Consider the following 115,343-nt stretch of genomic DNA (forward strand, 5'->3'; position numbering starts at 1 on the left):
TCCCGTTCGTTGTCCATCGTTCTGAATGGAAAACAGCATCAAAGATCCGGTAGAAATTCTCCAAAAATATTGGGGATACGACAGGTTTAGGGCTCAGCAACTCGATATCATCACTTCTGTACTCCATGGGAAAGACACGATTGCCTTACTCCCAACGGGAGGTGGGAAATCTCTGTGCTTTCAAATTCCGGCTCTGTGCTTGCCGGGAGTTTGTATCGTTGTTTCTCCACTGATCGCACTCATGCTCGACCAGGTCAGACGACTGAAAGAACTGGGCATTGAAGCAGAGGCTTTGCATTCGGGCTTGCAGTCCCGGGAAATCAGCAACATCATTTCAAATGCCTTGTACGGCAAACTGAAATTACTTTATCTCGCCCCCGAAAGACTTAACAGCAGAGCCATGAAGGAAGCTTTTGCATCGATGAACATCAGCTTCTTTGCCATCGACGAAGCGCACTGCATTGCCCAATGGGGACATGATTTCAGGCCTTCCTATTTAAGTATCGCAGATTGCAGAGAACATTTAGAAGTCCCATTTCTTGCGCTCACTGCTACAGCAACCCCCTATACCAGAACAGAGATCCAGACGCAGCTAAAGATGAAGGATCCTAATTGGTTTGAAATGAGCTTCCGTAGAAAAAATCTATCCATCATCGTCAGGGAAGAAGAGCAAAAACGGGACTTCATGAGACACCTGCTGCAAAAAACAAATGGAACGGCTCTGGTCTATGTGCGCAACAGAAAAGCTACCGTTGAAATGAGCGAGTACTTGCAGCGAAATCAAATATCAGCAAATTTTTATCATGCCGGACTCGACCCTTTGATCCGTTCTGAAAAACAGGAACGTTGGATCAACAACATAGATCGCGTGATGGTTTCAACCAATGCATTTGGAATGGGCATCGATAAACCAGATGTCCGATTGGTTCACCATATCGATCTTCCTCCGGGTATCGAAGAATATTTTCAGGAAATTGGGAGAGCGGGCAGAGATCAAAAACATGCCTATGCTGTGCTTTCCTATTTCAAAGGTGATCTGCAAAAATTACAAAAGGACTGGGAATTACAATTTCCATCGCTGGAGGAACTCAAAGAAATTTATAAATCGCTGGCTGTATATCTGGATGTTGCGAAAGGAACAATCATGGAAGAAGGCGTAGAATTTGACTTAGCAGCTTTCTCGAAAAAATCGGGGTGGAAAACTGACAAATTGTTGCATGGTCTCCGGATACTTGAGCAGACCGGTAAAATATTTTTATCAGATGCATTGTTCAGACCATCAAAAGTTCAGGTAGTCGGTTCTGAATCTGATTTTAGACAGGTCATGCAAAATGAAAAGGCTGGTTTGGTTTTAAAGGCCCTGCTGAGATCTTATGAAGGCATTCATTCCGTATCGGTTTCTGTAGCTGAGAAGCAATTGGCTAAGCTTTGTAGTTTACCGTTGGAAGAAGTGGTTTATTTGTTAAAGAAATTTCATGCAGAAGGAATTATCCAATATCAGCAAGCGCGCTCCAAACCTCAAATTCAGTTTGCAGGAGAAAGGATCGATAGCAAATATTTTCAGATTGACAAGAAATGGTATGAGAAAAGAAAGGAGATTTTAAAACAACGATTTGAATCCATGATCCAATTCGTATTGCATAAAGGTTGCAGACAAGTTTACATATCCAGGTATTTTGGACAGAATGACGACGAACCCTGCGGAAACTGCGATTATTGCATGGAAGTCCGCGTAAAGGCTCCCGATGCAAAAGCGCTTGAAAAATGGAAACAAACGATCGTTAGCCATCTTAATAATCAAAAGCAGGCGGGCCTACGCGAAATTTATTACCTGTTCCCACTAAACCGGCGAAAACAGATAGAATTGCTGCTCGAACAGATGATTGCGAGCGGCGAACTCACGCGCAATTGGGACCAAATCACGCTGAAAAACTGAATCAAAGGATGAAAATAATGATTGCAGCAACCAGCGATATTCATTTTGATCAACGCGTACAAAAGATAGCAGGATCACTGAGTTCGGCTTCGTATGAAGTTCTTGTATTGGGAAGAAACAAACGCGCTCAAATTGAAGCCCGTTATCCGTTCCAACTGGTCCTCTTAAATTGTTTTTTCAAAAAGTCATTTTTCTTTTATGCAGAATTCAATCTGCGGTTGTTTTGCAAACTACTCCTAACCAAATCCGAAATCATTTGTGCTTGCGACCTGGATACCTTATTGGCGTGTACTTTAGCAGCAAAACTGAAACAATCGAAACTTGTGTTTGATGCCCATGAATATTTTGAAAAAAGCGTCGAGATCCGGAATAAAAAATTTATTACATCGATCTGGGAAGCCATTGGAAAACTTTGCATACCAAAAGCTGATCTATGCTATACGGTATCTGAAACCCTGGCCAGGCTATTGAGTGAAAAATACCATAAAATATTTCAACTGATCAGAAATGTTCCAACCTCAAATCCGGCAATTGAGGCGGTTTCTCTACCCGATAAAAAAATCCTGTGGTACCAGGGAGCTGTTAACGAAGGGCGCGGATTGGAGTTACTAATCGAATGCATGTTGAGTCTGCCGGAAGAGTATACCTTAGAAATCAGCGGAGACGGAGATCTTTTGGATAATTTAAAACAACAATGTATCAACTTAAATCTGCAGCATAGAATTACTTTTCATGGCCGCTTGAGTTATATGGAAATGTTTACATGTGCATCTCAAGCCTGGATTGGATTTGACCTCTTGGATTCACAAAGTGAAAATTATTATTACTCACTCAGCAATAAAACCTTTGATTATATCAAAGCTGGACTTCCTGTTATTCAGATGAATTTTCCGGAATATGCAAACATCCACAGCAAACATCGCGTTGGCGTTCTGCTCAATGCCCTAACAAAAGAAGCATTGCTCATGGCCATCAAACAAATGGAATCGAAAGATTTACAAGAATCATGCAGGCAAGCTTGCATCCAGGCATCAAGAGAATATGCATGGGAAAAAGAAGAAGTAAACCTGCTAGAAAGGTATCGTGCAATAATTGAATAGCAAAATAAAACTTTATACATATTTGTTAAGTTATGAACTGCCTTATTCTTCATAATAATTCCAATCTCTGCATTAGAATTGAAAATATACTATATATTGTTGATTATCAATATATAATTTCCAATATACTGCAATAGAAAGGTGATTTACAAAAACCCTAAACAAAGCTTTTTGCTTAATGCTTTAAGCTAAGAAACTGGATTCCATTGCATGAATTGGGATAATGCACTTTAGTCAATTTATTTTATTCTGTATGAGCTCGACCTGTTTGGATATTGCCGAAAGGCAGGATTTTTAACACCCAAACACAATAAAAACAGCATACTTAAAATATAATTGTCAGAGTCATGAATTATGAAAGACAATGAATCAATTACAGGCGTACCTCCGCCACTTGTATTTAAAGTAAATCACATACCGAACCACTGTTTCCATCAATCCATAAATAATATAATTTACAAAGAGTAAGGCTTACATCAAAAGTTTGAACTGTATTTTCTGGAATATTTTGAATTTCACAATAAACTTCTTCAATGCATTTGCAGTCACCCCAGATTCCAAATTGCAATCCATTTTTTATTCCAGAACAACCAAACTTAGTTTAAATTTAAGGTGTGTTTTAAGGAAGCAAAATTTCTTAACTTATATGAACACTTTATTAAAACATAGCGGCGCTTGTTTTAAAAATTCAATACAAAAACGAATTCCATAAGGGTTATTCAAAGCTTTTTCAAAATGTCAAAATAGTTACTTTCTCATTCCTTTTTCCGATGTTTGATCTCAATATGTCCTGGCATTTACCCTATCTAACTTCCATTCTGTCATTCACCCTGGCATCTCTTCATCTGTCGGGGCAGGAAGTGGCCACTTTTCCCAAACTTTATCCTTCAAATATCAGCCAATTCACTCAGGAAGACGGTATGCCCATTACCTGTGCCTGGAATGGAATAAATGACCGGAAGGGTCGGTTATGGATCAACCCTTGTTTTGGACAAGCGGAACACCAAACCGTTAACTTTTATCAGTTTAACTGTCGCAGAGCTGACGAAATTCATTGGACCAACCAACCCATGGGCGCTACGGGACAGGCCTGTCTGGCAGGAATGCAGGAGTCCGGTGAGTTGTATGGATTTTTTCGAAAATCAAACCATTTTTTTCGTTTCAACCCCGACTCTCGCAAAACCCATTTTTTTAAGCTGGACCGCGAACAAGCGGAAATTGTTTTCATGGGCTATACCCCGAAGCACGGATTGATTGTATTGGCTGGTTATGCCAACCGCCAGCTTATTTACCAACTGAAAGAGGATAAACTGAATTTGCTTCTGGATTATGAATCCTCCATCGACCACGACCTGGAAGCGGAAAAAGACCGGTTTTTCCCCAATTTTCAACTGCTGGCTGGAGACGAACTGTGGTTCTGCGAAGCGCGGGACTTGGTCTTTAGTGGTAACCTGCGAGAGCGGTTGAAAATACTTCGATTCAATCTTCAGAACCAAAGTTTGCGCCCCTACACCTTTGACGAGCTGTTTGCCGGATCGCTTCCACCCCCTTTGCTATTCCGGTACCGGGTTAATTTGGTGGAAGGACCGCAGGGGAGTATTTTATTGGCTGACCGGGACCATGTATATCAAATTGACACCTTGACTGGAAGAGCATTGTTGCGTTGGGTTTTTCCTCATCGCATGGACCACATCAGCTACATTTTCAATTACCAAATTACAAGGGATTTGGTAGGCAATCTCCTGTTTATGTTCCCGGACAAGAGGAACAATTATATCGGTGTTCTGATGGATACCAGTAGTAGGTTATTCGATTATAGCGCGGTGCTGGAAGCGACTGTGAAAGCTTCCCGGTTTGAAAATATACTGCATTACAATGTGTTTAGCAGAGATTTCAGGCGAAACATTTTAGCGTTCCAACAAGGTGGTATAATTGCAGCCGATCTAAAGTACTACGGAGCCATCACCTCTGTGCTAAAGGGTTCTGCAACGCGGGGGATAGTTGAATGGAAACCAGGTGAATACTTAGTAAAACCGGAAGACGGCGACCACTTTGTTTTTGCTGGGCTGCAAAACTTTTTTAGCCAAATCCCTGAACAGTCGGGAAATCAGTCGAACAGGGCACTCCTGCAGCCCGTTGCCATGTCTAAGCTGGTGGCAAAAGGCGGCTATTGGTGGTACAGCAATGGTGAAAATCTGGTCCGGCTGGATTCTAATCTTAAACCGCATGCATTTCTGGTCGGTTCTTATTTTGCCAAATTCACCTTTCTCGATAGCCGGACTATTGCCCTTTATACGGAAAAACATGGCTTGTGTTTTCTTGACCTGACTACCCAAAAACTAAGTCTCTGGCAAGGAACCAAGCTGCCTAATCTTTCACCGAACGATGTCAACGCACTTTACCTGGCGCGCGATAGCAGCTTGTGGATCGTCACTTTGAACGGCCTTTGGCAACTAGAATTAAATACAGGAACCGGCCGGAGATACGGCTACGCTCAGGGCTTTCGCGATGAACGTGCCATGTGCCTGCACGAAGATGAAGCAGGTCGCTTATGGGTCGGCATGTATGCAGGTGGCCTTCATATTTTTGACCCCCAATCGGGCAAGATACAGGTGATAGACCGGGAGGGAGGCTTGTCGAACAATACGGTCGTTGGTATTCTTAGCGACAACCAAGGCGTTCAATGGGTCGCAACATACAACGGGCTCAATCTGATTTCCACCGAAGGCGAAGTTCTGGCTCAATTGTATGAAGAAGATGGCCTTTCGACTAATGAATTTAATCGCTTTTCCTTTTGCAAGGATTCTAAAGGCCAGCTGTTGTTTGGTTCGGTCAAAGGTGTCAATATCATTCAGCCGGAAGTACTCAAAAAACAGCTCCAACTTTCTGATAAACTGCACATTTACCTGACCGGCATCACGCGTTACGACTCCCACAAAGGGGGTGACAGTACCTTGCATTTCGGATTCGATCAAATGGGTGTCCTTTTTTTGCCGGCTGCACGCCGCTATTTGAACCTGAGTTTTTCATTGTCCAGCCACATTCGAACGGAGGATCATAGCTTTGCTTACAAGATCGTAAAAGAGAATGACCCTGACGCCTCGGAATGGATATACATCGCCAACAAATCCCAACTCGACCTTCCCAACCTCCCATCAGGGCGTTATCAGATCCGCATCCGGGGATACGATCATCGAGGTATTTGTACTCCGGAGCCGCTACAGATCGAAGTAGACATAGCCGAATTTTTCTATAATACATGGTGGTTCTATGTACTATGCGCTTTACCTTTTTTACTGGGCGCATATTTTTGGATTAGACGCTTGCAATTGGAACGTGAGCATTTGGAAGTTGAAGTGAATGCCCGTACTGAACAAATTCGTCACGACAAAGAACTGATTGAGCAACAAGCCGCCAAACTGAAGACACTCGACGAAATCAAATCCCGATTTTTTACCAATATCTCCCACGAATTCCGTACACCGTTAACGGTTATATCCGGCATGGCCACACAAATCAGGCAACAACCCGGGCAATGGTTGGAAAATGGCATGGAGCTGATCCAGCGCAACAGCCAACAATTGCTATCCCTAATTAATCAGATCCTCGACCTGCGTAAACTTGAATCCGGCGCGCTTACCATCAACCTGATTCGCAGTAACATAATTCCCTACCTCCGTTATATCGCCGAATCATTTGTCCAACTGGCTCACCACAAAGGTCTACGTATGCATATTCTTGCAAAAGATGACACGATTGACATGGATTATGATCCTGAGAAAATGATGCATATCCTTTCAAACCTATTGTCCAATGCCATCAAATACACACCTCCTCCGGGCGACATTTACCTGCAAATCGACCTACAACACAGCGAAACCGGCCGGGAACAGCTGCTCGTTCAGGTAAAAGACAGTGGCGAGGGGATATCCACAGAGGCTTTACCCCATATTTTCGAATTGTTTTATCAGGTGGAAGATTTGGCAACCCAAAAACCTCAAGGTTCTGGTGTAGGTCTTGCGCTGACCAAGGAACTGGTGCAACTCTTGAATGGCAGGATCGAGGTGTCCAGCAAGCCCGGAGAAGGAACCACTTTTTCATTGACTTTCCCGATAACCCGGGAAGCCAGAATACAGGAAGGGCACTATATTCCATCAGTAGAAATCGTTGCCAATTCAAGCGTTTCACCGGAAATTGAAATAATGCCGGCGGCGGATGTCACTCCATCTACTTCATTCGGTACACGAAAGATTGGCTATGATAAGCCATCTCTCCTCATCGTAGAAGACAATGCAGACGTCCGACTATATATCTCGAGCTTCCTGGATCCACACTACCATCTGCTGCTGGCTAAAGACGGCCAGGAAGGTATCGAATTGGCCATCGAGGAGGTGCCCGACCTGATTGTGAGCGACGTGATGATGCCGGTAAAAGACGGCTTCGCTCTGTGCGAAACCCTCAAGAACGACGAGCGCACCAGCCATATTCCCATCGTTTTGCTGACCGCAAAGGCCGATTTCGAGTCAAGGCTTAGCGGCCTGCGCCGGGGCGCCGATGCCTATTTGTCCAAGCCCTTTGAACAGGAGGAACTGCTGGTGCGCCTGGAACAATTGCTGGCGCTGCGCGCCAAATTACAGGCGCGTTACCGCAATCCTTCTTTTGCGGAATCACCCGCTGACTCCGAAGCTGTTCAGGCAGAGGATACTTTTATTCTTAAACTCCGTCAATTGGTACTGGATCATCTTGCAGAGGAGGACTACGGCATTGTCCACCTGTGCCGTGCCATAGCCCTGGGTCGGACGCAGTTGCACAACAAGATCAAAGCATTGACCGGCCAGTCTACCAGCGAATTCATACGCACGGTACGCCTGAATAAAGCCCGCGAGCTCCTGCAAACAACCGATCTGAACGTTTCGGAGGTCAGCTATGAAGTGGGTATTTCTAACCCGGCTTATTTCTCCCGGATATATAGTGAAGAGTTTGGGGAGGCGCCTCGGGAGACGCGGAGGTAAAGAATCTTAAGAAACAAACCTTTTCATGATTCAAAACCCAGCCGGAGTTCAAATACCAAACTGAACAATCAAACAACTAACTATCAGCTAGTTAGACACCAAAGTTGCCTACCCATTGAACAATAGGTAAAGTATATTTTTCAGCACTGAACAATAGGTAAAACATCCCGAACCCTAGGTAAAGTGCTTTGGTGGTTTGCCTTGCACCTTTGTCCCGTAACAACTGCAAAGCACCACGATGATATTGAGCACAGCACATCAAGTAGGACAAAAAGAAAGAGATACCACGCACATGCAGGGCAACGCTGCCCGTCGCAGCCTGAATGCCCTGTTTTCAGAAATGTACAAACCTGCAACGCAGAAGTGGCTTACCAGGCATCTTCCCAATACGGAGGATAGTCATGGCCTTCATCTAACCGGCGAAAACAGCGAAGACAGTTTTCCGCTCACTGAATTCCAGGAGCACGAATGCATCCCTCTAGCCTGGTCCGATATGTTCAATTTGGAAGCCGGACAGGCTTATGATTTTGCTTACGCTCGCATCTGGGGAGGTAACCTTCCGGGTTTGACTGCACGCATGCAAGCCCTTCGGCAAAACCTGAAAGCCGGTGGCCACCTCCTTTTGGAATTCGTATCGCTCTCCGGTTTCAGCGCCTATCCATACAACCACGCCCTCGCACGGTCTATGGAACTGATCGATATGCTCGAAACGCCCCGCCCCAGCGCTGCCCTGCTGCCGGAGCGCATACAGCTAGAATTGCAACAGGCAGGGTTTGATACCCTTGAAATTATTTCCACCCTGCCGGCTTTCATTCCCCACACCAACAACCGTGTTATAACGCTCGCATTGGAAGCTTTCAGGGAAACCATTCTACACTGCCGCGAATCAACGGCGGAAGAGATAAATGCCCTGCTGATCGAACTCAGGGAATTTGAAAAACAGGGCGACACCCTGATCAGCCGGCCAGGAATGCTGCAAGTATTCGCCAGACAAAATGACCCTAAACCTTAAATATAAAAAACACTAATTGCTAAACAAAAATAAATGAAAATACAATGAAAAACATGCGCATTATCACTCTTTTGGGAACTCTGTTTGCAGCAAACCTGCTGCTGGCTCAATCTGCCGACGACTTCGTCACCACCTGGAAGACGGACAACCCCGGCTCTTCCAACAGCAGTTCCATCACCATTCCGACCACCGGGGGCGTGTACATGTACGACGTGGACTGGGACAACGACGGCACCTTCGACGAGTTCGGCCTTACCAGTGATGTGACGCATGACTTCATGGTGGCCGGCACCTACACCATCCGCATTCAGGGCGCCTTCCCCCGCATCTATTTCAACAACGGTGGCGACCGGCAGAAGCTTCTCTCGGTGGACCAGTGGGGAGCCATTGCCTGGACCTCGATGGAGAATGCCTTTTATGGCTGCAACAACCTGGCCGTGAACGCCACCGATGCGCCCGACCTGTCGGGGGTGGACCTAATGGTTTCCATGTTCCGGGGATGCAGCAGCTTCAATCAAAGTATCAACCACTGGGATGTCAGCAATATTTGGAATTTCAGGAGCATTTTCCAGGACGCTTCCGCTTTCAACCAGCCATTGAATAATTGGGATCTCAGTAACGCCAGTTGGCTTCCACGTGTATTCATGGGGGCTAGCAGCTTTAATCAGGACATTGGGAATTGGAATACCAGCGGTATTACCAATTTCGAATCCATGTTCGCGGGGGCCAGTTCCTTCAACCAGGACATTGGGGGGTGGAATGTTAGTAATGCTACAGCCGTGTTCGGTATGTTTGATGGTGCCAGCAGTTTCAATCAGGATATTGGCAATTGGAATCCAGGAAATTCGAGCAGTTTTCAATACATGTTCAGAAATGCTGTCAATTTCAACCAAAATATCGGAAACTGGGATGTATCTGCTGGCGAAACAATGTATGGTATGTTTGAAGGGGCAACTAGCTTCAATCAGGACATAGGTGGTTGGAATACTTCATCAGCATACCAAATGTATAACATGTTCAAAGATGCCAGCAGTTTCGACCAGGATATCGGAGGATGGTATGTAGGTGGTGTAACAAATTTTTCGGGAATGTTCAGTGGCGCCGGCCTCTCCACTGCCAACTACGACGCCCTGCTCATCGGCTGGAGCCAGCAAAACCTGCAGTCCGGTAGGGTTTTTTCTGCAGGCAGCAGCCAGTACTGCGCCGGCGCCTTTGCACGGCAGAGCATCATCACCAATAAGGGCTGGACCATCCGCGATGGGGGCCCCTGCACCCAGCCCCCGGTAGCCCTCTGCCAAAACGTATCGGTAGATGCCGATATCAATTGCCAGGCTACCGTAACGGCTGAGGAAGTCGACAACGGCTCCTACGACCCGGAGGGTGCCCCGCTGAACTACAGCCTTTCACCCCAGGGCCCATTTATCACGGGAAATACGCTCGTTACTTTGACGGTGACCGACAATTTCGGCTTTACCGGCACTTGCACGGCGACGATCACCGTTACTGAAGACATCCTACCCGAAATCATCTGCCCGGCCGACATCCAGGTAGTGAAAGTGAACGGGGAATGTTCCGCTATTGTTACGTACAATGCCCCTGTCGGTACTGATAACTGTCCGGGTGCAGGCACGGTGCTCGTGTCCGGCCCGGGCAGTGGCGGCGAATTTCCGGTCGGCGCCACGACGGAGACTTACATGGTTACCGACGCATCGGGCAATAGCGCTACTTGCTCCTTCACCGTGACCGTCAGCGAAACGGTCGCTCCACAGATCAGTTGCCCGGCGAATAGCACCATAAACAACGACACCGACCAATGCTCGGCGGTGGTGAACTTCAGCACCCCGGCCGGCACCGATAACTGTGCCGGCGCCACGACTCTGCAGACAGCCGGTATCTCAAGCGGCGGTACCTTCCCGGTCGGTACGACGGTCAACACCTTTGTGGTTACCGATGTGAGCGGCAATACGGCCTCTTGTTCGTTTACCGTTACCGTCAACGATACGCAAAATCCGACTATTACCTGCCCGGGTAACTGGCATTTCACTACGGACTTTGCACCGTGGTGTGGAACGGGATGGGAATATGGCCCGCCGCCAGTTTCAGACAACTGTCCCAATACGACTTTGGATTTTGTAAGCGGTCGTGGCCCTTACGGCATCTTCCCATTGGGTATCACCACGGAAGTCTGGAAAGCAACCGACGCCTCTGGAAATACCACTATTTGTAGCTGGACTGTAACTGTGACGGATAACAAGCCTCCTTTTATGCAATGCAAGAACGCAACCGTAGAGCTGAATATTAACGGCAATGCAAGCATTTCCAGCAATCAGGTGAACGACGGTTCCTGGGACAACTGCGGTATTCAAAGTCTGGCGGTTAGTCCCAATACTTTTACAACCGCCGATCTGGGTTCCAGCACGGTCACGCTGACTGGTACGGACAATTACGGTAATACCAAAACTTGCACGGCAACTGTAAAGGTATTGCCGAATCCAACAAAAACCTTCAACACCGAGTGGCAGACAACCAACGCCAATGAATCCATCACGATCAATACAACAGGTGGCGGCTACGACTACTTTGTGGATTGGGGCGACGGCACCGTCAATACACACAACACAGGGGATGTCAGCCATACTTATGCTTCGGCAGGTACGTACAAAATACGGATTTTTGGCGATTTCCCACGTGCTTCCTTCGGTAACCAGGGATACACCAGATTGAAAAAAGTACTTCAATGGGGAGAAATCGCCTGGGCTTCAATGCAAGGCACTTTTGCCAACTGTGAATACCTGACCGTTCCCGCTACAGATGCTCCCGATCTTTCGGGCGTGAACTCTACGGCCAATATGTTTTATGGGTGTTACAGGTTGACAGGAAGCGGCCAGGGCAGTTTTAACAATTGGGACGTGAGCAATGTGACTAACATGAACGGCATGTTTTATGAATGCTTCGATTTCAACGAGGCGATCGGCAATTGGAATGTGAGCAATGTGACCAACATGAACAATATGTTTACACGTGCGAAAGCTTTCAACCAGAATATTGCAAACTGGAATGTGAGCAATGTAACCGGGATGTTTGAAATGTTCATGCAGGCAATCAGTTTCAATCAAAATATCAGCAATTGGAACGTCAGTAACGTAAGCAACATGGGCGGTATGTTCTTTTCAGCACTCAACTTCAACCAGAATATCGGCAACTGGAACGTCGGAAATGTAACGAATATGGCTGAAATGTTTTTCGATGCTACAGCCTTCAATCAGGCTATTGGCAACTGGAATGTCAGTAAGGTGACAAATATGACCAGAATGTTTTTCCAAGCTATTGCTTTTAACCAAAATATTGGCAACTGGAATGTCAGCAACGTATCGACTATGATGGATATGTTTTTGTATGCCGGCCTCTCCACTGCCAATTACGATGCCTTGCTTAATGGCTGGAGTAGTTTACCCTCGCTGAAACCCGGCGTTCCCTTCCATGCCGGCTCCAGCAAATATTGTCAGGGTGGCGCTGGCCGCTGCGACCTGATCAACAACCACGGCTGGAGTATCAACGACCTGGGTAAGGCACAAGGATGCAATAGCTTCCTGTTGAACTGCCCGGCGAATATCGTAACCGTAAATGACCCCAACAGCTGCTACGCTGTGGTTAATTATACCGTCACCTACGGCGAAAACTGCGCTGGTGAAACCTTGAGCCAAATTGGAGGCATTCCAAGCGGTGGAGATTTCGGGGTAGGTGTTACGACAAATGTTTTCCTGGTGACTGACACGAACGGCAATACCAGTGTCTGCGGATTTACCGTTGCCGTCAACGAGGCAAACCCTCCAATTATCGTTTGTCCGGCCGACATCAGTGTCGGCACCGACAACAACCAATGCTCGGCAGCAGTGGATTTTAGCGCACCAGTCGGCACCGATATTTGCTCGGCCGTTACCACAGTGCAAACGACCGGACTGACCAGTGGCGATGTATTTCCTGCGGGTGCAACGATTAATACCTTCGTTGCTACGGATGCGGCCGGTAATACGACCTCCTGCTCCTTTACTGTTACAGTAAGCGATACGGAAGCACCAGAGATTTCTTGTCCGGCCGACATTACCCTGACCAGTGCGCCCGGAACCTGCGGCAAGTTTTACAATTACGCCATCGGTACATCTGATAATTGCGGATCTGCCAATTGGACAAAAACCGCCGGCCTGTACCCGGGGATATTCCCGGTAGGATTGACGGTCAATACCTTTGTTGCAACCGACGGTAGTGGCAACACCGCTACCTGCTCGTTCAGCGTGACTGTCAATGATATTGAAAATCCGACAATCATCTGCCCGGCCGACATCAGTATAGGCAACGACGCTGGTGTCTGCAGCGCGGTAGTGGATTACGCAACGCCGGCAAGTACCGATAATTGCTCAGTTTCCGGAACCTCTCAGGCCGGCGGCTTAACCAGCGGCGCTACCTTTCCGGTAGGCACGACGGTCAACACCTTTGTGGTTACCGATGTGAGCGGCAATACGTCAAGTTGCAGCTTCTCGGTAACGGTAGTGGATATTGAACCTCCAACCGCTGTTTGTCAGAATGTTACGGTACACCTTGACATTACAGGCAATGGCTCCACCACAGCTGCGGCTGTGAATAACGGCTCCAACGATATCTGCGGCATTGCCAGCCTGAACCTGAATCAAACCAGCTTCAACTGTTTCCAAACGGGTAACAATACAGTCATACTGACAGTGGAAGACATGAACGCCAACACCAGTACTTGTAGCGCCACTGTAACAGTTGTAAATTCCAATGTTTGCAACCTGCTTTCGAAAGAAATTGTCAACACCAGCGAAGCCGGTTCGCCGGAGACCGGGGATGGCAGCATGGGCAATGAACGTGCAGTACTTATTGGTGAGACCGTTACCTTCCGCCTTTTGCTGAAAGTGCCGGAAGGGTCAGGCGACAATGTGGTTATTAAGGATTTGTTGCCAGATGGATTGCAATATGTTAATGGTAGTGCTCAGTTCATAGAGAGCTCTGATAACGGCCTTAGCTACAGCACAACGATCAGCGGAGGTGGGTCTTCCGGAGACGATGTGTATTTTCATCTAGGTTCCGTGGTGAATAACGACAATGACCTCAACGACGAAACCCTTGAAATCACTTTTAATGCCCTTGTGCTGAACGTAGCCGGTAATCAGGCCGGTATACTGCTTCAAAATGAAGCCGAATTATCAGAAGGAGGATCAGTTTTGACAACTTCCGAAAAACGGACGGTTGAAGTTGCCGAGCCGCAGCTTGGCGTTGAGATCTTTCAACGGGACGACTTCAATGGCAATTCGATAAGCCAGGGCGATGCGGGCGACCGTTATGTTTATACAGTACGGATCAGTAACACGGGCAATGCCCCCGCCTATAATGTTCAGATGGAAGATATTATTCCATCGCAGTTTGTGGCGCAATATGGAGTATTCATTACCACAGGTTCCAATTTTTCTGGTACAAACTACAACGTGGGTACAGGTCTATGGAATGCCTCCTGGACTGTGATACAGCCTGGAGTAAATGTGAGTATTACCATTCGATTAGAGTTGAAAAACACGGTTCGACCACTTGATTCGTGGACAAATACCGCCACCGTAACCTACAACTCCCTTCCTGTTGCCGGCCCACAAAACCGCAACGGTGCAGACGGGTTCGGCGGCGCACTGAATGATTACGAAGCATCGGCCAATTCTCCCTCATTTAAAGTACCTGAACCCGAGGTAGCCAAACAAGTGGAACATCCCAGTCAAAGCCCCGCTTCCGGAATATTCGGTGCATCCTATACAGATACCTCTTCTGACCCTAATACCAATACAGGCCAATACACCGCTGATGTAGATGCCGCCATTGGCGAACTCTTCAGCTATATCATTACCGTTACCTTCCCCGAAGGCACAACGGCCGACTTCACCATGATTGACTTAACCTCGCCCAATGGACACACCAGCGGACGTCAGTATCGGGTGATGGATATGCTCAGTGCAGAAGTCATTCATGTTGGTGCAAACCTTAGTGGAAATGGGATTGAGCCCGTTAACACATTTTTTACTATAGAAGATTCAAGCCCTTCAGACGGTGACGGGACAAGAACTCAGTTATGGTTAGGAGGTGGCAGAGATGTGTTGAATACGCCGGATAATGTTGTGAATGACAACGACAGATATATCATCCGCATCAATGCCCGGATGGATGATGAAGACGATAGCGGTGGCCCAGCAGATAATGTGCCAGCACCCGTATCAAACAGGGCAGGAGATGAAACCGGCAACCGACTGCAGTATCAATGGCGAGACGCTTCCAACTCACAATATACGCGCAATATCGTTGCAGATGTAGAAATTGTAGAGCCGGACATACTCCTTACAAAATCGATAGTGGCTACAAATGGCAATGGTATTATCAGTGGCGGCAACCTCGAAGATGCACTTCCCGGGGACCAGCTTACCTTTAGTTTTTCACTGACCAACAATGGTTCTGCTGCTGCTTACAACGTTATACTCACTGACAACCTGCCATCTGTATTTGACCTTACAAGTGTAAGCATTAACAGCGGTACAGACAATTCCGATCTGGCAAATGATCAGGTTAATGTATCTGTTGCCTCCATACCAGTAGGGGGTTCCTTTACCGTTACGGCGATGGCTACCATTCGGGTCAGCGCAAGCCCAGGACTTACTTATATCAATACTGCGAATGCCAGCTATAAGTCCCAGCCGGGTTCGGGTTTGGATATTCGGAGTTACAGTCGCAGTGATCAGGCCAGCGTAAATATTGCTGACTGCCTCCTGACAATTTCAGAGGTAACTGTCACAGATGAAGTTTGTCCCGGGGCTGAAGATGGCACAATTAGTATAACCGCCAGCAGTTCTACCAACAATACCCTGACTTATTCCCTGACGGGTCCAGAGTCAGCCACCAACGGTACGGGGCTCTTTACCGGACTGATGGCCGGCACTTACGCACTTACGGTGTCTGATAATGGCTTTCCGGGTTGTACGGCTACCCAAACGAATATCCAGATTGATGCAGGGGTTGACAATACACCCCCTTCCATTTCTTGTTCTTCCAACATCACAGTCAACAATGATGAAGGACAGTGCAACGCAGTTGTAAACTTCACCGCCCCTACCGGTACAGACAACTGTCCCGGCGCCATGACCGAACAGGTAGCGGGCCAGGCAAGTGGAAGTGCTTTTCCGGTAGGGTCAACGGTCAATACCTATGTCGTCACCGATGCAAGCGGAAACACAGCCTCATGCTCCTTGTCCGTTACTGTGAGCGATACGGAAGCGCCGGTGATTTCTTGTCCGGCCGACATTACCCTGACCAACGCGCCCGGAACCTGCGGCAAGTTTTCCAATTACGCCATCAGTACGGCTGACAATTGCGGATCTGCCAATTGGACCAAAACCGCCGGCCTGTACCCTGGGATATTCCCGGTAGGAATCACGGTCAATACCTTTGTCGCTACCGACGGTAGTGGCAACACTGCTACCTGCTCTTTCAGCGTGACCGTCAACGATATTGAAAACCCGACGATCATTTGCCCGGCCAATATCAGTGTTAACACCAACGCCGGTATCTGTGGGTCTGTAGTGAATTACGATATCAGTACCTCGGACAACTGCACTGCCAACTGGGAACAAACGGGTGGACTGGCCAGCGGTTCGACTTTCCCGGTAGGGCAAACGGCAAACAACTTCCTGGCTACCGATGCAACAGGTAACATCGCGACGTGTACATTTACGGTAAACGTCATCGATAATCAAAAACCGACATTGACCTGCCCGGAAAATATTGAAGTCACCACTCAAGCTAACGAGTGTTCGGCTAAAGTATGTTATCCGGATCCAATCGTTACAGATAATTGTCCCCCGGCGACTCCATCCGGATATACATACAAAACCAGTTATGGCAACAGCCATTACTATCAGGCTAATGCCTTGTCCAATTTTACAACGGCATATAACAATGCCATTGCTGCGGGAGGGCATTTGGCAAGCATCACCTCTGAGGAAGAAAAAAATGTGATTGCAGAAAGCGGTGCAGGATATGCATGGATTGGAGGAAATGATGAGGAAACAGAAGGCGTCTGGAAATGGAATAATTGCGAAACTTTCAGTTATTCAAATTGGTGTAGTGGAGAACCCAATGGAGGCAGCGAAAATAATTATCTGGAATTGGAAGTTGGTGGTTGTTTTAATGATTTAAATCATAATTTAAATAGGTATGCCATACTTGAAATAGAAGGAGTCAAATTACAAAGGACTTCTGGTTTAGCGCAAAATGATTTATTTCCATTAGGTGTAACGAATATAAAATACAAGGCAACGGATAATTCAGGAAATACCAGTACATGCAGTTTTAAAGTCACTGTATTAGCTGAAAGTTGCGGACAACCTATACAGGTATACCATAAAGATACTACTACAAATTCAGCAAAGATCAAATGGAACTCCGGTACGCCATGCAATACGAACTATCAACTTCGGATCCGATATGAGATCAGTGCAGGTGTCTGGTCTGGATGGTCTGCATGGGGCAACAAATCTGGTCCTGGAAATGAGCATGCCTTTACTTCTCTGAGTGCGGGCACGTTCTATCAATATCAGATCAGATCAAAATGCGGTACTACGAATTCTAATATCATCAACGGGTGGTTCCATACGCTGCCGCAGAATTCTATAAAGCAAAACAAAGGAACAAACCGGCCATATTCAAAGATTGATGTTTTGATGAATGACCAGAACCCAGAAATTGAACAAACATTTGTTAGCGTCAAGGCTGTACCCAATCCGGCTACCGAATATGTCAGTCTTTTCCTGGAAGGCTTTGAGCAAACGCAGAAAGAAATACATATGTTCGATCTTTTTGGCAAACTCATATTTAATGCACAACTTCCGGCATCTGAAAACAATCCTACAATTGATCTCACCCGATTTAATATCAAACCGGGAGTGCACATGATACGTGTAAGCAATGGTACAACTCAAAAAACTATTCAATTAATGATTGGATCGTAAATTAGGTAAATGTAATATCCAATTAATTGTCAAGGATAAACTGAAGTAGTCACGATTTAATCAAACTGTAAGATGTAAGAATAATTCGTGACTACCTCACCCCTTGACCTATTATCCATTACCTATTATCTATTCCCTATCATCTATCATCTATCATCTATCATCTATCATCTATTCCCTATCATCTATTACCCATTATCCTTGACCCATTTTTATCATTCGGCTTTTAAATTCGTATAATCCTTTTCTTGAATATGACTAACTTTGGGGCTTAAACCTCCTGCACCCTTGGACAGTACCCGTAAGAGTTTTCTGCTGCATGTCATCAATTATGCCTGGGTCTTGTTTCTTATAGGTCTGTCGATGCTGATCTGGTTTCATGGTTTTGGATTGGAGAAAAAATGGCTCACACAGGCCGTTATCGCTTTGGAATTAGAGCAAAATAGCTCTCCTGACCAACAAAAAAATATACAAGACTGGCTAAAAAACCAAAAAGAAGTTCAGCCCGGTTCGGTTCAGCAAATTGACGAAAAAGAGCTCCGGGAGTTTCTTCCCAACGATTTGAGAAGCGACAGTGCGAGAAAAGCAGCGCTTGGACTATTACCTGTTATCCTGATCTTTAAACTCGAACCCGCTATTTATAAAAACGATGCGTTTGAAAAGTTTCAGCAAAATCTGAAAGCGTTGAGCGGCGTACAATCCCTGAATTACCAAAACGAACTCACCACAGATATCAGTAAAAGCATCAGCCGCCTGCAGAAAGCATCATTGCTGCTCACCTTGTTGTTTATAGCCATTGGCTTTCTGATCAGCGATTACCTGGCCCAGGTGTTCGTCGATTCTCGAAGCAGTATGATCCACCAATGGAACCAACTTGGCGCAGCTGAATCCAGGATATTGAAAAATTACCTGAATCGTTCGTTATCTCTCGGATTGGCCAGTGCTTTGTTTAGTATTTGCCTTCTGGGTCTCGTATTATTCTTCATCTACCAGCTCCTGCCCTGGATTTATGAATGGCTGGAAACAATAAAATTCTTCTGGGTTCTGTTTATTTTATTGATTTTAGGACCATCTTTGCAATATATTTTGGTAAAAAGTAAGATTCAGACCTTAATCAGAACATAAAATGGGAGAAGCAAAATCTAAAAAAACAGGTGCTAAAGCTCCTGCACCGATCAGTTCAAAAAATCCGGAAACCACCAGCATTAAAACCAAAGTTCAACATGCTATGACTTATGGCAAGGCGCAGTTTAAATGGATGTTTATCGGTGTAGGCCTTATTGTTCTTGGTTTATTGCTCATGCTGGGGGGGGGTATGCCCAGCCCTGAAGTTTGGGATGAAAGCCTGATTTACAGTCCGATACGGCTCACCGTTGCCCCATTTTTGATCGTTATGGGTCTTGGTTTTCAGATCTACGCAATTTTTAAAGTAGAGGATTAAACCGCTTGCTCATAGGAAATTCCTCTTTCAATAGGATTTTTTAATCCTGCTTTCTTGTTTTTAATCATTCTGTTTGTCTGATCATAATCATTTTTTTGAAACCCCGGGTTTGCCTGGTACTGACTTTTGGAATGGCTGTTTCATTTTAGTTGATAAGCCCTATGGACTAAGTTCCTTCAGCATCGTGCATGGCATCAGAAAAGCGATCACAAGGCATTCCGGGTTAAAACTAAAAATAGGCCATGCAGGTACATTAGACCCCCTGGCCAGCGGATTGCTTATCCTTGCCACCGGAAAAAAAACCTCTGAAATTAACTTGTTTCAGGATCTCGAAAAAACCTACGAAGGGCGAATGCGACTCGGTTACACCCGAGCCAGTTATGATATGGAATCTGAAATTTCATCTTATGTTCCTCTTCCTGAAAAATCGAATGAAAAATTGGAATCTGTGAGATCCTCGCTAACCGGAAATATCAAACTGCCTCCCCCACTCCATTCTGCAATTAAATTGGGTGGAAAAAGGGCTTACAAGCTGGCAAGAGCCGGATCCGATATACAACTTGAGCCCAAGGAAATGATCATTCGCCTATTTGATATCGACACACAATTCTATCCTGAAATTAAATTCAAGGTAATTTGCAGCAAAGGCACATACATACGGTCGCTGGCCCACGAATTTGGACAGAAAATGTCCTGTGGTGCTTACTTATCGGCACTTACACGAACTGGAATCGGGAGCTACTCAATAAACCAGGCCTGGAACTACCGCGACTTAATCGCCAGATTGAACCAGCTCAACCAACGATAATTGATATCAAACGTTATAACTTTGCGCCTTAATTTTAATAGCTTTCATGTCGGTTGAAGTCAGGGATTTATCCAAAATTTTCGGTAGTCAAAAAGCCGTTGACCGCATTTCCTTTAAAACGGAAAAAGGGCAGATTCTGGGGTTTCTAGGGCCCAATGGTGCAGGCAAAACTACCACCATGAAGATGATCTGCGGCTTTCTTCCTCCGACATCGGGCGAAATCTATGTTTGCGGCACAGAGATCCGTGAGCAAGCTGAGCTTTCCAAAAGCCGGATCGGGTATTTGCCAGAATCCAACCCCCTGTATAAAGATATGTTTGTCCGCGAGTTCCTTTTGTTTTTCGGGCGATTGTGCAAAGTACCTCAAGTGAATTCCAGGGTAGACGAACTTATAGACATGACAGGATTGAAATCCGAATACAAAAAGCAGATTGCATCTTTATCCAAAGGATACAGACAACGGGTAGGTCTTTGTCAGGCTCTTATTCACGATCCCGAAATATTGATACTCGACGAACCTACAAGTGGACTCGACCCCAATCAGCTCATCGATATCCGACAACTTATTAAAAAAGTTGGCAAAGAAAAAACACTGATCTTTTCCAGCCACATCATGCAGGAAGTTCAAGCCTTATGCGACCGCGTATTGATTATCAACAAAGGAAAAATTGTGACAGACGAGCCCATCCAAAATTTGCTCTCGAACGCAGATAATACCCGGATCATTTTTCTGGAGTTTACTTCCGAAATCCCTGTAAGCGAATTAAAATCCCAGACTTACATAAGCAAACTGGAATCCCTTGGCAACGGCAAGTACAAAATCTGGTGCAAAGACCAGAATGATCCCAGAGCCGAATTGTTTAAGCTCGCTGCTGCAAAAAACTGGACGTTGAGGGAAATACGCGAAGACAAAACCGACATCGAAACGGTATTTAATCAACTTACTAAATCAAACAGCGATGTGGGTTCTGTTTAGAAAAGAAGTCGCCGGCTTTTTTTACTCCCTTATCGGTTACATGGTCATAGGGAGTTTTATGTTATTGCTAGGACTCATGATGTGGGTTTTTCCGGATTTTAGCATACTGTATTACAATTATGCAAGTCTGGAACAATTGTTTTCACTTGCTCCCATGATTTTTTTATTTTTAATACCGGCCGTAACCATGCGTTCCTTTTCAGAAGAAATGCAGGCCGGAACACTGGAGTTACTCCTGACTAAACCCATACGCGAATGGGAAATTGTTGGCGCTAAATTTTTAGCTTCACTGACGTTGTGCCTGATCGCATTACTCCCCACATTACTTTATTATATTTCCATTTATCAACTTGGTTCACCCAGGGGAAATATCGATTCGGGAGCAGTTTTTGGTTCGTACATTGGACTGATTTGTCTGGCTGCAGGATTTTGTGCCATTGGATTATTTACTTCAAGTTTATCGAAAAATCAAATTGTTTGTTTTCTACTGGCTGCTGCCTTGTGTTATTTATTCTATTTTGGTTTTTTCTTTGCATCCAAACTTCCTGTGTTTTTTGGAAAAACGGACGACCTGGTTCAGATGTTTGGGATGGATTATCATTATACTTCCCTATCTAAAGGGCTCATCGCCACTGATAATTTAATCTATTTCCTTTCCCTGGTCTTTTTCTTTTTGTTCCTGACTTATGAATCACTTAAAAGCAGACAGTTCTGATATGAAAATTGCCAACATCGAACGGCCTGTCAGAATTTTCATTGTCCTGGGAATTCTGCTTTTTATTAATGTGATCTCTTCTTTTCTGAATTTTAGTTTCGATTTCTCTGAAGAGAAAAGGTACAGTTTATCTGATGGCACGAAAGAAACCTTACGACGACTCGACGAAGAAATTTATGTTCGCATTTTACTCGATGGAGATTTTCCTTCCGGTTTCAAGCGTCTTCAAAATGCTACTAAAGATCTGCTCAATCAATTCAAAACTCAAAATGCTTATATAGACTTCATCTTTGAGAATCCTAACGATGGAAGTATAGAGGAAATTAACGACATCAGAGAAAAGCTCGGCAAAGATGGTTTAGCTCCAATCAATCTGAAAGTTAAATCCGGAACTGAATCTTCAGAACAACTTATATATCCCTATGCAATTTTTAATCTGGGCGAACGCAAAATTGCAGTGAATTTGCTTGAGCATCAACCGGAGCTCGATCAGGAAGCGAATCTGAACAACAGCATTTCTCAACTGGAATATAAATTTATCAACGCTGTTGAAAAAATACTTCGGAAAGAGAAGCAAAACATTCTGCTTACGACATCCAATGGAGAATTGGCAACTGAATATACACGTGCTGCAACCCAATTGTTAAAGCCCTTTTACAACGTTTTTCATTCAAATCTCGATAGCCTGTATGCCATAAAATCAACAGTTGATCTGGTGATCATCGCAAAACCGCTCCAGCCCTTTTCCGAACGCAATAAATTTATTCTGGACCAATACCTGATGCAGGGTGGAAAAATCTTATGGATGGTTGATGCCCTTCAAATTGGAATCGATAGCTTTACCTACAGACAAGAAATGATTCCCGAACCCCTTGAGCTCAATTTAGGGGATTTATTCTTTAACTACGGAATTCGTATTGAGCCAACCATGGTGCTCGATATGGAATGCAGTAAAATCGCACAAGTCATTGGTAAAATAGGAGATAAACCTCAGATAGAGTTATTTCCCTGGTATTATTTTCCGGTTGCTGCTCCTTACAACAACCACCCTATTGTAAATAATATCGACCGGATTTTATTGGACTTTCCGGCACGGATCGATACGGTTAAAACAGCTTCTAACGTAAAGAAAACTCCACTCATCGTTTCTTCGCCTTACAGCCGTTACCAATTGACTCCGGCAAAAGTTGGGTTCGATATCCTGAGGTATCCACCCGATCCGGCAAAATTCGATAAACCTCATCTGACTATGGGCATTCTGCTCGAAGGGACTTTTAATTCACCATTTACCAATAAACTGGAAACATCGATGATCGATGCTTTAAAAAAATTAAACCTTGAATTTAAACCAGTCAGCACACCAACCAAAATGATCGTGGTAGCAGATGGAGATCTAGCTCGAAATTTTTACGATCCCAATACCGACAAACATTCGCAAATGGGCTACAGCAAATTTGAAAAAATCAGCTATGGTGGAAATAAAAGTTTTATCGTGAATGCTGTCGAGTATTTGTGTAATAAAGAAAATATCCTTGAAGCCCGATCCAAAGAATTCAAAATCAGATTACTCGATCAGGTTAAAATTGATCGCGAAAAGACGTTTTGGCAATTTTTAAATATCGGGCTGCCCTTTATATTGCTGATTGGCGGTGGTTTTGTGAATTATTACTTACGCAGAAAAAAATACATGGCATAATACATGAATAAAGGCAACACACTTTTCCTACTTGCGGGAATATTCCTGGCTTTAGGCGCATTGAGCTGGTATCTGATGATGAAGAAGGATCCTGCTATGGAACAACTCAAGACAGAACGTGAATTTGCTGTAAAAAGTAAAGATCAAATCGAATCTATTATACTCAACAATCGTATTGGAGATTCCATATACTTATCCAAAAATGAAGCTTACTGGACCTTAAATGGGCGACACAAGGTATTTCCCAATGCCATCGCGAATTTATTGCAAACCCTGGTCAGTGTAAAAATGCAATCCATTCCACCCAAAACCTATTACCAATCCATCATGGATGGAATTCGCGGCTCTGGCATAAAAGTTGAAGTTTATGGCAAGAATCAAAAACTCATGAAATCTTACTGGGTAGGCGGAGCGACGCTAAGGGAAGATGGAAATTTCTTCTTAATGGAAGGATCAAACCAGCCTTATATTGTTTCAATTCCATCCTTCGTGGGCAATGTGCGGGAACGATATGACCTGAGCTACAATGATTGGCGAGACCGATCCTTGATTGATATCGATCCGGCAAATATTTCATCCGTCACCCTTGAATATCCGTTTCAATCTCATAATTCTTTCAAAGTCGAAAAAAGAGAAAATAAATTCTTGCTGCTCGATATTATGCAGGCCAATAAACAACTCATGATACAAAATCCCAAAGCACTGCAAAACTATTTTCAGTCATTTGCGGGTATTGGCGTAGAAGGAATCCAAAACAAACACCCGGAAAAAGAGGCCATTGCTGCACTTACTCCTTTTTGTAAAATGACAATTCTAGCCAATGGCCTGGACAGTGCCATGACTTACAAATTTTATCCCATCATGGAAGATACGTCCGGTCAAACTAAAATAAATACCGACCCCAGGTTCACTGCGTCAGGAGAATTTTTCAGACTGCATGTGGTTCGAAGCGACGGTGATTTTTTATTGGTTCAATTTCCGGTCATCCAACCAATCCTTCGTACGAAATACGATTTTCTGGGACAGTGAAAAGTTGATAGTTAACAGTTGTCAGCTCAAAGAGGAATTTATCTGATCCCGACTCTTCGCATACTTTGTTTTTTAAAAAATAGATGATCACCTGGAAAGTGTGTTCTGAGATGAGGTAAAACATTCATTCAGGGCATTCAATAAATGATTTCCCAGGTTTAATAAATCACACAAAAAACAATGTACATGAAATTTATATTTGCCTTACAGCACTCTGATTATGCGCAAATACGCGACTGCAATATTAATTCTTAGCTTCTACACACATACAAACCTACAAACCGATTCAGTGGATTGGGGATTTTTCGGACATAAACTCATCAATCGATTGGCCATATTTACATTGCCCTCTGACCTGATCACATTTTACAAGAAAAACATCGAATACATTACGAGTCATTCAGTAGATCCCGACAAAAGGAGATATACAGTAAAAGCAGAAGCCATCAGACATTATATAGATCTGGATCATTGGTTGCATAAACCAGTTGACAGCCTGCCTTCAGACTACGCACTTGCGCTCTTAAAATTTGAAAGTTTCTATATCCTTAGTGATGCAGACACACTTTTATTGTTTGAAACGAATAAAGTGGTACCAAATCTATCCAGCTTCTATGGAAAACAGGATAGCCTGTACTTTTCTAAGCAGATTGTTGAGTTACTTGAACCGGAACATTGCGCAATATCCATCAAATTGTTTCAGAAATTATTTTATAATCATATACTGCAAGAATACGATCCCGATGCCTGGAATGTTGACCTAACGATATTACAAGACTATTTTATACAGAAAGTCACTCCTGATTACCGATTATCAATCATCGACACCTTTTCAAAGCATGGTATATTACCATACCACTTTACAAGAGTCTATAAACAACTTATTCAGGCTTTTGAAGAAAAGGATCACCCAAAAATTCTCAGGTTGTCTGCCGATATCGGACATTATCTGGGGGACGCGCATGTGCCTTTACATACCAGTAAAAATTACAATGGACAACTCACGAACCAGACAGGCATTCATGCATTCTGGGAGAGTAGGATTCCCGAGTTGTTCGCAGAACAGGATTTCGATTTTGTAGTAGGGCCGGCATTTTTTATAGAAGATATAAACAGGTTTATATGGAATATCCTGTACGAAAGTCACTCATTTGTTCCCGCATTGCTTGAAAAAGAAAAAACACTGAGTCAAACCTACCCTTTTGATAAACAATATTGCTTTGAAACCAGAGGCAGCACGACGGTGAAGCTACCCTGTAAAAAATATGCTGAACGGTATTACAAAAGTCTCGATGACCAGGTCGAACAACGCATGAGAGCATGCATTCGAAATTTGGGCAGTGTCTGGCTAAGCGCCTGGATAGAAGCAGGCCAACCGGATCTCTCAGAGGAATTTGAAGTTTCAAAAGAATCAAAAACAATTGCAACTGATTCAACTGCACTGGAATTGGTCACACCTCAAAGAGTTCATGAGTAGTAAATTGAATGAGAAAGAAGTTAGTTTCGAGCTCGGAGCAAAAGGCTTAAGGCGTAAGGCTGAAGGCGTAAGGCTGAAGGCTTAAGGCTGAAGGCGTAAGGCGTAAGGCGTAAGGCGTAAGGCGTAAGGCTGAAGGCTGGATTCTGAAGGCTTAAGGCTTAAGGCTTAAGGCGTAATCATTATGCATTATCTATCATCTATCATCCATCATCTATCATCTATCATCCATCATCTAACATCTATCATCTATCATCCATCATCTAACACCAATCCTCCATCATCTGGAATCTAACTTCGCCACAATTATATACTGGTATTCCAGCATGAGGTCATCGGATTCGACAATGGAATAACCCGCATCTAATATTTCCTGTTCTACTTCTGATTGAGCCATCCTTGAATTTTGAGAAGGACCAATCGGAGTGAGCTTCTTCTTGAAATCGACGATCATCAGGCGGCCATCCGGTTTGAACTTAGGAATCAGATTTTTAAGGTAGTTGATGCGATCATTTAAATAGGTGTAGGTATTCGCTATAAATATAATATCGACTTCTTCGGATTTTAATTTTGGATCATCTTTGTCTGCAAGTCTGGCTTCGAACCGATCCTGCAATTCTTTTCTGTAATAGTTTTTTTCCTGATTCATCAAAAGTATTAAATCGGGCTCAATATCCACAGCAATAACTTTTCCTGCTTCATGAATAAATCGAAATGAAAAATACCCGCTTCCTGCGCCAATATCAGCAATGACTTTGTTTTCCAGAGAGCCTAATTTATGAATGACGTCGTATGGTTTTTGCCAAACTGTGCGGTCTCTGATTTCATGTTCTTTGACCATTTGCAACGAACTGTCTTCAGCGGAAGCCTGCCGCAAAGTTCCAGAAGTTCCATCCTTTTGATCTTTACAGGAAACCCAAAATAAAATAAATCCAAGGATCATGAATATTTTCATCGCATTATAGTTTAAGAAGCATCACTTTATCCAGGAATTTGGCAATATGTTTTTGAAGCAATTCCGATTTTCCGGGATCATTGTTGACAAATATAGCAATACCCGCTACCGGCTTTTGGTTCTTCACCAGGTAACCTGCATAAGCCCTGACTCTTTCCATACTTCCGCTTTTCAAATGAAGTGCCGTATGAGCATTTTTTTTGGGACTCATGTATTTTTTCAATGCTCCCGATTGGTGAATATCGGGTAGAAGCTTCCAATATTGTAAATCATCCTTACAGTACCTGTATCGTTCGAGAAACTTCAACATGTTTTCGGCAGATATGAAATTCTTAGGCGACAATCCACTCCCATCCTCTAATTCAAATGCTTCATCTCCAAAAACTTCCCTGCTCAGCTTGTCATCTATATATGCTAATATCGAATCCCTGGTTGTGTTTTTTAAATAAACAGAACCCAGTTCATGCAAAAAAGATTCACAATATAAATTTACACTCCGGTACAATGCCCTTTGGATCAGTACATGCAAAGGTGGAGAATAAATGTGGCCGATATAAATTTTGTTGGCCCTGTTGCTATCCCTCTCATATCCTGATCCCTCCATGTCGCCAATTTCCAATCCCGACAACTTCAATTTTTCAGTCAGCATTTTAGCAAAATAGAGCGAAGGATCATGCATCGCAGCTCGAAAAAACAAAGTATCCTGAGTACAGCATTTCCACTTTCCCCGAATCCACTTTTGATCAGAATTAGAGTTACCTAAAACAAAAACCTCAGTTCTTTCAGTGCTGCTGTTGCCTCTGACTTCCGAATGAAATTTTTGCAAGCCATAGTCTGGCCATATTTCGGCGACCGGACAAATTTCTCCCGGTTGTGGAGCAGCAGACAACCCCAATGAAATTTCATTTTCCCTGAAATTGAATGCAGAACAACCCGCCCCGTAATAGTTTCCAAGATCGTAATACAACCATTCCGGATTTTCCGGAGGATCATTGATGTAACTATTCTCAATACGGATGCCTCCCTGAATTGATTTGATTCCATTTTTTGTGCAAAAATTACTGATTATTTGCACTATAGAATCTATTTGCACGGCTTCCTTCAAATAAGGAGAACAAAATGAAGGATCTCCACTTCCCACAAAAATCAGGCAACCATTGAAGATACCCGAATCGATAACCTGGCCGCGAAGCAATATTTCTGTTTTAAACTTAAACTCCGGACCTAACGTATCGATAAGCAGAGCCGATGTTATCAATTTAATAACTGAAGCAGGAATCAGGGTTTTATGTTCGTTTTGTTTCAATAAAATTTTCCTGGATTCAAAATCTGTAAATTGTACAGCAAGCTGTGCATGTTTGAATACAGGATCATTGATAAATTCATTAAATGCTTTTTTCAATTGCCGTTTAGACAAGTCCTTTTGCGACAGACCGACATTCGCAGACAAAATGCTAAGGAAGCAAAAAACTATAATTTTCAATTTATAAGATCGTAACATGTTTTTCATCTTCAAATGCCAGATGAAACATTCCATCTCCAACGTTGACCAGAGGTGCATTGTTATGGCTTAAAATAAATCCGTCGCGGGAAGCATGCATCCTGGTTTCGCGTTGTGCAAAAGGATCAGTTAATATAGCCAGTAATTCTCCTTTTTCAACAAATGTACCTGCTTCCCTTTTATAACGTACCAATCCTCCATCGTGAGCACGTTCCCAGCTTGTTTTTCTGTAGATTTTTTTAACGACTCCTTTGAGCACCGGCACATCAATCATTTGATGAGCTGCTAAGGTTTCTCTGATGAGTTGTTGACCCTGCTGCACTATAAAGGGATCCAGCCGATGGGCCTCTCCTCCTTCGAAAACCAAAATGGGCTTGCCCATGTCTTTCGCAACTTTTCGCAATGATTTGGATACGACATGTTTTTCCACAATTAAGGGAAAATTGGATTTTACAGCCAATGCCTTGGACTCCGGATGTTTTGAAGAATAACGAAGTTGCGGATAATTCCAATGTTTATCACCTCCACTGTGAAAATCAATTCCAAAGTCTATAAGGGGTAAAATTTTTCTTGTAATGATTTTGGCAATGCGCGATGCTAAACTACCGGAACTTGTTCCCGGAAAACTCCTATTGACATCTTTGCCATCGGGTACGTCTCTCGAAAAATTTATAAAACCAAAAATATTAAGCAGTGGTATCGCGATCACGGTCCCCGCTTTCAATTGAGTAAACATTTTCTGCGCGACTGCTGATCTGACAATTTCAACGCCGTTGATCTCATCGCCATGCATTCCTCCCAGCAAAAGAATGGTAGGGCCTTCCTGTTTACTCCTGAATACAAATGTAAATATCGAAATGCTGTTTCCTGAAGGCAATCTGCCGGCTTTGATGCGAACCATTCCCGAACTGCCCGGTGGAAAATCCTGTCCCTGTAAGTTGATTTCCTGCATGATCTTTAAAAAAATTTTCTCAGCATGTACTCAATGGTTTTGCTCCCTTACTTTTTTTTCGAGGAATTCAATGATTTTACCTGCGATATCGACACCCGTTGTACCTTCTATACCCTCAAGGCCTGGAGAAGCATTTACTTCTAAAACCAAAGGTCCCCTGGAAGATCGCAATATATCGACACCGGCAACCGGAAGATCCAGCAACTCTGCTGATTTCAATGCTAATGATTCTTCTTCAGCACTCAATTTAACCACAAAGGAGCTCGCTCCGCGGTGTATGTTAGACCGGAACTCGCCGGGTACCGCCTGACGCAACATGGCTCCGACAACAACACCATCAACTACAAAGGCTCTAAGATCTGATCCTCTTGCATCCTGAATAAATTCCTGAACCAATACATCTTCTCCTACCCTGTGAAATCCTTCGATAATACTCAATCCCTGACTTCTTGTCTGTGTAAGAATGACCCCAAGGCCCTGTGTACTCGACAACAATTTGATCACGGCTTTATCTTTGGCGATCTGGTCATACACCAATCCTGCACAGTAATCTCCGGCAGAAATTCCGGTTTTAGGCACATCAATTCCATGGCTTGCTAAAAACTGCATGCAATGCAATTTATTTCTGGCTTTTAGAAGAGCATTGGCAGTTACCGTTGTTGGGATGCCCATATACTCAAGTTGCCTGATCACGGCAGCACCATATTCGGTTGCAGAGGCTCCAATTCGGGGAATCACCGCATCGATTCCATTTATAGGGTCCATACCCATATAAAGCTGGGGCCTATTCTGCTCAATGATGATGTTGCACATCAAATGATCGATCACATGCACATAATGACCCCGTTTCTGAGCAGCCAGGATCAAACTTTGTGTACTGTATAAACTCGCGTTTCGCGAAAGGATTAATATTTTCATAAATCCTTGTTGTATCCAAATTATGTGGCAAATTAATCCGTTTCCGGCATTTTTTAAGCTTTTGGTGTTGGGCTCCGTTGAGAAAGTCGAATGATGGCCCCCGATGAAAATTGTCGCTGTGTATGATTTCAGAGGAAGCTTTCGAAATTCAATTGCGATTTGGGATCAAGAATTCAGCACAATCTTTGTATTCTTGTTCAAAGATTCGTGGATATGGAGCAATCTAAAAAAGCCCAATGGGGATGGGTCATGTTTGACTGGGCGAATTCCGCTTATTCACTCGTTATTTCAACTGCAATTTTCCCGGTTTATTTTCTTGAGTTTTCAGATCCTTATTTTCAGTTTGGTTCTGTATCCATTGCGAATGCTTCGGTATATGCATATTCTGTGTCCATAGCATATCTATTGGTCTGTTTTCTATCTCCATTGCTATCCGGAATAGCAGATTATGGAGGCCATCGAAAATTATTCATGAGGATTTTTACAACAATGGGAAGCTTTGCTTGTATGAGTTTGTTTTTTTTTGATGGTCCGGCCACTCAAATTTTAGCATTGAGTTGTTTTATGTTGGCTACGGCAAGTCATGCCAGTTCCTTGGTATTTTATGATTCGTATCTCAATCAACTCGTTCCTGCAAATGGTGCAGACAAACTCAGCGCCAGAGGTTATGCCTTTGGGTACATCGGAAGTGTTATACTGATGTGTCTGAACATTGCCATGATCCAAAAGCCAGAGTTGTTTGGTATCCTGGATGCATCCGTGGCCACCCGAATCGCATTCTTAAGTGTAGGGATCTGGTGGATCAGTTTTTCTCAACTCACATTTATCTGGTTACCTTCAGATAAAGCAACCAAATGGCAATCCAACTGGATCACTAAAGGATATGGAGAACTCAGCAAAGCCTGGAATTATCTGAAGTTGCATCCTCATTTAAAGCGATTTCTTTTGGCCTTTTTTTTTTACAGCGCCGGGGTGCAAACCGTGGTTTATCTGGCCAGTTCTTTCGCAAAACAGGAATTGCGTTTTGAAACAGGAGAATTGATCGTTGTTATATTGTTATTGCAATTGGTTGCAATAGGAGGTGCTTATCTGTTTGCATTCATCTCAAAGAAAACCCATAACTTTTATGCCATGAAGATCATGATCCTGATCTGGGTGTTCATTTGCCTGTTTGCTTATTTCGTTTACAGCCAAATGGAATTCTATTTTCTGGCCACCATGGTGGGTCTCGTACTTGGAGGCATTCAGGCGATTTCGCGATCCAGTTATTCGAAAATGTTGCCCAAAGAACATCCGGACATGACCTGCTTTTTCAGTTTTTACGATGTGGTGTATTATGTTTCCATTGTTTTTGGAACATTCCTTTTTGGATTTATCAATCAATTGACACAATCCATGCGACTAAGTGTATTGGCACTGATGGCGTTTTTTGCGGTAGCTTTTTTCATCATCAGAACCATTCCAAACAATCAGTTGAGAGAAGAATAAAGTCCTGATCACTTAGACTTTTCGACGTTTCGACGTTTCGACGTTTCGACGTTTCGACGTTTTGGCGTTTTGACTTTTCGACTTTTTGACTTTTTGACGTTTTGACTTTTTGACTTTTTGACGTTTTGACTTTTTGACTTTTTGACTTTTTGACTTTTTGACGTTTCGACGTTTCGACGTTTCGACTTTTCGACTTTTCGACTTTTCGACTTTCACTTTAAACTTAGGTCCCGACATCAAGTTGTTCTATTTTTAATTCAACTTCATCATGTCGGGATTAATCTTTGATCTTTAATCTTTGTTCTTAAGTCTTTCCGCTTAGATCTCTAAAAAATTCTAAGCGCAAAACGTCAATATTGGTATTCAAAACAACCTAAATCCGGCAATTGAGCATCGCGAATTTTACAATCCAGATCCAGTAGCAAGTTTGGCAAAGGAACTGCCTTCTGTTCGGCTACTGATAAGGTATCCAAATGAAAATCATCCATGGCCGGATCGGCAAAAAGCTTTTGAAGGCTGTTGTGGAGAATACAATTTTGCGTGAATTTATTTTCAAAATCCGGAAACGGTACGAGCAATTCTTTGATCCGATAAAGGCAATTCTTAAAAAAAGCTTGAAATGATATTTGACCATTATCTACCAACCAGAGTTCATCCTGATCCGATCCGGTGATGATGCAGTTTGTAAAATTAGCGACTAACGGATGTTTGTACACCACCTGGCAAAATGGAAAATCGATGCATTGCTCATTGCTGAGGTAAAGGGCAGGTTCAGAATTCCCCAAATTTGCGAAAGTCGTATAGGCACAATTGATAACTCCGCCAATGGTGGCAAAGAGACCAGACTGCCCCTGATTGTAGAAAAGACAATTCTGGATGTCCAGTATTCCGGTGCTGCTCAGGATTCCGTATTGACTGTTATTGAAAATCCGGGAATTTGTAATTTTTAACGAGGCCAGTGAATCGAGGTAGATCCCAATAAGATTGTTCTTTATTTCTGCAAAATCGAAACTGTTATCTGTACTACCGGGGTTTATAAAAATGCCTCCCCATTGTCCGGGAGTATCCTTGAACCAGGACTCCAGCCGAACCCCCTGAAATTGCACAGGCTGCTCTTTGGTTCCCCTGACTTCTATCCTGGCTGTAGGTCCGATTATGATCCTGCCGTCGTTGTAGAAAAATACATTGCCATCTGCATCTTTTGCTTTGGCCAATCCACCCCAAACGTGAATTTTGGTCCCCGCATTTATCTGCAATACACCATTTTCAAAAACCACGATACCATAGACCACATAAGGTTTGGGGTCGTTCCAAACCAGTGTGTTTCCCTGTAAATCAATTACTGAAACCTGGCCTTTATTGCTTTTTTGTGGCACGTAATTGGCATTCTGGCCCCAGGCAATAAGTTGTATGATTTTTACATTCCCGTTGTATTCAATGCGAATAGAATCCTGTTTGATAAACGGGCTGATCGTTACAGGATCATCGGGATTGACCTTAACATCGCAAAATATGTAAATGCTGTCGTGTGGAGCGATATCGATAAACTCGTGTTTCTGGCTGGAAATCCCATCCACATTCAATCTGAACTCTGAATTTTCAAGTGAAGGAATATATATAGATTGGATTCGGACAAATTCATCGTTGGGGTTGTAGAGTTTAAAATAACGCGTAGCGCTACCAATACTTGTAAAGACCGTATCGAAAGTCAAGGTATCGAGCTCAGGTTTGAGCATTAAGCCAGGATCGTTGCTAAATTCTTCCTGATGACAGGCATTGATCGCAAAAACCAAAAAAATGCTGGCAATCCATAATAACTCTTTGCCAGAAGATAGATTATTCATAGGGCATTATGCGGTGAAATTCGAAATAGTTCTATTTTTGCACAAAATAATCATTGATGACAGATTCAAATTCATCCACGAAAAAAGACTGGCTTTATTTTGCTATTTCTGCCGGCGCTACGACATTTTTGCTTTGTTGTTACCCGGCATGGTTCTGGTTGGGTTTGCCCTTTACCTTAACCTACCTCACCAAAGCTTTTAAAGCTCTTTAGTCTTCCGGAATCATCATCTGATCTCTTCCCGGTGACCATAGATGTCATCATTCCGGCCCTCAATGAAGAAAAGTCGATTGGACTGGTCCTCCAACATCTTACCAGGAATTTATTGCGCACTATTTATGTGGTTGACAATGGTAGCACAGATAGAACTGGACAAATTGCTGCACTACATGGTGCGATAGTGCTTGTTCAACCTCGAAGGGGATATGGATCGGCTTGTTTAAAAGCTTTGGAATACATCTCCAATTTACCAGAATCTCAAAAGCCAGATGTTATAGCTTTCCTGGATGCCGATTTTTCTGATGATCCACAGGATTTGATTCGGATGATCAATAAGCTTAAAGATAACGAGCTGGACCTGGTTATAGGGTCCCGTGTGTTAGGCCATGCAGAAAAAGGGTCGCTCACGACTGTGCAACGATTTGGGAACAGTCTGTCCACCTGGTTAATTAAAAAGCTATTCTCGTATTCGTTTACGGATTTGGGGCCATTCAGACTGATCCGCTACCAGGCCCTGTTAAAATTGGGGATGAAAGATCCGGATTATGGCTGGACAGTCGAGATGCAAGTTAAGGCCGCTCTGCAGAAATTAAAGACAGCAGAAGTCCCTGTGAACTATAAAAAACGGATCGGGAAATCCAAGGTTTCAGGCACAATCCGGGGCATTTTTGGGGCAGGTTCAAAAATTCTCTATATAATATTCAAATCATATGTTAAAGGTTAAAATTGTGTTAAAAAAACTTTCCAATTTGCGTTAAGGCTGTTTTGATCGGCTTAATTTTGCCTCCGGATATGAATACAATTCAGCTTTTACTTATTGCTTTATATACAGGCAGTCTTCTGTATATTACTATGTTTTCCCTACTTCAGCTCGGTTTGTTGAAAGCGTACAGGAAACATCAAAAAACTAAAAAGTTATTGCCTCCTCTCCAGGACGGTGACTACTTTCCGCTGGTTACGATACAGCTACCCATATACAATGAAATGTATGTAGTCGACCGCTTACTCGACAATATCACCAGTATGGATTATCCTAAAGACAAACTCGAGATTCAGGTACTGGACGACTCGACCGACGAAACTGCATCTCATGCTGCTCAAAAGGTGGAGTATTACAAGAGTCTTGGATTTGACATTCAACACATCCATCGCACAGACCGCAGAGGATTTAAGGCAGGTGCTTTACGAGAAGGCATGAAAACCTGCAAAGGTGAATTTATTGCGATTTTCGATGCAGATTTTTTACCTGAAGTAAATTTTCTAAAAAGCAGTCTACCTTATTTTAACAAACCGGAAATCGGGGTGGTTCAAACCCGTTGGGAACACATCAATGAGGATTATTCTTTCCTTACAAAATTGCAGGCATTCCAGCTGAATGTACATTTTACGGTCGAACAAGCCGGACGCCATGCAGCCGGACACTTTCTACAATTCAACGGCACTGCCGGCATATGGCGTAAAAGCTGCATCGACGATGCGGGTGGCTGGCAATCTGACACCCTCACTGAAGATCTCGATTTAAGTTACAGAGCCCAGCTAAAAGGCTGGAAAATCAAATACGTTGAGGACATTGTTTGTCCGGCTGAACTCCCGGCAGAAATGCATGGTTTAAAATCTCAACAATTCAGGTGGATGAAAGGTGGAGCAGAAAACTCCAGAAAGTTGTTACCTGTCATATTCAAAGCCAATCTTCCCTGGAAGACTAAATTTCATGCTATTATGCATCTCATGGGCAGTGGAATATTTCTGGTTATTTTCTGGGTCTCATTATTAAGCGTTCCGGTTTTATTCGCGATGGATGATCTCGGATTAAAAGCCACCTTTCTTGGATTTTGCCTTTTAGGTACGCTAGCTGTAATGTCCGTTTTCTACGAAGCCAATAACATGATGTGTTGGAAAGAAAAGAACATTAAAAACAAATTTGGGAGGTTTCTTCTCTTGTTTCCATCTTTCATGGCTTTATCGATGGGATTCAGTTTGCACAACAGCATCGCAGTTATAGAAGGATATGCAGGTAAAAAATCAGCATTCATCAGAACTCCAAAGTTCAACCTTACCTCATTAAAAGATCGCGTATTCAGAAATGGATATCTCATCCAGCAGCTCACGTTAAGAAACTGGATGGAGTTTTTTATTTGCCTTTATTTTGCTTTTGCGATCGGAATGGGATTTTACATTGAATATTATTCATTTTTACTTTTCCATTTCTTATTGATGATTGGGTTCGGATTGAACTTTTTTTACTCGCTTCGCCATCTCAGCCTGAAATAATTTTTCTAATTGAATATACCAATGCCAGTTCAATCCAAGGTGTGGTATATCCTGATTTTCGTTGCGTATGCTATTGCTTTTCTATGGCTGGCCTTCGCAGGAAAACAAAATAACTTTACAGGGCTCATAGTTCCCTGGATCATTACCTGCATTTGTTTTATAATCCTGCAAAGTCGCATTCAGGAACACTTTTCCCTTCCATTGTGGTGGGTCGTTCCACTTTCGTTAAAGTTCATCTTGATTTTTATTGTTCCCGAATTGTCAAACGATTATTACCGCTTTTGGTGGGATGGTTATCTCACGACACATGGCATTAATCCGTACCAATTTACTCCTGAAGATGTCCTCCAAAACGTTCACCCTCCAGTCATAACAGGTCATTTAAGCAATAATATAGGCTTATTGAATTCTCCGGAATATTTTACGGTGTATCCCGTCTTTATGCAGGGAATTTTTAGTTTAAGCGCCTTTTTTTCCGGAAGTGACACTTATCTGTTCAGTGTAATTCTAAAATTTCTTTACCTTACAGGAGACCTGATTACTTTATACTTCTGCATGCAGATTTTACACATATGCAAGAAACCTGCATCGTGGTCTTTCTTGTATTTCGGCAACCCGCTGTGTATGATAGAACTGCAAGGTAATTTACATACTGAACAATTCATGATCCTATTTCTTGCTGCTGCCATTTATTTTTACTTAAGGTCATCACACATACATTTCAGCTGGACTCTTTCATTCGCTATCCTTTCCAAAATCAACGCCCTTTTATTTATTCCCATGTTCAGTTCCGGAAAAAGTTTTTTAAGATCAACAGGTCTTTTAGCTATTGTCATTTTTTTATCGCTGGCTCTGTTGTTCTATCCTATATCAGGCCATGCAGATGGTTTTGTTGAAAGCTTAAGTCTATATTTTAAAGAATTTGAATTTAATTCCCTGATTTACGCGTTTGTGCGCGATTTACTATATGCAAATAAAATGTATGAGCTGCAAGCTCAGCTTGGCTTTGGATTATTGGCTCTCTTCATTCTTGTTTCGCTGATCATCATGTACAAGCATTATAAATCAGGAGGTGAAATATCTAAACGCTTTCAAACCAGCTGGTGGATTCTGTTTGCATACCTCTGTTTGAGTTCAACGGTTCACCCCTGGTATCTATGTCCTATCGTTTTCCTGGGAATATTTTACCTTCCCATCAGTTCGACGATTTGGTCCTTTATGGTGTTTTTAAGCTACAGCCATTACGATCCAGCATTTCAGCAAAGCAGTCGGGTGCTGACCATTTCCACATATTTGATAGCTTTCCTGGTGATTTATTTCGAGTGCCGGGGTAAACTTTATTTAAATGGATTTTCGGGACAGGAAGAAAACATATCGGCTTAAATACCAGCCAGCTCGAAAATAGAAATACTTACTTTCATAAACCACATCCATTTTATATGGAGATTGTGTCGGTCACACCTGAAATCACAACGCATCTTTAACCATCGAATCCTGCCAAATAAGGATCAAATCAAAAACATGGGGAGAAATCAGCTTTGACGCCAATTCTTAAATAAATTCACGGATTCAAAAAGCCCAAAATTATCCAATTGACTTTCACTTATTCCTAAGATTCATTGTTCTTTTTTGTCTTGATACATGACTGAACGATTACGCCGTAAGGCGTATCGATGTCCACAAAGGACATCGAAGTGAAGGAACCGCGAAGCGGCTGACCTGTTATTATATATGTTTTCATTTCTTAACGCTAAAATGAAAAAGGCCGATCTGAATTTCTGATCTGTTTACCAATTGGACATACTGATTTTATTTATTTCAGATACCAAAATTGCTTCATTTCAACTTAATCCCCATATATTTTACCTGACCCCTAAATAATTCGAAATTAGAATCGAAGCCAAATAAAAAAGCCGGTAAACTTTTCAGCATTACCGGCTTTATTCTTACGATTCGATTAAATTAATACGTCCACAAATCGTGTTCCTTATTGAGTATATCATTTTTAATTTTTTCAGATTCCAACAACAGTTTTACGCCGTCATTTTCACCTTTAAATACATCGCTCAAACGATTATCCTGAACATTCGATTCTTTGATAATGAAGCTGGAAAAGAAACGATAATCAAATACATCTGCCCAGGTATTGGGAGCTGCATCATTCTGATCATTAAATGCCTTTTCCCTTGCCAGCAATTTTCTTGCTTCCGGATAATACACCCAAAACATAGGTAAAGTGTATTTCAGATTGCCTGCATCATCGTATTCGTCTTTGATTGGAGCAATCCCCAACACGCGGCATTCCAACCTGGAAGTCTGCTTATTGAAGTACCACATCTCTTTAACGCGATACGTTTTGATATCATTGAAATCGATGTCTGATTTACGAACCTGGATTTCCTCTGCATAAGTTTCAGGATCTGTAACTACCACAGTATCGACTCTGTGCAACAATTTATCCAACTCCTCACCGGTCACGAATTTTCTGAAGTTATCTTCCTTAAAAATACGAATATCTCCATTCTCAGCACCTTGCACCAGAATCTGAAAAAAGGGTCTGACAGGATAGATAAAAGGTAAATTCATTTTTTCGCGAACGTCCAGGACACGCCAAATCCTTCTTTCCCAAACCACATCAGCTTCGCGGATGGGTTGATAATCGAGGATGCGTTGTTCCTTAATGAGGCTTCGGCTAACGATATCATCGAGATAACCGGAATCTTCCTCTTCTTCGCTGGCTTCTGTTTTTTCTTCTTCAGCCGTTTGCGCCAACAAACTGATGCTGTTGATGCAGCAAAAAAGCAAGGTTAGATAAAATGAAATTCTGAACTTATACATGAACTAAAATTTTATTTAATTTGGAATGACATGTCTCCAAGATCACGTGCAGCAACGTCTCCGGGGCATCTTCCTTTAATCTGTTCAAAAAGATAACGATCTCCGGGTTTTGCCTGATTTATCAGTGTTGAAGCCTGTGGTGAAAATCTACCACCGGTATTTGTAACGATCTGTGCGTCCTGACGTGGAGCTACACGGACCAGATTAAAACCCTGGATGGTACATTTTGCATCGAATTCGAATCCTTCCAACACCGGAATTACTCCTTGTTGTGCTTTGAAAACACCGTTAGGCATTCCACCACCACGCTTGTCAGAAAGCATAGGAACAGGAGTAGGAATTCTCTTCACACGGAATTTGAAGTTCGTAGGAGGCAGTCCACCACCGGTTAAAGTGATGTTCGCTTCACCTGGTGTTTTAACATTGGCAATATATTTGGCTCCGCCTTGGTTTACCAAACTAATTCCTCCACCTGCCGCTTCAACTTTCAGCTGAGCAGAAGGAACTCCCGCTGCAGTAATTGCAACCGGGTTATCTACACCTATGTAAAATACATTCATTTTCTCCGCAGAAACGTTACAAGAACGCTCGCCCACTTCAAATTCAAACTCTTTGCGATAGGTATCCGTTTTACCAGTTACAGGATTGGTTACCGATGCAATAGCTGTATATTTTTTGGTACCTACATCATTTGCTGTCGTTTTCCAAATAGCTTCCCCCTCAGCATTGGAGGTAAGACTAGCTCCATTTACCGAAAGAGAAACCTTGGTATTTGTAGCTTTTGAAGTCGATGCAGCCAAAGAAATTGAAGTTTCAAAAGGCTCTCCCTTGATTACATAATTTTTCTTTGGTGATGAAATTACCGTAAATTTATCGAGGACCACATCCTCACCTCCCAGTTTCTTGCTGAAGTGATTGAGAATTGCGTTTTCAGATGCTTTTGCATCATTGATAAATTTGGTAAAAATTGGCAAACAGGCACCGAGTGGCATTTGCTTAAAAGTAAATTCCTCCCAGCTCTTTTTGTTCTTCGAATGCTTCCATGTTTCATCATCGATATTCAATACGATTTCATTTTCCATTGAAGCTCTCAGTGTATCGTCAACCAAAGAAAGAAATTTCTGGCGGTATTCGACAATTTTCTCCTTCAGTTCCAATCCCTTTTTCTTGGTTACCATTTCACGGGTGGTGACATCTTTGTTTTTCTTTCCTTTCAAATCTTTTTTATCGCCAACCACGATGTAATCCAAGTCATCAACGGAACCGTTATTGTTTCCTGATTTATCGATCAAATCATTTACAATAGTATTCACATAATCGGTGAATTCCTTGCCATATTGTACTGCGAGAGGTGCACGCTCTTTAAAACGGGCAAACTCAGGTTTTGCTTCTGAGCGTTTGTTGATGGAAGGAACCAAAGATTCATTGGCACGATCCAATGAAGTATTTGATTCTTCCAAACTTCTGTTTACCAGTTTGAAAGCATTGAAAATCTCTGCAGACACGTTCAAAGCCAAAAGCGCTGTAAGAACCAGGTACATGATGTTAATCATGAGCTGGCGTGGCTGCTTAGGTATAGACATATTTTAGTCTTTTTATTGGTTATTAAAAAATTAGTTGCCCACAGTTTTGTAAGCAGACAAAATATTACCGTAAACTGAATTCAAATTGGTCAAATTCTTGTTCAAGGCTGAAACCTGATTGTGAACATTTTTGGTGTCTTCCAAAGATGCATTCAATTCAGACATCGCTTCAGTCATACGGGTATAAAAGTTGGTCATGGCTTTCATTTGGTCGCTGGTTTTACTAAAATCAACTTCCTGTAAAGCTTTTAATGAACCTAAACTTTTTGACATCCCCTGCAACTCAGACAACATGCCTGAAAGTTGTGCTTCTACCACTTCGCCATTAGCCGGACGTCCTCCTTTAACGGGACCTTCGATCAGTGGATTGATTCTTGCATTAGCATCACCCAATCCCGGATAGAGTTTATCCCAATAGTAATCCTTATCTGGTGGGATCACGCCCAATACCAAGAAAAGGATTGCTTCTGTTACCAGACCGGCAGTGATCATTGCATCACCACCTTCCCATGACATGATTTTGTAAAGGGCCCCGAGCATTACGACTGAGGCTCCAACTCCAATCAAGAGGTTCTTCGCGTATTTAAACCAGTTTTGCTTGTAAATAGCCATTGTTATAAATTTTTATGAGTTAAGAGAAAATTGTTTGCATGTAATAATAAATAAAATAGGAATTCTGTCCCTAATAAGATACTCCTGAATCCGATACTATCTAAAGTCGTTTTCAGATCTGCCCAGGAAAGACAGAACACAACGGAAGCCAATATAAGACTTCGTGGTATCCTGAAACTCCCAGTTCCGCGTACTTGTATGTAAGTAATATGCGACATCCTTCCAGGAACCTCCGCGAATCACTTTACGCTTGTATGCTTCTGCATCTTCATCCTTGGCATCGTATTTTACATCGGGATTCTGATCGTGAATGATCACGTGAGCATTATCTGAATAGGCAGATTCGGTCCACTCGGAAACGTTTCCAGCCATGTTGTAGAGTCCATATTGATTCGGGAAATAGGCATCAGCCCTAACGGTGTAATACCCCCCGTCTTCCGGATAGTTTCCACGTCCGGGTTTGAAATTGGCAAGTAAACATCCTTTGGCATTTCTTGGATAATAAGCTCCCCATGGATAAGGTGCCTGCTCTTGTCCTCCTCTCGCGGCCCATTCCCATTCGTGTTCGGTTGGCATACGGAATTCCTCTGTATTGGGCTCTTCCTCTCCTTTGAATTTATTCCAGATCGATGTTCTCCAGTAACAAAATGCACGCGCCTGCTTCCAATTCACACCAACCACCGGATAGTCATCAAAGGCGGGGTGAGAGAAATAATTACGGGTCATCGGCTCGTTATAGGAATATGCAAAATCCCTTACCCAGCAAAGGGTGTCCGGATAAATATTAGTCTTTTCCTTGTGAATGATATTCGAACGGCGGATATCTCTCGTATGAGCAGCCATCTGCCAATCTTTCCATTCCCACTCGTAAATAAATTTACGGGTATCGAGTTCTTTTACTCCTTTGAAAGCATCAGCTCCCTGAAAATACATTTCATCAAGAGTCTCGTCCTCCCAATCAATTTCCTGCTCCCAGTCCACTTCTTCAGTTGTTCCATCTTCGCTTTCTATAAGGTGTCCAAGGGCTTTGTGAGCCATCTCATCCCTTACGTAAAATACGAATTGGCGATACTCGTTGTTTGTAATTTCTGTATCGTCCATGTAAAACCCTGAAATTGAAATAGATTTCTGCGGTTGAACCAGGTTATGGAAGAAATCCTGGTCACTTTGCCCAATGGTCAGACTTCCACTGGGCACGTAAACCATGCCATATGGATTAATACCATCCCACTTGGGTCTTGGAGAAGCGCCTACAAGCTGCCCGTCCTGTTGATTTTTGCCACACGAGGACAATAACATAACGAGCAAGGCGAAGAGAAAGAAAATTGAATTTCTCATCATCATTGAAAATTTACCTACTTTGTCTTTAAAAAAAGTGGCACAAATATAAAACAATCCAAAAAGTTTTAAACAAAATTTTTTTTGGGCTTTTTTATAATTGACGCACTAATATTCGAACAAGATATAACCTTTGTTTATTGTGTACACTAAAAATTCTTTTTTTAACAACATTAATCAAAATTTAATATATATTGTTTTGAATATCAATCAAAATATCTCGGACTTCGCAGAACAGGTGGTTTCTTCCCTTCCCCGATCGCTTTTCCGAAATGATAAAATAATCCGAATTCCTGGCTCTTTGGGAGCTGAGATCCGGTGATTTTTCCCAAATAAAATTCATGCAAATACCCAACTGACCATTTGGAACTTAACTCAAATCCGAAGGATATGCCCAGTGATTCGATAGAATTATCATCATAACCCCTTATATGCATCCCTCCAAAAATATTGCCATTATACTCTCCGCCCAAAAATATTTCTGTTTGACTGCTTTTTAGATCTGAATACAGGGCAAAAGTCGGCAAAAATTTGAATCGTCCCCAAGCCCACTCATAAGAAGCATGCAAAAGATAATGCCTGGTATTTCGGTATGGAACCGGTAATGAAGCTTTTCCGTTTTCGAAAATCCCGGACACAGCCAGTCCAAATTTGTAAAGGTCATACTGGAAAGCCACAGAAATGCCGGCATCCCATCTCTGAAAATTGGAACTCCGGGTATCCAATAAAGGATCTTTATGATCGATCTGTCCGTTTGTATAATCACCATCCGGTGTCCTGGCCAGTTGTCCGCTAAAATTATGGTATGCATACTGAAACTGGGCAGCAGCACTGAAAAGCAATTGATCAAAATGAAAAACCCGGTTAAAACTGGGTTGCACATACAGAATTTGCCCCAATCCTGTTTCGTCTTTCCCAATAGCCAGTCCGGCTCCTGAATTGATCAGATACAAAGGGAGATTAACTCTCAGGTCGAAGGTCTGGGGTTGTCCTGCAATCCCCTGCCACTGGTTTCTGAATGTAGCAGATGCAAAGAGAGTGCCTTCAAGTCCTCCAAATGCAGGGATCAGTTTATAAGGGTCTTTGTAATGGAATCCCTGCAATGAGATTTGCTGAGCTTGAACAGACAAACCGAGGAGACTGATTAACCAGCAAAAGCATTTTCCTGAAAATTTCATTTTCTCCATTCCACGTGGCGATTTGCAAAATGCGTTTTAAGTTCTTCAATCGTTGAAACAGGCGGATAACAAACTTGACCTTCACAAAGGGCAAAATGCCCCGGTGTTCCGCTGCTATATTGCAAACTCATACCGGGAAGATACATAGCATTCAGTTGTTTGAGCAAAATTTCAGGATCTTCACAATGAAAATGAGCAACACCGTTCCGTTCCTGCAACATTACAATGGCCCAACTCGCTGTGGCATGCGGATATTTCATAACCAATGGACGCATGGCGTCAAGCATTCCTGAATATAGGTCCCGGTAGATTTGTTTATTAGTCATTTGATATAGATAACGTGCAACCGAGCATATTATGCTGTTGGGGTTTTGATAAGTCGATTCCGTCCATTCAATCATTTCTTTTCCAAAATCGGAATTTTGCCCGGATGCCATTTTGAATAATACCGAATTCGTTGATTTGAATAATGCTTTAATTTTTACAAGCAAATCTTCTGCTGCCTCCAGATATTTCATTTCAAAACTGATCTGATAGGATTCGAACAAGGCCCTCAACAAAAAGGCATAATCTTCGAGATAGCCAAAGCCCACCGGCTTGCTGTCCATTAAATATCTGCACAGCGTTCGATTTGGATAAAATCCAAATTGCATCAACGTATTTGTCAGATCCAGGGCTTTTCTTTTGTATTCCGGATCTAAAGTGTGTTTATAGGCTTCAGCATAACAAGCAACGAGCATCGCATTCCATGAAATAATGCCTTTCCGGTCGATGGAAGGGGATTTGCGAAGTTCGCGGTGTTGTCTGAGTTTTTCTCTCATTACATGAAGAACCTGATCCTTGCGAAATATTTCGTCGGTCTCCAAAGCTTCTTTTTTCAGGCGAATTACTTTCTTATGTGGATGTACATGATCCAAAGGACTCCACTCATAAAATCCGGTAAAAGAATTTAAATCGGATTCGAGGACAGATTTCAATTCCTCCGTTTCCCAAACATAAAATTTTCCTTCTTCACCGTCCGAATCGGCATCCATTGCCGAATAAAAATAACCGGATGGGTCCTTCAGGCAGGTTTCAAAAAAAACTAACGATCGTTCGGCTTGTATTTTTAAATAGGGCTCTTTACTGAGTTTATAAGCCTGGAACAGCGTTTCACAGATCTGTGCATGATCGTACAACATTTTTTCAAAATGCGGGACATTCCAGTTTCCATCCACCGAATACCTGCAAAATCCTCCGGCCACATGGTCGAAAATACCTCCTGCACATATACTTTGTAAACTTACAAGGGCATGCCGAGCAGCTTCTTCATTCCCCTCATAATAATATAAGCTTAGCAGCAACTGAATAAGCTGCATCTGTGGAAATTTTGGAGCTGATCCAAATCCTCCTTCCAACCGGTCGGCAGAACGCATGAGGTTTTGTAACATCTGCTCCGGATCCGGAAATGCAAAGTCTTCTGTTTTGAGTTCCTTAAACGCATGCAGTTGTTCTAAATGTTGGTTTAGCTCCCGGGCCTGTTCGAAAATCTCTTTTGCTTTGTCTTGGTAAGCCTGGGCAACAGAAAGCAGTGTCTGATTCCAGGAGGGTCGTCCAAATTTAGGTTCCGGAGGAAAATAAGTTCCCCCATAAAATGGCCTTCCATCTTCAGTCAGAAAACAATGAAGAGGCCAGCCACCTGAGATTCCCATAGCCTGTACGGCATTCATGAAATAATGATCGAGGTCGGGTCTTTCTTCCCGGTCAATTTTTACGTTGATAAAATGCTCGTTCATGATTTCTGCCGTGAGATGGTTTTCGAAAGATTCATGAGCCATGACGTGGCACCAGTGGCAAGTCGAATAACCAATGCTGACCAATATGGGTTTATGTTCTTTTTTTGCCCGATCGATTATTTCGGAGCTCCAGCGCTGCCAGTTTACGGGATTGTCGGCATGTTGCTGGAGGTATGGACTGGTTGAAAGATTTAGATTATTCGCCATCTACCTCAATTTGCAAACCATCGAAAGCAAGTTTGACCTGATCGGGAAGTTCAGCGCTTAATTCCCCATGCAAACCCATTTGATGGCTGATGTGTGTAATAAAACAAACTTCCGGATGGATTTGACTGGCATAATCAAGTGCTTTTTCCAGATGAAGGTGGCTGTGATGCATTTGTTTCCTCAATGCATTCAGGACCAGCACCTTGCAGTTTCGGATTTCATCGAGCACTTCATCTTCAATAAAACTGGCATCAGTGATGTAAACCAGTCCACCTGATTTGAAACCAACAATGCCCAGTTTTCCATGCCAAATGCGAAAAACATCAATTTTCTTATCCAGGATCATTACAGATCTTCCGGCTTGGATATCGACAAATTGAATTTCCGGCAATCCCGGATATAAATGCGGTTCAAATGCGTAATGGAATCGTTTCATCAAATCCTGGCGGACCCGACTTTCAGCATAAAAAGGAATTTTCCCGGCAAGGAAATTAAGTGGCCTGATATCATCGAGCCCGGCCGTATGGTCGGCGTGTTCGTGTGTAAGCAAAACTGCATTTAATTTTTTGATTCCTGCTTCCAAGGCCTGTTGCCTGAAATCGGGTCCTATATCGATGAGCAGGTTGATTTCGGGCCATTCCAGTAAAGCGGAGGTTCGGAGCCTTCGGTCCCTTGAATCGGAAGAGCGGCAAACAGAGCAAGTGCATCCTATCACAGGAATACCCTGCGAGGTCCCGGTACCTAAAAATGTTAATCTCAAGCCTCTGTTTCTTGCAAAGATCGCAAGGATACAGCCTTATCGTACAGGTTTTTTTCTTCTTCAGAAAGCGAATCGCGGTCACTTTCCAATTCCGGAATCAGATCCAACAAACAATTCATACGACCCTCGATATCAAAAAACTTATTGATCACCAATACTTTTTTGGATTCTACCCTGCAATACCCGGACTGAAAGTGTCCTTGCTCATAGCGCACGGTATATTGAAGTGCTTTACACAGATCTTCCAGTTTTTTAAGATTTCCTCTGGTTACTTTCATTGCAATGTATCGGTTTTTACATGGCGTAAAACTATAATAAATTGATTAATTAGAAAATTTTTAATGTGTTTTTTCCTAATTTATCAGGACTAATATATTTGATTTAATTGCATAATTAGAAAAAAGCTTAAAGCGGGAAGCGAGAAGATTTAAAGGATTAAAGGTTTCCAAATGGGAAAAAGGGAAGAAGAGAAAAAGGGAAAAAGGATTGCATAAAACCTTACCACGCCTAAATGCCTCCATGCCGAAATGTCGAAATCCCGATAAAATGACATCGTGCTTCAGAAATAAATAATTTCCTTTATTTCATCGGGACGAAACACCGTCCGACATTGAATCGTTTTCCATGTTCCGCTATCTTTGAGTTATGAAAATTGGAATTACTACCCTGCTGCTTGGAATCATATTCACCCAAGTAATTCACTCACAACGTTTTGAGGGAGGACTTAAATTAGCTGGTACACTTTCTCAAATTGACGGTGATGATATTTATGGTTTCCACAAACCCGGTTATGAGGCGGGAGTTTATGTTGCTGCTGGACTTTCTAAAAGCACCGCATTGGAAACCGGAATTTCATACAACCTGAGGGGTAGCCATTACAGCAAAAACGATTTACTCCGGGTAGCGTTTTCTCTTCATTACATCGATGTTCCGGTATTATTTGTACTGCGCGATTGGATGACCGAAAAGGATGGTAAAGAATACTACCAGATGGAGTTCTTTGGCGGATTGTCTGTTGGAAAACTCATTGGGAGCAGCAGTCTGAGTGGAGTCGACGAGGATTTTAACAAAACAGATGTGAGCTATATTTTAGGCGCTTCTTATTTCTGGTCGAAAAACTGGGGCGGCAGCGCAAAATACACCCGGTCATTTACATCCTTGTACGAATACAGCAAAAACGGTGGCTTGGTACAAATGACGAGTTATTACTTATCTTTGGGACTCAAATTTAAATTCAATTGATATGCAGCTGAGCTTAGGCGTCGTAGGTGTTTTATTATTATTTTTGTTGGGTTCCTGTAAACAAGATAGTAGTTCGGGCAAATCAGGTGCGGCAGCATCCGGAAAAAAAATTGAGTTGGATGCATTTCCTTCTGATCAGTTATCGAAAATCCGCTCAGAAGGAACAAGTATTGATCTGATCTCATTAAAAAAAGATGTCAACATTTCCATGAGTTTTGACAATCCTCAGTCCTATTCTATAATCATGTCATTTCTTACTGAAGATAAAGGAATCCTCACCAATATGTGTACACCAGATGCCCATTTGATGGTCCAAAAAAACGGAGACATCATTCAGGAAATGGACCTCTATTATAAAAATGGTTGCAACGCCATGGTCTTTATGGATACTCAGGGAAAAAAGATCGCGGCCAATCAGATCAGCAATGAGGGAATGGATTTCTTCAACAACTTCCTTAAATCAAAATCAACCCAGGACAGCCTGGGAAGGTAATTTTTTTTCTGACCCTGATAAAAAGGGTATAATCCAATAGCTGTTGTCAGAATTTAGAGTGACCACAGTGAAACATGGAATTACAAGCAATCTTGTCATAAACAATTCTTATGGAAGAGATTTTAGGTCAACTCAGCTACTTCTTCCAATCTGATTTAGGACTTCGGACCCTGGCCATCGCTGTTTTAGTTGGAGCTATGTGTGGTATGCTCGGATGTTTTATTGTCCTTCGAAACATGGCCATGATCGGAGATGCTCTCTCCCATGCCATCCTGCCCGGAATTGTAGTGGCATTTATTGTTTTGGGTTATTCTAATCTCGGATTTTTTGTAGGGTCGGTTATAGCCGGACTCATAGCCGCTTTTTTAATCACCTGGTTACAACAAAAACTACGGGTAAAAAATGATGCCGCGATAGGGATTATTTTCACATTTATGTTCAGTCTTGGAGTCATTGGAATTTCCTGGCTGAGCGGAAAAGAAGGTGTTCATTTGGATCTCAAGGATTTTCTGTTTGGAAACTTATTATCTGTTTCGCTCGATGATCTGATTCTTACGGTTGTATTGTTTGTGGTCGTGGCCGGGGTAATTCTATTGTACTACCGACAATTATTTGTGACCACTTTTCAGCCTGTATTAGCAGGCACACTAGGCATTCGTGCCAGTCATATTCATTATTTACTGATGTTACTTCTGAGTCTTGTCGTTGTGGCATCGCTCAGAAGTGTAGGAGTCATTCTGGTGGTTTCGATGCTGATTACTCCGGCATCGGCAGCATTGATGTTGGCAAACCGGTTGCATCAGGTTTTAATCTGTGCATCTTTATTGGGATCATTTTCGGCTATTTGTGGACTGATTCTTTCTATAGCATGTGATTTTCCGGTGGGCCCTTCGATGGCTGTCATGACAACATTAATTTATGCATTGATCGCAGTGTTTGCACCCCGGAAAGGGTTCCTGCCCAAATACCGGGCAAGGAGAAATCTACAAACCCGAATACTTATAGAAGATATTCTCAAAAGAACTTTACAATCCGGAAATGTGGAAATCACTCCAGAAGCACTTGCAAAAATTACCGGTCATTCTGAAAACCAGCTCAAGACCTGGTTTAGAAAATTAGTTCATCTCGGATTGTATCGCGAAACCCAAAATAAATTCACACTGACTGAATTAGGCAAAACCAGAGCAATTCAATTGGTCCGTGCGCACCGGTTATGGGAAACTTTTCTCGTTGAGGAACTGGGACTCGAGACTGACCAAATCCATGAAGATGCAGAACATATAGAACATTACCTTAGCCAGGACGACCTCATTAAATTGGATGAAGAATTGGGATACCCGGAGACAGATCCACATGGCTCGCCAATACCTAAAATTTAATAAGGAATATTGTCCCAAAAAAAAATTGCATTTAAAAATTGATCACCAGGTCGAACTCCCTGATTAAAACAAAAAAGCCCGCTCAAGGCGGGCTCAAAAAAGAATCTGGCGATTTTATTGACGAAGCAGGTTTATCATTTCTTTTGCAACGTACTGGTATTTACCCCCTTCATAATTCAACTGATTGAACAAGATCAAAGCCATTCTGGGTTCGTCGCATACCTTAAGCGCAGACCAGGCAAAATAAAATTTGATATCGTCTCTGAATTCTACGTCCGAAGCCGCATTCTTTAAGGAAACAAGCTTATTCAACTTGCTTAATTTATGAGCAGCCGGTCCATATTGACCCATGTAAAGCTGAGACATCGCATGGTAAAATTTTGCACGTTCGTTTTCAGGCTGCAATTCTGTTATCTGGTAAAATAACTTAGATGCTTCTTTGAAATTGTAATTTTCAAAATGTTCAACTGCAGATGTCCAAAGTTTAAACTCATTCGTAGATTCTATGACATTTCCATCGTTGGCAGCGGACGCTAATGGCTCCCCATCGGCACTGATTCCTCTGCGCTGTGATGGCTCATCCACAATACACCCGCCGCGGTAATCAGAAAGGTGGTCAAAACGAGTCTGTAAAAAATTTAACAAGAGCTTATCGTTCAGAAAATTCCTGTTTATGTTTTGGTCGATGAGGTTACATTTAATGAAATCAGTGCGAACTGCCGGTGCCTGCGCGAGGCTTTCACTACCTGTAAGCAAAATTGAGATGAAAAGAGAAACAAAAAGAGCATAATTTTTCATAATCGTAAAATTTAAAATTTTTTAATTTGCTTTGACTTTAAATTGTTATTACAATTTTTAATCAATCGCTATCATACATATGGTGTAAATGGGTCTAAAAAATTAAGGCAGAGAAAAAATATTTTTTCGGATTTTTAATTAGAGTATGCCGAGTTTATTTCATTCCATTCAATCTCCAAAAAATTGATTTCAATGAAGGGGACTTCTAAAAAATCTCTCAGACGAAGCGTGTGAATTTTTTTAACTCAGAGTTTACTGTTGTATCCCGCTCAGCGGGAGAGGAGTTTAAAAAATTTGAACAACGAAGTATCGCGGATTTTTAGAAGTGCCCTGAATATAATTAAACACACAGAATGATATACAGGGCGTTTTGACTATTGATATGCATTCTTTAGGTGTTCTCATGATTCGGAAGGACTTATATGAAATAAAAAAGCAAAGACCCTGCGTTCAAGATCTTTGCTTTGAGAAAAGCTGTATGCAAGTTTCGTCTTATTTTCCAGGCCTTTTTCCCAGAAGGAAGAACCTGTAGCGACAGTGAAACCAACAAGGTCCATTCACCACATCGCGGGGATCGCCACACTGTTTGTAACAGTATTCAAAAATGATGGCATTGGTAATCGGATCATTTTTGGAAACAGATGCTTTCCCTGGCGAAACGACCTTCAGGCTTGTCGCCGCTGTGGCGCTCACATCTGATACATTTGCATCTGCATAATCAGCATGATAAGATGGACTGGCCACAGGGTAGGCTTTACGATTTTCTTCTTGGGTTTCGAGAACCGGAATAGATAACCACATTAACAGTGGAAGAGAAAGAAACATGGAAGTTTTCATGGCTAATAATTTTAAAAGTTAAAAAAATAATTTTCTGGTACCTGCTCTTTATATATTTTCAAGATCAAATACAATTGAATGGTGTGAAAACTTTTAAAAAATTAAGGCTCATCAAAAAAATATTTTAATATGATCAAATTTAATCGGTTCGCAAACCGGTTCGCAAGGAATATTAAAACTATTCTAGCCAGAAACAAGCTCCTATACATAAAATATCCGTACGAACCTGGAATGATCCATTATATTAACAATAATACTAATGCATAAAAGTCTTGTTTTAAATAAAAAAAATCAGGAACTGGCCTTAATAATTGGCTTATTTTTACACAAACAATATGTTTGATCCCATGTGCAAGTCTTGTGAGTCATTTCAAAGTAACATCCAACAGGGGGACGCAGGCCGAAAGACGGCTGCCCGTCTCCTTTTTGAAGAGGAAATTATCCAAAAACACGCGAAATATTTTTACTGGAAATATCAACGCTTTGTTTCTCTGAACTTTGAAAACTGGGAAGACTTCTACGTCGAGATCGTACTGAGAATTTTCCATGAGAAGGAATCCGGGAGAGGTCCCAGGGAAAATTGCGAAGGATATTATTACAAGCTCACCCGGAATATTTGTGAAGAAATGGTACGTGCAGCTACAAAATCAAAAGAAGTACAAAAGCATCTGGCCAACCTCGATGAACTTACCGGAGATCCATTGATCATCGAGAAAGTGAAAAAGTACATTTTCAAACTCGAATGCAAATGCAGTACTTTATTGTATCACTATCATATTGAAGAGAACCTGGTCAGAGAAAAACAAGCGCTCGTAGCGCTCTTGCTGGAAAAGTGCGGAAAGCCATATACTACCGGTTCGATACCGGTTCATCTTTCCGGATGCCTGGACAAATTACACCAATTGATTTCCAACGACCCCGATAAGATTTTTGAATCATGAAACAAAGTACCCACATAAAACAATTTGAAGCTTATCTCAACAAGAAACTTGATGAACAGGAGCATCTGGCATTTAAAGAGCAATTAAAAACAGATCCTTTATTCAAAAAAGAATTCTTGCAGTATTTGTTGAGTCTTGCCAGCTGGTCGAATTCTAAACTCGATGTTGACCGGGAAATGATGAAGCAGGTATATGCCGAACTTCAACCGAAACCTTATCAGAAACCGGATCAGGTTTATCTTTTTAAAAGATTTGTTTCGGATCATCTGAAAACAATATCAGTTGCTGCCAGCCTTCTTTTATTGGTTTCAGTAACTATCCTGCTGTACCAGGATTCTTCAACATCGTCTGAGCAAATTTTAGCGCAGCTCTTTATAGAGCCGGTCAGTATGGAGCGGGCAAGTGCTGTAGAAAAAAAGTTTTTCGAAAAAGCCTCTTACTTTTATTATCAGGATAAACCTCTCATAGACAGTCTGGAGGCACATGCTGCAAAAAGCACCGGATTCAGCATCCCAAAATATTACTTAGCGCATGCTTATTTCAAAAACAAGGAGTACAAAAAAGCGCTGGAACTGTTTGTAAGCTGTCTTGGCAATCTGGATTACATCAATCAGGTTCCTCAGTTACAAGGCTCCGACGCAGATTTGCGATTCAACACGGTGCTGGCAAAAGCCGCTCTGAATAAAGATAAAACTGAACTCCTGAAAGAACTCGATGCCATCGAAAAATCAATTGAACCCACGCATCCTTTGATGGAAAAATTGAATGCATTAAGGAAAAAATTGAAGTGAGACCAAGCTAAAGTTGAAGATAAAATTGAGCTTTCTACATTTTGAAGATTTGTCCCGATAAAATATTGGGAATTATTTCTTTACTAAAATATTATGTCATTTTATCGGGATTTCGACTTTTTGACTTTTTGACTTTTTGTCTTTTTGACGTTTCGAAGTTTCGAACTTTCGAAGTTTCGACACTTCGGGATTTTGACTTTTTGATAAAAACCTAAATAAAAGATCTGCGTAAATCTGCGTAATTAGCGGGAAATAAATGGAAGAGGTTTTTCGACTTTTCGACATTTCGACATTTCGATATTTCGACACTTCGGGATTTTGACTTTTTGACTTTTTGTCCCGATAAAATAAAGCTAATTATTTCATTTCCTATAAATCATGCCATTTTATCGGGATTTTGACGTTTCGAAGTTTCGAAGTTTCGAAGTTTCGACACTTCGGGATTTTGACTTTTTGACTTTTTAATGATAAATTAAATATAAAGATCTGCGTAAATCTGCGGGAAAAATGGAAGAGATTTTTCGAAGCTTGGACGTTTCGACATTTTGACTTTTTGTCTTTTTGACTTTTTGTCTTTTTGATAAAAACCTAAATGAAAGATCTGCGTAAATCTGCGTAATTAGCGGGAAATAAATGGAAGAGGTTTTTCGTCCCGATAAAATAAAGCTACCTATTTCTTTTCTAAAATGTTATTCTATTTTATCGGGATTTCGACCTCAGATATACCTTAAAGTTTCCGGTTCTGGAATTTGTATTTAGAAATCCAGATACCCAGCATCAATATTAGAATCGATACCAGCACCATCAGGAGATAGTTGGGTCCGTCGTTCGCCGGAGAGTACGCTTGGGTATTTCCAATCAGAATGAGGCCAGCCCATTCATCCGGATAAACGGCTTTTCCGGCATTTAAATATTCCCTTTTACTTTCTGCCAATGCGACATCTTTGGGTTTGCCTTCATTAAAAAATTTCTTGTAAAATCCGGGAATGATCTTAGAAGCCCCTTGCGTTTGGATTTTCCAAAGTGTTGTAATCAGTGCCTTTACGCCGGCGTAAGTGAAACCGCGGGCAAGAGATAAATTACCTTCACCTTCATGCAATGTACCAAGGGCTGTTTCACAAGCTGTTAATGAAATCAATTCCTGATGCATCGGAATATGATAAAGTTCTTTCAAAAACAGAAACTGATTAGAATCTGGTGTGTCAGATTTTTGATCAAATGAAATAAAGCTTTCATTAGGATCTGAGGCCTCAAATCCATGAGCAGAAATATGAAGAAAACGAAATTGCTCCTTTGCATTTAGAAAATCCTGCTTTGTCGAGGATTTTAACATAGTGGAAGCGGGAACGGCGCGGTATATTTCATTGATTTCCTCCTTTTGATATTTCATGTGAGACAAATATTCCGATGTCTTTTGGAATTCGGGTGCTATCAACGCAAAGCTTTTAGAAAATCTATTTAAATTAGTAGGCGCATTCATCAATTCCAACATGCTTGCAGAAAAAGAATAACTGATATCAAAGTGTTGGATCAGAAAATTTTGAGCTTTTACGTGATCAATAACTTTTTCGCTAACTGAGTCACGGGTAATTATTAATGCGTCAAATGATAAATTACTTAATACTCCATCCGGAATAATTACCAATCGCTTATTTAGTTGAATTTTATTTCTTATCTTCCCAATCAATAAAGAATATAGTTCTTTTGATTCAGAACAAAATTCTTTTTCATATTCTTCTGAGATCAAACCCAATTCATTGACAGGATTTATATTTTTTCTGAAGCCTGATACTTTTGAGTACAGATGACTTTTTAAAATCTGCACGGTATCAAGAAAAAATGCATCCTTCTGAATGGCAAATATGATTAATGCTGAATCATGAATAAAATATTTAATCATGGATTGGTCTGAATCCAAAAGTTTGATCATATCGCGTGCCGGATCTTCAGTAACGCCTTGATATTTTAAAGCATAATATGCATGAGCTTCGCTCTTTAATCTTTCAATAAATCTTCGTTGCTTACCCTGTATAATTTCCCCCTTTAGGATATTTTCGTTGTCTTCCAATTGTATTTGATTCAATTCCAACTCCAGTCGGTATAAATCGTCTGGCAATAATTGCTTTGAATTTTGCAATCTAGCTGCCTCCAGGAGTAAAAAGGCTTTCGCATGTTCGGCAAAATGAAACGCCTGTTTTTTGAAAAATTCATTCCCGGTTTTGAAAAACAATTTGGTCATATCCCATACGGCATCTGGTATCCAAATTCTGGATTTAGCGGCCAAAGCCAGTTTAGCTTGATCACTTATGTATCCTGCTCTTATTAAATTCATTAATCGAGCCAAGCTGTCGTAAGCCATTTGAGAATAATGGCCATGACTCCTGCTAGAATCTGCCAATAATAAATGTGCTCTCCCTAAACTACCCAAGAGATACAATCCTAAATCGTATGAATCTCCAAATGATTCCAAATTAGGTATTTGGCCTATTTCCAAATTCTGCCCTGTAACCAGTGACGCAGCATATTTGTAATTTTCCAATCCTTCTGACTTGGCACCCGCTTGAATTAAATTAGATCCAAGATTGATATATAGTGCTATAGCATCTTCATTCTTTTTATTTTTTCGAAAAATTTGGTTTAGATATATTCCTTGTTTTAATGTAGTAATAGCCTTATCGTATTGACGCAAATAAAAAAGTGTTGCACCCTTATTTCTGACGGCAGTAATCATGGATGCCGTATCCTGAATCTTATTAAAATCTCTCCAAGCCAAATCATAAAAGTCGAGTGAATTTCTATACGCCTGCAATGAACTGTTTTTCGAAGAAACGCAATTCGCTGAATCCAACCAGAGGTTGCCCATGATCATCTTTATTCTTGCTAAACTTTTTATCGAATCCACTCCGGAATTGTGGCTTTTTGTGATGTCCAATCCCAGCGAGCCTATTTCAAGTCCTTTATGGTACTCCCGGCTCGCCTGATAAGTCAAACAACCATTTGCAATTAAATCTTGTACCACCCAACTTGTTTTTTTCCAATTTTCACTCGATAAACAATCGTGACTGCGAATACAATTGAATACTGTATTCAAAGCTTTTTCAAACTGAAAAATAGATTGTCGATAGTCACCAATAATTCTAAAACACTCGCTCGCTTTGGATCGATTGTATATTTGTGGAAACACCTCAAATCGATTATCATTAATATTAACTGAATCAAAATACTTCAGGGCTTGGTAATAATTCCCGTCATACATATAGGCTGTACCCATATTGCTCCACGATCTTAATACATCAACATGAAGAGTGTCTCCATAATACAATTTCCGGAGTTTAAGCGAAACCCGATGAAATTTTAAAGCCCAAGTCAAATTACCTGAGAGATAGTTATTGCCTTTTGAATGAAATCTGTTGGCAAGCATTAAATATACTGAATCTAAGGTTTCAATACAATCCATCGAAGAAATGGTATCCAAAATGGTCACTAAAACAGTATCTGAAATTTCATTCAGTTTTAAGTTATACTCTTTTAATTTTTTTTGACACGAATCATCTGAGATCTCTTTATAATTAAAATTGGGGTCTGTGCATTGACTGAAGACAAAGACATGCAGGCCCAAATACCAACTCCAACAATTTGTAGACAAGATGCGACGAGTATTCATGGAATTCGAATCACAATAATATTAACCCAATAAATTAATAAATCCGTAATTATTGATCCAATCTTAATTCCTTCATGAATCACAAAGGAGCCGGAGGAAAATTTACCTCATTTCGGCAAAGATCTCTCGCCAGCAATCTATAATCCAAGACCTGGTATTGAATATTGTTTATTTCTGAAGAAGTTGCAGGTTGAGAATAATTTAACAACAACGTCTTAATTTCTGATGATGGCATATCAGGATAGAAGGAACGTGTCATGGCCACTATATTAGTCACCAATGGAGCCGCAAATGAAGTCCCGGATTGTTTGACATACCCTGTTCTTGTCGAATTATGCTGCAAGTACTTCGGATATGCCATAACTACATCTTCTCCAGGCACTGATACGGTAATCAAATTGTCTTGAATATAAGCTCTATTCGAGAAGCGAGCCATATCTGTTTGTGCCCCATTGATAGCTCCAACAGTAATAAAATTGTCTTGTGTTGCAGCAACACTGGCAGGATAAAACTTGATGAATTCGCATAAATGAATGCTACCATTTCCCGCACCGGCAACAATGACAATGTTTTTATTTTTTGCATACTGGCTGAATTGAACAAATGCATCATTAAAATTTTTATCTCTGTCAACAGATTGTATATCCTGTGGGTCTACGATATTTTCAAAACCCCAACTGATATTTATAACATCAGGATTTTGGTTTGCTGCATAATATAAACCACACAAGGCATCAAATAAATTTCCTTCTTTCGTACTATTAGCTGTAACTCTCACATTATTTAATTTACAAGAAAATTTGTATGCAGACGCTGATGAGCTTAGACCTATTGCAACAGAATTTACAGACGAACCATGCCCATGTTCGTCGTTGGGAGGACCTGCAAGTGCACCATCAAGGTAAAAAATTCCTCTTGGGTAATCATTTGGAACACACGTAAGCCCCATGTCATTGAATGGAAGCCAACCGTTGCGCATCAACTCGTTTTGTGAGACTGATGTCTCCAGGTCCACTCCGCTATCGACAATTGCAATTTTTGAAATGTGAGCTCCGGAACACTCCTCTTGATCTGGAAACGGAAATGAATCCATGTTTACCAAGTGCTTAGGTTCATCAAATTCAAATAAGACATTCAATAGAAGGCCATCCCCTATTCCTCTGCCACTCGCTCCAGCACCAGTTGTGGCAGCCACTTCAATACCATGAATTGGTGGATATTCATACAACTCAAAACCAGGTCCACATGGACATTTTTTAATCAGTTTAAAGCAATTCTTTACCAGTTTGTCGCGAATTTCATTTGCATTATTTGCTTCAGGATTGAGAATCAATTGATTACACTTGTATTTCAACTCAAAGAGACTATCTCTATAGTTAAATTTGTCTGAGATGTGCCTCGTTCCTATTGTTAAAGTACTTATACCATTGCATGGCGGGTTATTATTATTAAATAATTTTATAAAACAAGGTTGAATATTGAAGATTATACCCAAGCTGCTTAACAATATCAAGAGGGAACTGATAATTAAAAATTTGGATCTTTTTGAAGTAGCCATAACAATAATATTAAAGGTTAGTTTTGTTTTATCTGTGTAAATCTAACCTAAAAATTAAGGGAAGCCAAGAAAATTATTTTAGAAAGGCAGAGATACTGGATGCAAATTGAAAAGAGCAAACCGGATAGAGCAAATTACAGCATACAAAAGGCACGAAACCAAACGAGGAGATCAATTCACTTTAAATACTTTTTATATTGTTGATAGTCAATATATTATAAACCAGTTATAGTGGTTTATCCACTCTAAAATCATTCGATTGATTCCTTAGGATTCCGGGTTTAATAAGTGTGGCTTGGTCTAATTGCCACTCCCCACCCTTCCGGCCTCAGACTCCAATCCTGTTGTTCTCCTGCGGGATTTCACATTTTCATTTCCAAAACGGTAACTCAGATTCACAGTAAGTCTTCTGGAATCCCAGTTGCCTTTACCAGTGGAATACAGACCATCAAAATTGGATTCTCCCGACCAGCCTGACTGGTAGAAGATATCGTTACCGCTGATTTTAAAACTCATCCTTTCATTAAAGAATTTTTTCTGAAATCCGATATCGAGACTCCAGCTGGTCTCATATAAAAATACACCACCCCAGATACCGGGTCCGGAAAAATAATTTGATATTTCTGCCTTCCACCCCCAGGGCAATTTAAAACTATGCTGCTGGTAGAGGTTGTAGGTATATGCTTTTAAATCGACGACGGCTCCATCTCCATAGTCTGCAAGATTGTGAATGTGGGAGGCTCCAAAATTAAAGTAGGCTTCCCAGATTTTACTGAATTCAAATGGCAAACTTGCACTGAAATTATAGGTTTTTCTTTCGGCAAGATTGTCCCATTTGATGAAACTGGCGCGCGGATCACTATCGTCCGGACCAATCAATCGCGTAATCTGATCTGCCGTATGGCTGTAACCCAATTTAAAATTGTACTTGTACATCAAGGTATATGAAAGTTCGATGTTATTTACAATTTCGGGATCGAGAAATGGATTGCCTTTCTCAAAGGAAAGCTGACTCAACTGATTGACAAACGGATTCAATACCTGATAATCGGGGCGGTTGATCCTTCTTCCATAACTCAATTGAAAACTTTGGTCGGGTTTGTAATTCCAGGTGATCCCGGCATTTGGAAAGAAACTCAGGTAACTCAGATCCACAGGTGGCTCCTGAAGTTCGGGCAGGTAAGCCTGCAAATCACCCCGGATGTCAGATTGCTCTGCCCGCAAACCGATTGCATATTTCCACTTTTTGTCGAATGAACCCGTCAGTGTCAAATAAGTAGCATATACCTTTTCATCGTAGTCGAAGATATTAGATCTCCTTTCGTTGATGGGGCCTGTTCTGCCAAGCGTTTCGTAAACATGAAAAACATTATGCGAATTCACATCGCTATATTTAAATCCAGTTCCCAGTCTTGTTCCCCAAAAGTCCTGTTCGTAATCCATCTTAAACGTCCAGATATCAATTTCAGAAGGTGTGAAGAAACTGTTTTCAGAAAAGGACATTCGATTCGTTTTTGTTGCATCGTAATATTCGTTGAGCTGGTCTCTCAAATTTTTGTTGTCGAAAAAACCATAGTCGAGATCGATGTTGAGACTTCTTTTTTGTCCCGATTCAAATTTATAATTGATGTTGTAGGTCTGATTGTTTCTGGGAGCACTTACATTGGTATTGGCAGCCAGGATACTATCTACAACATTGGGTTGCGAAGCTTTCGAAATGTAAATTTCATTGTAACCGGGGTGTTCTCCTTTGGAGAGATTTCCACTGGCAAGGATACCCAGCGTATGATTCTTGGAAAGAAAGTAATCCGTTCCTACCCGGTAATTTATTGAATTGCGGTCCACTTTGGAATCCAGGGTTTCGATGAGAAATAAGTCGTTCTGAAAACTTTCAAAAGCAATATAATTATATCCTTTCCAGGACGTCAGACTGGTGTTTCCAAATACATTCCATTTCTGATCTCTGTAATTCGCATTTCCCGATAAAGTTACTTTCGGATAACGTCCCTGAATATAAGTCAGGCCGGCAGTTCCGTTGGTTCCAAAATTCTTATCTCTTTTCAATCGGATATCGATAATCCCCGCATTGCCCTGAGCTTCGTATTTTGCACCGGGGTTGCTGATGATCTCAATGCGATCGATTTGCTCAGCTTGTAAACTCTGCAAATAATTAGATAATTCCTGTCCGCCCAGAGGTATGCGTTTCCCATCGACATAAATCAATACTCCCGATCTGCCCAGTAAACTGACATTGTCGTTATTATCTACATTAACACCGGGTGCTTTTCTCAATAGACTCATGCCATCGTTTCCAATACTGTTGATCGTTCCTTCCACATTAAAAACAGTCCTGTCCGGTTTGACTTCCAATATTGTGCGCTTAGCACTTACGACGGCTTCCTTTAATTGCGTAGACTTAGGGGCCATCAGTAGTTTTCCAAGGTTCAGTTCCTGCTTTTCACCAACTTCGATACCATTTTTAGTAAAGTCTTCATATCCAACATAGCTGCCACGTATATAATAATGACCAGATGCCAATTCTCCAAAATGAAAATTACCGCTTTCATCCGAAAGCTCTGCCTTTACCATGACGCTATCGGATGTTTGAAATAAAAACAAATTGGCGTAAGCTATTGAGGCACCCTGGTCATCAGACAACTGTCCTTTTATAAAGGACTTCTGGCAGAGTCCAATTTGCGAGGAGCTCATTCCTAAAAGAATACAAATAATGGAGCAAAAATTACGGCTTAGAATAGTCATTTGATTTGATATTTTGCGTTCAGAGGCCAAGGTATTATCTTTTCTACGAAAGTTATCGTACTTCCTCGACTTTAACTGAAATTTAAGAAATGGAGGTTGCGGAGAGTCCTACCCTTCTTCCGGTGTTGACCCGGATTTTCCTTCGTATTTTTTAAAAAGGGCCTCCACTTTATAGACTTCGTCCATGGTTTCATCCAGGTAAAACCTGAGTTCTGGCATGACACGGACCTGCTTTTTAATTTTTTGGTGAAGCGATGTCTTAAGCCTGGCGATATGCTCTTCCATAGCTTCGATCACCTGATCTTTCGGCTGGATATTAAAAATGCTTAAATAGATTTTGGCAAGTGCCAGATCCGGGCTCATCATCACATGGGTCACGGTAACCAAGGCCTGTGCACCATAAATATAACGGCCTTCGGCAGTCAATACCATACTGAACTGCCTGCGGATCAATTCGCCAACCTGCTTTTGCCTGATGCTTTCCATATCCCAGCTATTGCCAACAAAGCTAAGTTGAAATCGTTTAAATCGTCTCAAAACTTAATAAGCCGGGACGAAATGGATGGTAAATGCAATTTGCTTTTTTATTTTGCAGCTTTAGGCGAATATAGTGGCATTAAAACTCGACAGTCCGATTGAATACATCAAAGGCGTTGGTCCGCAACGGGGAAAACTTTTGCGCGATCTGCTGGCCATTGATGTAGTCGAAAAACTACTCCAGTATTTTCCTTACCGGTATGTGGATAAAACCCGGTTTACGCCCATTGGAGAAGCTATTCAGGATGGTCAATTTTATCAATTCCGGGGCAAGCTTACTGAACTCCATGAAAAGAAATTCGGAAAAACGAAACGGCTGACCGGATCTCTAACCGATGTCACCGGATCTTTAGAATTGCTTTGGTTTCAACACTACGACTGGATCCTGGATAAACTCGCCATCGGTCAGGAATACACCATTTTTGGAAAACTGAAATGGTCGGGATATGAATGGACGATGGCTCATCCGGAAATAAATTTTTCAAGCGATCAACACCAACAAGCTTTGCGATGGGACCCGGTTTATTCCAGTACCGAGAAACTGGCACAAAAGGGATTTGACAGCAGAGGATTTAAAAAAATCATTCACCAGGCTTTACAACAAATTGATGCGAGCCTCATTCCGGAAACACTTCCCAATTACATTCTCGAAAAATTCAAACTTCCCGGCCGGGCCGAATGTTTGTTGAATATCCATTTTCCAAAAGACGAACACTTGTTAGCAAAAGTGCGTCAGCGATTGAAATTCGAAGAGTTGTTTGCCATGCAGCTAAAGATGCAACACAACATGAATCTCCGGAAAAGAAAATCGAAGGGTTATGTTATGGCCAATGCAGATCGCGACTACCATGAATTTTTAGATAAACACCTTCCTTTTGCTTTGACCAACGCGCAAACCAGGGTCCTTGAGGAGATTCAATCGGATCTGAAATCAGGCACCCAGATGAACCGATTGTTGCAGGGAGATGTGGGCAGCGGAAAAACAATAGTGGCTTTACTGGCCATGCTGTGGGCGGCTGGAAACGGCTATCAGGCTTGTCTGATGGCACCAACAGAAGTATTGGCTAACCAACACCACCAGAGTCTGAACGAACTCCTTGCCCCCATAAAGATGCGCTGCGCTTTGCTGACATCCCAGGTAAAAGGGTCTGACCGAAAACAAATACTGAATGTCTTAAAAACCGGAGAACTACCATTTATTGTGGGTACACATGCCTTGATCGAAGAGTCCGTTCAATTCCATAAACTCGGATTGGTGATCATCGACGAGCAACACCGGTTCGGAGTCGAACAACGGGCAAAACTCTGGAGCAAATCCGGGTCACTTCCGCCACACGTGTTGGTGATGACTGCCACTCCGATTCCACGGACCCTTGCCATGAGTTTGTACGGCGACCTGGACGTTTCTGTAATCGACCAACTTCCCCCCAACCGGAAGCCTGTGAAAACCCTGCATTTTACGGAAGTCCTCAGGGGAAAACTCTATGAGTTCATGAAAAAACAAATTGCGGAAGGCCGTCAGGTATATATCGTTTATCCTTTGATTGAGGAATCCGAAAAACTAGATCTCGAAAACCTGGAAATGGGTTACGAAAAACTTCTCGAATACTTCCCTATACCCTCCTACCAGATCTCGGTAGTGCATGGCAGACTCCGTCCGAAAGACAAAGATTTGGAAATGCAGCGATTTGTCAAAGGCCGAACCCACATCATGGTTGCAACCACAGTCATAGAAGTTGGCGTCAATGTGCCCAATGCCAGCATCATGGTAATTGAAAATGCCGAAAGATTTGGATTGTCGCAACTTCATCAACTCAGAGGACGGGTGGGACGAGGCGCTGATCAGTCCTACTGTGTTTTGATGACTTCAGACAGTCTAAGCAAAGACGCCGCCGAAAGAATCCGGACCATGTGCAGCACTCAGGATGGATTTCTGATCGCTGAAGCGGATCTCAAACTTCGTGGGCCAGGCGACCTCGACGGCACCAGACAAAGCGGATTGCTGGAGCTCAAAATCGCCGATATTGTCGAGGATCAGACTTTGTTGCAAGCTGCCAGAAAACTTGCAGAAGCTATCATCCGGCGGGATCCTGATCTCGAAAACCCTCTCAATCAGGTATTGCGGAACCGTATTTTTGAAAAAAACCAAAATAATCCGGGAATCATTTCCTGATCGCTGATTCTTCCCTGTTTCTGCTCAAAAAGACATGCCCTCAATTCACAGGCTTGTTAAAATAACTAAAAATTGAGCGTATGGGGGCAGCATTTGCAAGAGTTATGGTATCTTAGCCATTGAAACCAAATAATAACTGTTCATTATGAAAAATATATTCGGAAGTTTTTTAATGTTTCTTCTCTGCTCCGGCAGTTTGATTTATGCACAGCAGGATTTAAGACTGGCTGTCGATAAATCCGATACCCGCTTCGTCAAGGAATGGATTTCTCAGGGCCATGACGTAAATTCTGTATTATACCTCAACGAGCAAAAAATGACGCTTTTAAGCTATTCTGCATCTGTTGGAAATGCTGAAATGGTACAGCTATTGTTGTCTCGGGGAGCTGATGTTCATTTTAAAATTGAATTTGAAGATGCCCTGATGTTTGCTGCTAAATCCGGCAATCTCGAAGTTCTCGAAACCTTATTGAAAGCAGGTGCCAATCCAATGAATGAAAATAAAATTGGTAAATGCGCAAGAGATATTGCTCAGGACCATAAGCAGACAGCAGCTTACAATTTATTGAAGTTAGAGACCGAAAAACGCCTGAGTGCTCTGAGAGCAAAGCGCGGAAAATAAATTCATCTAAAAAAATTTAAACTTAAAAAGGAATCCATTGCATAATGGGTTCCTTTTTTATTTTTGGGCCATGGCGTGGAAAATATTAATTACGGATGGTTTTGAAGATTCGGGGGTCAAGGCCCTGATCTCGCAAGGATTTGAGGTCGATATGATGAAACTTCCTGCAGAGCAATTGATTGAATTCCTGCCCCGATACCAGGGAATCATTGTGAGGAGTGCTACCAAAGTGCGGTCTGAGCTCATCGCAAATTGCCCCGATTTAAAATTCATTGCAAGAGCTGGAGTCGGGCTGGATAATATCGATGTCGAATTTGCTCAATCGAGGAACATTCGTGTAATCAATACCCCCGCCTCCTCATCTCGATCTGTAGCAGAAATTGCCCTTGGACATATGTTTTGCCTGACTAGAGGATTGCACCGCTCGAATAGAGAATTAAACGATGCAGAATCCTTTTCTAAGCTTAAAAAAGAATTGAGCAGTTCCATCGAGTTGCAAGGGAAAACATTATTGTTGATTGGAATTGGAAGAATTGGAAGAGAATTGGCGAAAATGGCACTTGGACTGGAAATGCGGGTCATTGCTTGCGATCCATTCATCGATAAAGCTGAAATTGAATTACATCTCCAGGGACAAGCCATCCAGATTCCCATCCCATTGGTCGCGATGGAACAGGGACTCAGTCAGGCTGATTATGTGAGTCTGCATTCCCCCTATACCGGAAAGGCATTACTGGATGCAGCCAAATTAGCACTTTTGAAAAATACGGCTTACATCGTCAACACCTCCAGAGGAGAAAATATAAACGAAGATGCATTGCTGCATGCTCTCAACGAACATAAAATTGCAGGTGCCGGATTGGATGTATATCAAAACGAACCTAACATACGTAAGGAGCTATTAAATCACCCAAAAATTTCTGTTTCACCTCATATCGGCGCTTCTACCTATGAAGCTCAGCAACGGATAGCTGAAGAAATGGTGGAGAAAATAGTTTCGTATGCAAAAGAAATAATATAGTCAGGAGGAGGATTTCGTCCCGACATTTCGACTTTTCGACTTTTCGACTTTTCGACTTTTGACCTTTAAATCTTTTCCTTTCTCACCTTTAGCCTCATTTCGTCTTCACCGACATCAACTTTTTCACGATATCGGCATCGATGGCCATGCCCCGGTTGATCGCATCTTGCGCTCTGGCTTTATCTCCAAGCCGAGTGTAAGTGATGTATAAATTAGCCCAGGTGCTGGCGCTATTGGGATTGATTTCAACAGATTTGAGTAAATACTCCAGTGATTTTAAAAGATAGCCCATTTCCGCCTCAACACTACCCAGTAATTCCAAAACCTGATCATCCTGATTATTGAGTTTGTAGGATTTTAGCAAGGCATTTTTTGCAGCAGAGTTGTTGCTGTCATCATAAAAATATTTTCTGCCCAATTCCCTTAAAGCTTTTTGGTAATTTTTGATGATCGAAGCGTCTGCTGGATTGAGATCTATATATTTTTCATAGGTCACAACCGCTTCGGGATAATTTTTATTGAGATAATAGGCATTGCCTAAAAGGAAAATGCAGTCTGAATAACGGGGGTAAACTTTTACGGCCTTATTTAAATAACCAATAGCCTGGGTCAATAAATGTTTATTCGACTCTTTGTCTGCAGAATTCCTGTAATTCTCCAATAAAGTAAATCCCAGAGAGGAGTTGAGTTTTGCTGAATTGGAAGAATGTTTAATGTCTGCAGTAAATAATGTAAGATTATCTTTCCAATCGAGGTTTCTGGTAAAGGTTCTTGCACTAAAAGCTAAAATCAAAATCAGGAATACAACCATCCCCATTTTAAACTTATCGATAACAGCATATTTGAGGAACCAGGCAAACACCAAACAAAGTCCAAGCGAAGGCATAAATGCAAATCTTTCACCCATGTAAGCTCCTGTATTGACAAATAAATTAGATGCGGGCAAAAGTGCGATGATAAAAAACATCAAACCGTAACTGATAACCGGTAAGGATTTTCTCCATTTGATAATTAAAACAATAAATAACAAGTACAACATTAGTGAAATGACAGCTGCCGGAGAAGCAATAGCATAAGTTGAAATACTCTTAGGAGCATAATCGTGCGTAAGTGGGTAGGGAAAGATATGCAGATAAATATACCTTAATAAGGTATAAAGGATCGTACCGATTCTATCTGCATCCTGCATCAATAAAATTTTCTCTCCGCGTACTGTCAGGAATGGATTTTCAAGGAAATTTCTGGAATCCACATAGAGTTGAGTTCCCAATACAGCCAATCTGCAAACTACGTATATAGTTGCAGCAGCGACCATTGGTATAATACTTTTCAGCAGACTTCTTTTATCTATTGGAGTAAAATAGAACAATGCAAGTGGAAGTAATACAAGCCATACAATAGCATGTTCTTTGGAAAACAAAGCAAACAGGAACCATAAACCCGCAAGAGTTAATTGCAGAATGCCTTTGCTTTTTTGGTATTTCAATACAGAATTTACGGAGAGCAAGGAAAACAACAATACAAAAATTTCATCCAGGCTTTTAATATTGGCCACTACTTCAGAATGCAAGGGATGCACTGCAAATAAACAAGCCGAAATCATTGCCAAGGCATTTGCATCTGCAGGATATTTATAAGCTAACAATTTCTGTATGATGTTGAACAGTAAAAAGCATAAAAGACCATAAAACAGCAGGTGAATAAGATGTGCTAAAAAAGCCTGATTACCGAAAATTTGCTTTTCGACAGCAAAGAAAGCTAACGTTAGAGGTCTGTACCGGTTCTCACTAACCGTACTCCCTTTTCCACTTCCGGTAAAATATCCTTCGAAGCTGTTGCTGCTAAAAATCTGAGGTATGCCCGAAATCCCTTTCTGTACGTACTGGTTTTCCGTATAAACAACTTTGTCATCCAATACAAATCCATGAAATAATGTATTTAAATTGGGCAATAAGGCACACAAAAGGACTACAACTACTTGCCATTTATAACTCAGCGTAAACCACGAGCGTAAGACTGTCATCCAATACTTGATTTTGATAAGCGTGCGCAAAGATAGGATATACTTGCTTAAGCATACCTTTCTGCAGGATAAGATACTTCATTTTTATACATGCCGTAATACCCAAGCGCCACGATTGCAGACATACCGCCGACTACCCACCACAAAACTTCAAAGCCGAAATGATCAGCTATAGCACTCCCGCTATAACTGCCACAAATATGTGCAATGCTGTATGACATGGTATATAAGGAAGCATACTGTCCAATGGTTGTAGGCTTGCTCCTTGCCATCATAAAACTGAGCATAAACGGCATGGAAAGAATTTCACCCAGGGTAATGATTCCGGCTGAAAGCATGGCCAGTGAAAATCCATTGATGTTTACAATATTGAATATGACATAAGACAAGCCTGTAATGAAAGTCCCTACAGCCATCAATTTAAGTTTGTTGGCAGCACCCAGTGAATAAACCGTAATCATTTCAAATGCGGCAATCAACAATCCATTGATAGCCATGATCCAACCAATAGATGATTCATCCAAATGCAATTCTGTTTTTAAATATACAGGCAAGGTTGTAAATAATTGAAAAAAACAAATTCCAAAAAATACACTTAGAAATACAAATAAAAGATAGAATTTATCTTTATACGGAGACAGATCCTTCTTTTCAACTCCAGATTTAACCCCCTTATCCATTGATTTTTTTACAGGTGGCAAAGCATATAATACAACCAGAGCAGCAGCCATATTTGTCAATCCATCGACCCAAAAAAGTAATAAATAATTATGTGCCGCGATCCAACCTCCCATCGCTGCCCCAAAGGCCCACCCTAAATTAACAGATAGTCGGACCAGTGAGCCGCTGCGCGTTAAACTCTCTTGTCCGCTGTATTCCGAAATCGCTGCCATGCTTGCCGGTCTGAATGCTTCATTGACAACAGCCATTACAAATGTTCCTGCGCAAATCCACCAATAACTTTGCAAAAACGACAATGAAATAAAAGATAAGCCTCCTAAAAAAAGCGTGATGATCATAATGCGGTAAAAACCATAACGATCAGAAAGTTTACCGCCAATAAATGAACCAACGATGGATCCTATTCCAAAACAAGCCAGCACAAATCCTGCCTTGGTGATGCTCACCCCAATTTTTTGGGTCATGTACATAGACATAAAAGGAACCACCATGGTACCAGCCCTGTTCACCAACTGCACGCAGGCGAGCAGCCAAATATTGCGGTGCAATCCGGCAAATGAATTCTTATATAAATCAATGATCCGACCCGGCATATTGCAAATAAAAAAAAACGATCGCATGATTTAAAGAAGGCTCATTGAACTTAACAACAAATTATCAAGATTAACGAAAAATTGTTTTATTTGCTGCAGTTTAAAAATATGGATCATTCAATACTTCTTGCTTTCTTGTTATTTGCTTATTTCGCGGTGTTGCTATGGATCGCCAAAATCACATCAAAGGACGCAAGCAACGAAAGTTTCTTTATAGGTAAAAGAAGTTCCAAATGGTACGTGGTTGCTTTTGGAATGATCGGAACCTCCTTAAGCGGAGTAACGTTTATTTCGGTGCCGGGTACGGTTGGAACTCAGGGCTTTCATTATTTTCAGATTGTCATTGGTTATTTTATAGGATATTTCGCCGTCGCATTTATTTTGCTTCCGGTATATTACAAACTGGGCTTGCATTCGATCTACCATTTCCTTCGTCACCGGTTTGGAATGATGGCCTATAAAACCGGTGCTTCTTTTTTTATCCTTTCAAGAACGGTTGGCGCAACCGCTCGTTTGTATCTGGTGATTAATGTACTTCAGTTATTCATTCTGAATGACCTCGGTATCAATTTTGCATGGACGGCCATCGCAATTTTGGTGATGATCCTGCTTTATACGGTTCAGGGTGGTGTAAAAACCATCGTATGGACAGACACCCTTCAGACTTTTTTCATGCTCCTGGGTTTATTTGTTTGCACCTGGTTAATCATCAATCAGCTCAATCTGGATTTTATAGGTTCTGTGAATCTGCTCGATGAAAAAAATTACCTCCGGATATTTAACACCGACATCAACAGCTCATCCCATTTTCTAAAACACATCATTGGTGGAGCCTTGGTGACCATAAGCATGACCGGTATGGATCAGGAGATGATGCAAAAGAACATCAGCGTAAGCAATTTAAAGGATTCTCAAAAAAACATGGTTGTATTCAGCATCATTTTACTTTTTGTAAATCTGCTGTTTTTAATTTTAGGAGGATTGTTATATGTCTATGCAGAATCGCAGGGCATTCCAGCTAAAGGAGATGATCTATTTCCATTCATCGCATTGAAACACATGTCTCCTGTTTTTGGAATCATCTTCATTATCGGATTGATCTCTGCGTTATTCCCAAGTGCCGACGGTGCGATCACTGCACTTACTTCTTCGTTTTGCATCGATATCCTGGATATAAAAGAGCGTGCAGATCTGAGCGAAGAAGAAAAAATTAAACTGAGAAAAAAAGTTCATTACGTTTTCGCCTTTATATTCCTCATCCTGATTTTTGTTTTTAAATGGATCGATAACAAATCCATAATCGATGTCATTTTAAAACTCGCCGGCTATACCTATGGCCCATTGCTTGGTTTATTTTCATTTGCTCTCTTTTCGAAAAGAAATTTACCGGAGAACTTTTCAATTGTGTTTGTTTGTTTATCCGCAATTGCTCTGGTGTATTTGCTCGATAGTCAATCTGCAGTTTGGTTTAGCGGATTCAATCTCGGTTTTTTAAATTTAGGCCTCAACGGATTATTTACTTATATTGGTTTGTATTTCATTTCTAAAAAAGTTATATGAATCAAAGGCCTTTGACCGAAGCACCTTCATTATACAGGGATCTCGAAAAAATGAGCACCGCAGAGATCCTGCAAGCGATGAACAACGAAGATCAAAAGGTTGCAGTGGCTGTTTCCAAAGTATTGGATGCTGTACAAAAATTTGTCGATCATCTGACAGAAAAAGTTTCCAACGGTGGTCGCCTTTTTTATATCGGTGCCGGAACGAGTGGCCGACTTGGAATTATTGATGCTTCTGAATGTCCGCCAACTTTCGGAGTAAGTCCGGATCTCGTCATAGGGATCATGGCCGGAGGAGATCGTGCCATAAGAAAGGCCGTCGAATTTTCTGAAGACGACGAAACATCAGCCTGGGATGAGCTCTCCAGATATTTTATCAGCCAGGAAGATTGCATTGTTGGCATTGCTGCGAGCGGAACGACTCCCTTTGTCGTCGGTGGATTGAAGATGTGCCGCGAACATGGAATCACTACAGCATGCATTTGCTCCAATCCTGGAAGTCCGGTCACGCAGCATGCCGATTTTCCAATAGCAGTTGAACTCGGGCCGGAATTTTTGACGGGAAGCACCCGGCTAAAAAGTGGTACAGCTCAAAAAATGATCCTCAACATGATTTCAACCTCGCTGATGATCAATTTAGGTCATGTTAAAGGCAACAAAATGGTTGACATGCAACTGACCAACAAAAAACTTGTAAACAGGGGAATTCACATGCTCTGCGAAGCCTACGGAATCCATGAAGATGAAGCCAAAAAATTACTTGATCAATACGGTTCCGTCAGAGCAGCTTTAGAGCGGAAATCTTAGATATTTTCTTCACAGCGAGAATTTACACCAAAAAATCAGGGTTTACCATGATACAAATTCAGGGTTTACCCTCTTGTTTTCGGAGTTTGCTTTGTCATAACTTGCATTCGTTAAAGCTCTAAACGATATAGCTGGAAGAATTTTGATGTGAGCAGGCAGCGAAACACCATTTTTCATCCTCTCTATATCAGAGACATTTTTTAACCCTAACACACATATTATGGAACCGACCAGAACCATCCTGAGCGATGCTTACAGGCAACCTGAGGCATCTGCAAATTTAAATGAGCAAACGAATTGGCTTAGCCATTTTCGTAAAAACCTCAGTTGGATTAAACCAACAATTCCTCTTCATGAAGAAGAAACTCCAGGTGAGCTGCTCCCTGAATGATGAACCCTAACTAAAATTAATTTTCGTTTCTGTTGGTACGTCATGCTCCAATCTTTTTGGGGCATGATGTTTTTAGGAGCCTTTAGGCCTTTAGACCTTTAGACCTTTAGACCTTTAGACCTCCCGATAAAATGTTCGTGATTATTTATTTCGTAAAAAACTATATCATTTTATCGGGAAGACCTTTAGACCTTTAGAAAATCCGAAATCTAATTTATTAGTTCCTGAAAATTAAATTCTTTACTTTTTTTAATGCGTTGCATAAAGTACTAAAAAATAGATACTAACGAGCGTTTGGCTGGCCATTTTTTAACCAATAATAATATTTTACTCTTTGCTTTTCGCTTCCTGCTTTTCGCTCTTTACTCTTTACTCCCTCTTTGCTTTCTGCTTTTAGCTTCCTGCTTTTCGCTCTTTACTCCCTCATTGCTTCCTCCTGTCTTCTCTCCTCTTTGGTCCTTTCAAAAACGTCACGAGGAAGAAAATATTCAGATGCAGAAGATTGCTCTTCTCTCCAATCAGGAATCTGGCGTTCGTCAAATTCCCGGTAATTTCTAAAAACATAGGCAGCCCACAAACCGGCAATTGTACCGAAAATATGGCTTTCCCAGGATACCCTTTCCTCCGTAGGAAAAAATCCTGCGAGATATCCGCTGTACATAATTACCATAACAGCCATTAATGCGATCGACTTTACATTTCTGCGAAAAATTCCGGAGAAAAAAATAAAAGAAATCAATCCGTAAACCAATCCGCTGGCTCCGATGTGCGAATAATTGCGACCCAAAAAAAATACCATCAATCCGGTCATGGTCAAGATCAGAAATAAACTCGACCAACCGATACTTCTGTAGAAATAAAATAGAACTCCGGATGTAATGAATAACGGAGGCAGATTTGAAAACAAATGTCCCCATCCGGCATGAATGAATTGACCGGTGATGATTCCGTACCACTGACTAAAATCACGGGGATATATACTCCAATTGTATTTAGGTATTTGGCTGACCAAAAAAAACAAGTGAACAAGGACACACAGCAAACTTACCGACAATGCAACAATCAGCGCATTTTGTAAATTTTCCTTTTCTCTTCTTAATAATTCACTCATGAATATCTTCTTCGCACAAGCTTTAACAAGACCTGGGCATTTTTAATTTTAGTTTCATCCATCCAGTTAAACTTATCGACAAACTCAGAGCATAGAAATTGCGTAGCTTCATCGTAATTTTTCAGGCCGTTTAAGGTGTTCATCGCATTTTCAAACAAACCCTTGTCACCTCCGAATAATACATTCTGACAAACAATTTTCTCGTTCAGCCCGAAAGCAGTGGATATGTCTTTTATAGGAGTAGATTCGAGTTTTCCTGACAGATCACCGGAATCTTTTAAAGCAAGCAATTCGGAATATTTACTCAAATCGGATTTTGCTTCTTTGCGTTGGGGTTTAGCCACCGGAGACTCGGGTGCTTCAATCTTTTCGACTTCATGCCCATTTGAGGAAATGCTTTCCTGTTCCTGAGATTCTACTTTTAATTTTTGTATCGCTTCCCGTATGCGCTGGTTGTAGTCCAACAATAAGTTTTTTTCACTTTGGGTAAAATCATCTTCATGGGCGTATACCTCCAGGATCTGATTCATTTTCTGCATCCATTTGCGGATCTGATTAAAGTCCATAGTTTAATTTTAATTTTTGAAAAAACGCCCGAAGCGTTGAATTTATTGGTGCAAATGTAGCTTGTTTTGACAGTTCAGTTTAAGGGAAAAGTTAATATATATAAATTTTATAGATATTTGCACCGGGAATGTTTATCGAACCAATCTACAAATCACAGCGCAGCGGATGGATAGAAGTCATCTGTGGCTCCATGTTCAGTGGGAAAACAGAAGAACTCATCAGAAGGCTGAAAAGGGCGAGAATCGCCAATCAAAAAGTTGAGATCTTCAAACCCAGCAAAGACATCCGCTACGATGAACGACGCGTGGTATCGCATGATGAAAATGCGCTGCTTTCCAAACCCATATGCCATTCCTTAGAACTTAAATCTGTCTTACAGGAAACCGAAGTTGTTGGTATTGATGAGGCTCAGTTTTTCGATGCCGAATTTCCCACTCATTGCCAGGAATTGGCGATTTTGGGTAAAAGGGTTATCGTAGCGGGGCTGGATATGGACTTCAGAGGAAGACCTTTTGGTCCGATGCCCGATATTATGGCGGTGGCGGAATACATCACCAAAGTTCACGCCATATGCCCGCATTGCGGAAATTTAGCAACCCATTCGTACCGGCTTAGCAACGAAGAAGAAACCATACTACTGGGTGAGAACGATAAATATGAACCCCGCTGTCGCTATTGTTTCTCATTAGGAGCCATACTCCAATTCAGATGATCAAAAACCATGGAAAGCAAACGCATACATTCTGCCCTGATATCAGTTTATAACAAGGAAGGCCTCGAACAAATTGTTAGAAAGCTCAATGAATTGGATATTGTAATCTATTCTACAGGGGGTACCAAAGATTTTATCGAAGACCTGGACGTTCCTGTCATTTCAGTCGAAACCATCACAGATTATCCTGCTATACTGGGTGGACGGGTTAAAACTTTGCACCCAAAGATTTTCGGTGGAATTCTGGCCATTCGCAATGAAGACCATCTGAGTCAATTGGCACATTTCAGGATACCCCTCATTGATCTGGTTGTCGTTGATTTATATCCATTTGAAGAAACCCTGAAGCAAACAGAGGTACACGAAGAGATCATCGAAAAAATAGACATTGGAGGCATATCCCTGATCCGTGCGGCAGCTAAAAATTTTCAGGATGTGGTAGTGGTTCCTTCCATGTCGGATTACAATCAGTTGCTGGATATTTTAGCAAACAATGCAATTTCATCCATCGAGGAACGCAAATCATTGGCTTCCAGAGCATTTGAAGTCAGCCAACACTACGATTCCTGCATTCACGATTACCTTCGGGGAAGCCTTACCAAACGAAAAGCCGAACTCAGGTATGGCGAAAATCCACACCAGCATGCCCGTTTTCTTGGCAACCTCAACGAGTGTCTGCAGGTTCTCTCCGGAAAAGAACTTTCTTACAATAACATTCTCGACGTTGATGCCGCATTAAATCTGATGTCTGATTTCAGACGTGGCGATCCCTGTTTTGCAGTGTTTAAACACACCAATGCCTGCGGATTGGCCGTAAGAAAAAATTTAAAAGATGCCTGGAACGCTGCTTTAGCGGGTGATCCGGTTTCAGCCTTTGGTGGGATTTTGATTTGCAACCGAAAGTTGGATCTCGAAACAGCCACAGAAATAAATCCATTATTTTACGAAGTGTTGCTGGCCCCTGATTTTGGCGAAGATGCTTTAAAATTGCTGACAGCTAAAAAGAATAGGATCCTCATCCGGATTTTACAATGGCCGGAACAATTAACATCGATCAGAACGGCAATTAATGGTATCCTCGAGCAGGACTCCAACAAGCACCATGCATCTGCAACAGATTTAAAATGGGTAACCTTACGTGAGGCAGATGCACTTCAAACAGAAGACCTGCTTTTTGCCATCCATTGTGTTAAACATTTGAAATCCAATGCCATTGCTTTGGTAAAAAACAAACAGTTGATTGGCATGGGATGCGGCCAAACTTCGAGAGTTGATGCCTGCAAACAAGCCATCGACAAAGCCAGAAAAATGGGATTTGATCCGAAGGATGCCTGCCTTGCTTCGGAAGCATTTTTTCCGTTTCCGGATTGCGTGGAAATTGCCGGAGAAGCTGGTATTTCGTCCATTTCTCAACCCGGTGGTTCCGTCAATGACAATCAAAGCATAACCAAGGCGGATGAATTAGGAATCGCCATGGCTTTTACTGGAATCCGACATTTCAAACATTGATGAGGCAAAGACTGTGCATCGATCTCGGCAATTCCCGCGCCAAACTTGCCATTTTTCACGATCGGTCGCTTCACAATTATGCGAGCTACGATCTCCCGGACACAGACCACATTTCCGGTTGGTTAAAAGAACAGGAATTCGATTCGCTGATCTATTCTACCGTGCTGGATCCTAATCCAGTTTGGTTGGAGTCGCTCAAGGATCAAGTCCAGTCTGTCCGGCTCACAGCACAATGCAAATTACCGGTAAAGCTAGACAAATACGAAACACCTCATACACTGGGTTCTGATCGAATAGCTGCCCTTTGCGGAGCTGTGCAACTCCATTTATTAGATGCTTCAATTCTCATTGTCAATGCAGGAACCTGCATGACTTATGATGTTATAAACACAGATGGCCAGTTTTTGGGAGGAAACATTTCACCCGGACTTGAAATGCGCTATCTGGCCATGCATAAATTCACCTCCGCTTTACCATTGGTCCACCCCCTGCATCCCGGAGATCATCTTTTGGGTAGGACCACCCAGGAAGCTATTGAAAACGGCGGATACTTTGGGCTTATCTTTGAAATTGAAAATTATTTTTCGCGGCTTTCAGAAAATTATCCGGGATTAAAATGCGTTTTGACTGGCGGAAACGCACACAAATTGGTAAATCGCCTTAAAATTGACATTTTTGCGGATCCTTACCTCTTGCTTAAAGGATTAAATTACATTTTGGAAATCAATGAATCGGATTAAACTATTCTCTTTTATCATCCTCATAGTCTGTGCTTTACGTAGCCATTCGCAAAATTCTGAAAACAATCCTCTTTCCAGATATGGATTGGGCGATCTTAGAAACAGCAGCCCCTCGTGGATGATGGGAATGGCCAATTCGGGAGTTGCCTTTTCTTCAGAACAATTATTCAACAACCTGAATCCTGCTTCTTCGGCTTTCTTAAATCAAACCGATGTGGAGGTCGGCATCTTTGCCAAAAGCAGCAGTCTGGAAGATTCCTACAACACCAAGTACAGCGAATGGACCGGTGGAATTCAACAAGTACTGATTGCGATTCCGTTACAAAACGCCATTAATGACCTTCTGGACCGAAAAAAGCGCAAAAGATTTATGGGCATGCATCTGGGTCTCAGTCCCTATTCTTCAATGGGATACAACGCCAACATCGTTGACCGAAGTGATACCAATAACATTCTCGAACGAAAATTGCAGGGAGATGGGGCGTTAACTAGTTTTAATATTGGATTTTCGTACAGGATCAATGATCTTTCTATCGGGATTGGTTTGGATTACATTTTCGGAACACTGAATTACAATCAAAATTTATTATTCGTAAGCAAGCCGGGTTCTTATGATTCCCATTTATCAGATCAGCAACATATCAGTGGTTGGAATCCGGGAATAGGATTGCTTTACCGGCGCATACTCAACAAAGCAGCGATTCAAAAAGACAACAACTTGCGTAGGAACATATTGGGTGTTGGATTAACCGTTCAAATTCCGAACAACTATACAGCCCGCTATTCTTCTTTGCATTTAGCCAGGTATGATGAATCCAATCCAACTGCCGGGAGTGTAACCGACACGCTACTCAATTTAACAGAACAGAAATCTGAAGGAGGTTTCCCATTGGGTATTCGTTTTGGCGCCATGTATTCGCATCAGGACAAATCGGGCTTGATGTTTGCGGTCGATTACAAAGCCTGGGAGAATCAGGAGCTTCCTCAATATTTTGAAGGCCAGTATGCCAATGCCCTGGGTTTGAGCTTAGGAGGCTGGATTCGCAAAGGACAGCACCATTTTGATCCTTTTTGGAAAAAATCCACGTTCCGCTTTGGACTTTATTATCAGGATGATTACCGGATCATTCGAAATGAACAAGCGCATCAATACGGAATCACTCTGGGGTGGGCTTATCCGATCGTTTTTTTAAGGCAAGATGCATTGATTCATTTAAATCTTGACCTGGGTCAGCGAAAAGCCGGAGACCTGCTTAAAGAAAATTACGTGAGGATCAGCTTCGGCGTAACCATAAACGACAACGAGTGGTTCTTGAAGCGGAAGTATAACTAGGACTGAGGGCTTTTGGGCTTTTAGACTTTTTGACTTTTTGACTTTTAGACTTTTGGACTTTAAGTCTGGTAGGCTGGTAGGCAGGTATAAAAAATTTAATTTCGATATGTAAGTACCCATGAATATTAAGAATAACAAGGCTCACTCCTTTTTCTGCGCTCATAGCGAATAACTCAGCGCAGTCTGCGGTTAAACACGAGACATCATATTCTACCAGGCTCTTTTTATGAAAAAGTACATTTTTTACCGCACCTGCCCGACTCAACGTATTATTTGAAATCTAATTTACAAAATTATCCGGACTACAATTTGACCATGGGCAATGATCCATACCTGTTTCCAGCATTCCATTTAATAAAATACATACCTCGTGGAATTAGCCTGATTGCATCGGAAGTCATGTGAAGATATTGTTGCTCATTCTCCTTTGTGAAGCTTATCAATGCAGTACCCGTCAATGATACCAATTCAAATTGAACCTGGCTTTTTACTAAATCCCCAAAGCATTCCAATTGAATCTCCGTACTGACCGGATTTGAATTTAATCGAATCCCGGATGACATTGGCATTTCATCCTCATTCGCAGAGACAAGATCATTGGTCCATCGGATCACCAGCACGTTTACATCATTTCCATCTTTATAATTGGCTACCATAATGATTTTACCATCTTTTTGTATGGTAAAATGTGGAGTGTGGTCGGTCAGAATATTGATGGCATCAAATGAAGCCAAGCCATTTTCTCCAAAACTCGAATCGATGAGTCCGTTTTCAAAATACCTCACGGCAATAAACTTGTTATGAGTAAGTACATTGTTTTCTCCGCATACCAGGTATTTGTTATCCGGCTGTTTGACCATATACAATCCGTAATCGACCGGGCCTTTAAAATCAAATGTCATTTTTCCACCATTCCCAAATCCAGGATCGAGATCGCCGTTATAAAAATATTTGGCGAGTGAAAAATCGTAATTGGTAATATCGTCCCGGACTGTTCCGGAAACCAGATACTTTCCATCCGAAGTGATGGCCGTTGTATAGCCTATGTCGTGATTGCCTGCAAAGTCGGTTTGTAAGCTGCCCGATGCACCGAAACTGTCATCGAGACTCCCATCCGGTTTTAATCTGATAAACGAATAATTAGCTTTCGGATAAACACCAGCACATCCGGTTACTAAAATATTACCGTTCGGTTCGACTAAAATGTCAAATGGAATATCTTCCCTGGTAAGAAAATTATGGTACATCCAACCGTTTCGATTGAAACTTGAATCGGGAGTTCCATTGGGTAAAAATCTGGCAACAAACCAGTCTATATCAAACGAATCGACCACACATACACCGGTCACTACAATATTCTGCTTGTCGTCAATGGCTGCAGCAATGGGTCCCGTTGATTTTCCATATCTAAAATTTACTATACCTCCATTGCCAAATTCCGGATCCGGACTCCCATTTTCAAGAAGTTGGATCAAAATTCCCATGGTATTGGGATTCACACCGCTGAAACCTCCAATCAGAATTTTACCATTCGGCAAGGCCCTAACAAATTCCAGATTTTCCTGATTGACTCCAAAATCCCAAGTCAGAAATCCGCGATTCCCAAAACTTGTATCCAATTCTCCGTTTTCGAGATATCGGAGCAATAAAAAATCATAGGCAGCTGTCTGCAATGCAATCCTGCCTCCAACTAATATTTTACCATCGGCTTGTACATCAACCGTACCCGCTTGCTCTTTGCCACCAAGATCTGTGTGTACCCAACCTCCAAGACCAAAATCAGGATCCAGCTGACCTGGCTGTGCAAATGCGGTTATGAAAAACAAATGCAAGCACAAGCTCAAGCCCGTAAGCATGTTTATTTTAAGTTTCATATAGAAAAATTTAAAGTTGTAAGCCATAAAAAGACCCCTTTGATGCCTAAAATTACATAAGCTCCGTTTGCTTTAACCAATACTTAACAGCACCGGAATAATTTATTGCGAATTTGCTCTGTTTTTTTGAAAACATATGGGTATGTCACTGATTTTAAGCTTAATCATTTTAACAGGATCTGTTTTGAATTCGTCAGATCCAGCAGCTAAAAAATTATTGGATAAGGTGTCCAAACACTATCAGTCTTTAAAGTCTCTCGAAATTCAGTTCAACTACGAATTGAAATTAGGCAATAAATCGGAGGGAATCCAAAAAGGCAGCCTCATCTCAAAAGGAGAAATGTACGTGCTGAGTTTACCGGATATTGACCTGTATTGTGACGGAACCGATCATTTTGCACACCTGAAGAAAAACAAGGAAATTCAAATCAGTAAAAAGGATGATTCGGACAATCGATATCACCCTAAAGCATTATCCTCCATCCATAAGTCTGGTGCCTACGATTTCAGAATAGAAGATAAAATCAGCGAGCAGGGTAAAAAATGGACAGTGGTTGAGTTTAAACCAATGGATTCAAACGAAACTGTATTTAAAATCAGACTTTTTATAAACGAAGCAGGAAGTTTGATTGAAAAGGTTCAATGGTTCGAAAAATCGGGAAAAGCCACCTTTGTCAGTTTTACAAAAACCAACTCCAACAAGGAAATGGCTGATAAACTATTCAAACCGGATCTAAAGAATTTAACGGGAGTTCATATCGAGGATTTAAGAGAGGATTGAGTCACGCTCAAATAATTAATTGAACTGTTTGCTTGTCCTTTGTAAAGTATAAATTTGCCTAATTTTGTTCCGATGCTGAGCAAGAAAGGACTGCTTCAAAGAATTGCCCTCGCACTGACCCGTTTCAATCAAAAAGACTATGGGAAGGCAGAACTTTGCCAGAACAAAATTTTCAGAAAATTTATTTCCAAAGCGAAGAACACCAAATTTGGGAAAGACCATGATTTTAAAAATATCCGTACGCATGCTGATTTTTGCAGCAGGGTGCCTGTAAGGGATTACGAGGATTTTAAAGTTTATATCGATTCAATCAGAACGGGAGCCCAGGATGTCCTATGGCCCGGTCGTCCCAAGTATTTCTGCAAATCATCGGGCACTACTTCAGGATCCAAATACATTCCCATTACCAAAGCAAGCATTGGCAACCACATCCGAACAGCCCGGAATGCACTGTTTCATTACATCAGCAATCACCCGGAAACAGGCGTTTTCGACGGGAAAATGTTGTTTTTGTCGGGAAGTCCGAAATTAGAAATGTCGGGTTCAATCCCCATTGGCAGGTTGTCGGGAATCGTCAATCATGAAATTCCAGCCTGGTTTCAAAGTTCTAAATTACCCCCTTACGAGCTTAATTGTGTAGAGCCCTGGGAACTCAAAATCGATGAACTTGTAAAAGCAGTCTATAAAGAAGACATCCGGGTGCTCAGCGGCATTCCGCCATGGATCCAAATGTTTTGCGAGCGACTCCTTGAATTTACGGGAAAATCTACGGTGGCTGAGGTGTTCCCCAATCTCGAACTCTATATTCATGGTGGAGTCAATTATGGCCCCTATCAGAAAAAATTGAACGAACTTTTTGGGCGGGAACTCTCTTTGATGGAAACTTACCCGGCAAGCGAAGGTTTTTTAGCATTTCAGGATCGGATCCAGGAACCCGGACTTCAGCTGGTCATTAACGACGGGATTTTTTTCGAGTTTATAGATAAAAATGAACTGAATCAACCCGACGCTAAAAGATACCTGCTGCCCGAAGTAAAGACTGACCGGGACTATGCAGTAGTTTTAAGTACCAATGCCGGACTCTGGGCCTATCTCATTGGTGATCTGGTGCGTTTTGTCTCACTGAAACCCTATAAAATAAGGGTTTCCGGAAGAATAAGTCAATTTATTTCAGCTTTTGGCGAACACGTCATTGGTAGCGAGATCGATCAGGCGATCAGTTATGCTCAGAAAACGCATAGCTTTGATGTTGTAGAATTCACGGTTGCACCCCAGGTGAGTCCATCCGACAATAAACACCCCTACCACGAATGGTTGATCGAATTTTCAGAAATCCCAAAAAATCTCAATGAAATTGCGCTCACCATCAACAGCAGATTGTGTGAACTGAATGCATATTACAAAGATCTCATCGACGGAAAGTTGCTCGATACCCTGAAGATCAGGCCGGTAAAAAGGAATGCTTTTTTAAACTACATGCGAAGCATAGGGCGTCTGGGCGAACAATTTAAAGTGCACAGGCTGAGCAATGACCGTAAAGTTGTAGAAGACTTGTACAAGGATATTGTCAGCTGAGACAGCGCATTTTAATTTTGAGGCATACTTCAGCAGCGCTGAAACCGTTATTGTGTAATGTACCTTAATCTCTTCAACTCACCCTTTTTAACCGGAGCATCATTTAATTGAATTGGGGACTTCAAAACTGCCAAGAAATTGCAAAAAAGCTTGAAAATCAATTGTTTTTAATATCTGATTACCAAAATAATGCATCCCTCTTCACAAAAAATCCTTAAATTTGCGCCCTTCATGAGAAAAATTGGTTTGGGAATCTGTTTGGCTTTGTCTTTGCTCTTGCCGGGCTGTAAATCGGGCTATGAAAAAATACGCAACAGCGGAGATCCTCAACTTATTTTAAAATCAGCCAACCAGTATTACGGGGAAAAAGAATATTTCAAGGCGCAGACCTTGTATGAATTGGTACTGACTTCATTCAGGGGCCAAAAAGAAGCAGAAGAAATTTATTTCAATTACGCCTACACCCATTATTATTTAAAAGAATACGACCTGGCATCTTACCTGTTCAAAAATTTTGCTAATACCTTTATCAATAGCACCCGGAAAGAAGATGCCGACTATTTATCTGTTTACTCGCTGTATAAAACGGCACCCGGATACAAGCTTGACCAATCTTCGACTCAAAAAGCCATTGAAGGATTCCAGCTTTTCATCAACAGCTATCCCAATTCTTCCAGAGTTGCAGATTGCAACAAAATCATAGATGAATGCCGTGCTAAATTGGAACTCAAAAGTTTCGAAGCCGGCAAACTATATTTTGAAATGGAAAATTACCAATCAGCGGTAGCAAGTTTTCAAAATTTGCTCATTGATTTTCCGGAAACAAAAAACGATAAAGAAATCAGACTCATGATTTGTAGAGCTGCTTTTCTCCTTGCAGAAAACAGTATTTACGAAAAGCAAAAATCCAGGTATTCAGAAGCACTCGAATTCACTAAAACTTTTCTAAGCAAGTACCCTGTTGGCAAACAGAGTACAGAAGTTAAAACAATAGCACAAAAAATTCAACGCAAATTAAAATCCGAACCTTATGACAGATATCAAAACACAAGTTCAAGGAATTAATCCAAACGTTAAAGCCAGAAATATTGCTGAATTCACCAGTGAAACAGGCAACATTTATGAAACTATAAATGTCCTTTCAAAAAGAGCCAATCAGCTTACCAATGACATTAAAAATGAATTGGTGGAAAAACTCGAAGAATTCGCAACCCACTCGGATACCATCGAAGAGGTACAGGAGAACAAAGAACAGATCGAGATCTCTAAATTTTATGAAAAACTTCCCAATCCAGCCATCATAGCTACGGAGGAATATTTGGAAGGAAAGCTGGTATCGAGCTATCGCAACGTTAGTCCCGATTCAGAAGCATAATAGCGCTGTTTACAGGTCTTGTCCTTTGGCTATCCAGCTTTGCGTTTATTCATATGTGGAAGATAAATACACCCTTAGTGTTTTTTGATTTTTATCAATAAATCAATTCTTTTGAGTCACCAGGATTGGAATCTGACAAATAAAAAAATTATCCTTGGAATCACCGGGAGTATCTCGGCATATAAAGCAGCAATCCTTTTGAGATTGCTAACAAAAAGTGGCGCCGAAGTTCAGGTCATTATGACCGAAGCCGCGAAAGACTTCATTGGTCCGATCACCCTTTCTACGCTAAGCAATAAACCTGTACTCCATTCCTTGACTCACGACCAGCAATGGTCGCAGCATGTACAACTGGGCTTGTGGGCTGATCTGTTGGTCGTTGCTCCTGCAAGCGCACACACGATGGCAAAATTTGCCAATGGATTGGCAGATAATTTACTGTGTGCAGTTTACCTCTCTGCAAGATGCCCGGTCATGATCGCACCGGCCATGGATGTAGACATGTGGAATCATCCTGCTACTCAAAATAACATCAGAAAATTGATGGAAATCGGTCACACGATCATTCCAGTTGAAGAAGGTCCATTGGCCAGTGGACTGGAAGGCAAAGGGAGGTTGGCAGAACCTGAAACGATCTTTTCTGCCATTGGCGAATTTTTTCAGTCGGCTTCCCTGCTTTCAAAAAAAAAAGTACTGATCACGGCGGGCCCAACCTTTGAGCCCATAGATCCGGTTAGATTTATTGGCAACCACTCTTCGGGTAAAATGGGTATCCGACTGGCTGAAGCTGCATTAATGATGGGCGCTGAAGTGCAAATAGTCGTCGGTCCGGTATCAGAACCTATCCAAAAACATCCTCGACTTTTTATTCATAGGGTCACCACAGCTTCAGAAATGTTTGAAAAAGTTAAATCATTAGACTCTGAAATCGATATTTATATTCTAGCCGCTGCAGTGGCGGATTTTAAACCGGAACATTCCGAAAAAGAAAAAATCAAAAAAGAAGGAAAATCCAACCCCACGCTTAATCTTGTACCCACACCGGATATTGCAAAGCATTTAGGCGAATCTAAAAAAAACGGTCAATTCCTATGTGGATTTGCATTAGAAACAGAACATATTTTAGACAATGCAAAATCTAAATTGCATAAGAAAAATATGGACATGATCGTTATCAATTCACCTAAAGATGATCAGTCTGCTTTTGGATTTGATACAAATAAAATATCCATTTTGGAAAATTCAGGAAAATTCGTTTCCTTTGGATTACAAACAAAAAGAGAAGCTGCCATGGTCATTTTGAAAGCAATAATTTCAAGCCTCCGGACATGATAAAAAACTTGTTTGTTAACCTATTATTATTCTTTTTAGCAGCTAATTCTGCGTTTTCTCAAGAACTCAATGCAACGGTTAGGGTCATTGCACCAAATCTGGGACTTAGCGACAAATCAATTGTGGCCCAGATGGAACGAAACGTCAAAGACTTTCTAAACAATCAGAAATGGACTCAGGATGTATTTGAAGCAAACGAACGCATCAAGTGCAATTTTCAACTGGTAATCAGTGCAGACAGGGGTGACAACAATTTATTGGTCGATATTTCTGTTCAGGCTTCGAGGCCTACACACAATACTAATTATGAAACTCCCCTACTCAATATCATCGATAAAGGGGTTCCTGTGGTTTTTGACCCGTTTAAAAATCTCGAAAATTCGAAAGAAACCTACTACGACAACCTGTCTTCTGTACTTACATTTTATGCCTATTTGATATTGGCACTAGATTATGACAGCTTCAGCCTGGAAGGGGGTGAACCCTATTTTCAGTTACTCAACAACATGATGAATAGCTTGCCCTCCAATGTTCGGGGATTTGATGATGCCTGGTCACCTTCTAAAGACAAAAGAAACAACAGATATTTCATCGTTGAAAATCTTACCAATCCTCGAATGAAATTATTCAGAAGGGCATTTTACGAATACCATCGACAGGCACTTGATCAGTTTTCAAAAGATCCTGTTTCTGCCCGGGCTACACTGACCAATGTCATAAAAGACTTCGGAAGGGCCAATGGAAATTATCCCGACACTTATTTTATGAAAATTTTCAGCTTTACCAAGCAACAAGAGATTATTGAAATTTTTAAACAAGGTACAACACAGGAAAAACAACAAGTCAGGGAAGTTATGACTCAATTGGATCCTGCGAATACAAGTCAATACAACAATTTTCTAAAATCCTGATCTTTTTACAATCCCCCGATAATGAAAAAAAGGAAAATTGCCATATTCGCTTCCGGTAATGGGACGAATGCACTTCAATTGATCAAATATTTTAAGAACCATTCCCATATACAAGTTGGGTTAATCGTAACCAATTCCAATAAGGCGGGTGTCATAGACATTGCAAAAGAACATAATATTCCGGTCTCTGTGATCAATCGTTCTTTACTCGCAAACAATAGTTTCATGACAGCTATGCTGAACCTGTACGACATTGATTTTATTGTACTTGCCGGATTCCTGCTTTTAATGCCTCCTTTCCTCATCAAATTATTTGATCAAAAAATGATCAACATTCACCCTGCTCTTTTACCTAAATTTGGTGGCAAAGGAATGTTTGGTCTAAATGTTCATCAGGCAGTGATCAATGAAGGCGATGCAGAATCAGGCATGACCATCCACTACGTGAATGAAATGTACGATCGCGGTAAAATCATTTTTCAGGCAAAATGCAAAGTTGACCGTAAAGACAGCGCTGAAAAACTCAGTAAAAAAGTACAGGAACTCGAACATCAGCATTTGCCGGAATGGACTGAGAAACTGGTCATGCAGACAAGATATATTTAAGTTTTTTCTTGAAATTCCTTCCTGGAAGTTAGCAGTTGGATCCCCAATTCCAGGTAGTGGATTTTCATTGACTGGCAATTCATATTTTTAAGTTAATTTAGAGTTCTAAAACATTTCGGTAAATGTTAAGAACTCTTTTGCTTTTTTCTTTATTTGTACAATTTATTACGTCTTCCATCGCCCAAGGTTGTGCTGGCCTCAATGCTGATGCAGGTCCGGACCAGTTTACCTGTGACCCGTTAACGCCTCTGCAACTCATGGGATCGTATTCCGGTATCCCCGATAAATATTACTGGACCCCATCGACCTATTTAAGCGATCCCAATTCGACCGACCCTTTTGTAAATGCTCCGCCTGGTAAGTATACCTATACCTTCAAAGTTGAATCCGTTGGGAATATGGATTTTATCAACAATGGCAATTTTGAATCCGGTAATTCAGGTTTTTCGCATGAATACAATTATGGGGTACCCGGTGGACCATTTGCGCCGGGATGGCTGAGTGTAGGTACCAACCCCTTTGGTTACAATACAGCCTGGACAGCTTGTGGCGACCATACTTCTGGTTCCGGAAATCAACTAATAGTCGATGGACATACCAATGCCAATGCAAAAGTTTGGTGTCAAACTGTTAATCTAACGGTTGGCCGAACTTACCTTTTCAGATTTTTTGTTCAAAGTGTATTTCCCAATAATCCGGCACAATTAAATGCTTTGGCCAATAATGTCATTTTTGGAAACATTCAGGCTGCAGGTGTTTGTGATTGGCAAATGTTTGAAGGATGTTTTACCGCTACCAGCTCCAATGTCGAAATCTGCATTCGCGAAACGAGCGGAGTAGGATTTGGAAATGATTTTGCAATAGACGACATTTCCTTGTTTGAAAAATGCATGGATGAAGATGAGGTCATCGTGGAAATCATCGATCTGAAAGCAAAGATCAACATTCCAACTCAACCCAAATGTGCATCAGATATTTTTGATTTAAACGCGTTGGGATCTTCCGCTGGCCCCAATATTCAATATGAATGGAGTTCTGTCGGCGGCAAAATCGTTTCATCCAATGGATTAATTGCAAAAGGTCAGGGAGGTGGGATGTATAAAATAAAAGTGATCTACAGAAATGGAAATATTTATTGTGAAAAGGAAGATGAAATCGAAGTGGAACCATCTGAAGATCTCGAAGCAACACTTGAGGTAGAAGGTATTGCAAACTGTAATCTCGATACGATTAAATTGCAGGCGAGTGTTTTAAACGGAGGAGGAAATTTTAGTTATTTTTGGATCCCCGCTAATAAAATCGTAAAAGGAGTTAATGACCCTACCGCTTATGTTCTGGAAGCGGGTATTTATAAAGTCGTCATCAAAGACAAAGATTCAGGTTGCGAAACGGAAATTCAGGATGTGGTGGTATCAGATACCTTGAAGCCCCAATTCAGTTTGGCGGGCGATACTTTAATCAATTGTCTGATCGATACCGCCAATCTCCTGAGTACTCCCTTTGACACGTTGCGTTTTAGTTATGAATGGACTCTACCGGATCAAAGTCTTATCAATAATAAGGTTCATATTCAATCTACAGACTCCGGAGTTTACAAACTTAAAGTATTCGACAAAGCCAACAAGTGCTTTACTGAAAAATATTGGAACGTATCCATCGATACCACTTCCCCATTCCTGGAACTTGGGCCCGATGGCGCAATTGATTGCCTGTTGCCTGAATACCTGGTCTCTGCGCAGGGATCTCCATTTCCAGATTCTGCGGACTTCAAATGGAATTTACCCGGCGGCATTTCAACTAACGAACGTTCGTTCGCAACGAAACTGATCAGAGATTCAGGTTGGGTTTTTCTAACCCTCATCAACCGCTTGAATGGTTGTGAAGCAAAAGACAGTTTGTACATTCGAGACTTTCGTGCGATCCCTCCTGCCGGCGCAGGCCAAACCGATACGCTGAATTGCAGAAAACAATCACTTGTGCTGAACGGTACCGGAAAATCAGACTCAACCCTCGTCCTGTGGACCACAACCATGGGCCGCATTCTAACAGGCCAAACCAGCTTTTCTCCGGAGATCGATCAGTCGGGTTGGTATTACTTGAATGTAACGGATACAAGTAATCATTGCTCGAATACGGATTCGGTTTACATCGCAGCTGATTTTAATAAACCTGTTGTCGTTACCGGCGCTGATCAAATCTTCACCTGCGCAGATACCCTAAAAATTCTGGATGCAGGAGGCTCTTCACAAGGACCGGAATTCACTTACAACTGGACCACCTCCAATGGTTTGATCCGCTCAGGACAAGGGACTTCCCAACTTCTGGTCAATGCCCCGGGAACCTACCTTCTGGAAATCACCAACCAGACTAACGGTTGTTCGGATACATCGTCTGTTTTGGTCTCACCTGATTTTAGCGCACCGGTGGGCAGCATTGTACAGGCCGATACACTGACATGCAACGTTAGAAAAATCACCCTTTCCGCGAATGCATCATCACCCGTTGGAAATCCAATCCGTTACCATTGGATTGCGGATGCAGGTCAAAATATAAATGGACCCAACACCTTGAATCCTGAAGTGCAGGAAGCCGGGTTGTATACCCTGATCATTTTCGATGAAGTCAATGGTTGCAGTACAAAAGTTAGCATTCAGGTGGCCGTTGATACCCTGTCTCCCCTTGCTTGGGCCGGTGCCGACCAGACCTGGAATTGTGCAACCACGCAATTGCAACTCAACGGTTCAAATTCAAGTGGACTGCATCCGATACTCTTTGATTGGAGCAGTATTAATGGGACTATTCAAGGACTAGCGAATCAAAATCAAATCATCGCTAAAGCTCCCGGGCTCTATACCCTGCTTGTCACCGACAGCGTGAATGGCTGCATCGCAATGGATACCTTGATCGTTATCGCTGATACAGTCAAACCGGTAGCATCTATTCTCAGACCTGATACGCTTACGTGTTTAAAAACGTCTGTTGTGCTGGATGCATCTCCTTCGAGTGCTGGTGGGCAATTGAATTATTCATGGACAACTTCCAACGGACAGATCTCAGGACCATCACAAATGAGAACTGCCATTGCAAATCAGTCGGGCCTTTATCAATTGATCATTCGCGATACGCTAAATTTTTGTTCAGATACAAGCACCATAGTTGTTTTGGAAAATACTCAAAAACCAATTTTAACGCTCACCGGAAATACACAACTTACCTGCGCTGTTTTAAGTACCTTACTACAGGTAAACGTTCAAAATTCTTCTGGTAAAATTAATAATTTGTGGTCCACATCTACCGGTCTCATTTCCGGCAATCCGTCGATGGATTCCATTCGCGTGACCAGACCCGGTTGGTATTACATCCAAACCACCGACAATACGAACGGTTGTTCGTCCTTGGATTCTGTCCATGTGGATCAGATGAACGACTTGAAGGTAGATGCAGGAAACACAGGACAGCTTACGTGTAACATCAAAAACCTTGCTCTGACGGGAACCGTTTTCTCAGGCTCAGGTTCCGAACAATACTTGTGGACAACAACACAGGGAAATATTCTAAGTAACCCGCAGAGTAGAAATGTTAATATTGATAAAGCTGGGATTTATTATTTCCGGGCTTTTAATCCGGCGAATGGCTGCGATGCACTCGATTCTGTGGTCGTTTCTGAAAACACTAATTATCCTACACAAGCCGAGTTGCGCGTCGATCCTATGAATTGTCCGGGAGATATATGGACGGTGAATATTGAATCCATTACAGGAGGCGAAGCTCCGCTTCAAATAACATTTGAAGGGTCGGCGTTACCGGGCCGAACCATACAAGGCAGTCTGGCCGGAAGTTACCAAATCATCATCACCGATCGCAATGGTTGTGAGCTAAAAAAAGATTTTGACATCTTGCCTGCCACGGGCGTGTCCATGAACCTGGTTCCTTATGTCAAAATTAATGCAGGCGAGTTTTATACATTACAACCTACGTTCTCCATTCCATTGGATTCAATTGGCAGTATTCATTGGAGCCCCTCTTCGAACCTGAGTTGTACAGATTGCTTTTCACCTGTTGTTCAAAATCTGAATGATGACATTGAATATTATTGTACCGTTACAGATAAAAAAGGATGCACAGCATCAGCCCGAATTAAAATAGAAGTGATTAAAAGAAATATCTGGTTCCCGAATGCATTCAGCCCGAATGGAGATCAGATCAACGATATTTTTCATCCTTATATCGAGGAAGGTTCGTTCAATCAAATTAAATTATTTAAAATTTTCGATAGATGGGGAAATTTACTCTTTGAAAGAGCAGCGATCTCACCTGAGCAGTTTCGAAACGGGTGGGACGGCAATGTAAATGGCGATAAAGCCATGCCTGGTGTTTACCTATACGTTCTTCAGCTTGAATGGAAAAACGGTGATTTGCAAATTTATTCCGGAGATTTGAGCCTCATTCGCTAAACACAAAGCATAACGAATTTGCTATCTAATTACATTGTTAAAGATTTAATTTTTTTTGAAAACGATGATTACATCATTGCTAAAAAACCAGCTGGACTCTTGTCTGAAGAAGATCCCACAGGTTCCATAAATTTAAGAAATTTACTTGAAACATACATCAAACAAACATACCCCTGGAAAAAGCGCAGCATTTGTCAATTGGTGAACAGACTTGACAAACCGGTGACAGGATTGTTGATTTGTGCGAAAAAGCAAAGTGTACTGAAAGATTTGCAAAATCAATTTTATCTGAGAACAGTACGCAAACATTACTTTGCCGTTGTAGAAGGAATTCCAAAAGAAAAATCTTCTACGATTAAAACATTTATCAAGAAAATGCAAACGGCATTTAAAGCTGTAGCGGCCAGTGCTGATGACCCCGAAGCCAAAGAAGCTGTATTGCAATATCGGTTAATGGATCAACAGCAGGGATATAGTTTACTTCAAATCGAATTAAAAACCGGACGATTTCATCAAATAAGAACTCAGCTTTCCGGACTTGGTCACCCCATATGGAATGATGAATGGTATGGAGCCAAAAGAATTATTCCGGATGCTGTGATAGGTTTATTTAGTTATTCGATACAATTCCACGATACAAAACAATCTCAAGCCAGGAATTTCATTTGTTGTCCTTCCTTAGATTCAGCACCCTGGAATTTCTTTTCGGATGAATTATCGAAAGTCTGTCAGAATAAATTTGGTTAGTTGGTTTCAGCTGAGTCGGGAATTTGTTGCGTGAAAACTTAATTCCAATGGCATTCACCCTGAATATTTCAGCCATGGTTAGTTGGAATCTTTCGGAGAAATATCGAGTTCAAGAAGTCTTTTCTTAAGATCATCTTTCATCTCTTCCTGATAACGACCTCCAATGGACTGGGCCAAAAATTTCTCTGCTGAAGCTAAAAATGCCATGTTGTTGAGCGGATGAATAAAACCGTGGCCCTCATCTGGTGCACACAAATAAATCACGGGTTTTCCGGATTTGTGTACAGCCTCCACTATTTGGTCAGATTCAGCTTTTTTAACTCTTGGATCGTTTGCACCCTGAACGATCATCAGCGGACATTTGATCTTCTCTGCTGAATACAGCGGAGATTTTTCGATCAATGCATTTTTTCCTTCCTCAGTGGTTGGATCTCCCATTCTTACATGGAACATCATCCTTCCTGCTTCCCAATAAGGAGGGATCGAGGCAAGTAAAGTTAAAAGACTAGAGGGTCCTACTTTAGAAATGGCACAAGCAAATACATCCGGAGTAAATGCCGCAGCAGCCAGGCTCGCATAGCCTCCATAACTTCCACCAATGATGCCAACTTTGGAAGCATCTACCAATCCCTGCGCTACCAAATGCTTGACACCCCAGGTTATGTCATCCTGCATTTTTCCACCCCACTCTCTGTTTCCCGCATCGAGAAATTTTTTACCATAACCTGTTGAGCCTCTGAAATTCATTTGTAAAACAGCATAACCCCGGTTTGCCAGGAATTGTGCCAGCGAATTATAACCCCAATAATCTCTTACCCAGGGACCACCATGAGGATTCACTACCAAAGGCAATTTTTTGGCTTTAACTCCGACAGGTAATGTCAAATACGCCCTGATTTCCAATCCATCCGATGAGTCATAACGGATGGGCTGCATTTCTGATAATTTTTTAGGGTCTAACTCTGGCCTAAGTTTATATTGAAACTTTAGTTTTTCATTGATTCTATCATAAGAATATACCGAACCACAATCGCGGTCGCTATTCACCAGCACCAACAACCGATTCTCATCAGTAGATAATGATGTAAAATGCACCTCCTTGCCTGGAAAATTCTCAGAAAATTTCAGATAAATTTTTTCAAAATTTTTGTCCTTCCAGTATATGCGCGTTCTATCGTCCGTGTAATAGCTTGCCACGAATCGGTTATCTGCCTCGGAAAAAAATGCACTTCCAAAATCAACATGCTTTTCGGGATCTGATTCTACAAGCTCTTCCTCTGAATTATGAATATTGAGTAAAATGAGCTGCGAAAGATCGGAATGTTCTCCCTTGTTGGTGACCAAATAAATTCGCCTGCCATCTTCGTGAAAGTTTACATAATAGGCAGAATCAAGAACATCAAAATGATAAACAGGTACATATTTTGATTGCTCAATCCGGAGAAAATCGGTACTCCCGTCTTCATTTGATCGAACTGCAAGGCTTAACTGGTCTTCTCTGTTAAAAATCCATTGAACAATTCGTTTCGTATTTTTACGGATCAGTTTCAGTTTTCCTGTAGAAATGTTAAGCGCATATAGATCGTGCCAGGAAGCATCTCTGTTATTGATCCCAAGAAATATGATGTTCTTCCTTTTTCTTGCAACGGCATAAATGTAAACGCGTACGTGTTCAAAGTCTGTCAACAAACGAACCACTGAAGATTCACCATCTTCGACTTTGGTTGATGGTCGCACTGCATAGACTTTATAATTTTCATCACCGGCTTTGTCCTGAACATAAAGTATGTTCTTACTATCCCTGCTCCAGAAATAACTGGTAATGGGTCTGTTTTCATCTGCAGTGACAGGAGTTGCTTTAGCAAAAGACTGATTGAACTTTTTTACCCAAATATTTCTAATTCCCTTGTAGGGTTTGATAAAGCTGATCCATTTTCCATTGGGAGATAATTTGGCACCTGATATTTCAGGGTCGCCAAAAAATATTTCGCGGTCTATGAGCGCTGGTTGTTTCACTCGACATTATTTTGTTAGCAAATGTAAAGCAAAATGAACAATTTCGTGGTGAATGGAGAATGGCTAATAGTTAATAGTTAAAGTTAATAGCGAATGGTTAATGCATAATGATTAAGCCTTTCGCTTTAAGCCTTTAAGCTAAGAAACTGGATTCCATGACATGAATTGGGTTTATTCAATAATGTCAACTCAATTGGACTTGAACAATTTTTCAACAAACACTCTTCCACCAAGATAAATTTTAATCAAGTAAATTCCTTCCGGATAAATTGACAAATTAATTATTTCCTCATTCTGAAATTTTCTTTGAGAAATAATATGACCATTCAGATTACACAGCATTAGTTTTATTTCAGATGCATCCCCTAGAACAGTCCTGATATGAAGCCATTGAGTTGTATGATCATAGTTGAAGACATACGAACGTTTGTACGCATTATGATCTTCGTTTCGGGTCACTTGTTTTTCTTCAAAGGCCCCAACATCAGGGAAGGCATCGCGATATCTCAATTTCCATCCCAAAGGATGAACGTATTCTTTATCTGCATTCAATTCATATCCTAGCATGGCTCCCTGAAGTTCTTTCGCATTGTCGATTGCTACAGAACTGTCGGATAAATAATAATCATAAGAATCAGGATCTTTGAATCCGGCCTCCGATACTTTTAACCGGATGATATTATTGCTTTGCAAGACTGTATTGGGGATGCCTGACAATACCGTTAAATTACCTGCAATGATATTGTTTACATACAACAATGTGTCCGTCCTGGACTGGATATTGAATAGAATACCTTTATCCTCATTATTAACAACCGTGTTGTGAATAAAATAAAAATTATGGGGACCTGTATTCGTCAATCCTTCACGTCCATAAGAAATGATCGTATTGTTATCGGAAAATTTACTTTGTTGGATTACATTTCCCAGGACCAGGGTCTGTCCCCCATTCGGAACATCAATTTCGTAACTGGCGTCACCATCTTCATTAGTAATTCGATTATACAAAATGATATTTTTATCTGCTCTGCTTTTAATTTCATGTCCATAATAGGCATGGTGAAAATAAGAATATCGAATTGTGAGACTCCTCACGTGATTTACATAAATGTTGTGTGAAAATCCATCGCCTGCACCATTGTGTGCAAACTCAGAATGCTCGATAACCACATCGCTTTCAGGTTGGTTCCCTGTTAAAATTCCATTTTGATTATGATGAAATATGCACTGGCTTACAAATAAATTTTTTCCTTCCAGCCGTATACCAGCACCATTGCGATCCACGACTTCGCAGTTTGAAAATTTTATAAATTCTATTCGTGTATTGTTGCCAGCGATGACCCATATGGCTTTCCCGCCATAAGCTGTCCGTTCCGCATTCAATTGGGCATAACCTCCTTTTCCCGAAATGAATAAATTATTGGCCTTCCAAAGGCAAACGTCTTTCAAATATTCACCAGCTTCGATCCAAATACTATCTCCATCCTGAACCAGGGTAGAAACAGCAGATGGTGTTTTGTAAATTGAATTGGGCCCAACATGCCAGCTGGTAGCATGCAACTCCAATACCATGATTACCAATACTAAATTGAAACAATTTCTCATATATCGATTTTTGGATTAAATTCTTTTCAGCCTGGCCATATAAAAGCCATCAAAGCCACTACAAAATGGGCTTATTTTGATTTCTTCTTCTAACTGAAAACCTGGATGTTCGCTGCAAAAATAAGAAATTTGATCTGAATTTTCCAAATCCAATATACTGCAAGTTGCATATACCATTTTTCCTCCGGGTTTTAACATCAGGCTGTAACGATGTAAGAGATCCTTTTGAACTTCTGCCATTCTCGATACATATGCTGTATTTACTTTCCATTTAGTATCCGGATTTCTCCTGACCACTCCTGTTCCACTGCAAGGCACATCGAGTAATAACCTATCGCAACTTTCATGAAGTCGTTTAATGACTTTGCTGGAATGAATATGCCTCGGTTCGATGCAATGTACTCCTGCTCTTCTTGCACGCTTCCTTAATTCTTCGAGTTTCCATTCCCCTGTATCCATCGCAATGATCTGCCCCTTATTTTGCATGAGTGCTGCCATGTGCAAACATTTTCCACCCGCGCCACTGCAAGCATCTATGACACGCATCCCAGGTTTTAATTCCATAAATGCTGCAACGCGTTGGGAAGATGCGTCCTGTATCTCAAAATATCCCGCTTTGAATAAATCATCCTGGAAAACGTTCCATTTCTTAGAGGCAATCAATGCATCCGGGTAGCCCTCATCGATCGTTAGTTCACGTCCGGCTTCGACCAGCATTTTGAAAAGTTTTTCTTTGGAGATCCGGAGGGTATTGACTCGAAGTACCAAAGGTGCCGGCTGATTTAAAGCGTGTAATTCATCAGCATACGAATCCGGATAATTGGACTGAAACCAACTCACCCATTCATTGCTGAATGATTCGCGAAGTCCGACATCTGAACAGGCCTCCTTCAATCTGGCCTCAAACTGCAATGAGCTGAACGTTTTGAATTCATCAAATTCAGGAATTGCCGTTTTTCGATGGCATAAATAAGCTGCAATGATTTTCCAGATATCCTCCGAACTTTCAGCCACATACTCCAGTAACCTGTAATATCTGATGATATCGTAAGAAGTTTCTGCAATAAAAGCACGGTCTTTCGATCCCCATTTGGGATTGGATTTCAATGTACGTTCGATCGTTTTGTCTGCATATGCGGCCTCATTAATCACAGCAACGATCACATTGTAAACGGCGAGTAATAAATTCTTATGGATTTTCATTGAATAAACTGGTGGCGAAGTTCGCATTTTCGATTCTGATCCTCTACTTGCCAGGATTGAAAATAAAAAGCTCTTAACCGCAATATAATTTGAACCCCAAAATTCAACAGGAAATTCGATTTTACAGCAAAATCATTATCAACTAGCTTGATTTTATATTATTTTTGATCTATTATTAAATTAAACACAATTTTATGAAAAAACCAATTTTACAAATTGCTTTAGTGGTCCTGCTTAGTTTTCAACTGAGTTTTGGACAGAATGATTACGATAAAAACGCGTTGTCTATTAAACACGTATGGTTCAATTTTACTGCTCCCAATGAAGACGACAAGCAAATATTCTCCGACCTTTCAAATGGCGTAGAATTAGGTTTTCACAGACAATATAGCAATCTGTTTTCATCGAGTCTGCCTTTGAGAATTGGTTCAGTTGCTCTTCCCAATTATAACGACGCTACCAAGAAAGTGACTTCTTATAGCAACGACAGGCTGTACGTAGGTCTGGATGCCCTGCTAAACCTTCATTTTTTTAAGGGTAAAGCCATTTCCCCATTTATTTATACAGGAGCTGGTGTGGTGGCACCTAATTTTGATTTCGACAATTTATATGCTCAGCTGCCATTGGGTTTAGGTTTTGATATCCGTCTTTCGCCAAAGGTGTTCCTCTCCGCACAATCCGATTACCGATTTGCTTTTGAAGATGGAAGAGACAGTTGGCAGCATGCTATTGGATTTAAATTGGTCCTGCCCAGCAAAGACACAGACAATGATGGAATACCTGATAAAATAGACGAGTGCCCGACAGAATTCGGTACAGTCAACGGCTGTCCCGACAATGATGGAGATGGCATTGCCAATAAAAGTGACCGCTGTGTTAACGAGCCTGGCGTTCCTGAGAATCAGGGTTGCCCGGCCGATCGCGACCGGGATGGCGTATACGACCGGGATGACGATTGCCCGGATGTAGCCGGTACAGTCAAAGGTTGCCCTGATGCCGATAAAGATGGTGTTGCCGACAAAGACGACCGTTGTCCTAAAGACCCGGGCAAACTTAAGGGTTGTCCGGATTCTGATGGGGATGGCGTGGCTGATATAGATGACAAATGTCCAAAAGTTCCTGGTCCGGCAAGCAACAATGGCTGTCCTCCTGACAGAGATAACGACGGTTTCCCGGATGCAACAGACCCATGCCCCGATCTGGCCGGCACCATTAATGGCTGTCCCGATACAGATGGAGATGGTGTAACCGATAATGTCGATAAATGTCCAAATACCAAAGGGCCCGCATCCAATAACGGATGTCCTGAAATTAAAGTCGAAGACAAAAAGACCCTCGACATTGCAATGCGCGCAGTTGAATTCAGAACCGGCACAGCGGTTCTCACTGGGAAATCATCAAAAATTCTGAACGATGTAGTCAATGTCCTCAATAAATACCCGGAAATGAACCTCAACATCGAAGGTCATACAGATGATATTGGAGATGATATGAAGAATTTAAAATTATCAATTAAAAGGGCTGAGTCCTGCAAAGCCTATCTGATCAAGAAAGGCATAAAAGCTGAAAGACTTAATTCATCCGGTTATGGCGAATCCAGACCTATAGGAGACAATAAAACCAAAGAGGGAAGACAATCCAACCGCAGAACAGAGTTCAATCCGGTTTGGAGATAAAAGGTCAAAAGCCGGTTTTAAAAGGCTTTTGAAGCCCTCAGGAAAAAATAATAAAGAGCCACTACGGTAAATGAGACCGGGTGGCTCTTTTTTCTTGAAAACAGAGCCGGAAAAGCGAATTTTGAGGAATTAACGCGATATACCTTCCAATAATCTGAACTTGGTCTTTTCAAAGCAGGTTATATCTTTGTGGACTTTTAAAAATCCAAAACATTTTGCAAGCGACCGATATCAAGAACCCCGAATATTTTCACAAAGTCGTAGATTGTCAGTATGCATGCCCGGCACATACTCCGGTACCTGAATACATCAGATTGATTGCTGCTGAAAAATACAGCGAAGCCTATATGATAAACTGGGAATCGAATGTATTTCCCGGTGTTCTGGGAAGAACCTGTGATCGACCCTGTGAACCGGCATGCAGAAGAGGCCGAATTGAAGAAGAACCCGTTGCCATTTGCAGGTTGAAACGCGTTGCCGCTGATTACAAAGGTGACGTTAAAAAATTCATGCCAAAAGGCCCATTTAAGCCAAACGGTAAGAAAATAGCCCTGATTGGCGCCGGCCCGGCCTCGCTTACGGTAGCACGCGATCTCGCACCATTGGGTTATGAACTCCATCTTTTTGATGAACAGGACCTGGGCGGAGGAATGATGCGAAGCCAAATCCCTTCATTCAGATTGCCCGAAAAAGTGCTCAACGAAGAAGTGGATTATATACTCGACCTCGGTATTCAGACCCATTTTAAAAAATACGTGAATAGCCTCAAAGAAATCCTCGACCAGGATTACGATGCGGTATTCGTAGGCACCGGGGCGCCCAGAGGCAAAGATTTACCGGAATTACCAGGCAGGTGGGACAGCAAAAGCAATATCTACATCGGAATTGAATGGCTGGCCAGCGTGGCCTTTGAACACACCCATGCGATTGGAAAAAAAGTGATTGTAGTAGGTGGTGGGAATACGGCCATGGACTGCTGCAGAACTTCGCGAAGACTGGGAGGAGAAGAGGTCAAAGTGGTTGTGCGTAGCCCTTTTGCAGAAATGAAAGCTTCTCCCTGGGAAAAGGAAGACGCGATGCACGAAGACATTCCCATATTGGATTGTCATGTTCCGAAATCTTTTGTGGTCGAACAGGGCAAACTGAAAGGAATGACCTTTGAAAAAGTGGCAGTCAGCTACGACCAGGGTAAAAGAAAATTGCTGCCCACGGGAGAACCGGAGGTATTTATTGAAGCTGATGACGTTCTTCTGGCTATTGGACAAGAAAACAGTTTTCCCTGGATTGAAAGGGATCTGGGAATTCACTTCAATCAATGGGAGATGCCGGAAGTCAATGAAAAAACATTTCAATCCAGTTTGCCAAAGGTCTTTTTTGGTGGAGACGCAGCCCTTGGTCCGAAGAATGTCATTACTGCTGTAGCCCAAGGACATCAGGCAGCTGTTTCAATCGATTTGTTCTGTCAGGGAAAAGATCTCAACGACCGGTTACCACCCATGGTAAACCTGGTTTCGCAAAAAATGGGAATCCACGAATGGGCCTATGACAGTTCGGTTGTCGATGATTTGCGGTTTGCCGTACCTCAGGCCGATAAAAGTTTAACCCTGAGAGACCGTAAAAAAGAGGTGGAGCTGGGCTTTGATCCTGCTGTAGCGTTTAAAGAAGCACAGCGCTGTCTGAATTGCGATGTACAGACTGTTTTTACCACTTCAAAATGTATTGAATGCGATGCCTGTATGGACATATGTCCTACATCCTGCATTTCATTTGTTGAGAATGGCGAAGAGGATGAATTAAGAACCCGATTAAGCGCTCCAGCTAACAACCGTTCGCAAGACCTTTATATATCCGATTTACTCCCAACTACCCGGGTTATGGTAAAAGATGAAGATGTATGTCTGCATTGCGGCTTATGTGCAGAAAGATGTCCTACCGCTGCCTGGGATATGCAAAAATATTTATATCAAGTTACAAAAGCAGGTTCATGCAAACACATCCTGTGATCAACGATTTTGTAGTTCGCTTTGCTAACGTAAATGGCACCGGAAGTGCCAGTGCCAATAATATGTTTGCCAAAGCTATATTCCGGATGGGTATTCCGGTCACACCAAAAAATATTTTCCCATCAAATATTCAGGGATTACCAACATGGTATGAAGTTCGGGTAAGCGAGAAAGGATATCTGGGAAGAAGGGAAGGAATAGATATCATGGTTTGTGTCAACCCTCAAAGCATGAAAGCAGACATTGCCGGTTTAAAATCCGGTTCTTATTTTATTTATGACAACACCAAACCGCTTCATAAAGAATTTATCCGCGACGATGTAAATTACATCGGCATTCCTCTTACAGAAATTACTCAAAGGGAATATTCAGATCCAAGACAAAGGTTGTTGTTTAAAAACATCATTTACGTAGGTGCCATGTCGGCATTGATTGATCTCGACATGGATGTTTTGAAACAAATCATCGCCGAACAATTTCAAGGAAAAGAAAAACTTATCGCTCCGAATCACAAAGCTCTGGAGTTAGGTAGCCAATACATCCGGGATCATTACAGCTTTCCGTTGAGATACAGACTCGAACGCCGGGATTTATTGAAAGATAAAATTTTATTTGAAGGAAATGCAGCCTGTGCTTTAGGCGCCATCTTTGGAGGAGCAACGGTAGCAGCCTGGTATCCGATTACACCTTCTACTTCAGTAGTGGATGCCTTCAGCGAATATGCCGGGAAATTCAGAGTGGATGCTCAAACCGGAAAAAACAACTATGCTATTTTACAAGCTGAGGATGAGCTTTCAGCAATCGGTGTGGTCATCGGAGCCATGTGGAACGGTGCAAGAGCTTTCACAGCCACCAGCGGCCCAGGCGTCTCTCTGATGCAGGAATTTTTGGGCTTGGCTTATTTCGCAGAAGTGCCAGCAGTCCTAATTAACGTTCAGAGAACCGGCCCTTCCACAGGAATGCCCACCAGAACACAACAATCCGACATCCTGAGTGCAGCATATGCATCGCATGGAGATACTAAACATGTATTAGTCATTCCCTCTACACCCAAAGAATGTTTTGAAATGACCCGTGAAGCATTTGACCTGGCAGATCAATTGCAAACACCGGTAATTGTCATGTCGGATCTGGATCTGGGGATGAATGATCACATCAGCGAGCCCCTATCTATCGACGAAAAATATACGTTTAAAAGAGGAAAAGTTCTGTCTGCTGCTGAATTGGAAAACATAGATCGTTTTGGACGTTATCTGGATGTTGACCATGATGGGATTAGTTACAGAACCATTCCGGGAACGCACCCTACCAGAGGCATGTACTTCACCCGAGGCTCCTCCAGAGATGAATATGCAGTTTATACAGAAGACGGGGCAGCTTATAAAAGAAACATGGACCGGTTAAGTAAAAAATGGGAAACTATTAAGTCATATGTCCCGGGTCCGGAAATCTATCAAACGGAAAATACCGCTGAAATTGGAATGATATTCTTTGGAACTTCCGTCTATTCTGCGCTCGAAGCCAAAGAAAATCTTTCCTCACAAGGTATTGCCATGGATGCGATGCGTATAAAATCATTTCCTTTTAATGACGAGGTTTCTGATTTCATTTCATCTCACCGCAAAATATTTGTGATCGAACAAAACCGGGATGCCCAGATGAGGAGTTTGCTGATCAATGAACTTGAAATCAATCCTGAAAAACTGATCCGCGTGCTCAACTACGATGGATTACCCATTACTGCGCATCACATCGAATCGCAAATTGCAAAGCAACTCGAAGTAAAGCCAGGATCATCCAAATCAAATGCAGGATCTACTTCCATTCCCGTTTCATAATTTTTAGAAAATGAGTTTTCAAAGACCAAATTTCAGACATCCCGAATTGCCTTTAAATGATTTGGGATACCGCCGTAAAGATTACGAAGGTTCTATATCCACCTTGTGCGCTGGATGTGGCCATGATTCCATAGGCGGCGCTTTGATTCAGGCGTGTTTTGAATTGAATATTGAACCGCATAAGCTTGCTAAATTATCGGGTATTGGTTGCAGTTCAAAAACACCTGCATATTTTTTAGGAAATTCTCATGGATTTAATTCGGTGCATGGTCGAATGCCATCTGTTGCCACAGGAGCCAACCTTGCTAACAGAGATCTTATTTATTTAGGGGTTTCAGGAGATGGTGACACGGCTTCAATCGGTATGGGGCAATTTGTTCATCTCATCCGCAGAAATTTGAATATCACTTATATAGTTATGAACAACGGCTGTTATGGGCTCACCAAAGGTCAGGATTCTGCTACTGCAGATAAAGGATCAAAAAGTAAGGCCGGCAGTGTCAACGAATTTCAAAATATCGACCTTCCAGGATTAGCCATTGAGTTGGGGGCTGGATTTGTCGCGCGCAGCTTTTCCGGAGATAAGTTGCAATTGATCCCGCTGATCAAAGCAGCATTAGCGCATCCGGGTTTTGCATTGATCGATGTGATCTCTCCCTGTGTTACATTCAACAACAATGTAGGTTCCACAAAATCCTACGATTACGTCCGGCAACACATAGATATGACTGCAACCATTGATTTCACTCCTCCTGCCGAAGAAATCAAGGCACAATATTCAGAAGGTTCGAGTCTGCAGTTAGAAATGCACGATGGGTCACACATCCAACTCCGAAAACTCCAGAAGGGCTGGGATCCCACAAAAAAAGATTCTGCAGTCCATGCACTTCACGAAGCCGCTGCCCAGGGAGAAATTCTTACAGGTCTTATCTATATCAATGAAGATCAGGAAGATCTCCACCAATTGCTCAATACTTCCACGCGTCCTTTAAACAAGCTCAATGAAGCTGATCTTTTGCCGAATCCTACTGTTTTGGAAGCGTTGAATTCAAGTTTCAGATAATTTTCAATGCTGCAATTTAGGATTTGGTAGAATCGTTTAAAATTGTAACAGGCAAAACCCGATTCAACTTCCTGTTCCCGTATTTAACATATATTGAAAAATGCCGCGAATTTGTATTTTTGACGGTTACTAGTCCTGATTTTCACTTCACATAATTTACGATAATGCAGAACCCGTTATTGAAAAAATTCTTACCACATTGCATCAGTATTGGATTATTTATTTTGATCATATCCTACTTCTTTTTACCTCATTGGCAGGGGAAAGTTTTCCAACAGGGTGATGTTACTTCCTGGCAGGGATCTGCAGCTGAAATCCTGGACCACAATAAAAAACATCCGGATGATCCGGCATTATGGACAGGAAGTATGTTCAGCGGGATGCCTTCTTATCAGATTGCAACTCCCACCCATTACAATTTGTTGAATTATGTGCAAACGATTCTGACGCTTGGTTTTCTTACCGGACCCATAGCTATTTTTTTTCTTTGTGCAATTTCATTTTATATTTTTTATCTGGTACTAGGTTTATCTGTTCCCCTCGCTTTCACAGGAAGTCTGGCAACTTTTTTAATAACAGGAAATTTTATTGTTTGGGAAGCAGGCCATTTGCCTAAACTGGTTGTCCTTGCCATGGCAGGATTTATTATGGCAGGCATCATTGTTTCCTACCGTGGAAAATATTTAAGAGGCGGAGCGCTGTTTGCATTGGGTATGGGCATCAATATTCTGAATAACCACGTGCAAATGAGTTATTACTTATTCTTGCTGACCCTCCCCTTAATTATTTCATATGCATACTTTCATTTCAGGGATGGAAATTTTAAAAATTTTCTGATTCCTTCTGCGATGATGTCAGGTTTGTTGGTATTGGCATTTTTATCTTCGGCAAGTTCAATATTGCCAACTTATGAATATGCCAAAGAAACCATGCGGGGTGGACATATTCTTGCTGAAAGAGCAGACAACAATCAGGCAGATGTCAATAAAGCAGGATTGCAATGGGATTATGCAATGAATTGGAGTAATGGAACCCAGGATATATTGGCTTGCCTTATACCCGGAGCCGCTGGCGGAGGCACCTCAGAACCTGCAGGTTCAAATTCTGCAACAGCAAAAGAATTACGCAAAAAAGGATATCAGGCACCCAAAAGATTTCAGGCTCCTTTATATTGGGGCTCCCTTCCATTTACCAGCGGACCTTTTTATTTTGGCGCTATCGTATGCTTCCTTTTTGTTTTGGGATTGTTTATTCTCAAAGGCCCGCTAAAATGGTGGATTGCTTCGGCAGTTACATTTGGCTTATTGTTGTCAATGGGCAAAAATTTTGAGATCCTCAATAAATTGATGTTTGATTTTGTACCCTTGTATAGTAAATTCAGGGCTCCCAGTAGCGTGTTATCTGTCGTTTCGTATTTTGTTCCTGTTTTATCCATGTTGGCACTTTACGAATGGAATAAAAAAGAATTGGCAGCAGATCGGTTGCAAAAAAGTTTGTACTACAGTGCGGGTATTACAGGTGGGCTATGTCTTTTATTAGCCCTGATGGGTGGCAGTCTATTCAGTTTTGAACATCCTTCAGATCCCAATTACGTCAATCAGGGACTTAGTTTACCCGCATTGATTGAAGACCGAAAGAATTTATTGCAGTCAGATTCCTTCAGATCGTTTTTGTTTATTCTTTTAGGCGCATCAGCATTATGGTTGCATTTAAAAAATAAACTAAACAGTAAATTTCTTGCCGTAGCCATAGCTGTACTTATTTGTTTCGATTTCGGCACCGTTGCAACCAGATATGTCCATAAGGATGATTTTGTCAGTAAATCCAAGAAAGACGCTACTCAAAAACCAAGGGCGGTTGACCAACAAATTTTAAACGACAAATCGTATCACCGCGTACTGGATTTAACTGTAAACACCTTTAACAGCTCCATACCGTCGTTCCATCACAAACACGTCGGTGGATATCATCCAGCCAAATTACAGAGGTACCAGGATATGATCGATCACCACCTCGATCGCGAAATTCAACAACTGAGCAGCCAGTTGCAAACTGCACAGTCCGACTCTGCAGTAATGCAAATATTACAAGGCTTGAAAGTGATGAATATGTTGAATACAAAGTATTTTATTCTGGGCCAACCGGGTAAGGAAGTTAGTCTTCCAAATGCATCCGCAAACGGTCCTGTTTGGTTTGTTGAAGACATTAATTATGTAAAAACTCCGGATGAAGAAATTGAATCGATCCGCAATATAGATCCTAAACGAACAGCCATTGTTCATGAAGAATTTAAAGATCAATTAAAAATGATCACAGCTGATCCCACGGCCACAATTCAATGCACCGCTTATTCACCCAATAAACTTACCTACAAATCAAGTACCTCGACAAATCAACTTGCCGTGTTTTCTGAAGTTTGGTACGGTCCTGACCTGGGTTGGAAAATGTATATCGATGGCAAAGAAACTGATTTAATAAGGGCTAATTACATTTTAAGAGCAGCAGTGATTCCTTCCGGTTCACACGAAATCGTCATGGAATTTAAACCCAGATCATTTATGCTGGGTAAAACACTCTCCATGTTATGTTCCTTGTTAATCATTCTGTTTATTGGCTTTGTGTTGTACAAAGAAATAAAAATGCCAGACACAGAATTAAAGTGAATGATCCGGATCTTCTGATACAGCGTTCAATCAGGCCTTTTTCATTTTTGCTTCAAGAAATGAAAACAAATAAAATAGCTTCAGTTCAGCTGCATTGCAGTTGATTTACCAAGCAGACCCTTGCGGATTTTATCCGATTCCTGGAGAATTCATATAGCAAGACAAAAAAATGCAAATGAAAGAAGATTTTGAATTTATAAACGGATTCCTTGTAATGACAACAAAACAATGTACTTTCCTAATTTCTATTGATGAGGTCCTTTGCTTTTGAATTGCTCTACCGCCGTATTCATAAATTCAGCCATTTGATGGGTCAGGTTTCTTCGGGAATAAGAACTTATAACAGGCTCATTGGGCTTAAAATTCTTATGGATAAGAGTATCAAATATTTGGTCTACTGCATTGCGCAAACCAACCTGGTCGATAAAATCGGCATTATAACCGGTTTGCGTCTGAATGAGCATTTCAACGAGATCGCTATCCGGAGGCGAAACAGAAAGAATTGGTTTTTTCAAAAATAAATATTCAAAAAATTTACCCGTAACCACACCTTTATTTCCGGGTACACCAATAAGCATCAGTGCATCTGCTTCCCACAAATGGTTTTGCAATTCCTCGTGAGACATGGGCAGCAAATGATTCACTTTAAATGCATTCATGCTTCTCGCAGATTGTACTACATATGGATCTACATTGCCGATAAATCTGATTTCAAGCCGTTGTTGAATATCGGGATTTTCAACAACATATTCTTTTAGAGCATTCCAAAGCAATTCCGGATTTCGATCCTGAGTAAGCACTCCAGCATACAACAATACAATCCTTTCTTTATTTGGCTTTATCAGATTTCGATTTTCGAAAGGCTCAAAGCCATTGGTGATCACCTCCACTTTTCTACCACAAATACTTTCAAGATCATCCTTGCAGGAGCGGCTTACAGTAACCACAACATCTGCCTGTCGAAGTACGGATTTCTCCAATTTTGAATGAATAAATCGCGAAAGCCGGTTCAAGTGAAGGGTTTCAAAATAAAATATCTGCGTCCAAGGATCGCGAAAATCGGCAAGCCAGGCAATGCTTAGTTTTTGACGTAGGTGTTTGGCAATAAGATGCATGCTGTGTGGCGGCCCTGTACTAACGATAAGTTCGACAGGATGCTTTTTGAGATAAGCACTTAAATAATGTACCGATGGTTTCACCCAAAATACCCGGGGATCTGGTATAAAAATATTGCCCCTGATCCAAATGCTTAATTTATGAAACCAGGATGCATCTTTACTCTTGTTCATGATCGTTGGATCCACAGCATGCGAACCACCCCGGAGTTTTTAAAAAAGGAATAGGGTTCCCAAATACGCCGGCGAATAACTTCAACTCCATTAGGGACCATGCTTAATAATCCGTTATCTATGAAAGGAAATTCTCCATTTTCAACGGTATAAATCACAGGTTCCCAACCGCATTCGCGCAAATATTTCACAAAATACAGCCATCGCTGTACCCCTGATCCACCTGAAGGCGGCCAGTAATAACTGATTATCAATAGCTTTCTCAAAATGCAGCCTAAAAATACTGTTTTCCACAACAATTCATGATCTGTCGGTTTACCATTAGCAACCTGAATCTCTTGTTTGATTAACTTTGTCCATTCACTATGTGCGGATTAGCAGGAATTTACAATTTAGACGGAACCCCTGTCGACACCCGGAAACTCTTGCAGATGACCCGATTGATCAGACATCGGGGACCTGATGATGAAGGTTTTTTGCTTGCGGATATCCACCAGGGAATGGTGACCCGTCACAGCAGCGAAGATAGCATCGAAGAGGTTCGATTGCAATGGCCAAATCTTCCAACAGAATCCAGGAGCAATTTAGGAATGGGGTTCAGAAGGCTTTCCATAATTGATCTATCTGCCCGTGGGCACCAACCGATGAGCGATCCGGAACAGACCTGCTTTCTTTGCTTCAACGGACAGATTTACAACTACGTCGAAATCAGGGCAGAGCTCATGGGTTTAGGTTATACCTTCAAATCTCAAAGCGACAGCGAAGTTTTACTTCAATCCTATCTGCACTGGGGATCATCCTGCCTTGAAAAATTTATAGGCATGTTTGCCTTTGCCATCTTTGACAAGACAAACAAACGTTTGTTTGTAGCTAGAGACAGACTGGGAATAAAACCGCTGATGTATTATTTTGATGGAAAAAGTTTTATCTGGGGCTCAGAGGAAAAGCAATTTACACACAGCGGCATTATTCAATCTGTTTTGAATGAAAATGTAATGCTCGACTTTTTGAGGGATATTAAATTATTTGAACATCCCGACAGCTTTATACAGAATGTGCAGCAACTTCCTGCGGCATGTTATGCATTTGTCGACCAAAACGGAATCCGTCTAAACAGGTATTGGAGCCTGCATCCCGGGCAAGCAGATCTATCAAAAACAGAAGAAATGTGGAAATCTCAGATATCCGACATGCTGAAAGACTCCGTGAAACTGAGGCTCCGTTCGGATGTTCCATTGGGAATTGCACTCAGTGGCGGAATAGATTCATCATCGATAAGCTGCCTCGCACGTGAACTCAGTCCAAACGTCATTAACACATTTTCAGTTTATTATGAAGGATCTCCCTACGATGAAAGAGTTTATATTAAATCAGTCATAGAGAAAGGAGGGATTAATCCAAATTATTATACAGCAAAGAATGAAATCAGTATAGAGGAAGTCGCCAAGTGGATTTATCATCAGGATGCACAGGCCAGCGGGGCCAGTCCGTTCTCCGCATTTCAAAATTATAAAAATGTAAGATCTGCTGGAATCACCGTTCTGCTAAACGGACAGGGAGGTGACGAGTTGTTTGCTGGTTATCCCTATTTTCTAAAATACTTTATTGCGGATTTATATGGCAAACGGAATTTGAATGGCCTAATCTCCAACCTGGGTCATTTGCTCAAAGATCAGGGTCCGGTTACCTGTTTAAAGCAAATTTATCTTGCAAAAAATTTGATTCATGGAAATCCGGTTTCCATAAGACATCTCGAATATCGCAAATACGCTACACCAGAATTATTCCCTCGAGAAATTGACCAAAGATATAACCAGAGCGAGCATCCGCTACAGACCCAATCATCAGACTCTTCTTATCTGGAAACAGCTTTGATCGCCGCCATCACCCAAACACATTTGCCGCATATGCTTCGTTGGGAAGACAGGAATTCCATGGCAAATTCAATTGAAAGCCGGGTTCCGTTTCTCGATCACAGGCTGGTAGAAAAATCAATGCAAATTCCAGTTTCATTAAAGATCCGAAAAGGAGTTCAAAAATATATTTTACGGGAAGCCATGAGAAATATTGTGCCCGAACTCATCCTGAAACGTAAAGACAAAATCGGTTTTGGCACTCCAACTGTTGAGTGGACCACTACACAATTATATGAACCCATCCGCGAGCTGCTCCATTCTTCATCCTTTCTGAGCAGGACATGGATCCATGGGAAAAAAGTTACTGCATTATTGGAAAAGAATCCAAAACGCTTTGGCGAAAACGAACTCTGGCGCATCATGAGTGCTGAATTGTGGCATAGAACTTTTATCGATAAAAATTAATCAACAAAAAATTGGGGTCAACTTACACATACCAAAATATTCTTACCAAAGCCAGACAATTGGAAAAAGACATAAGAAACCTGGATATCGAACGAATTCAGGTGCATGAATCTGTAAAAAGTTACCTCCGCTTTGATCTTAAAAAACTGTCCTACGTGACCGATTGCAATGCTTTTTTGTTACATCACGCATTGAAAGATATGCCGGCCATCGATGAATCTTCTGTGCTCATAGATCATGGTGCTGGTATTGGTTTGTTTGCCTTACTGGTGAAACGGGTAGGATTATCCTGCTTGTGTCACGATATTTCACTGGAATACATCGAAGGCATCAGGGAACTTGGACGCCTTCTCGATGCAACTCCCGACTTTTTTGTAGTTGGAGATACAATGGACTTAGTCGACTTTTGTAAATCCAATCATCTGCATATTAAAGCACTGGTTTCCAGAAACGTAATCGAGCATCTTCCGGATTACAAAATATTTTTTAAGGAACTTTTTATGCTTTCGGAACAGCCTTTTACAATGATTTTTTCAACTTCAGCCAATATTCATAATCCCATGGTTCGTCACATCCATCGGAAAATTCATCACAATTACGAATATCACGGGGCGCCAGCTGAAATGGACAACCCTACTTTAAACAGCGCGAATTGTGGAATGGTACTTCGCAAAGAAATCATCCGAAACGAATTTCCGAATTTAAATGAAGATCTTCTGAATAAATTGGCTGTTTTAAACAGAGGATTCACTAAACATGATATTCTAGAACGCGTAAAATTATTTTCAGAATCCGGCGTTTTACCAAAGCCACTCCCCCATCCCAGCAATACTTGCGATCCGTACACTGGGGTTTGGGTAGAGCGGCTTGTTCCGGTTTCTGATTATCGTCACTCGGCAACAGACGCAGGTTTTGAATTCCAGACATTGAAAGGATTTTACAATACTCATTATGCAAAATCAATCTTGAATCTGATAGCCCTTTTATTGAATTTCATATTGAAATTGTTGCCAAGCAGACATGTGAGCTTATCTCCTTTTCTTGCAATGAAGTTGACCAAACGTTGCTGAATGTTGATCACAATTGAAATACGATCAAGATGAACTAAAGATCAATGAATTTTTATAAAACCAGTTTATACAGCGGATTATTCTCTGTGATCAACCTCATCACGGGTCTGGTCATTACAAAAGTAACTGCAAAATTACTTGGCCCGGAGGGTACTGCATATATTGGAAAATTCGCCAACATTTCGGGATTAATACTCATACTTTCCACAGCTTCCCTCTCCGTTGGTGTAGTCAAATACATTTCCGATCACAAAACAGATAAAGAGACCATCCGAAAAATTGTCAGAACTGCCTTCAGCATGATTTTAATAGGCAGCATAGCAGGCTGCATTATAATTTTAAGCAGCTATGTTTGGTTGCAACGTTTGTTTTTTAATGGGCTGAACATATCCATGGTCTTTATTCTGTTCGGTGTTTTCCTTTTATTGATATCTTCTCAAATTTTAGTTACCGGAATATTAAACGGGCTGGGTGAAATAAAAAAACTGGCGCTGATCAATGGAACTGCTGCGGTATTGAACATGTTGTTCACATGCTATTTTGTTTATACCTTCCAACTCTCAGGAGCTCTTTTTTCAAATTCATTGTACGGAATTTTTGTAACCACAATTGGAGCCGTTTTCTTAATTAAAAAAGGATATTTAAACATATCGTATTTAAATTTCAAACCGGATAGAGAGATCGCTTTACAATTGCTCCGGTTTGGGATTTATGCGGCCATCACATCATTCACCTGGATGATTACCATGTTTTTAATCAGAGAAAATGTCGAAGGGCATTTGGACACTAATTCAGCCGGGCTTTGGCAAGCCATGTTCAGTTTATCAGACAGGTACCTTACGGTGATCACAAACATCATGGTCATATATTTTATTCCTCAGTTGTCTTCGATTACAGAAAGCCACGAGCTGGTGCGGGAAATGCGAAAAGCATTTAAACGCATTGCAGGTTTTATGTTTTTAGTCTGCTTGTCTATTTGGGTTGCCAGAAAATTGATCATCAGTGTGTTTTTAGCCGATTCTTTTCAACCGATGGAAAGCCTGTTTGCCTATCAAATGGCCGGCGATTTTTTCAAAACATGTGCAGGACTTCTGGCTTTGCTCATTGCATCGAAAGCCATGTTCCGCACCGGATTGAAGGCAGATATCAGTTTTCATGTTTGTTTATTGGGTTTTTCGCTGATTGGAGTTCGTGAATACGGACTTACCGGAGCTTGTATGGCCTATGCCCTGGCCTGCTTTTTTTATTTGGGCATCTACTTATACTTCTTTAAGGATCTCATAGTCATGATCAAAAAAAGCGTATTGCCCAAACCCTGGTTTAAACTGAATAAAAAAACTTAATCACATGCAGTGGAATAAATAAAAATACTTGCATTCAGGCGTGATCGATGATCAAAGATAACAATACAGTAATGACCATGGTTAATCCCGTAATGATCCCTGCGTTATGCTCCAGTTTATGGGTATCAAACTTTTGAAAGCCTTTCAATGCAACATAAACCCAAATCAACATTCCTACAATACTGATTATAAAATAACTAAGCAGACAATACAACAGAAGAGAAGTGCTTTGGATGCCGGCATTTACAAAATATGCTTCCACTTCCAGACAGGGCGAAAGAAACATATAAGCCAATAAAGCATAGATAATCTGTTTTTTAGTTTTGGTCTGATCCAGCATATGATCATCGATATGAAAATGATGATGCGTATGGTGCCTGTAAATAAAATATATTCCTGAAGAAACTAACAAGGTCGGGCCAATCCATTTAAAAATATGGCCAAAATCTTCATTGAGTTCGTTAAAGACCAATCCCAATAAAAGGCCCAATAAAATGGTGCTGAAAACATGCGATAGTGCAAGGTAAAAACTGACTTTAAGTGTTTCATCCTTAGACCACTTTTGAAAACGGGCGAAAGCAACCAATGGCATCCAATGGCTGGGTATCAAAGCATGTAACAAACTAATGATCAGGGTACCGGCTAATGTTTCGTGCATGAAGGGCAAATATCGGGTAAATAATTGACAATCTGTTTTGTAATTCGGGTCTGCGATGGCAATAAAACCAGCCGATTGCGCTTAATACCAATGAATGATCAACTCACCCTTCATACAGGATCAAAACGGGAAAGTGCAGCTTTTTTAATACTTGCATGGTGTGTCCGTTAAAAAACAAATAATACAGGAAATTTCTTTGATGAGGGAGCATGACCAGCAATCCCGACTCTGATGTCTGCATGTATGTTTCTATGGACTCCTCAAATCTATCAGAAAGGATGTATTTAATATGCGTTTGCAATTTACCAAATAACAATGAAACCAATTCTTCATGTTTTTCTCGAAAAACTATATCCTTTTCACTATGTACATGTACAAACTGGATGTTAGAATTCCTGAGAAAATTATAGAATTCAAATAACTGTATTGATTTTTTATTCAATTTTAAATGAAAATCGGTTGCGAAACAAACTCTATCATTTAACTTATCCATTTGAAATTCCTGAGGAAGAATCATTAAAGGGATTTTAGATAAGCTCAATACAGCCTGGCTGGTACTTCCCAATAATATTTTAGAAATATTACCAGATCCCCTACTGCTCATAATAATCAATCCGCATGATTTCTCGATAGAATAATTGACGATCTCATCAGCTGCGATTCCACTTTCGCAGATGATTTCAACTTCAATTTGGCTTATATTATTTTCGGAAATTAATCTGGCGACATATTCTTTCAAAGAATTTCTTTTCTCATCGATGTAATCGGAAAAATCATATATCTGGTAAACTCCTTCATTCAATCCGCTATACGGTGAAACCAGGTGCAAAACAATTGCTTTAGTTTTCTCCTTCTCCGCTAGGTGAAGCCCGAACAACAATGCCTGCTCTGCATTATTAGAGAAATCCACTGGAATCAGAATATTATTCATATTTCGTGTATTCGGAAATAAAATGACGGTTCACAAAAGTAAAGGGCTTCAGTAGCGTTTTTCATGACCCCTATCATGGTCATAAATGACTAAAATCAAATACACATACCCAGAAAAGAACATATCTTTGTAAAACACTCATCTTTGAGCAATTGTTTCATATCGCTAATATACTTTAAATGAAACAGATTTTAATTCCTATAGATTTTTCCGAAAATTCAGTTGCCCAATTGAAATATGGCATCAGTCTGGGGATCCTCACCGATGCTGAAATCCATGTATTACATATTTACCAATTGCCTGTAATTTCAGCAGATGCTTTTGTTTATGTCCCGGGGCCCAAGGATATGGATGCGATGCGGGAAAATTATCAAAACCAATTGGAGGACTTGGTCAATAAAGTCAAGAAGGACCTCATTACCAATATTAATATAACTTCAGTCTGCAATTATGGTATCCCCTCAGAGCAGATCTGTACCTATGCAAGCCAGGGAAAATTCGATTTGATCGTTATGGGTGTACAGGGTTCAGGATATTTGTCGGAACGACTACTGGGAAGTACGACAACACATCTTTTCAGGAAATCACCGGCAGCAGTATTGGGAGTGCATAAAAGTTCGCACTTCATTCAAATAAAGAATATCGTTTTAGCTTATGACAGAGAGCTAATCGCTAAAAAAGATATACTGGCCCCCTTGGTTCATATTTGCAATATTTTCGATTCACATATTCACGTGCTCAATATTGTTAATGAAATAGTAGAGTTCCCAACACTGGCTCAAACCTTATTAGAAAATGAACTAAATCCTTCTTTACCGGAAGACAGGGTCTCGTATCACATCATTCAAAATGAAGACATATTAGAGGGTTTGAAAGAATATTGCGTGAGTATGGATATTGACCTTTTAGCAATCATTCCGAGAAAACATCATTTTTTGAACGATTAATCACAGAAAGCGTTAGTAAGAAAGCAGCATTTCAAATTGAAATACCCATTTTAGCAATTCACGAATAAAATTATTGAGCTATGTTAATCCAGGTTGAAGACACGATGACTATTTCACAAGTACAGGAAAAATTTCACAAGAGATACCCCTTTTTAAAATTGGAATTTTTCAGTCAACCACATAGTTTACACGGTGGATCAAGAAAAGAACATATGATTCCCAGTGAAACTCTGCTAAAAGATTGCAGAACTTTACACAAAGAGGGTCATTTAGAAATTCATCCTTACAATTCCGTAGCCCACCTTGAAAATAGCTTCAGGGAGTTTTTCGGTCTGCATGTTCAGGTATTCAGGAAATCAGGAGAACTTTGGATTGAAACAACAGTTACCGATGACTGGACTTTGGAAAAACAGAATACCGAAGCTGAATTATTTTATAAAGATATTACAGAAAAAGGTGGATACAACAGGGATTCCATTTTTCAATAAATTTAATCATAATTCTTATAATAAAAAAAGGCCACAGGATAATCCCCTGGCCTTTTTCTTCGTTCTCCAATCGCTTATATAATATTTCTTTACGAAACTGAGATATTCTTGCTGTTTGCTGACACTTCCAACTCCATTTTAGGAATATGAATTGAAAGAATTCCGTTGTTATAAGCAGCGCCTATTTTTTGCACATCAGCCCCTGAAGGAAGTGTAAAACTCCTTGAGAACTTGGAAAAATTATATTCCCTCCTCTTCATTTTTCCCTTATCCTCCTCTTTTTCCTCAGTTTTCTTCTCACATGAAATAGTCATTGTCCTGTCATCAACTGATATTTTAAAATCAGATTTCTCCATGCCAGGAACTGCCATTTCCAGAGTGTAGTGTTTAATACCCTCCAGAATATTGACTGCAGGAATGGAAAATTCAGAAGACTTAAAAGAATCGTCTCCCAAAAGATCATCAATCCAATTGGTCATTGGACCGAATACCGGAAATTCTCTGTTAAATCTGCTTAAGTAACTCATGACATTAGAATTTATAGTGATTTAATTATTTTACAACAAGGACCTGGACAATTAGAATTTCTTAATATAGTTTCTGCCACACTGCCCAAAAACATCCTCTTGATTCCTTTGCGACCATGAGACCCGATTACTATCAAATCTGCATTGATCCGCTCCTGCACAGCAAAAATTGCTTCCCCAATATCGTTATCCTCCTCAATAATTAGATCGACATTCAAATCGGCAGCTTCAGCGGTAATTCGCGACTTAAGTGCCTCCAATTTAGTCTGTTCTTCTTCCCGTAATTTTGAAAGAAGGTCCTGGGCCAACACATTACTTTGCAGTATAGGATTTCCACCTTCAAAAAGGAAGGGATTCACCATAACGTGAACCAAACTGAGTTTCTTTCCGCTACAACTGGTAAGCATTAGGGCATATTGCAATGCTCGCTCTGAGAATTCTGAAAAGTCATAAGGACAAAGAATGTGATTAAATGCTTTCATGTGTGTTTTGATAATGTTTTATAATCAATA

Annotated in this window: 87 protein-coding genes (2 of these 87 only partly in view); 53 read left to right on the plus strand and 34 right to left on the minus strand. The window is 41.3% G+C overall.

Going from position 1 to position 115,343, the window contains the following annotated elements; translation table 11 throughout:
- From IPM34_10445 to IPM34_10510, 14 genes are all read left to right on the plus strand, one after another.
- On the plus strand, window positions 1-25 hold the 3' portion of the coding sequence (locus IPM34_10445) for an outer membrane beta-barrel protein (protein ID MBK8955960.1). It extends 803 nt beyond the left edge of the window; only the last 25 of its 828 coding nucleotides appear in the window; its start codon lies beyond the left edge, outside the window; its stop codon occupies window positions 23-25.
- The gene (locus tag IPM34_10450; protein ID MBK8955961.1) at window positions 26-1,936 is read left to right on the plus strand and encodes a RecQ family ATP-dependent DNA helicase; all 1,911 of its coding nucleotides are present in this window, start codon (window positions 26-28) and stop codon (window positions 1,934-1,936) included.
- Between the two features lie 8 nt (window positions 1,937-1,944).
- Window positions 1,945-3,036: a glycosyltransferase gene (locus IPM34_10455; protein MBK8955962.1), complete on the plus strand. Its 1,092-nt coding sequence runs from the start codon at window positions 1,945-1,947 to the stop codon at window positions 3,034-3,036.
- Between the two features lie 770 nt (window positions 3,037-3,806).
- The gene (locus IPM34_10460) at window positions 3,807-8,048 is read left to right on the plus strand and encodes a response regulator (GenBank protein ID MBK8955963.1); all 4,242 of its coding nucleotides are present in this window, start codon (window positions 3,807-3,809) and stop codon (window positions 8,046-8,048) included.
- A 238-nt stretch (window positions 8,049-8,286) separates the two neighbouring features.
- The gene (locus IPM34_10465; GenBank protein MBK8955964.1) at window positions 8,287-9,060 is read left to right on the plus strand and encodes a hypothetical protein; all 774 of its coding nucleotides are present in this window, start codon (window positions 8,287-8,289) and stop codon (window positions 9,058-9,060) included.
- A gap of 53 nt (window positions 9,061-9,113) precedes the next feature.
- Window positions 9,114-18,116, plus strand: coding sequence for a BspA family leucine-rich repeat surface protein (locus tag IPM34_10470; protein ID MBK8955965.1), 9,003 nt, complete (start codon window positions 9,114-9,116; stop codon window positions 18,114-18,116).
- Between the two features lie 288 nt (window positions 18,117-18,404).
- Window positions 18,405-19,241 carry a hypothetical protein gene (locus tag IPM34_10475; protein MBK8955966.1) on the plus strand — a complete coding sequence of 279 codons (837 nt, stop codon included), beginning with the start codon at window positions 18,405-18,407 and terminating at the stop codon, window positions 19,239-19,241.
- A gap of 103 nt (window positions 19,242-19,344) precedes the next feature.
- Window positions 19,345-19,557 (plus strand): DUF3098 domain-containing protein, encoded by a 213-nt coding sequence (locus IPM34_10480; GenBank protein ID MBK8955967.1) that lies wholly within the window; start codon window positions 19,345-19,347, stop codon window positions 19,555-19,557.
- Between the two features lie 73 nt (window positions 19,558-19,630).
- A complete protein-coding gene (truB, locus tag IPM34_10485) occupies window positions 19,631-20,365 on the plus strand; it encodes a tRNA pseudouridine(55) synthase TruB (GenBank protein ID MBK8955968.1) in 735 nt (244 codons plus the stop codon).
- A 46-nt stretch (window positions 20,366-20,411) separates the two neighbouring features.
- Window positions 20,412-21,341 (plus strand): ATP-binding cassette domain-containing protein, encoded by a 930-nt coding sequence (locus tag IPM34_10490; protein ID MBK8955969.1) that lies wholly within the window; start codon window positions 20,412-20,414, stop codon window positions 21,339-21,341.
- The gene (gldF, locus tag IPM34_10495; protein MBK8955970.1) at window positions 21,325-22,056 is read left to right on the plus strand and encodes a gliding motility-associated ABC transporter permease subunit GldF; all 732 of its coding nucleotides are present in this window, start codon (window positions 21,325-21,327) and stop codon (window positions 22,054-22,056) included. The genes IPM34_10490 and gldF overlap by 17 nt, the downstream gene beginning before the upstream one ends.
- Entirely contained in the window at window positions 22,028-23,752 is a 1,725-nt protein-coding gene (gene gldG, locus IPM34_10500; GenBank protein MBK8955971.1) for a gliding motility-associated ABC transporter substrate-binding protein GldG, read from the plus strand. Before gldF ends, gldG begins: the two co-directional genes overlap by 29 nt.
- Window positions 23,753-23,755: 3 nt before the next feature.
- Window positions 23,756-24,781 (plus strand): DUF4340 domain-containing protein, encoded by a 1,026-nt coding sequence (locus IPM34_10505; GenBank protein MBK8955972.1) that lies wholly within the window; start codon window positions 23,756-23,758, stop codon window positions 24,779-24,781.
- Between the two features lie 220 nt (window positions 24,782-25,001).
- Window positions 25,002-26,258 carry a hypothetical protein gene (locus IPM34_10510; protein MBK8955973.1) on the plus strand — a complete coding sequence of 419 codons (1,257 nt, stop codon included), beginning with the start codon at window positions 25,002-25,004 and terminating at the stop codon, window positions 26,256-26,258.
- A 277-nt stretch (window positions 26,259-26,535) separates the two neighbouring features.
- Here IPM34_10510 and IPM34_10515 read toward each other — a convergent pair whose 3' ends face one another.
- The 4 genes from IPM34_10515 to IPM34_10530 form a co-directional block, all read right to left on the minus strand.
- Window positions 26,536-27,210: a methyltransferase domain-containing protein gene (locus IPM34_10515; GenBank protein ID MBK8955974.1), complete on the minus strand. Its 675-nt coding sequence runs from the start codon at window positions 27,208-27,210 to the stop codon at window positions 26,536-26,538.
- A gap of 4 nt (window positions 27,211-27,214) precedes the next feature.
- Entirely contained in the window at window positions 27,215-28,612 is a 1,398-nt protein-coding gene (gene dacB / locus IPM34_10520) for a D-alanyl-D-alanine carboxypeptidase/D-alanyl-D-alanine-endopeptidase (GenBank protein MBK8955975.1), read from the minus strand.
- Window positions 28,613-28,694: 82 nt separating this feature from the next.
- Entirely contained in the window at window positions 28,695-29,612 is a 918-nt protein-coding gene (locus IPM34_10525; protein ID MBK8955976.1) for a succinylglutamate desuccinylase/aspartoacylase family protein, read from the minus strand.
- Between the two features lie 81 nt (window positions 29,613-29,693).
- Window positions 29,694-30,581, minus strand: a complete 888-nt coding sequence (locus IPM34_10530) for a RimK family alpha-L-glutamate ligase (protein ID MBK8955977.1) — start codon at window positions 30,579-30,581, stop codon at window positions 29,694-29,696.
- Window positions 30,582-30,794: 213 nt separating this feature from the next.
- Between IPM34_10530 and IPM34_10535 the strand changes: the two genes are divergently transcribed.
- On the plus strand, window positions 30,795-32,069 hold the full coding sequence (locus tag IPM34_10535; protein ID MBK8955978.1) for an MFS transporter: 1,275 nt from the start codon (window positions 30,795-30,797) through the stop codon (window positions 32,067-32,069).
- Between the two features lie 350 nt (window positions 32,070-32,419).
- On the opposite strand, the gene IPM34_10540 is transcribed toward IPM34_10535, so the two are convergent.
- Entirely contained in the window at window positions 32,420-33,913 is a 1,494-nt protein-coding gene (locus tag IPM34_10540; protein MBK8955979.1) for a right-handed parallel beta-helix repeat-containing protein, read from the minus strand.
- Between the two features lie 56 nt (window positions 33,914-33,969).
- Between IPM34_10540 and IPM34_10545 the strand changes: the two genes are divergently transcribed.
- From IPM34_10545 to IPM34_10560, 4 genes are all read left to right on the plus strand, one after another.
- Window positions 33,970-34,125: a hypothetical protein gene (locus IPM34_10545; GenBank protein MBK8955980.1), complete on the plus strand. Its 156-nt coding sequence runs from the start codon at window positions 33,970-33,972 to the stop codon at window positions 34,123-34,125.
- Between the two features lie 31 nt (window positions 34,126-34,156).
- On the plus strand, window positions 34,157-34,855 hold the full coding sequence (locus IPM34_10550) for a glycosyltransferase family 2 protein (protein MBK8955981.1): 699 nt from the start codon (window positions 34,157-34,159) through the stop codon (window positions 34,853-34,855).
- Between the two features lie 68 nt (window positions 34,856-34,923).
- A complete protein-coding gene (locus IPM34_10555; protein ID MBK8955982.1) occupies window positions 34,924-36,402 on the plus strand; it encodes a glycosyltransferase in 1,479 nt (492 codons plus the stop codon).
- Between the two features lie 21 nt (window positions 36,403-36,423).
- On the plus strand, window positions 36,424-37,785 hold the full coding sequence (locus tag IPM34_10560) for a hypothetical protein (GenBank protein ID MBK8955983.1): 1,362 nt from the start codon (window positions 36,424-36,426) through the stop codon (window positions 37,783-37,785).
- A gap of 579 nt (window positions 37,786-38,364) precedes the next feature.
- Here the strand turns inward: IPM34_10560 and gldN are convergent.
- From gldN to IPM34_10600, 8 genes are all read right to left on the minus strand, one after another.
- Window positions 38,365-39,240 (minus strand): gliding motility protein GldN, encoded by an 876-nt coding sequence (gene gldN, locus IPM34_10565; protein MBK8955984.1) that lies wholly within the window; start codon window positions 39,238-39,240, stop codon window positions 38,365-38,367.
- Window positions 39,241-39,251: 11 nt separating this feature from the next.
- Window positions 39,252-40,823, minus strand: a complete 1,572-nt coding sequence (locus IPM34_10570) for a hypothetical protein (GenBank protein MBK8955985.1) — start codon at window positions 40,821-40,823, stop codon at window positions 39,252-39,254.
- Between the two features lie 30 nt (window positions 40,824-40,853).
- The gene (locus IPM34_10575) at window positions 40,854-41,435 is read right to left on the minus strand and encodes a gliding motility protein GldL (protein ID MBK8955986.1); all 582 of its coding nucleotides are present in this window, start codon (window positions 41,433-41,435) and stop codon (window positions 40,854-40,856) included.
- 96 nt (window positions 41,436-41,531) lie between these two features.
- Window positions 41,532-42,773 (minus strand): SUMF1/EgtB/PvdO family nonheme iron enzyme, encoded by a 1,242-nt coding sequence (locus IPM34_10580; protein MBK8955987.1) that lies wholly within the window; start codon window positions 42,771-42,773, stop codon window positions 41,532-41,534.
- A 206-nt stretch (window positions 42,774-42,979) separates the two neighbouring features.
- The gene (locus tag IPM34_10585) at window positions 42,980-43,960 is read right to left on the minus strand and encodes a PorP/SprF family type IX secretion system membrane protein (GenBank protein MBK8955988.1); all 981 of its coding nucleotides are present in this window, start codon (window positions 43,958-43,960) and stop codon (window positions 42,980-42,982) included.
- Window positions 43,948-45,933: a thioredoxin domain-containing protein gene (locus tag IPM34_10590; protein ID MBK8955989.1), complete on the minus strand. Its 1,986-nt coding sequence runs from the start codon at window positions 45,931-45,933 to the stop codon at window positions 43,948-43,950. Before IPM34_10590 ends, IPM34_10585 begins: the two co-directional genes overlap by 13 nt.
- Entirely contained in the window at window positions 45,923-46,693 is a 771-nt protein-coding gene (locus IPM34_10595) for an MBL fold metallo-hydrolase (protein ID MBK8955990.1), read from the minus strand. The genes IPM34_10590 and IPM34_10595 overlap by 11 nt, the downstream gene beginning before the upstream one ends.
- A complete protein-coding gene (locus IPM34_10600) occupies window positions 46,690-46,971 on the minus strand; it encodes a hypothetical protein (protein MBK8955991.1) in 282 nt (93 codons plus the stop codon). The genes IPM34_10595 and IPM34_10600 overlap by 4 nt, the downstream gene beginning before the upstream one ends.
- Window positions 46,972-47,338: 367 nt before the next feature.
- Here IPM34_10600 and IPM34_10605 point away from each other — a divergent pair, with 367 nt between their 5' ends.
- The 3 genes from IPM34_10605 (at window position 47,339) to IPM34_10615 (ending at window position 49,807) form a co-directional block, all read left to right on the plus strand.
- The gene (locus IPM34_10605) at window positions 47,339-47,935 is read left to right on the plus strand and encodes a PorT family protein (GenBank protein MBK8955992.1); all 597 of its coding nucleotides are present in this window, start codon (window positions 47,339-47,341) and stop codon (window positions 47,933-47,935) included.
- 1 nt (window position 47,936) lies between these two features.
- Complete coding sequence (locus IPM34_10610; GenBank protein ID MBK8955993.1) at window positions 47,937-48,428, plus strand: hypothetical protein; 492 nt, start codon at window positions 47,937-47,939, stop codon at window positions 48,426-48,428.
- A gap of 110 nt (window positions 48,429-48,538) precedes the next feature.
- Window positions 48,539-49,807, plus strand: coding sequence for a metal ABC transporter permease (locus IPM34_10615; protein MBK8955994.1), 1,269 nt, complete (start codon window positions 48,539-48,541; stop codon window positions 49,805-49,807).
- A 114-nt stretch (window positions 49,808-49,921) separates the two neighbouring features.
- Here the strand turns inward: IPM34_10615 and IPM34_10620 are convergent, their stop codons facing one another.
- Window positions 49,922-50,605: a hypothetical protein gene (locus IPM34_10620; GenBank protein ID MBK8955995.1), complete on the minus strand. Its 684-nt coding sequence runs from the start codon at window positions 50,603-50,605 to the stop codon at window positions 49,922-49,924.
- Between the two features lie 492 nt (window positions 50,606-51,097).
- Window positions 51,098-51,442 (minus strand): hypothetical protein, encoded by a 345-nt coding sequence (locus IPM34_10625; GenBank protein MBK8955996.1) that lies wholly within the window; start codon window positions 51,440-51,442, stop codon window positions 51,098-51,100.
- Window positions 51,443-51,777: 335 nt separating this feature from the next.
- Between IPM34_10625 and IPM34_10630 the strand changes: the two genes are divergently transcribed.
- Both IPM34_10630 and IPM34_10635 read left to right on the plus strand, forming a co-directional pair.
- On the plus strand, window positions 51,778-52,383 hold the full coding sequence (locus IPM34_10630; GenBank protein MBK8955997.1) for a hypothetical protein: 606 nt from the start codon (window positions 51,778-51,780) through the stop codon (window positions 52,381-52,383).
- Window positions 52,380-53,174 (plus strand): hypothetical protein, encoded by a 795-nt coding sequence (locus IPM34_10635; GenBank protein MBK8955998.1) that lies wholly within the window; start codon window positions 52,380-52,382, stop codon window positions 53,172-53,174. Before IPM34_10630 ends, IPM34_10635 begins: the two co-directional genes overlap by 4 nt.
- 727 nt (window positions 53,175-53,901) lie before the next feature.
- Here the strand turns inward: IPM34_10635 and IPM34_10640 are convergent.
- The 4 genes from IPM34_10640 to IPM34_10655 all read right to left on the minus strand — a co-directional run bounded on the left by IPM34_10640 (window position 53,902) and on the right by IPM34_10655 (window position 61,642).
- Window positions 53,902-56,838, minus strand: coding sequence for a CHAT domain-containing protein (locus tag IPM34_10640; GenBank protein MBK8955999.1), 2,937 nt, complete (start codon window positions 56,836-56,838; stop codon window positions 53,902-53,904).
- 79 nt (window positions 56,839-56,917) lie between these two features.
- Window positions 56,918-58,171 carry a S8 family peptidase gene (locus IPM34_10645; protein ID MBK8956000.1) on the minus strand — a complete coding sequence of 418 codons (1,254 nt, stop codon included), beginning with the start codon at window positions 58,169-58,171 and terminating at the stop codon, window positions 56,918-56,920.
- Between the two features lie 525 nt (window positions 58,172-58,696).
- On the minus strand, window positions 58,697-61,156 hold the full coding sequence (locus IPM34_10650) for a TonB-dependent receptor (GenBank protein ID MBK8956001.1): 2,460 nt from the start codon (window positions 61,154-61,156) through the stop codon (window positions 58,697-58,699).
- A 108-nt stretch (window positions 61,157-61,264) separates the two neighbouring features.
- Window positions 61,265-61,642, minus strand: coding sequence for a ribosome-binding factor A (locus tag IPM34_10655; GenBank protein ID MBK8956002.1), 378 nt, complete (start codon window positions 61,640-61,642; stop codon window positions 61,265-61,267).
- Window positions 61,643-61,763: 121 nt separating this feature from the next.
- Here IPM34_10655 and recG point away from each other — a divergent pair, with 121 nt between their 5' ends.
- From recG to IPM34_10670, 3 genes are all read left to right on the plus strand, one after another.
- Window positions 61,764-63,866 (plus strand): ATP-dependent DNA helicase RecG, encoded by a 2,103-nt coding sequence (gene recG, locus IPM34_10660; protein MBK8956003.1) that lies wholly within the window; start codon window positions 61,764-61,766, stop codon window positions 63,864-63,866.
- 145 nt (window positions 63,867-64,011) lie between these two features.
- Window positions 64,012-64,488 (plus strand): ankyrin repeat domain-containing protein, encoded by a 477-nt coding sequence (locus IPM34_10665; GenBank protein MBK8956004.1) that lies wholly within the window; start codon window positions 64,012-64,014, stop codon window positions 64,486-64,488.
- A gap of 70 nt (window positions 64,489-64,558) precedes the next feature.
- Window positions 64,559-65,509 (plus strand): 3-phosphoglycerate dehydrogenase, encoded by a 951-nt coding sequence (locus tag IPM34_10670; protein ID MBK8956005.1) that lies wholly within the window; start codon window positions 64,559-64,561, stop codon window positions 65,507-65,509.
- Window positions 65,510-65,603: 94 nt separating this feature from the next.
- On the opposite strand, the gene IPM34_10675 is transcribed toward IPM34_10670, so the two are convergent.
- Complete coding sequence (locus IPM34_10675) at window positions 65,604-67,532, minus strand: glycosyltransferase family 39 protein (GenBank protein ID MBK8956006.1); 1,929 nt, start codon at window positions 67,530-67,532, stop codon at window positions 65,604-65,606.
- 47 nt (window positions 67,533-67,579) lie between these two features.
- Window positions 67,580-68,833, minus strand: coding sequence for an MFS transporter (locus IPM34_10680; protein ID MBK8956007.1), 1,254 nt, complete (start codon window positions 68,831-68,833; stop codon window positions 67,580-67,582).
- A gap of 81 nt (window positions 68,834-68,914) precedes the next feature.
- Here IPM34_10680 and IPM34_10685 point away from each other — a divergent pair, with 81 nt between their 5' ends.
- The 3 genes from IPM34_10685 to IPM34_10695 all read left to right on the plus strand — a co-directional run bounded on the left by IPM34_10685 (window position 68,915) and on the right by IPM34_10695 (window position 71,563).
- On the plus strand, window positions 68,915-70,366 hold the full coding sequence (locus IPM34_10685) for a sodium:solute symporter (protein MBK8956008.1): 1,452 nt from the start codon (window positions 68,915-68,917) through the stop codon (window positions 70,364-70,366).
- Window positions 70,363-71,172 (plus strand): N-acetylmuramic acid 6-phosphate etherase, encoded by an 810-nt coding sequence (gene murQ / locus IPM34_10690; GenBank protein MBK8956009.1) that lies wholly within the window; start codon window positions 70,363-70,365, stop codon window positions 71,170-71,172. Before IPM34_10685 ends, murQ begins: the two co-directional genes overlap by 4 nt.
- Before the next feature lie 220 nt (window positions 71,173-71,392).
- Window positions 71,393-71,563, plus strand: coding sequence for a hypothetical protein (locus IPM34_10695; protein ID MBK8956010.1), 171 nt, complete (start codon window positions 71,393-71,395; stop codon window positions 71,561-71,563).
- Window positions 71,564-71,978: 415 nt separating this feature from the next.
- Here the strand turns inward: IPM34_10695 and IPM34_10700 are convergent, their stop codons facing one another.
- Window positions 71,979-72,674: a rhomboid family intramembrane serine protease gene (locus tag IPM34_10700; GenBank protein MBK8956011.1), complete on the minus strand. Its 696-nt coding sequence runs from the start codon at window positions 72,672-72,674 to the stop codon at window positions 71,979-71,981.
- Entirely contained in the window at window positions 72,671-73,240 is a 570-nt protein-coding gene (locus tag IPM34_10705) for a hypothetical protein (protein ID MBK8956012.1), read from the minus strand. Before IPM34_10705 ends, IPM34_10700 begins: the two co-directional genes overlap by 4 nt.
- Before the next feature lie 128 nt (window positions 73,241-73,368).
- Here IPM34_10705 and IPM34_10710 point away from each other — a divergent pair, with 128 nt between their 5' ends.
- Genes IPM34_10710 through IPM34_10725 form a run of 4 tightly spaced genes read left to right on the plus strand, consistent with a single transcriptional unit; the run spans window position 73,369 to window position 77,535 of the window.
- Window positions 73,369-73,953, plus strand: a complete 585-nt coding sequence (locus tag IPM34_10710) for a thymidine kinase (protein ID MBK8956013.1) — start codon at window positions 73,369-73,371, stop codon at window positions 73,951-73,953.
- A 9-nt stretch (window positions 73,954-73,962) separates the two neighbouring features.
- A complete protein-coding gene (gene purH, locus IPM34_10715; GenBank protein MBK8956014.1) occupies window positions 73,963-75,462 on the plus strand; it encodes a bifunctional phosphoribosylaminoimidazolecarboxamide formyltransferase/IMP cyclohydrolase in 1,500 nt (499 codons plus the stop codon).
- On the plus strand, window positions 75,462-76,202 hold the full coding sequence (locus tag IPM34_10720; protein MBK8956015.1) for a type III pantothenate kinase: 741 nt from the start codon (window positions 75,462-75,464) through the stop codon (window positions 76,200-76,202). Before purH ends, IPM34_10720 begins: the two co-directional genes overlap by 1 nt.
- Window positions 76,189-77,535, plus strand: coding sequence for a hypothetical protein (locus IPM34_10725; GenBank protein MBK8956016.1), 1,347 nt, complete (start codon window positions 76,189-76,191; stop codon window positions 77,533-77,535). Before IPM34_10720 ends, IPM34_10725 begins: the two co-directional genes overlap by 14 nt.
- 302 nt (window positions 77,536-77,837) lie before the next feature.
- Here the strand turns inward: IPM34_10725 and IPM34_10730 are convergent, their stop codons facing one another.
- Window positions 77,838-79,409, minus strand: a complete 1,572-nt coding sequence (locus IPM34_10730) for a hypothetical protein (GenBank protein MBK8956017.1) — start codon at window positions 79,407-79,409, stop codon at window positions 77,838-77,840.
- Window positions 79,410-79,551: 142 nt separating this feature from the next.
- On the opposite strand from IPM34_10730, the gene IPM34_10735 reads away from it, so the two are divergent.
- The 9 genes from IPM34_10735 to IPM34_10775 all read left to right on the plus strand — a co-directional run bounded on the left by IPM34_10735 (window position 79,552) and on the right by IPM34_10775 (window position 91,190).
- The gene (locus tag IPM34_10735) at window positions 79,552-80,190 is read left to right on the plus strand and encodes an outer membrane lipoprotein carrier protein LolA (protein MBK8956018.1); all 639 of its coding nucleotides are present in this window, start codon (window positions 79,552-79,554) and stop codon (window positions 80,188-80,190) included.
- A 72-nt stretch (window positions 80,191-80,262) separates the two neighbouring features.
- Window positions 80,263-81,765: a GH3 auxin-responsive promoter family protein gene (locus tag IPM34_10740; GenBank protein MBK8956019.1), complete on the plus strand. Its 1,503-nt coding sequence runs from the start codon at window positions 80,263-80,265 to the stop codon at window positions 81,763-81,765.
- 231 nt (window positions 81,766-81,996) lie between these two features.
- Window positions 81,997-82,830: an outer membrane protein assembly factor BamD gene (gene bamD / locus IPM34_10745; GenBank protein ID MBK8956020.1), complete on the plus strand. Its 834-nt coding sequence runs from the start codon at window positions 81,997-81,999 to the stop codon at window positions 82,828-82,830.
- Window positions 82,796-83,140, plus strand: coding sequence for a DNA-directed RNA polymerase subunit omega (locus tag IPM34_10750; GenBank protein ID MBK8956021.1), 345 nt, complete (start codon window positions 82,796-82,798; stop codon window positions 83,138-83,140). The genes bamD and IPM34_10750 overlap by 35 nt, the downstream gene beginning before the upstream one ends.
- A gap of 132 nt (window positions 83,141-83,272) precedes the next feature.
- Window positions 83,273-84,472 carry a bifunctional phosphopantothenoylcysteine decarboxylase/phosphopantothenate--cysteine ligase CoaBC gene (gene coaBC, locus IPM34_10755; GenBank protein MBK8956022.1) on the plus strand — a complete coding sequence of 400 codons (1,200 nt, stop codon included), beginning with the start codon at window positions 83,273-83,275 and terminating at the stop codon, window positions 84,470-84,472.
- 8 nt (window positions 84,473-84,480) lie between these two features.
- Window positions 84,481-85,383 carry a DUF4835 family protein gene (locus IPM34_10760; protein MBK8956023.1) on the plus strand — a complete coding sequence of 301 codons (903 nt, stop codon included), beginning with the start codon at window positions 84,481-84,483 and terminating at the stop codon, window positions 85,381-85,383.
- Window positions 85,384-85,404: 21 nt separating this feature from the next.
- Complete coding sequence (locus tag IPM34_10765; protein MBK8956024.1) at window positions 85,405-85,989, plus strand: phosphoribosylglycinamide formyltransferase; 585 nt, start codon at window positions 85,405-85,407, stop codon at window positions 85,987-85,989.
- Between the two features lie 122 nt (window positions 85,990-86,111).
- Entirely contained in the window at window positions 86,112-90,443 is a 4,332-nt protein-coding gene (locus IPM34_10770; GenBank protein ID MBK8956025.1) for a gliding motility-associated C-terminal domain-containing protein, read from the plus strand.
- 18 nt (window positions 90,444-90,461) lie between these two features.
- Complete coding sequence (locus tag IPM34_10775) at window positions 90,462-91,190, plus strand: RNA pseudouridine synthase (GenBank protein MBK8956026.1); 729 nt, start codon at window positions 90,462-90,464, stop codon at window positions 91,188-91,190.
- Window positions 91,191-91,268: 78 nt separating this feature from the next.
- On the opposite strand, the gene IPM34_10780 is transcribed toward IPM34_10775, so the two are convergent.
- The 3 genes from IPM34_10780 to IPM34_10790 all read right to left on the minus strand — a co-directional run bounded on the left by IPM34_10780 (window position 91,269) and on the right by IPM34_10790 (window position 96,014).
- Entirely contained in the window at window positions 91,269-93,206 is a 1,938-nt protein-coding gene (locus IPM34_10780) for a S9 family peptidase (GenBank protein ID MBK8956027.1), read from the minus strand.
- Window positions 93,207-93,395: 189 nt separating this feature from the next.
- On the minus strand, window positions 93,396-94,811 hold the full coding sequence (locus IPM34_10785; GenBank protein ID MBK8956028.1) for a right-handed parallel beta-helix repeat-containing protein: 1,416 nt from the start codon (window positions 94,809-94,811) through the stop codon (window positions 93,396-93,398).
- Between the two features lie 15 nt (window positions 94,812-94,826).
- Window positions 94,827-96,014, minus strand: coding sequence for an RsmB/NOP family class I SAM-dependent RNA methyltransferase (locus IPM34_10790; protein ID MBK8956029.1), 1,188 nt, complete (start codon window positions 96,012-96,014; stop codon window positions 94,827-94,829).
- A 194-nt stretch (window positions 96,015-96,208) separates the two neighbouring features.
- Between IPM34_10790 and IPM34_10795 the strand changes: the two genes are divergently transcribed.
- The 5 genes from IPM34_10795 (at window position 96,209) to IPM34_10815 (ending at window position 105,257) form a co-directional block, all read left to right on the plus strand.
- Window positions 96,209-97,690, plus strand: a complete 1,482-nt coding sequence (locus IPM34_10795) for an OmpA family protein (GenBank protein ID MBK8956030.1) — start codon at window positions 96,209-96,211, stop codon at window positions 97,688-97,690.
- Window positions 97,691-97,905: 215 nt separating this feature from the next.
- Window positions 97,906-99,693, plus strand: a complete 1,788-nt coding sequence (locus IPM34_10800; protein MBK8956031.1) for an FAD-dependent oxidoreductase — start codon at window positions 97,906-97,908, stop codon at window positions 99,691-99,693.
- Window positions 99,675-101,531: a 2-oxoacid:acceptor oxidoreductase subunit alpha gene (locus IPM34_10805; protein MBK8956032.1), complete on the plus strand. Its 1,857-nt coding sequence runs from the start codon at window positions 99,675-99,677 to the stop codon at window positions 101,529-101,531. Before IPM34_10800 ends, IPM34_10805 begins: the two co-directional genes overlap by 19 nt.
- A 10-nt stretch (window positions 101,532-101,541) precedes the next feature.
- Window positions 101,542-102,594 carry a 2-oxoacid:ferredoxin oxidoreductase subunit beta gene (locus tag IPM34_10810; protein MBK8956033.1) on the plus strand — a complete coding sequence of 351 codons (1,053 nt, stop codon included), beginning with the start codon at window positions 101,542-101,544 and terminating at the stop codon, window positions 102,592-102,594.
- A 164-nt stretch (window positions 102,595-102,758) separates the two neighbouring features.
- A complete protein-coding gene (locus tag IPM34_10815; protein ID MBK8956034.1) occupies window positions 102,759-105,257 on the plus strand; it encodes a YfhO family protein in 2,499 nt (832 codons plus the stop codon).
- A 245-nt stretch (window positions 105,258-105,502) separates the two neighbouring features.
- Here IPM34_10815 and IPM34_10820 read toward each other — a convergent pair whose 3' ends face one another.
- Window positions 105,503-106,546, minus strand: a complete 1,044-nt coding sequence (locus IPM34_10820; GenBank protein MBK8956035.1) for a glycosyltransferase — start codon at window positions 106,544-106,546, stop codon at window positions 105,503-105,505.
- The gene (locus IPM34_10825) at window positions 106,543-106,842 is read right to left on the minus strand and encodes a hypothetical protein (GenBank protein MBK8956036.1); all 300 of its coding nucleotides are present in this window, start codon (window positions 106,840-106,842) and stop codon (window positions 106,543-106,545) included. Before IPM34_10825 ends, IPM34_10820 begins: the two co-directional genes overlap by 4 nt.
- 69 nt (window positions 106,843-106,911) lie before the next feature.
- Between IPM34_10825 and asnB the strand changes: the two genes are divergently transcribed.
- Genes asnB through IPM34_10840 form a run of 3 tightly spaced genes read left to right on the plus strand, consistent with a single transcriptional unit; the run spans window position 106,912 to window position 111,280 of the window.
- Window positions 106,912-108,867, plus strand: coding sequence for an asparagine synthase (glutamine-hydrolyzing) (gene asnB / locus IPM34_10830; protein MBK8956037.1), 1,956 nt, complete (start codon window positions 106,912-106,914; stop codon window positions 108,865-108,867).
- An 11-nt stretch (window positions 108,868-108,878) separates the two neighbouring features.
- Entirely contained in the window at window positions 108,879-109,937 is a 1,059-nt protein-coding gene (locus IPM34_10835; protein ID MBK8956038.1) for a hypothetical protein, read from the plus strand.
- A gap of 44 nt (window positions 109,938-109,981) precedes the next feature.
- Window positions 109,982-111,280 carry an O-antigen translocase gene (locus tag IPM34_10840; protein ID MBK8956039.1) on the plus strand — a complete coding sequence of 433 codons (1,299 nt, stop codon included), beginning with the start codon at window positions 109,982-109,984 and terminating at the stop codon, window positions 111,278-111,280.
- A 34-nt stretch (window positions 111,281-111,314) separates the two neighbouring features.
- Here the strand turns inward: IPM34_10840 and IPM34_10845 are convergent, their stop codons facing one another.
- The gene (locus IPM34_10845) at window positions 111,315-111,938 is read right to left on the minus strand and encodes a hypothetical protein (protein MBK8956040.1); all 624 of its coding nucleotides are present in this window, start codon (window positions 111,936-111,938) and stop codon (window positions 111,315-111,317) included.
- A gap of 103 nt (window positions 111,939-112,041) precedes the next feature.
- Window positions 112,042-112,869, minus strand: a complete 828-nt coding sequence (locus IPM34_10850; GenBank protein MBK8956041.1) for a universal stress protein — start codon at window positions 112,867-112,869, stop codon at window positions 112,042-112,044.
- A 179-nt stretch (window positions 112,870-113,048) separates the two neighbouring features.
- Between IPM34_10850 and IPM34_10855 the strand changes: the two genes are divergently transcribed.
- Both IPM34_10855 and IPM34_10860 read left to right on the plus strand, forming a co-directional pair.
- Window positions 113,049-113,816: a universal stress protein gene (locus IPM34_10855; GenBank protein ID MBK8956042.1), complete on the plus strand. Its 768-nt coding sequence runs from the start codon at window positions 113,049-113,051 to the stop codon at window positions 113,814-113,816.
- Window positions 113,817-113,896: 80 nt separating this feature from the next.
- The gene (locus IPM34_10860; protein ID MBK8956043.1) at window positions 113,897-114,304 is read left to right on the plus strand and encodes a hypothetical protein; all 408 of its coding nucleotides are present in this window, start codon (window positions 113,897-113,899) and stop codon (window positions 114,302-114,304) included.
- Window positions 114,305-114,393: 89 nt separating this feature from the next.
- Here the strand turns inward: IPM34_10860 and IPM34_10865 are convergent, their stop codons facing one another.
- The 3 genes in view from IPM34_10865 to IPM34_10875 are tightly spaced (at most 11 nt apart) and all read right to left on the minus strand, a layout consistent with a single transcriptional unit that may run on beyond the window.
- On the minus strand, window positions 114,394-114,831 hold the full coding sequence (locus IPM34_10865; protein ID MBK8956044.1) for an Hsp20/alpha crystallin family protein: 438 nt from the start codon (window positions 114,829-114,831) through the stop codon (window positions 114,394-114,396).
- Between the two features lie 11 nt (window positions 114,832-114,842).
- Window positions 114,843-115,313, minus strand: coding sequence for a universal stress protein (locus IPM34_10870; GenBank protein ID MBK8956045.1), 471 nt, complete (start codon window positions 115,311-115,313; stop codon window positions 114,843-114,845).
- A protein-coding gene (locus IPM34_10875; GenBank protein ID MBK8956046.1) for a hypothetical protein crosses the window boundary here: on the minus strand, window positions 115,310-115,343 show its end. The gene runs 176 nt beyond the window's last position; the window shows 34 of its 210 coding nt (coding positions 177-210); its start codon lies beyond the right edge, outside the window; its stop codon occupies window positions 115,310-115,312. The genes IPM34_10870 and IPM34_10875 overlap by 4 nt, the downstream gene beginning before the upstream one ends.

The sequence above is a fragment of the Saprospiraceae bacterium genome, assembly GCA_016716185.1.
Taxonomy (GTDB): domain Bacteria; phylum Bacteroidota; class Bacteroidia; order Chitinophagales; family Saprospiraceae; genus Vicinibacter.

What these genes read in the sequence shown, in the direction of transcription:
- IPM34_10675 (MBK8956006.1), bottom strand. Translation starts at nt 67,532, where the DNA reads ATGACAGTCTTACGCTCGTGGTTTACGCTGAGTTATAAATGGCAAGTA.
- IPM34_10700 (MBK8956011.1), bottom strand. Translation starts at nt 72,674, where the DNA reads ATGAGTGAATTATTAAGAAGAGAAAAGGAAAATTTACAAAATGCGCTG.
- IPM34_10815 (MBK8956034.1), top strand. Translation starts at nt 102,759, where the DNA reads ATGCAGAACCCGTTATTGAAAAAATTCTTACCACATTGCATCAGTATT.
- IPM34_10765 (MBK8956024.1), top strand. Translation starts at nt 85,405, where the DNA reads ATGAAAAAAAGGAAAATTGCCATATTCGCTTCCGGTAATGGGACGAAT.
- IPM34_10535 (MBK8955978.1), top strand. Translation starts at nt 30,795, where the DNA reads ATGGAGCAATCTAAAAAAGCCCAATGGGGATGGGTCATGTTTGACTGG.
- IPM34_10555 (MBK8955982.1), top strand. Translation starts at nt 34,924, where the DNA reads ATGAATACAATTCAGCTTTTACTTATTGCTTTATATACAGGCAGTCTT.
- IPM34_10840 (MBK8956039.1), top strand. Translation starts at nt 109,982, where the DNA reads ATGAATTTTTATAAAACCAGTTTATACAGCGGATTATTCTCTGTGATC.
- IPM34_10820 (MBK8956035.1), bottom strand. Translation starts at nt 106,546, where the DNA reads ATGAACAAGAGTAAAGATGCATCCTGGTTTCATAAATTAAGCATTTGG.
- IPM34_10580 (MBK8955987.1), bottom strand. Translation starts at nt 42,773, where the DNA reads ATGAGAAATTCAATTTTCTTTCTCTTCGCCTTGCTCGTTATGTTATTG.
- IPM34_10655 (MBK8956002.1), bottom strand. Translation starts at nt 61,642, where the DNA reads ATGGAAAGCATCAGGCAAAAGCAGGTTGGCGAATTGATCCGCAGGCAG.
- purH (MBK8956014.1), top strand. Translation starts at nt 73,963, where the DNA reads ATGGAAAGCAAACGCATACATTCTGCCCTGATATCAGTTTATAACAAG.
- bamD (MBK8956020.1), top strand. Translation starts at nt 81,997, where the DNA reads ATGAGAAAAATTGGTTTGGGAATCTGTTTGGCTTTGTCTTTGCTCTTG.
- IPM34_10790 (MBK8956029.1), bottom strand. Translation starts at nt 96,014, where the DNA reads ATGAAAATCCATAAGAATTTATTACTCGCCGTTTACAATGTGATCGTT.
- IPM34_10610 (MBK8955993.1), top strand. Translation starts at nt 47,937, where the DNA reads ATGCAGCTGAGCTTAGGCGTCGTAGGTGTTTTATTATTATTTTTGTTG.
- IPM34_10750 (MBK8956021.1), top strand. Translation starts at nt 82,796, where the DNA reads ATGACAGATATCAAAACACAAGTTCAAGGAATTAATCCAAACGTTAAA.
- IPM34_10515 (MBK8955974.1), bottom strand. Translation starts at nt 27,210, where the DNA reads ATGAAAATATTCATGATCCTTGGATTTATTTTATTTTGGGTTTCCTGT.
- IPM34_10695 (MBK8956010.1), top strand. Translation starts at nt 71,393, where the DNA reads ATGGAACCGACCAGAACCATCCTGAGCGATGCTTACAGGCAACCTGAG.
- IPM34_10570 (MBK8955985.1), bottom strand. Translation starts at nt 40,823, where the DNA reads ATGTCTATACCTAAGCAGCCACGCCAGCTCATGATTAACATCATGTAC.
- IPM34_10720 (MBK8956015.1), top strand. Translation starts at nt 75,462, where the DNA reads ATGAGGCAAAGACTGTGCATCGATCTCGGCAATTCCCGCGCCAAACTT.
- IPM34_10705 (MBK8956012.1), bottom strand. Translation starts at nt 73,240, where the DNA reads ATGGACTTTAATCAGATCCGCAAATGGATGCAGAAAATGAATCAGATC.
- IPM34_10805 (MBK8956032.1), top strand. Translation starts at nt 99,675, where the DNA reads ATGCAAACACATCCTGTGATCAACGATTTTGTAGTTCGCTTTGCTAAC.
- IPM34_10845 (MBK8956040.1), bottom strand. Translation starts at nt 111,938, where the DNA reads ATGCACGAAACATTAGCCGGTACCCTGATCATTAGTTTGTTACATGCT.
- gldG (MBK8955971.1), top strand. Translation starts at nt 22,028, where the DNA reads ATGAATCACTTAAAAGCAGACAGTTCTGATATGAAAATTGCCAACATC.
- IPM34_10855 (MBK8956042.1), top strand. Translation starts at nt 113,049, where the DNA reads ATGAAACAGATTTTAATTCCTATAGATTTTTCCGAAAATTCAGTTGCC.
- IPM34_10505 (MBK8955972.1), top strand. Translation starts at nt 23,756, where the DNA reads ATGAATAAAGGCAACACACTTTTCCTACTTGCGGGAATATTCCTGGCT.
- IPM34_10665 (MBK8956004.1), top strand. Translation starts at nt 64,012, where the DNA reads ATGAAAAATATATTCGGAAGTTTTTTAATGTTTCTTCTCTGCTCCGGC.
- IPM34_10740 (MBK8956019.1), top strand. Translation starts at nt 80,263, where the DNA reads ATGCTGAGCAAGAAAGGACTGCTTCAAAGAATTGCCCTCGCACTGACC.
- IPM34_10810 (MBK8956033.1), top strand. Translation starts at nt 101,542, where the DNA reads ATGAGTTTTCAAAGACCAAATTTCAGACATCCCGAATTGCCTTTAAAT.
- IPM34_10470 (MBK8955965.1), top strand. Translation starts at nt 9,114, where the DNA reads ATGCGCATTATCACTCTTTTGGGAACTCTGTTTGCAGCAAACCTGCTG.
- IPM34_10850 (MBK8956041.1), bottom strand. Translation starts at nt 112,869, where the DNA reads ATGAATAATATTCTGATTCCAGTGGATTTCTCTAATAATGCAGAGCAG.
- IPM34_10710 (MBK8956013.1), top strand. Translation starts at nt 73,369, where the DNA reads ATGTTTATCGAACCAATCTACAAATCACAGCGCAGCGGATGGATAGAA.
- IPM34_10870 (MBK8956045.1), bottom strand. Translation starts at nt 115,313, where the DNA reads ATGAAAGCATTTAATCACATTCTTTGTCCTTATGACTTTTCAGAATTC.
- IPM34_10540 (MBK8955979.1), bottom strand. Translation starts at nt 33,913, where the DNA reads ATGAATAATCTATCTTCTGGCAAAGAGTTATTATGGATTGCCAGCATT.
- IPM34_10670 (MBK8956005.1), top strand. Translation starts at nt 64,559, where the DNA reads ATGGCGTGGAAAATATTAATTACGGATGGTTTTGAAGATTCGGGGGTC.
- IPM34_10640 (MBK8955999.1), bottom strand. Translation starts at nt 56,838, where the DNA reads ATGAATACTCGTCGCATCTTGTCTACAAATTGTTGGAGTTGGTATTTG.
- asnB (MBK8956037.1), top strand. Translation starts at nt 106,912, where the DNA reads ATGTGCGGATTAGCAGGAATTTACAATTTAGACGGAACCCCTGTCGAC.
- IPM34_10635 (MBK8955998.1), top strand. Translation starts at nt 52,380, where the DNA reads ATGAAACAAAGTACCCACATAAAACAATTTGAAGCTTATCTCAACAAG.
- IPM34_10730 (MBK8956017.1), bottom strand. Translation starts at nt 79,409, where the DNA reads ATGAAACTTAAAATAAACATGCTTACGGGCTTGAGCTTGTGCTTGCAT.
- murQ (MBK8956009.1), top strand. Translation starts at nt 70,363, where the DNA reads ATGAATCAAAGGCCTTTGACCGAAGCACCTTCATTATACAGGGATCTC.
- IPM34_10585 (MBK8955988.1), bottom strand. Translation starts at nt 43,960, where the DNA reads ATGGAGAAAATGAAATTTTCAGGAAAATGCTTTTGCTGGTTAATCAGT.
- IPM34_10865 (MBK8956044.1), bottom strand. Translation starts at nt 114,831, where the DNA reads ATGAGTTACTTAAGCAGATTTAACAGAGAATTTCCGGTATTCGGTCCA.
- IPM34_10630 (MBK8955997.1), top strand. Translation starts at nt 51,778, where the DNA reads ATGTTTGATCCCATGTGCAAGTCTTGTGAGTCATTTCAAAGTAACATC.
- IPM34_10460 (MBK8955963.1), top strand. Translation starts at nt 3,807, where the DNA reads ATGTTTGATCTCAATATGTCCTGGCATTTACCCTATCTAACTTCCATT.
- IPM34_10605 (MBK8955992.1), top strand. Translation starts at nt 47,339, where the DNA reads ATGAAAATTGGAATTACTACCCTGCTGCTTGGAATCATATTCACCCAA.
- IPM34_10575 (MBK8955986.1), bottom strand. Translation starts at nt 41,435, where the DNA reads ATGGCTATTTACAAGCAAAACTGGTTTAAATACGCGAAGAACCTCTTG.
- IPM34_10545 (MBK8955980.1), top strand. Translation starts at nt 33,970, where the DNA reads ATGACAGATTCAAATTCATCCACGAAAAAAGACTGGCTTTATTTTGCT.
- IPM34_10525 (MBK8955976.1), bottom strand. Translation starts at nt 29,612, where the DNA reads ATGGTTCGCATCAAAGCCGGCAGATTGCCTTCAGGAAACAGCATTTCG.
- IPM34_10735 (MBK8956018.1), top strand. Translation starts at nt 79,552, where the DNA reads ATGTCACTGATTTTAAGCTTAATCATTTTAACAGGATCTGTTTTGAAT.
- IPM34_10615 (MBK8955994.1), top strand. Translation starts at nt 48,539, where the DNA reads ATGGAAGAGATTTTAGGTCAACTCAGCTACTTCTTCCAATCTGATTTA.
- IPM34_10530 (MBK8955977.1), bottom strand. Translation starts at nt 30,581, where the DNA reads ATGAAAATATTAATCCTTTCGCGAAACGCGAGTTTATACAGTACACAA.
- IPM34_10725 (MBK8956016.1), top strand. Translation starts at nt 76,189, where the DNA reads ATGAATCGGATTAAACTATTCTCTTTTATCATCCTCATAGTCTGTGCT.
- IPM34_10590 (MBK8955989.1), bottom strand. Translation starts at nt 45,933, where the DNA reads ATGGCGAATAATCTAAATCTTTCAACCAGTCCATACCTCCAGCAACAT.
- IPM34_10480 (MBK8955967.1), top strand. Translation starts at nt 19,345, where the DNA reads ATGACTTATGGCAAGGCGCAGTTTAAATGGATGTTTATCGGTGTAGGC.
- IPM34_10785 (MBK8956028.1), bottom strand. Translation starts at nt 94,811, where the DNA reads ATGAGAAATTGTTTCAATTTAGTATTGGTAATCATGGTATTGGAGTTG.
- IPM34_10860 (MBK8956043.1), top strand. Translation starts at nt 113,897, where the DNA reads ATGTTAATCCAGGTTGAAGACACGATGACTATTTCACAAGTACAGGAA.
- IPM34_10625 (MBK8955996.1), bottom strand. Translation starts at nt 51,442, where the DNA reads ATGAAAACTTCCATGTTTCTTTCTCTTCCACTGTTAATGTGGTTATCT.
- IPM34_10770 (MBK8956025.1), top strand. Translation starts at nt 86,112, where the DNA reads ATGTTAAGAACTCTTTTGCTTTTTTCTTTATTTGTACAATTTATTACG.
- IPM34_10620 (MBK8955995.1), bottom strand. Translation starts at nt 50,605, where the DNA reads ATGAAAAATTATGCTCTTTTTGTTTCTCTTTTCATCTCAATTTTGCTT.
- IPM34_10795 (MBK8956030.1), top strand. Translation starts at nt 96,209, where the DNA reads ATGAAAAAACCAATTTTACAAATTGCTTTAGTGGTCCTGCTTAGTTTT.
- IPM34_10685 (MBK8956008.1), top strand. Translation starts at nt 68,915, where the DNA reads ATGGATCATTCAATACTTCTTGCTTTCTTGTTATTTGCTTATTTCGCG.
- IPM34_10650 (MBK8956001.1), bottom strand. Translation starts at nt 61,156, where the DNA reads ATGACTATTCTAAGCCGTAATTTTTGCTCCATTATTTGTATTCTTTTA.
- IPM34_10490 (MBK8955969.1), top strand. Translation starts at nt 20,412, where the DNA reads ATGTCGGTTGAAGTCAGGGATTTATCCAAAATTTTCGGTAGTCAAAAA.
- IPM34_10455 (MBK8955962.1), top strand. Translation starts at nt 1,945, where the DNA reads ATGAAAATAATGATTGCAGCAACCAGCGATATTCATTTTGATCAACGC.
- IPM34_10680 (MBK8956007.1), bottom strand. Translation starts at nt 68,833, where the DNA reads ATGCGATCGTTTTTTTTTATTTGCAATATGCCGGGTCGGATCATTGAT.
- gldN (MBK8955984.1), bottom strand. Translation starts at nt 39,240, where the DNA reads ATGTATAAGTTCAGAATTTCATTTTATCTAACCTTGCTTTTTTGCTGC.
- IPM34_10510 (MBK8955973.1), top strand. Translation starts at nt 25,002, where the DNA reads ATGCGCAAATACGCGACTGCAATATTAATTCTTAGCTTCTACACACAT.
- IPM34_10465 (MBK8955964.1), top strand. Translation starts at nt 8,287, where the DNA reads ATGATATTGAGCACAGCACATCAAGTAGGACAAAAAGAAAGAGATACC.
- gldF (MBK8955970.1), top strand. Translation starts at nt 21,325, where the DNA reads ATGTGGGTTCTGTTTAGAAAAGAAGTCGCCGGCTTTTTTTACTCCCTT.
- IPM34_10450 (MBK8955961.1), top strand. Translation starts at nt 26, where the DNA reads ATGGAAAACAGCATCAAAGATCCGGTAGAAATTCTCCAAAAATATTGG.
- IPM34_10560 (MBK8955983.1), top strand. Translation starts at nt 36,424, where the DNA reads ATGCCAGTTCAATCCAAGGTGTGGTATATCCTGATTTTCGTTGCGTAT.
- IPM34_10600 (MBK8955991.1), bottom strand. Translation starts at nt 46,971, where the DNA reads ATGAAAGTAACCAGAGGAAATCTTAAAAAACTGGAAGATCTGTGTAAA.